This window comes from Staphylococcus sp. HMSC069E10 (assembly GCF_001809205.1).
Classification (GTDB): domain Bacteria; phylum Bacillota; class Bacilli; order Staphylococcales; family Staphylococcaceae; genus Staphylococcus; species Staphylococcus hominis.
Window position 1 is genome coordinate 57,672 of sequence record NZ_KV796471.1, and the last position, 93,737, is coordinate 151,408.

The window sequence follows — 93,737 nt, forward strand, 5'->3', positions numbered from 1 at the left end:
CTGTAATAACTACCTACAAAGTAAGTGACTCCAAACATAATAATTGCCCCACCGATATCGGCCATACCAAAATAAATCATACCATTTTCAGGCCAAATTGTTTCTACAAGTGGATAAGCAAATAAACCAATGTTTAATGACGCTGCCATCATACCTACTGAACCCTTGACATGATTATCATATTTTCTAAATAATGCAACCATAATTACTTTGGCCAATATGCCATAGATGAGCATCATAATTGGTAAAATAGAAAATGATAAATCAAGATTCGCACTATTTAAATTGACAATAACTAAAGAAGGTAATGTGACATTCAATACAAGCGTAGACAATACTTGACTATCTGCAGACTTAATAAAATTAATACGTTTAAGTAAGTAACCTAATGCAATTAACAAAATAATGATTATAAATTGCTCAGTCACAATTCATCCCTTCTTCCCTAATATTCCATTACAACTAATTACTCTAACACAATTAACAGTATTTTTAGAAGTTACTTGTTTCATGCTATAATCATTACTAATTATATTAATAAATAAGGAGTTCGACTAGACATGGACTTAGAATCACAATTAGCTGAGCTTAAATACGATTATATTCGTTTACAAAATGATTTAGAGAAAAAAGAATCACTAAATCAACAGATTGATCCTTTAGTAAAACAATTAGAAGAAATTGAAAAAGAAATTTCAGACATACGTTCAAAATTACATCAGAAATAATTTTTCAATATATCTAGGCATGAAAGTTCATGAATGCTATGATATTAGTCGTAATAGAAAGGATGTCATCAAGTGAAAATATACTTAATTTTATTACCCATACTGTATCTTATTGTAAGTTATATCAGTATTTTTAAAATGAAATCAATGTTCGTACATATTTTACGTCTTATTATGGGAATATTATTATTATTTGTAGTAGCTATCACTACGATCCAATTTCCTAGTGAAAATTGGTGGGTATTTGTTGTATTGCTTCTTCTTGTAGGAAATGTAGAAGTTACAGCTTTTAAAGCACTTAAAAACGATTATAAAGGTGTTTCAATTTTAAATATTATATCTATTATTATTTTTGTAATATATATTATTTTAACTTTTACTATGTATTAATAAAAAAGCAATTGAACGTATGTGCATACGTCTCAATTGCTTTTTTTGACTTATCCTAAATTTATCTTTATTTACGTGTAAGTTTGTTTTTTAAAGTAAAGAGTATTTCATAGATAACTGGCACTACGATTAAGGTTAGTAGTGTTGATGATACTAATCCACCTATGACTGTAGCGGCCATTCCTTTAGAAATTAGAATTGAACTATTTTGCCCAAATAATAATGGTAATAATGCACCGATTGTTGCAACTGCAGTCATCAAAATAGGTCTAATTCGGGTTCCACCCGCTTCAATTAAAGCTTCTTTCATTAACATACCTTGTTGTTCATTTGAAATCACTCTATCAATTAATACAATTGCATTTGTAACAACAATACCAATTAACATCAACATACCAATTAAACTTGGTACTGAAATGGTTTCTCCGGTAATCAATAATGCAAATACTATACCAATAGCTGTAAATGGTAATGAGAATAGAATTGTAAATGGTGCTAAACCACCTTTGAATGTGATAACCAACACAAGATACACAATAACAATAGCAATAAGCATTGCAAAAGCGAGTTGGCTCATAGCTGTATTAATATCATCTGTTGCACCACCAACATTAAACTTAACGTTATTAGGTTTATCAATTGTATTGATTTCACGCATCACTTTACTAGAAGTTCCACCAACATCAGAAGCGGTAATTTTACCTGAAATTGTTGTAGCATAATCGCCATCTTCTTGAACAAGTTTACTTGGTGTTGTTGTTTTGTTTAGACGTGCAATATCTTTTAATTTAACAGTTTCTCCACTTGGTGCATGTAAGTCGATGTTTTCTAGTTTATTTTGAGACCAATTTGTTTGTTTATTCTGTTTTACTTTTACATCTATATTATTACCATTTTCTTTAACAGTTGTAATTGTTTTTTCTGGTAAGTTCTCATTTAAATTCAATGCTAATTGTGCAGCTGAAATACCTTTATCTGTTGCTTTATTTTGATCTACTTTGATTTCATATTGATCATAGGTTTGTGATAAATCTGAATTGACATCTGCTACACCTTTAATGGATTTCATTTTATTTTCAACTTTAGTTACTGTACTTCTAATTGCATCAGTAGAAGATCCTTTAACAGTTACGTCCACTGAATTGTTTCCAGCTCCTGTACCTAAGTCTTGATTTTTCCATTTACCTGGGTTTTTCATTTTAGAAAGATGTGTAACCACTTTATCTGGTTCTTCCTCAAAGTGCGGCGTATCCGAATCATATTCCACCATAATAGCCATGCTATTCGTACTTCCCGTTGGATCTGCTGGAGAAGGGCCCCCTACAGAAAATTGAACTGTTTTAACTTTATCTTTACTTTGAAGGTATTTTTGAGCTTTTTCAGCATGTTTAAGTACTGCTTCTTCAGTTTCTCCTGGTTTAGGTGTATAAGTTAACGCTAAAAACTTATCTTCCCCTGTAGAAATATAACTTGTTCCTAATTTAGCTGCACCAATTCCTATACTCGCAATTAATATAACAATACTAATAATAAGAACAAGCCATTTATGATTAAGTGACCAACCAAGTACTCGTTTATATCCCTTACTAATCCCTCCTAATTTATTTTCTTCATTAACATTGCCCTTTATGTTTATTCCATTTTTAAAGAATGTTGAGGCAAGGGCTGGCACAACAGTAATAGAAACAAGAAGCGAAGCCAGTAAACTAAATGTGATAGCTAACGCAAATGGTCGGAACATTTCACCTACTGAGCCGGAAACAAAAGCTAGCGGTAAGAAAACTATAATTGTAACAATCGTAGAAGATAAAATAGGTTTAAATACCTCTCTCGTTGCACTAATAACTAAATTGTTCCCTTTTAATTGTTCACTTGGATCTGATAATCGTCGATAGATATTTTCTACTACAACAATAGAATCATCTATGACCCGACCAATCGCAATCGTCAATGCACCTAAAGTTAAAATATTAAGTGATACATTACTTAATTTCAGTGCAATAAGTGCAATCAAAATAGATAACGGAATTGAAACGATAGATATCGCTGTTGTTTTAATATTTCTTAAGAATAATAAAATAACAATAATTGCGACGATGGTACCTAATGCCGCTTTTTCAATCATAGTATATAATGAATCTTCAATTGGTTTAGCTGTGTCCATTGTTTTTGTAGCTTTGATATCACTATTATTCTTAACAAACTCGTCTATTTTCTTTTGCGTTGCTCTAGCCACTTGAACTGTATTTGCATCTTGTGCTTTCATTACTTGTACGTTCACTGCGTCTTTACCATTTGTTTTTGAAATAGAATCTCGTTCATCGCCCACAGTGATGTTAGCTAAATCTTTAAGTGGCACGCTTGGCATTTGACCATTTGTTCCTTTTAAAGAGCTATTCGTTTGCGATTGACTTGCACTAGATGATTGACTACCCTCTTGGCCAGTACTACTAATACTATTATCGTTAGAGTCACTTGATTGTCCTTGGCCTGCTATAGAAAGCGGGATGTTTAAATCTTTTAATGCACTGACTGATTTAAATTGACCATCCACAACGAGAGATTTTTCATTATTTCTAAATTGGAATAAACCGAGTGGTGTTTCTCTTGTCGCTGTCTTAATGTAATTTTCAACATCCTCCGCAGATAACCTTACTTTATCCAATTCTTTTTGTTTAAATTTTAAAGTAACTTGACGGGTAGTTTGTCCATTCAGTTGTGCACTTTGAACACCATCAACAGTTTGAAGTTTAGGTATTAATTGTTCATTAATTTCTTTTGTCGTAGTTCTTAAGTCATTACTTTTATTTGTAAATGAGTAAGCTACAATAGGAAAAGCATCGATGGAATTACGTATTAATTCTGGTTCACTTACTCCATCCTTAAAATCGATTTTGTCTATTTCTTTTTTCAGTACTTCTTCAGCTTTATCCATGTCAGTTCCGTTGTTATATTCAACTTTCACAATTGAAGCATTAGATATCGATTGTGTTTCTACACTTTTTACATAAGCGAGTGATCTGACTTGTTTATCAATTTTCGAGCTAATTTCATCTTGTGTCGTTTGAGGTGTAGCGCCTGGCATCGTCGTTTGGACAGAAATAATTGGGTTTTCAACATCAGGTAATAATTCTAATTTAAGTTTAGCACTTGAATATATGCCACCTATAATGACTAAAAGAACCATTAAGAAAATAGCAAACTTATTACCTAATGAAAATTGAAGCATCTTTTTAATCATTTAATTACTTCTCCTATAATAAGTTATTAATATTGGTAAAAAAATCTGAACGTTTCTTTATAGAATCGTTCAGATTAAATACTGTATCTACAATACTGTAAATTAATTATTTACGTTTTAATTTGCGAGAGAGTTTAATTTTGGCTTTTGTAAGTCTTGGTTTAACTTGTTCGATTAATTGATATAACGGCTGATTTAAGACATAATCAAACTCACCAATTTTTTCACTTAAATAAGTGCCCCATACACGTTTAAAAGCCCATAATCCATAGTGTTCAGAACCTTTTGATGGATTATTATCTGTGCCACCAAAGTCATACGTTGTTGCACCATGATCTCTTGCGTATTTCATCATTTCATATTGCATATGATGGTTCGGTAAGAAATCACGATAATCATTTGAAGAAGCTCCATATAAGTAATATGATTTTTTACCTGCAAACATAAGTAATGCGCCTGATAAATATACGCCTTCTGGATGTTCTTGATTTAATCTTTCTAAATCTTCTTTTAATTCAGTTGTCTTAGAAATCTTATTTTTTACATCATTTAATTTGTTAGCTGTTTTTTTATCATTTGGACGTGCTTCTGACTTCGCTTCTAGTTTAGCTTTTTCTGCTTCTTGAGCTTCTAGATCTTTATTCGTTTCATCAAGCACTTGTTGTGGCTCTAATTTCACTAAGAATAATTCTGCATCCCCATCTTCATGTAATGAGTCATAAATATTCTCAAAATAGCTAATATCACGTGTTAAGAAGCCATCACGTTCACCCGTAATTTGCATTAATTTCGCAAATGTTTTAAGCCCTTCACGATTTGAGTGTTCAACTTTAGTACCTCGTTTAAGCGCCAATCTAACTTTAGAACGATTACGACGTTCAAAGTTTTGAATAATTTCATCATCCGTCTTATCAATAGGTGTAATCATTGTCATACGAGGTTGAATATAGTCTTTTGATAATCCTTCTTTAAACCCTTTATGTTTAAATCCAAGCATTCTTAAATTTTTAAGTGCTTCTGTGCCATGTTCTACTTCAACATCTGGATCAATCTTAATCGCATACGCTTTTTCTTCTTTAGCGATTTTTTTTGTTTCATTTAAAAGTGCTCTCAGTACATCTCTATCATTATAATCGGCTACGAATCCACGTGATACGTAGCATAATGTAAATGGTAACTTCGGTATCTTTTTAAATAATAACTGTCCTACACCTTTAATTTCACCATTTTCACCTACTGCCACACGTTTTGAATACCATCCAGTTAAGCGCTTTGTCTCTGCCCACTTTGTCAGTTGCAATAAATCACCATTCGGATGAGTTTTTACAAATTCGTCATGTTCCTGATTTGTGATATTCATCTTTTCCATGCTATATAAAACTCCTTTATCTTTGCATTACTTATCATTATACATTGTAGATTTGAGAGTGTCGACAAACTCATAATAGAAGTTGAATTTTCTTCAAAAAGCTATTCTTTTTGTTATACTTAATGAATGAAAAACACTACTATTTTTTATTAAAGAGGTTTTTAAAATTGAGAAATATAATTTTACTTATATTTATTGTATGTAATGCTATTGCAATAATTTATACAATGGCTCATCCTTTAACTATAAATTTTTTTAGTCTGAGAGTGATGTTTGTCGCTTTATCACTTGTACTTACCATTTTATTTATATTATTAAAAACAAATCGTTTTTCTTTAATATTAAGCTTAATCTCTCTAGTACTAGTTTTTATTCATATTGCTTTTATCGCACATAGTACTTATACCTATCTATTTAATTAGTTCCTTCATTCGGTTCGAAACGATATTTGGCTCCTTTAATAATAATTGAATAAGGAGTCGTAGTTTCATTATCTTTAAAAACAATGGTATTGTATCCAGATTGAGCCGCATCTTGAATCCGATAAACGATAGTATCCCCCTCTAATTTTAAGTCAGTGTAGTTCTCATTTTCTTCTATAATGTCCATATTAAACCAGCTTTGCCACTTAGTTAAGGTTTTAGAGCGTTTAGAACTATCTATAATAATTTTATCAATTTTAAATTGTTTCTGAAAAAATGAGTCTAAATTTTGCATATGATCGACTTTATTTTTATTCCACTCAATAAAAAAAGGTGGCCTAACCATATAGTCGGGATCAGCGATATAGAGTAACTTCCATCTTATCTTTTCACCCTTTTTATCTTCTCTGTCCATATGTATAGGACCAATCGTATCAATATGACGTTCGTTTAAAGATTGTTTTACCCTCTCTATATCTTCCGTTCTAAATGCCATTGTTTTAAATCCTTGCTTAAAATCATCTTGAACAATTTTCGTTGCAAAAGCGACTCTACCCTCTTCAGTTTTAGCTTCTTTCTTTAACTTTTCGACATCTTCAACATCTAAGAGTTCGATGTAATTTCCATTTATATAAGTTAAACGATTGAAAGTGCCATATTGATGATGCTTGCCTCCAGAATGAATTTTTAATAACTCACCTGGATATTTAAATCCTTTTAATTGATCGACGTAATGAATCATATGATCAAATTTCAACTTCATTTATCAATATCCCCTTTACTAATTTAAACTTAATTGTATTTTAACAAATTTCACTATACTTTACTCTATAACTTATATTTAGTGTTGAAAAATGAATGAAATCGGCGTATAATATTTTTCGTCATCAATTAGTTAGCCTTGCTAACTATTTTTGAGGGAGATAATTCAAAATGCTCACAAATGAATTTTTTAATAGTTTTATTGGTATTTATCGTCCTTATATTAAACGTACTCAATCTATATTAGATCAGTTTGGTCTACATACAGGTCAGTGGTTAGTGCTTAAAGATATTGCTACATATGACCAAACGACTTTAGTTCAAATATCTAAACGTCGTTTTATTGAAAAACCAACTGCGCGTAAAATTATTAAAGTACTATTTGAAAAAGATTTACTTTTGGTTACTCCAGGTACTGACAAACGTGAAAAGCTATTAAGTTTATCTGAAAAAGGACAGCAATTATTTGAGAACATTAATGCTTGTATTACACCTATTCAAGAAGATTTAATCCATCAATCTAATATATCTAATGATGATTTGGATCACGTCATAGCAATTATGAAAAAATTACATAACACATTATTGAAGGGGGATCCTCATGAATCAGACTAGTACTACTAAACAACCTATTTTTACTAAAAGTTTTACGATCAATTTTATGATTAACTTCTTTGTTTATTTGTGTATGTACTTATTATTAGTTATCATCGCTGATTATTCTAAAACATCCTATCATGTGTCGGACAGCTTATCTGGACTTGTTGTAGGACTATTTATTATCGGATCATTGATAGGACGTTTTGGAACGGGAAAGTATGTCAATCGTTTTGGTCCTAAAAAGATTTTAATTGCTGGTTTAATTTTTCTAATCATTACTCAGTTACTTTATTTTATCCCAGGATCGATAACCATCTTGATGTTAGTACGACTCCTAAATGGAATTGCTACAGCTATCGCAACGACAGCTACAGGTACAATTGCTGCACATGTTACCCCTGTAGAACGTAAAAGTGAAGGCATTAGCTTATTTTCACTAAGTCTTGTTCTTGGATCAGCCATTGGTCCTTTCTTTGGAATTTTATTATTGAAATCATTCTCAATTAATTTACTATTTCTTATCTGTCTTATACTAGGAATTGCAAGTTTAATTGTTTCAGTCTTTATTAAAATTGACTTTAATCCTACTAAAAATGCAATTGATAGAAAAGTAGCCCAAGCTTCTGGTTTCAACATTCATAATTTCATTGCTAAAGAAGCTGTACCAGTAGCAATTGTGATGATGATTATCGGGTTGAACTATGCTTCAATCCTAACATTCTTAAAATCTTTTGCTGAGCAACGTCATTTGTTAGAAGCATCTAGTTATTTCTTTATTTTCTATGCGGTCGCTTCATTAATCACTCGACCTATTGCTGGTAGGATGATTGATGCAAAAAATGAAAATGTTGTGGTTTATCCAGCATTTCTTGCCTTAATTATCACATTTGTTTTATTAGTATTTAGCTATAATGGTTGGGTATTATTACTTGCTGGCGTGTTATTAGGTATTGGCTATGGAAATCTCTCTTCTTCTATGCAAGCCATTGCAATTAAAGTGTCACCTTCAAGTAAATATGGAATTGCAACTTCAACTTACTTTATTGGATTAGATATTGGTATTGGTTTTGGTCCATCGTTGCTTGGATTATTTACAGGTTCAATCACGTATACTCAAGTTTATTTCATTATGGCTATTGTAGCCGCTTTATGTACGGTACTTTATTTAATTGTTCATGGTAGAAAAGTGAATGGTAATACGTATTAATCTTTCATTTAATATATAAAAAGAAGCACCCCTATGATTCGTTATAGAATATTAGAGGTGCTCTTTTTATTTAATTAATTTGCAATACTAATAGCTTCAATTTCATTTTTCATTTTATCTAATACTTTTTGTTGCGACGCATTAAAGAAATAAAATACTTGTCGTTCATCTGTTTCAGAACGTAATTTAGAAATTAATTCTTTCTTGTAAATTTTGCGGATGATGACGTCAATTTTACTTGTATCCCATAACATTTCAAAATGTAATGTATCGCGTAACTCTTTTCCGCTAATTTTTTTACCTTCATACACTTTAAATAAAACAACAAATTCCTCAATAGAAATTTTATACGTCATTTTCAACCAATGCTTCAATTGACTAAGTTCTCTTTCCGCTTCAATAAAGCGAGTCACTTTATTATTCATAGTACATGCCTCCAAAGTTGATTCTAAGTTGTATAAATACATAATATAATAAAATTGCTTAATTTAATTATATAACATATGCACAATTTAATCTATTACAAATATTAATTTATATCTGTTTAGTGATTAATATAAATTACTTTGAAATTATTAAAATTAATTAAAAATACTATCAAATTAAAATACAGAAGTAAGTGATATCACATATGATTATCACTTGCTTCTGTATAGATTAACCACCAATATAATTCATATTAATTTTCTTTCGTTGTCGATTTCTTACTGTTTGTTCTGTTCGTTCATCTGAATAACGATCATCACGTGCTTGCCATAATGAAATGAGCGTGTCTTTTAATTTTTGATGTGTAGCACCACTACGCAATAATGATTTAATATCAAAACCATCAATCACACTAAATAAACATCCATAAAATTTCCCATCAGATGATAATCTTGCTCTTGTACAAGTAGAACAAAATGAAGCTGAAACACTTGTGATTAGACCAAACTGTGCACCATTATCTTTATGTCTATAATATGTGGCAACTTCACCAAAATATTTAGGTGGAAGAGGTTCTATATCAAACTCTTCTTCAATAGTAGATAGCATTTCTTCTTTCGTAACAACTTTACTAAAATTCCAACCATTATCATTACCTACATCCATAAATTCAATGAATCTTATTTGAATATGTTTATCTTTAAAATATTCAATCATAGGTAGGATTTGATCATCATTAATTCCTTTTTGTATCACTACATTTACTTTTACATGAAATCCAATAGATATTGCATAATCAATTTGTTGCAAGATGGTAGAAGCTTTAATGTTACGGTTATTGATTGCTTGAAATACTTCATCATCAATTGCATCTAAACTTACATTAATTCTACGCAATCCTGCATCATACAACTTTTGACCATGTTTTTTTAAAAGTAAACCATTAGTGGTCATACCAATATCTTCAATACCTTCAATATGATTAAGTTTTTCAATTAATTTATATAAATCACGTCGTAATAAAGGTTCTCCACCAGTGATTCTTAATTTTTTCACGCCTAATTCAGCATAAACTTTGGCAATTGTTGTAATTTCATCAAATGTAAGTAATTCCTCTTTAGGTAAAAAAACAAAATCATCACCAAATATTTCTTTTGGCATACAATAATCACATCTGAAATTACAACGATCTGTTACAGAAATTCGTAGATCTCTTATAGGACGTCCTAATTTATCTTTAATTTGGATCGTCATTAACGTGTCCCCCTTTAATCATTAATCTGATGAAGTAAAGTATTCAAATCATCTTGATAATTAATATTTTTAGACCAATTTTTTAAAGGCTGAACCTCTTTAGTATCTAGAAAACATGTTATCACATTTTTATATACATGCTGTAAACTATAATCATTAGAATTGAGTGCTTTTTCAATATTCGAAATGACTCCTCGACTATAAAAAGCAATGGTCGGTATAGGTTTATCATCGTCTGAATAAGCTATAATATCGGCTTGATGTTCCATACGCTGTGAAATTGTAAATTGATATAGTTGACTTATTGCTTCTTTAGTAATCATAGGAGTATCTACAGAGACCACAAAAAATAATTCTTCATTATTATAATGTTTCATAACTGTGTAGATTCCTGATAACGGGCCTTTATCTGCATGTGTTTCTTCATCTACCATAATATGTTTATACTCAAATTCATTCTTAAGTTGTTTGTTTGTACTTATAATAATATCGTCAAATAAATTCGTTTCTGTTAATGTGTTAATAATTCGTTTATAGAACATTTCCCCGTGAATACAAGCAAATGCTTTAGGACTACCAAAACGTTTAGAGTGTCCCCCAGCTAGAATAATTGCTTTCATATTTAACCACCACTAACTGGAGGTATTAACGCAACAACATCATCTTGCTTTACAATATCATTAAGTTGAACAAATTCTTCATTTACAGCTACTTGAAATTTTTTATCACGAATGGATGGGTGACGTTCAAATAATAATTCTTTAAACGTTTCTACTGTAATATCTTCTATTAAATCAATGTCTTCTGAATTCATTTCTAATATTTCTTTTATTTCTGCAAAATATAATACTCTCATTTAAGCCTCTCCTTTAGTTGCTTGACTATAATCTCCTCTTTGATGTCCTTGCCATTCTGCACCGTCTTCCCAAATTTCTTTTTTCCAAATTGGCACAACTTCTTTAATTCTTTCAATCGCATACTCATTTGCACGATAGGCATCTTTACGATGTGGCGAAGAGACAGCAATCAATACTGCAATATCAGAGATTTGTAGGGGACCAATACGATGTACAATCGTTGTTATCGTTCCTGGCCAACGCTGTGTAATTTCTTCTCCAATTTGTTTTAGTTTTTTTTGAGCCATTGGAACATAAGCTTCATACTCAAGATATTCTGTTTTCACCCCTTTAGTCCATTCGCGAACATGACCTGTAAATACAACAACAGCTCCTTGATGTTCATTTAAAGTAAATGTTCTATATTGTTCGGGCTCAATTGGATTCGTCACGATTTCAAATTGTTTCATTTTTATGTTCATCCTTTCGTTTCATCCATTTTAGTAACCATTGCTCATAGTTTTTTAAAGCATTCTCATTATTATAATTATAAAAATATTGAACATGTGTAAGAAGTCTCAGTTCTTCTAATTCTTCTTGGGTTTTATATACCACTATTTTGTCATAATCCTCATTTTTAAACCCTTCAACTAAAATAACGTCATAACTAATAGTTACACTTTCTTTTATCAGTTGTTCAAGCGACGGCTGATTTCTACGTGTTACTGTTTGTTGATAAGCAGATCCTTGAACAATACTCTGATCTGCACCAGCTTCAAAATGTTTCATATGATCCACATTAGATGATTGAAGTGTAATATCATCTTTTTCATGTCCGTGATGTTTAATCGTCACAATGTGATAGCCTTGAGATTTTAAAAATGTAATAGATTGTTGTAACAACGTTGTTTTACCCGAATCTTTAAAACCAACTATTTGTAAAATCATAATGATAGTTCCTCTTCGAAAACATTCGATTCAGTTAAAATAACATCTACCGTATGGCCGGCTTTAAATCCTCTTGTACCCCCTGGCAACATAATCATTGCATTACTATGTGCTATTGCTACCACAGCACCCGATTTATTAAATCCGGATGGAACCACAGTCGCACAATTATGAGTAAAAGATGCAGTTGCTCGAATAAATCTTGTAAATGGATTGGCTTTCGCAAAATCTTCCATTAATGTTGCTTTCACAACTTGAGGGTAAACTGCTTTGGCTTGCATCATATGTTGCACTGCTGGTTTAACAAATAATTCAAAACCAGTAAAACAAGCCGATGGATTCCCTGATAAACCAAATAAATACGTCTTATTTGCAACTGCCACAGTTGTCACACTTCCAGGACGCATCGCAATTTTATTAAATAACACTTCTGCTTGAATTGCTTTGTATATCTTTGGTAAAAAGTCATAATCTCCTACCGAAACGCCTCCAGTAGTAATGACAATATCATGATCTTTCATTGCTTTAGTGATGACTTGAATACTACTTTCTAAGTCATCTTGTTGTATACTATAAGGCTCTATCGTTAATCTCATTTTATCAGCTAACGCTTGTATCATCGGACCATTAGAATTTCTAATTTTTCCTGGTTGTAATTCTTCGTCTACATTCAATAATTCGCTTCCAGTAGCAATAACTGCAATACTTGGTTTTAAAAATACAGGCACTTCTGTATAACCATAGGTCGCTAGTACTGCAATAGCTCCAGGATTAATGACTTGTCCTTTTTTTAAAACGATATCTCCTGTTTTAGTTTCTTCTCCTTTTAGCGACACATTTTCATTCTCTTCAAAAGGTTTTCTAATCGTAAATGTATCTCCATTTTCCACAGTTTGTTCAAACATCACTACTGCATCTGCACCCTCAGGAATTTGAGCGCCTGTCATAATACGAACTGCTTCATTTTCTCCAACTGTTTTATGAGATACTGTGCCTGCACCAATATGATCTATCACTTTAAACGTTTTACGATTTTTTGAAAAGGCACCAGCCGAATCTTCACTTCTTATAGCAAAACCATCATACGGCGATTTATTGAAACGTGGTATATCATAAGTTGCTACAATGTCTTCTGCTAAGACATATCCTAAACTGTCCTCTAATGATATATTATTTTGTTGAGTATATATATCTTGTTTTACAATACGTTCAATTGCTTCTTTAATAGGTATTGGTTTTCTTTTTTCAACTACCATTTTATCAACTCCAATTACACGATAAATTCATGCTATACTATTTTATAAACTCAGTAAGATAATGATGTACTCATTAAAAATAAATGTTTATAACTTTATTTATATGTTATGATTTTTTAGATATTTCTATAGGAGGCTATTTATGTCAAATTTTACACATATCAATCATCAAGGTAATGCAAAAATGGTTGATGTTTCTAATAAAAGTATTACAAAACGTATCGCTAAAGCGCATTCAAGCATCACAGTGAATGAGACGATTTACCGTCAAATTATAGACAATACAAATAAAAAGGGTAATGTACTTAATACTGCTCAAATTGCAGGTATAATGGCTGCTAAAAATACATCGACTATTATTCCTATGTGTCATCCATTGCCCTTAACTGGAATAGATATTGAATTCTCTTGGAATCAAGCAAACACACCACGCCACTATCAATTAAGCATTACTGCTACGGTTTCTACTACAGGTAAGACTGGTGTTGAAATGGAAGCTTTAACAGCTGCTTCAGTTACAGCTCTCACAGTATATGATATGACAAAAGCAGCTGATAAAGGAATGATCATTGGTGACACATACCTTGAATCAAAATCTGGAGGTAAATCTGGAGATTATCACCGTCAATGTGATTAATCTTTATGATTTTCTTCTATTATGATAGTCATAAGCAGCATTTTCAATTAGGGAAACCTATGATTTACAATGCTTTTTATGACTATTTTATTTATGGAGTTCATAAACCATATGATTTAATTCCGGAATAATGAGTTTAGTCATTGCTAACTTTACTGCCCCAGTTGATCCCGGCAACGTAAAGATTAATTTACTCATAACTGTTCCCGCTAATGCTCTTGAGAGAAGCGCTTTTGTTCCTACATCTTCCGTATAACTTAAATATCTAAAAAGTTCGCCGAATCCTTCAATTTCTTTATCTAAAAGTGGTTTTACAGCTTCTATAGTCACATCACGTTGTGCTATACCAGTGCCTCCAGTCGTTATAATGACATCAATATCTGATGCTAACCATTCGTCAATTTGAGATTGGATGTCTTCCTTGTCATCTTTAATGATATGATAGTGTTCTTCTGTCACTTCTATATTCAGTTCTTTCAAACACTTTTGAACTAATTGACCGCCTTTATCTGTTTCTTTATTTCGTGTATCAGAAATTGTTAACACTGCACATTGAATTGTTTTTTTAACTTCTTTGTTATCATGCTGATGCATCATCATTCTCTCCTTATCCAAATAGTTGATTGATTAAATGTATTGCTTCAGATTTCTTAGTTGTACCATGAATCAACATTCGCCCACCCTCAAAATATACAATTCTATGTTTTTTAAATTCAAATACTAACATATATTGGTTTTCATGGTAACGAATATCGAGTGCTGTAAGAAAATCAACTAATACTTTTTTTGTAATGTCTTTATTTTCATATTGAACTGTATCTCTACCACACAAAGTTGCATATGAAGTCGAATGAGCATATAAATACGGAAAGCTAGGATTCTTACCACAAGTTGGGCAATCATCACGACGCATTTTACTATAACCAAAAGAACAATGTGTATTCTCCCAAATATCTCCATATGTCAGCTTTGTGGGAATCTGTTTACCAATCAATATCTTTAAAGCATCCCGTAATTGAAAACTTGTGGTCATCGTTACGGCTGGCTGAATCACACCGACAGTATCACATGTCAGATTTATAACTGGTAACTGAGGCATTAAACAATTAAAGCAAGGGGTTTGACCTGGAATAAATGCAGTTTCTACATAGGTACTTTGAACTACTCCACCATAAATCCAAGGAATGCGATACCTATAGGAAAAATCATTGATTAATTGTCTTGTTTCAAAATTATCCGTTGCATCAATAATCAAATCTACACTCGTTGCATATTGCTCTAAAAATTGAGCATCTACATGTTCAATATAAATATTCATTTTTATATCAGAACGAATATGTTTTAAGTGATCTTGTGCAGCAACCACTTTTGGCAGCATACGATCTGCATCACTTTCTGTAAACAATGTCTGTCTTTGTAAATTACTATATTCAATATAGTCTCTATCCACAATAGTCAACTCTTGAATACCAGCACGAACAAGTCCTTCAGCTACATGGGTACCTAAAGCGCCCATTCCAACAATCAATACATGTTTCTGATTAATGGTTTGTTGTCCATGTTCTCCAATATCTTTAAATAAAATTTGTCTTGAATAACGTTCTTGAGTCATTATTTGAAACCTCTCTCAACATTCTCTCTTCTTTTTATTATAACGAAATAGGAGTAGGACAGAAATCTAAAACGTTCTAAACTTCGATATCCTACTCCTATTTATTTAATTTGAATAATTTCATCTGCTAATACTTCTGCTTCATAATTAGAGTGCGTTACAAAAATAATAGGTATACACCATTCCTCATGAATTTGCTTAACTAGATGGATGCCTTCATCTCTAGAAATATCATCTAAACTTGAAAAAGGTTCATCAAGTAAAATTAAATTGGGTTTCGTGCTTAAAGTTCGCGCGAGTGCTACACGTTGGGCTTCCCCACCAGACAGTGTCGGCGGAAATTGATTTATTAAATGGCTAATATTTAAACGTTGAATAAGCTCATCAATATGTTTAGACTGTTTAGTCATAAATGTAATATTCTGAAGAACCGTCATGTTAGGAAAAAGTTGATAATCTTGAAATAAATAGCCAATTTGGCGTTGTTGAATCTTTACATTAATATGGTTTTCAGTATCCACTAATAGATGATTATCAATATTGATATAAGCCTCATCTGGTTGTCTTAATCCCGCAATGATATTTAATATTGTCGTTTTTCCAATACCGGAGGGACCTTGTATTGCATATATTTTAGCTTTTGTATCTTCAATGTTAATATGAATCAACGTTTGCTTTAACTGATGTTGTAATTTAACTTGTAACATCTAGTCTACCTCCTGAACTTTATCACGATTCGCAAAATTCAACATACTAATGACTGTAATAGAAAATGCAACGAGTACAAGTACCCATAACCATGCCTGATTCTCTTTTCCTTGTTCTACTAAAAAATAGATTTCCAGTGGCAGAGTATTGGTTTTATTTGGAATATATCCTGCAACCATCAATGTTGCACCAAATTCTCCAATAGCTCTCGCAAAACTCATCATAATACCCGCAATAATTGAGCGTTTAGATAATGGTAGAATTAAACGATAGAAGATTTTACGTTCACTTGCTCCCATTGTTCGTGCAGTATTTAACATTTTAGGATTAATACTTCGAAATCCTTGAATAGTATGTTGGTACATCAGTGGAAAACTAACAATGACAGATGCAATTACTGCACCTGTCATTGTAAATACTACGGGTAAGTGAAGTACATTTTGAAAGAATTGGCCCACAAATGTTCTAGGTGAAAAAACAATAATAAGTATAAACCCTAGTACTGTCGGTGGTAAAACAATAGGTAATAATATTAAGCTTTCAAGAAATTGAGTTGCATGCCCTTTTCTTTTATATAACGTTCTACAAATAAAAATTCCTAATATAGAGACAATTATCGTACTGATAAATCCTACTTTAATAGAAATCCATAGAGGTGTTAAATCAGGCATATGTCATCCCCCTATACTTTAAAGTGATATTCTTTTAAAATATCTTTCGCTTTTTTAGATTTTAAAAATTCTATCCATTCTTTAGCAAATTTGTTATCTGATGTTGCTCCCGCTTCATAAGTGATAGGTTTTTTCAAATCCGCTTTTTTAATCTCATTTACTTTATCTGTTCTTTCATTATTCGTATATAAATCGGTCTCATATACAAATCCCATTTGAGTATTACCTTTTTCAACGTAATTTAATACTTGTTTAACGTCTTTGGCATATACAATTTTATCTTTTACATCACTATATAAATGTTGATTATCTAAATATTGTTTCGCATATTTACCTGCTGGTACAGTTTTCACTTCACCAATAGCTAATTTTTCGTTGTCTTTTAAATCTTTTACTGAAGCTTGATCACTGTTTTTATCACCAATCAATACCAACTGATTATGTGCGTATTTATATGTATTATGAGCTTGATTATGTTTTTTCAACATATCTACATCTTTCGTATTTGCAGACATAAAGACATCAGTTGGTGCACCTTTTTCAATTTGTTGTCTTAAGGCCCCTGATCCACCATAATTAAATGTTACATTTACATTTTTATGTGTTGTTTCAAACTCTTTCTTTAATGCTTTACTTACATCACTTAAACTTGCTGCTGCTGAAACTTTCAATTCAGTTTTAGGATTATCACTATTATTTGACTTTGAAGATTGCTTGCTATTGTCATTATCTTTTGAATTTGAACAACCTGCTATAATGATAATGAAAGTCCCTAACACCGCTAATAATCGTTTTACAGTCATTTATTTTTATGCCCCCTATTCAATCAAATATTATACGCTTTTTATATCTTTTGAACAGTTTTACCGTATTTTATATTTATTTCTAAATTTTAAAATATAAAGTTTTATATAATCATTCAATATTGAAATACTTTTTGTGAATATAATGATACAGTATAAAGTAGTTATAACCAAAGGGGAGACATTCATGGATAAAGATGCCGTTCAAAATCAACCAATTATTAGGTATGAAGATGAGCAACTCATCGAAACTGAAGACAGCTATGTAACCGAATTTCCATTAACCATTATGGTAAATGGAAAAGAATTTGCTACAGTAATCTGCAGTCCGACACATTTAGAAGAGTTAGTCATAGGATTTTTAGCATCTGAAGGAGCCATTTATAAAAAAGAAGAAATTAAACATTTACAAATTGATGATAGTAAAGGGTTTGCTCATGTAGAATTAACTAAGTCATTAAGCGACCGTTTTGAGTATTCTACAAAGCGCATGGTTGCTTCATGTTGTGGAAAAAGTCGAGAATTTTATTTTCAAAATGATGCAGCAATTGCTAAAACGTCTATGTCTAATATCATTCTCACTCCAAGACAAATTTTAAATATGATGACAGGTTTACAAAGTGCAAGTACCTTATTTAAACAAACAGGTGGCTTGCATAACGCAGCAATTAGTGATGGTGAGGCATTTTTTGAACATCGTCAAGATATAGGTAGACATAATGCCTTAGATAAACTTTACGGTTTTTGTCTTACTCATCAAATTCCTGTTAGAAATAAAGTACTTATTTTTAGTGGACGCATATCATCTGAAATTTTACTAAAAGCAGCTAAAATCGGTGTTGGTGTTATATTATCAAAATCTGCACCTACCACATTAGCAGTAACACTGGCACATGACTTAAATATTACTGCTATTGGTTTTATTAGAGGTAATTCTTTTAATATTTATAGTCATCCAGAACGTGTAAAAGGAGTGAAATAGAATTTATTATAAATTCATTTTTCACTCCCTACTTTTATTTATATTGCATCTTCTTTGACTATCTGATATTGAAAGCTTTGAAAAATATAGCCTTGTTTTATATACATGTCTTTTGCTGTATCATCACCATCTGCCACTAATATGACGGGTCGAGAACCAGCTAAATGACCTACATAGGACTGCATCGTAGTACCTATTCCCTTATGACGATAGTCTTCTAAAACGCCGAACCCATCAATTTCAACGGTTTCATCTGTAACTATAACATCCAAAATCCCCACAGGTTTATGAAGATAATATGCAACTATACGAGTGACATCATCTATTTGATTTAATATTGCCTCTCTCGTTCGTTCTTCACTTTCTTTAACAAACGCTTCGCCATACGGTTTTGAAAATTCATTGTAAACACTTAAATAATCTTCCATGTTAAATGAAGTTACAGGTTCAATATCTACCTGAATATTGCTCTCAAATTGTTTTAATGTAACACTATCTATCGCGTACAATTCAAGTAGTCCTAATTGAAATCCTTCATTGCGTATCGCTTCTAACCATGTAGAATGCAGTAATTGGTTTTCTGGAAATGTAAAAGATAAATGAGAAGAATGTTGTTTTTTATGCAAAATTCGTTGTTTCTCCATATCTGAATACCACTGATTAATTGAAGGTAACGTTTTGTACTGCCACTTATTCATGTGATATGTCATTGGATCAGAAGGTGTTAAATATATAATATTCAACTCATCTTCTAAGTATATTTTTCCATTTTCTTTAATCTGCTTCATTGTTATGTATGTCATAGTAACCATCACCCAACTATGTATATTTTGTACTATTATATCAAATTCTTAAAACGTGAATGGTTAAGTAATGTTGTGCCGATTAAACTCGCAATAATCGCTTTAATAATATCTCCTGGAATAAATGTAAATGATAATAAAAATGCTTTACTTATAGGCATATGTATAATGAATCCCATAATGATTGTTCCTACAATATCTAATAATAAAACACCAAATACAAGTATACCAATAAATAATGTCAAGAAATTAATATGATTTTTAAAACGATCTCTTACTAAACCTATAAGATACGCCACTACTGGATATAAGAATAAAAATCCTGCTGAAGGACCTGCAAACACACCTATTCCACCGCGTCCACCTGATAATAATGGCAAACCTGTGGCTGCTAATAATAAGAAGATAATAACACTGAGTGCGCCGTATTTACGTCCTAATATAACTCCTGCTAAAAAGATACCTATATTTTGTAATACAATTGGTACAGGCATAAATGGTAACGGTATTCCGGGTACTAGGCCTAAAATACAAATAACCGCTGTCATTAACGCTGTATATACTAAATTTTTTGTACTCATTTGATTTCCTCCTTTTATGAAGAAAATTATACCACTTATGTAAACTATTTTATATAAAAAGTTTACATTTAAAGTTAATGAACTACTTTTTTAGCTAAAGACGTAATATAGTTGAAGAATTCATCATGATTGACATGATTAACGACATGCACCATACGTCCATCATCGCTCTCATATGTGCGTCCTTGGCTTGGTCCTTTTGTACATACATCTACTTTAAGTTCTATAGAATCTGTTAAGTTTTCTTTACCAATTTGAGCAGTCGTCAATACATCCCATAAAAAGTAAGTAGAGTTGGTGACAAAATGAGTAAGAGGAGGTACAGCTGCATAACTGATGCCTAAAAAATCAACTCCTATAAACTGACGTTGATTTGCCCACATTTGACGAATAGCTGGTGTCAATGGTACTTGATTAGTGCTTTCTAACGCTACCATTTCTATCTTGATAGACGTATCAAATATTGTTTTAACAGCTTCAGGATCCCAAAAAGCATTCCATTCAGCTGTGCCATCATGTTCGGGTTCTTCTACATTTCCCTTTTCTAAAAATGTTCCTCCCATCCAAACTAACTTTTCAATATTGTTTACTATTGTTTTATCATATTTGATTGCTTTGGCTAAATCAGTTAACGGACCAGTAAACAATAAAGTCACCTTTTCTTTACTATTATTTAATACATTAATAATATCCTCATAAGCTTCAAATGTACTCGTTATAGAACGTTTATCAATCCATTCCTCATTTAAAATAGGCAGCGCATCCATAAAAAAGGCATGCATTCTCCAGTCTTTCGGAAAAGGGTTAACTCCTCTTTCATATGAAGGAGCTACATCAATAGATAAATTTGAAAAACGATTTATAATTTTACATGACGCACTTAGAGAAGGTTCTAAATAACAATCTGCACCGATTGTACTTACACCTACTAATTCAATATTATCCATTTGTAGTAATAAGAATAGCGATATTAAATCATCAACGCCGCCATCATGATTAAAATATATTTTAGTCATTAAATCCCTCCAAAAATATGTAAAAAAGCTATGACTACATTATACGTAATCATAGCTTTCTTTAAACATATTATACATAAAAAATTCATTCTACATTAAATCAAGTATAGATTTTGCAATATTCGTATATGCTGCATCTTCCATAGGAGGATTATGTAGGCCCGCACGCATATTACGATAATAGCGTTGTAATGGACGATCCATTTCTAAACTTTTCGCCCCTACTATTCGCATAGCAAGATCCACTACTTCTAATCCTTGATTCATGACTAAAATTTTACTTGCAGATGTTTCATTCCAAATATTAAGTGTTTCATTATATTGATTGTAACCTCTAGCTGTACTCCATAAAAAATGACGAGCAGATAATAAGAGTGATTCCATTTTCCCAACATTTTGTTGTACAGTAGGTAGCGTAGCAATTGTGCCTTCAATACTATTAGGGGAATGCGTTTTGGCAAACTCAATAGCATAATCTCTCGCTGCTTGGGCAATACCTAAATATACACTTGGTATATGTAAAATCCATCCATTGGGTTGCGGTTTATGTTTCGTTTCTACAAAGTTTTCAAATGGAACTATAACATCATTTAATACTAAATCATGACTTTCCGTTGCACGCATCCCTAACATATTCCAATTATCTGCAATTTCTAAACCTTTACTCTCTCTAGGAATTAAAAAGAAGCCTACTTCTTGAATATCTTCTACAAATGCAGCAACAATATAATGTGTCAATGCTTTACTCATAGAAGTAAATGTTTTCACACCATTTAATTTATATCCGTCTTTAGTTTTTATTGCATGCGTAGCAGGTCTTCCACCACGAGTAGGACTACCAGTATCCGCTTCACTTACTGCTCTATTTACAAGTGCGCCATTTTTTACTTCTTTTGCAAATTGATCAAGCATAGTTTGACTCCACATATGCTGTTGATATAATTGCCCTACAACGCTTAGATGCCAGCCTATAGATAGTGCTGTAGCGCCATCTATGGCTCCAAGATACGATTGTAAAACGACCATATCTTCTATGGTTGCACCTTCTCCACCATATGATTTAGGTAAAGTTAACACACTATAACCTTCCTCTACAAGCCATTTTATATTGTCAAATGGGAATTTAGAGTCAATATCTTCTTTTGCTGCTCTTTGTTTAAATGTATCTTCAATTGTTTTAAATTTTTCAATCCATTTTCTTTGAATATCACTACTTATTAAAAATGAATCTAACATGACTATCACCTATTCGATATTTGATATATTTAATCATAGTTTAACACTCGGTTTTAATAATATAAAGCATCTCATTCACATAGTATAATAGAATTAAAAAAGAGTGGACAGACATTCTGTCTCACTCATTTACCCCATCATCATTCTATTGTATATATTTCTCTAATTCAGCAATTAAAGCATTAATTCTCCCGCGTTGCTCTTTTGTTACATAAACAATAACTGTTCTTTCATCTTGTATACTACGTTTTTTTGATAATAATTGTAAATCTTTTAATTTTTGTAATGCTTTAGTTAAGTAATAAGGTTTGAATTCTGAATACGTTGCAATTTCTTTTGAAGTAATTTCATCTTTTTTACTTTTAACAATATAATTTAAAATATAAATTTCTTCATAATTCAGATTATATTTTTTCTTAGTGTCTTTAAAAAACTTTTTCACTTGAAATGTTGCGTTAACTAAATCATTGATGTCTTTAATTTGTCCCATATTCTAAACCACTCCTCTGATGTACATCTAGTTGCTACAAGGTTCATGTATACTAACTACTACAACACTAAACATTTCTTATGCTATAAAAATTATTTTATAACATTTAAGTATAATATTTCAATATTTTTATGAAATTAAAATGATATTATATATTAAAATCTCATTTGCCAAATTAAATTATACATAATTATTTCATGCGTTATACACCTAAAATAACTAGTAATGTATGAGAATAAGCCTTTCTTACATCACTAGTTATTTTTATTTTTTGAAACAAATTATAATGTTAATTCCTTTTTTATCATTTTACTACAATGACTCAAGATATCATGAATCTCTTTCTTTTTTGACATATTTAACTTTATACATACTCTACGTTCATCTAGATCATCTCTTTTTTTCAAAATATAACCACTTTGTTGTAATCGTTTAATTACTAAATTTATATTTATAGACTGACAACGCGAAAAATAGTTTATCGATTTCAACGAGATATCATTTTGATTCAACCAAATAATGCCTAAAACAAGCAAATCATTTAAACTTAACTGATAGTGCTTAATATTTTTTTCAATCTTACTTAAAACTTTATAAATAGTAATTAGATATGTTAACTTGCAATAATTCATATTCTTGATTGATGTTTTAAGATAGTTATTTTCAAGTAATTCTCCAATTTCTAATAATAAATGATTCATTTTTCTTTCATACATTTCTACAGGCAAGATTCTTAATCTTCGTTGATCATTTGCATCATAAGATTTAAAAATCCAATTTTCGTGATACAAATGGCTCACAAGATAAAGTAAAGTTCGTTTAGATAAATACGTTTTTTTCATTAGTGTTTCAATATCCATACCTTGATGGCTCGTTTTATGATAATCAATAATAGCATATAGTACATTTAAGTGTTCAATATTTAGGTTTTTAGAATATTTTAAAAGTTCATCGACTGCTTTATAAAATAAAAGATAAAATAATAGTACATCCATATCATTTTTTGTCATGATAGTCGCCACCTCGCAATTTATACAACAATTCTAGAAGACAGACTTTAGTATTGCGATACAATTTTAAAGTGTTTTAAGTTTATCTCTATATCATACATATACTTACTTCATATTAAGTATGAGTAAAGGTCTAAATACTTTATCTTTTTACTTATTATTGGACTTAATCCTATTTTAGGTATGATAGTTACTTTTGGCCTCAGCTATAAGTAACTGTGCTTCATAATCTAAAGATATTTCAACCGTTTCGGTAGTCTTATATATTGGAGCAAATTGTTTTTTTCGTGCTTGACCTGGAGTCATCCCATATTTCTTACTAAATAATGCAATAAATCTCGGAAAATGATTAAATCCATGTTTATAAGCAATATCTTGAATAAATTCACTGCTATCTAAAATATCAAGTAAACATAATTTCAAACGAATATCATTAATATATTGAGCAATATTATGATAAGGTGTATGAAATTTAATCACTTGACTTAACTCTTTGTTAGACATATCAAGTGAATTCGCTAATGCTTGTTTATTAATCTTTTCATGATGATGTTCAATAATATATTCATGAACTTCATCTACAAGTGGATTGTCTAGTTTATAGTTTTGACGATGTTTTCTTTGAATATAACCTAATTCTACACATAAATGTTTAACTAATTTATCCCTTATGTGTGGAAGTCGAGGTTTTCGACTTTCAAATTCAAGAAGATTAATAATAAATGATTCTAATTGTTTTCGTTCAATAGAAGAAAATTTATATCCTTTTTGTCTGATATAATCGTCTGCAAATCTTAAATAATCTGTGAATGAAATTTCAATTATTGCAATAACAGAGTTCGTTTCGCCTTCTATCGAATATAAATCATTTAACATAATAAATACGAGATCTCTTTTTTTCATATTATATGTATCTAAGTCTAAATTTATTTTTCCAGAACCCTTTAACCAATATATAAGTTTGATATTGGATTCTTTTTGTTTTACTATTCTCGTATTTTTTAAAAGCTTTACCGAAAAATTATCTATCATACGTCTTTCCTCTCGTTTGTAATATAAAGACTAGATATAAGCGATGACATTTCTCCCCTTTATTCACCACTTAATTCTATTGAATTATCGCTTCGATACTTGTGTATGCGTATCGGAGATCTATCTTCATATACAATTTTATGTTTTATTTCGGTATTAGCAGTAGCAATATTTTGACTTATTTTATCACTTTATTATCTTATAGTATGATTTTATTGTTTTTCAATATAAACTTACTTTATTTATGTATAAAGAGGACATATAAAATGATTTTTTAGTATTTGTTTAATCAAGGAATAATTCAATAGGCTAAATTATTTTGTTATAAATTATTTTTCTATTATTTTACAAAAAGATTACAAGAAAATGAGTATTTTTTTCATATTCTTCTGTAAACACTGTCATAATAGCTTTTTTTATATTAAAAAATATTACTAATAATTAAATTTACAAGCTTTTATATTATCGAAAAATTACAAATCATTAACATTCCCCACAAATTGTAATTTTTTTGATAAAGTATTTCTTGTCGTTAAGTAAAATGATTTAAAGACTAAGTTAACAAATGACTATTAAATATAAAATAATATTAATTTAATTCTCAGGAGGAAATTTATAATGAAAAAAATCGCTACAGCTACAATCGCTACTGCAGGAGTTGCCGCAATTGCTATCGCCGGACAAGGACACGAAGCTCATGCAGCTGAACAAGGATATAATCCAAACGATCCTACTTCATATAGCTACTCTTACACTATCGATCAACAAGGTAACTACCATTACACTTGGAAAGGTAACTGGAGCCCAGATCGTTTAAATCATTCTAACTATAATTATAATTATAACTACAATACATATAATAATTATTCTAATACAAATTCAACATATAGTTATAACAACTATCATACTAATAACTCAAATCAAGTTGCTAGTAATCCAACACAATCTTACACAACAAATAATCAACAAACTGGTGGTTTAGGTTCAGCTTCTGCTTCTACTTCTAATAGTAATGTAAAAGTAACTACTGTAACTGCACCGTCATCAACAGGTGTTTCAATTTCTAACTCTGTTAGCTCAGGTAGAAACTACTATACTTCTGGCCAATGTACATATTATGTATATGACCGTGTAGGTGGTAAAATCGGTTCAACTTGGGGTAACGCAAATAACTGGGCAAATGCTGCAGCATCTGCTGGTTACACAGTAAATAACCGTCCATCTGCAGGTGCAATTATGCAATCTACTGCTGGTGCTTACGGTCACGTAGCATATGTTGAAAGTGTAAATAGTAATGGTTCAATCACAGTATCTGAAATGAATTATGGACATGGTGTAGGTGTAGTAACATCTCGTACACTTTCTTCAAGTGAAGCTGCTTCATATAATTTCATTCATTAATTAAATTGATAAAGAAAAAAGATTTAGAATTCAATATGAATTCTAAATCTTTTTTTATGCATACATACAAAAAGCGTTCGAAACTTTAGTGTTTAGAACGCTTTAAGTTATCATATTAATCAAATTCGTTATTATGGATTGAATTCTCGCCACAAAAATTAAATCCACTTTTAATTCATTTTTTAGGATATCTAAAATGAATGTATTTTTTTAAATAACATCGCTACTATGTTTCTCATTAATACTTTAATCCTAATTTGTTATTTCCATATTGTAAGGGAATTAAACATCGAATTAATCATTTAATTTATTTTTTTACGTATTCCAATGCCAGTAAATCCATAAATAATTGCTAATATAGAACATAAATAACATGGTACTGCCCAAATAAAGAATTGATCAACTGAAACTCCTAATTGTTGCGCATAGTAAATACCAGATGTTCCCCAAGGAATTAATGGTAGAACCATAGTACTGGAATCTTCTAATGTACGAGATAAATTACTTCTATCTAAATTCATATCTTCAAACATGTCTTTCATAAGTACCCCAACCATAATAATAACAATTGACGCCACACCAGCAGCAAACACCAACATTAGGGACGATAGCACAGTAATAAGAACGAGGGTACCAACAGATTTAACACCTTTTGCAACAGTTTGTAACATTACATCTAAACAACCAGATTTCTCTACAATACCTGCAAATGCATAACCACAAAAAATGGTCACAATGATTTGTGTCATACTCATCATTCCACCTTGTTCAATCAATGTTTTTGCATTTTCGGTAACATGAGAATGCCCAGTCATAGATGATGTAAAACCATCAAACGTTGCTTTAAAACCATCTACAAATTTAAATCCATTATTAAACTTACCTATCAAAATAGCACTCAACGCTGAAACAAGCATAGATGGAACAGTTGAAATTTTAAATATTAAACAAATGATAATCACAATTAAAGGAATCCATACAAAAAAATTAATATTATAAATACTAGATAGTTCATTTAAAAGTACTTTTATTTGCTTAGTATTTACATTACCTTGGGAATTTAATCCTGCAAAAAACCATACGATAAGTCCAATGATTGATGCTGGAATGGTTGTCCACATCATTGCTCTAATATGAGAAAAAATGTTTACTTTTGTTACGAGTGCAGCAAGATTGGTTGTATCTGATAAAGGTGACATTTTATCTCCAAATACTGCACCTGCAATAATTGCACCTGCTGCCATTCCTTGATTTATACCAAGTTGACTTCCAATAGATATTAAGGCAATCCCAGCTGTAGACGCAGACCCCCAAGCTGTTCCGGTTGCTAAACTACATATAGCCGAAATGATAAATGCTGAAATTAGAAAATAACTAGGATTCAAAAACTTAAGTCCATAGTAGATTAATGCAGGTACAGTACCTGCGTACATCCAGCTACCTACAATAATACCTACAGCCAAAATAATGAAAATAGCAGGCATAGCTGTTGTCAATCGATGTGTAATTCCTTCTTCCAAATCCTTCCATTTTAAACCAACACGCATAGCAATAAAAGCAGCGTAGGTTGAGGCGATAAGTAACAATACTTGAATAGGGATATTGAATTTAATAAATCCAATTGTAACAACTATTACCATGACAATAATTGTAGATATTGCTTCTAGAAATGTGGGTTTTCTTTTCATATATCTGCTCCTTTTTCTTTTTTCTTAAGACCTCTTTTCTATACCAAACATTATACTTATTTTAATCCTAATTTATCTAAACCAAGTTCTTCTACTGTTAGCCCTTCATTAAAGAAATCACGTTCGAGAATAGTCGAGGCAATCGTAATTATCGCATCAATATTCGGTGTATCTACACCAATTTCACGTCCTAAACTTGACCATAATACAAGTCCATATGCGATATCTTCAGTAAGATAACGATTTTCTACAGAGTTCGGTCCTGGAATTTGTGAAAATACAGGACTTGTATTAAATAAACGATTTAGCGGTTCATCCTCGTCTTTACGTTCTAGATAACCTCGTTGAATACGCGCTTCTTTAGCAGTTAATAATTCAAAACCTAATTTACGCCCTAAAGTTAGACGTTCTAATTCTACAGCATGTAAAAGTCGCACTGTGTGTTTTGTGATACCTTCTTTATATAATGCAAATGTATCTGCATAATCTATACGACCTACATTTAATAGTGTAGGAGCTGGATGAACTTCAGGATTTCCATTTTCTAGATTCGTTTTCCACAAACTTTCTTCTTTTACTAATTGTGGATACAATTGGCTCACTTTATCAAAACATTCATTTAACTCTCTCTTATTGTACGTTGAGAAAAAGACTTTTCTTACATTAAGAGATAAATCCACTCGAGCCTCTTCAAAATCTACACGTGTTCCGTAAGTAAGGGTATTAGCTTCTGCATATTTAGGTTGAATATTAATATGACGTTCTTCTAATACATTCATAAATCGAATTGATCCCATAGCTGCTGCGATATTAAAGAAAATAATTTGTTCCGCCGTTATATAATGAGACATCACTTTTGCATAATATTCAATGTAAGATGAAGGAATCACTACTTGTATCACTTCTGCATCTTTTAATACATATTCAATATCATCACTAATATTTGTAAAAGGTACAAACGTTTCATGACCTTCATTATTAAAATCAAATCCACCTTTTTCTAACGCTCTATCAAATTTGTGAATTGATGAATTTCGACAATATAATTTGACTTCATGTCCTTGATTGACCATATCTACTGCAGCTGTAACCGCACCATTTCCTGATCCTACTATTGCAATTTTCATAGTTATCATTCCTCATTTCTCTATTTAGAATTTTTAATAGTCATCTAAAAAAATTATTATCAATAAATAAAGATGCAGATATAAATACTGCATCTTCAAAATAGTATTATTTTATTCTATAGCCTAATTTAAATTTTTACAAACACTATTAGTAGTATGATATCACATAAATCTCCATAAATGTAACCGCTTATCCTTTATGTATATATCTTTATATAAAATAAGTTTATTACAAGGTGCTGTAATATAAATTCTATTAATATTTTCAAAAAATTAGAAAATGTATAGCAAACGTGCAGTTTGCAAGAAATATTAAACAGATTTTTATTACATAGTTGTGCAAGAATTTTGAATTTTATTTACGGTAAAGTAACAATGCCCTACTACATGTTTTTATCTGATAAAGTATGACTTATCGTTAATAGCGACAAGTTAATGTTAAAACATATTCAACATATCGCTAAAATTATCCTATTGTTGAATAGTATTTGGGAGGACTTTATTTATGAAAAAATGAATTACATTATCAACACTGACAGCAGGAAGTTTAGGACATGTGGCTTATGTAGAAAGTGTAAATAGTGATGGATCAATTACAATTTCAGAAATGAATTACACAGGTGGCGCATACGTGACTGATACACGTACAATTTCAGCAAGCGAAGTAAGTGCTTATAATTATATTCATTTATCGTAAATATCTAAGATTGATATAACTTGAATATAAATATATTACCGTTTAAGATAACCTTTAAGATTATATTTTCATTAATTTAAAAGTGAGAAAATGAATTCATAATGAATTCTTTCTCACTTTTTTATTTTCTAAAATTGCATAACTCATAATTGTTTGAGAAAATATTTTTACTTATCAAAAATATTATAAGGAGTAATGGATATAATGCAATGGTTAAAGGTCATTTTATCTGGATTGATAGAAGTTGTTTGGGTTACGTGTTTAAATTACGCTCATAATACGTTTACTTGGCTCATCACTTTATTATTTATTGCTTTAAGTTTTTATTTAATGCTTTCTGCGACAAAACAACTTCCAGTAGGTACTGTTTATGCTGTCTTTGTTGGTATAGGCGCTGCAGGAACAGTTATCGTTGATATGTTATTTATTAATCACGTCATTTCACTTATGAAATTATTATTTATTATTTTATTAATTATAGGTATTATCGGATTAAAGCTTTCTACTGATGACCAATCTGAAGGAGGTCTATAAAATGGCGTGGTTATACCTTTTAGTTGCAGGATGCTTTGAGATTTTAGGTGTTGTTTTCTTAAATGAACTGAATCGTACACATAAAAAAATATATATTCTACTAGGTGCGCTTACTTTTATATTTAGTTTTAGTACTTTAAAACTATCTATGCAGACGATTTCGATGGGAACTGCCTATGCAATATGGACAGGGATCGGGACTGCTGGAGGTACCATTGTAGGTATGATTTTCTATAATGAATCAAAAAAATTTATTCGTATATTTTGTATTGGTTTAATCTTAATATCCGTAATTGCTTTAAAAATAATACAGTAACTTTATTCATATAAATTCTTTGTGTCCCTATCTTTCTTCCATTATACTTAATTTGAAAGAATACAAAGGAGTGAGATGGATGGAAAAAGTATATATAGCTGGTAAAATTCCAGAAGCTGGTTTAAATCTACTCAAAGAACATTTTGAAGTAGACATGTATGAAGGTGAAGGTATCATCGATAAAGAAACATTAAAAAAAGGTGTCAAAGATGCTTCTGCTTTAATTAGTATTTTATCCACTAATGTAGATAAAGAAGTAATTGACAGTGGTGAAAATCTTAAAATTATTGCCAATTATGGCGCTGGATTTAATAATGTAGATGTAGATTATGCACGTGAAAAAAACATTGATGTTACAAATACACCAAAAGCATCTACAGCTGCAACTGCTGAATTAACATTCGGCTTAGTATTAGCAATTGCTCGTCGTATTGTTGAAGGTGACAAACTTTCTCGTACAAAAGGATTTGATGGTTGGGCGCCATTATTCTTTAGAGGCCGTGAAGTCTCAGGCAAAACACTTGGTATTATCGGATTTGGAGAAATTGGTAGTGCAGTAGCTAAACGTGCAAAAGGATTTGATATGGATATCCTTTATACAGGTCCTCACCAAAAAAAGGAAAAAGAACGTGAAATTGGTGCTAAATACGTTGATTTAGATACATTATTAGAACACTCTGATTTTATTACAATCAATGCTGCTTACAATCCAGATATACACCACATGATTGATTCAGAACAATTTAAAAAAATGAAATCTACTGCTTATTTAGTCAATGCAGGGCGTGGACCAATCGTTAATGAACAAGCACTTGTTGATGCATTGAAGCATAAAGATATTGAAGGTGCAGCTCTCGATGTGTATGAATTTGAGCCAGATATTACTGAAGGCTTGAAATCTTTAGATAACGTAGTCATTACGCCACACATTGGTAATGCTACGTTCGAAGCTCGTGAAATGATGTCTAAAATTGTAGCTAATGATACAATTAAAAAATTGAATGGTGAAGAACCGCAATTTGTTGTTAATAAAAAATAAGGTTAAATAAAATAAGGAGTTATCATAGAATCCATAGTGAATTCTATGATAACTCCTTATTTGTCTTTTGTTTTATATAAAAATTTAGTTTGACCACTAAAAAATCGTTTTGGCATACGTTTCATGATAGCATTGCGCAATGCAACAACTAGTTTATTATCTTTTTGAGCGATATTTCCGACTTTTCGAGAACGTTTTATTACTTTTTTAGTATGTTTTACACGTAATTTATTATATCGCTGTAATGCTTTTTCTAAGTCATAAGAAGCGATACAATTAGCTAAAACGATAGCATCTTCCATTGCTTGTCCTGCGCCCTGACCCATGTTTGGCGTCATTGCATGGGCAGCATCTCCTAATAAGACTGTACGACGATGTACAAATGAAGTTAAAGGTTTTAAATCATATAAATCGTTTTTAATAATACCTGTTTCACTTTGTTTATCTAACAATGCCCTCACTTGATTAGGATAATGATTAAAATAAGCCTGCAAATGTGGTTTTTCAAATGATACATATTTAGGATCTTTTTCATTTGCATTAATTGTAATAAACCAATAGGCTTGATTATTAATTAGAGGCACAATGCCCACGCGTCCACGTCTTCCCCAATATTCATCTGCTGTATATTGATTCATTATGTCCGCTTCATCTATCATTCCTCTAAAGCATGTATAACCTTGATAAATCACTTTAGAGTCTGGGAATAATGCTTTTCTAACGATTGAATGAATACCATCCGCTCCAATACATAAATCAAACGTCTGACTTGCATGTTTTGAGAAATGAAGCATTGGCAGTTCAGATTGAACATCCACTTTAGTCACTTCATAATCAGTAAATACAGTATTAGGTTTTACATATGAAGATATTAACTCTATTAATGACTGACGAGATAATGTCACATTTAATGTTCCCTCTTTCAACTTAGCAGATGTAAGCAAATCACCTTTATCGCTATAGATATTTAATGATTTTAAATTTTGTCCGGCATTTTTGATACCTTTAGCTAAATCATGATTACCGAGTTTTTTTAAAACGTTATCACCGATACCAATACCTGCACCTACTTCTTTAATATCAGTCTTTCTCTCAAAGACTTTGACATCATGCCCTTGTTCTTGTAAAAGTGCTGCAACCGTTAAACCTGCGATACCAGCACCTATCACTGCAACTTTCATTCTATTACACCTCAATATCTCTATTTATTAGATATATAGTAATTCCTACGTATCTTATCTTTTTTTATACCCAAACGTTCATAATCTTTTTTCATATTATCTGCAATTTTATCTGCCCACTCAATATCACTCGCATATTGATGAGACCCTGGATTTTTAGGATTCCATCTCATTTGATAAAGCGTAATTTGTTCGTTTTCAAAATATTGATGACGAATAAAAGCTGCACCGCCCATAATTGCTTTACTTGGTGTTGTCCAATTATGTTCTTTAGCATAACTATGACCAGTAGCAATGGCATCTTGATCAAATGCACCAATTCCAAAAAAATTATAGTATTTATGATTATTCTCTTTAATACCATTAGCCAGTTCGGATTGACCATTTGCTGTTTCTATGATTGCATGATTCATTAAATATATAATATTCACTTGATACTTATCTTGGGCTTTTAAAAATGTTTGAGCCTGATCTGTTAAAATACCTTTATTTTTAAGTATATGTTTTACCTCATCTTCATTCATTGGAACCGTTTTAGATAGATCCATATATTTTAAATCATTGTCTTTTTTAGAAATACTCATTGCTCTTTTCACTTCATTATTATTCGCTAGAACAAACTGATTATTTTTATCAATGGTATTTAATTGGTTCGATTGGGTTTGCTTTTGAAGGGCCTCTTGAAAACTGTATCTTCGATCATTACGTAGTATATCCTTATGATTGATACAAAGTAATACAATCAATATGATGAGAACAATAATAAAAAGTATAATAGATAAACGTAACTGATTACTATTTCTATATTTCATAAATTGAAATTCCTCTAATTGTCTTATTTAGATAACATACTGTATGCAACTATAATAGCAATAATGACGATGGCAAACGAAATATTAATAATAATTTTCATGCCCGTACGATCTCGAAATAATACATTAAAAATAACAAGACTAATTGCCAATGAAACGGCAAACATTGCTATCGCTAACATTAATTTCATCATAATTAAAAATATAATTCCTAATACAACAAAAATATTAGAAATAATAGTCATTATTTTAATAATATTTGGATGAATAAGTCCTCTCTCCTTACACTTTAATTTATACACTCTACTTTATCATAATGGATGTATACTATATTTTACAAATTCATTTCTAAAAAAACTCCTCAACATAAGTCATTTCGTTCTTATATTAAGGAGTCGTATATATTCAATTTATTCTCTAGACATACCTTTAAGTAAATTTATCATGTACGTTAAGCTACGATTCATATCATCATCTTTTAATACACTCATTAAGCTTCGTATTGTCGTTTTGGCATTTGGACTTGCTTGATTAGCTACTTGTAAGCCACTATTAAGTTTATTTAAAAATTGACTTAGTTCTTTAACTTCTAAATTCCCAAGCATAAATACCATTGGAGCTAAATTTGTAATGAGTCCAGTATACATATCTTTATTTAATTCCGTAGCGAATTTATTTATAATAACTTGACGACCTTTAATACCACCGTTAATAGCATCTAAGAGTTTTGCATCATCTAAATTTTTAATAATACGAATAGCTTTTAAAATACTATCCTTATTTTCAACAATTGCATTTGTAACTTCATTCAAACTTTCCAACTTAAGTTGTTCTTTTGATTTTTCAAGACGATTAATTTTAGTTATTCTTTCAGCCATATTAATCCACCACATTTCCTGGGAAAATATAATCCTTACGTTTCCATTTTTTCTGAACTTGGACACTATATTGCGGATGACGATGTTTATCTACACGGAAATTCGTTGGATTTAAAGGAGATTTACCTTTTCTAGTTATAACCTCTAAACGACAATGTGTACGTTTATAAGATGGTGTGTGTGTAGCATAATCCACGTCACTATTAGTTAATTTATTTATAGCACCTATATCACCATTACTCATAGCATCATTATTTAAAGGAATATATATTTCTTTTCCTTTAACTCTATCAGTAATTGTAGCAACTAAAGTAGCTTCTCCTGTATCAGAAATAAGTTTTACTTCTGCACCCTCATGGATATCGCGATCTTTGGCTAATTCAGGTGAAATTTCTACAAATGCGTGAGGCATTTTATATTTAATCATTTCTGTTTGATATGTCATATTTCCTTCATGGAAATGTTCTAGTACGCGACCATTATTTACATGTAAATCATATACTTCATCTTCTTTAAAGAAATTATCAAATGTTAATTCAAATAATTTTGCACGTTTATTATCGAAATTAAAGCCATCAAGATATAATGTAGGTTGATCTGTACCATCTGGTGCTACAGGCCATTGTAAACTGTTAAAACCTTCTAATCTTTCATAGCTAACACCTGAATAAGACGGTGTTAAGCGTGCAATTTCGTCCATGATTTCTGAAGGATGACTATAATTCCAATCAAAGCCCATTCTTTTAGCAATCAATTGGAAAATTACCCAGTCAGGTTTTGAGTCACCTAAAGGTGATAGTGCTTGATTAATACGTTGGATTCTACGCTCTGTATTTGTATATGTGCCATCTTTTTCTAATGAAGGACTAGCTGGTAACACAACATCTGCATACGTTGCTGTAAATGTTAAAAATTCATCTTGAACTACCAAAAATTCAACTTTTTCTAATGCAGATTGTACATAGTTAATATTTGAATCTACAATTCCAGTATCTTCACCATACAAATATAGTGAATGAATTTGTCCTTCATGAATACCATCCATCATTTGATGATTATCCCGACCAGGCGTTGGATTCAATGTAACACCATACTCTTTCTCAAATTTCGATCTAATTTCATCATTGTGTATCATTTGATAACCTGGAAATTGGTCCGGCATACTTCCCATATCACTTGCACCTTGAACATTATTGTGGCCACGTAATGGATAAGCCCCTGTGCCAGGTCTTCTATAGTTACCTGTTACAAGAAGAAGATTTGAAATTGCTGTACTTGTATCACTACCAATATCTTGTTGTGTGACACCCATTGCCCAACAAATAGCTACAGATTCTGCTTTTGCGCATTCTTCCGCAAAACTAATTAATCGCGCTTTTGAAACTCCTGTAACCTCTTCAGTATATTCTAATGAAAATGGAGTTAATGATTCATAATACTCATCAAAATTGTCAACCCACTCTTTAATAAATTCAATATCATGTAAATGATGATCGATAATATATTTTGTCACAGCGCTCAACCATACTAAGTCTGTACCAGGTTTAGGTTGATAAAATTCATCTGCACGTTCAGCCATTTCATGTTTACGAATATCAAAGACATGCATTCTTTGTCCAAACAATTTCTGTGCACGTTTAATTCTTGAAGCAATAACTGGATGTGCTTCTGCTGTATTTGTACCAATAAGTACCGTCATAGTTGCTTTTTCCAAGTCATCAATAGAACCTGAGTCCCCGCCATGTCCTACCGTTCTAAATAATCCTTTTGTAGCAGGTGCTTGACAATATCTCGAACAATTATCAATATTATTTGAACCAAATACTTGGCGAGAAAGTTTTTGCATTAAGTATGACTCTTCGTTTGTACCTTTTGAAGAGGCGATAAATGCTAGGTGATCGCCACCATATTCATTTTTAATGCGCTTAAAGTTCTTTTCTATAACATCGAGGGCTTCTTCCCATTCAACCTCATGAAATTCACCATTTTTACGTACTAAAGGTTTAGTTAAACGTTGATCCGAATTAATGTGTCCCCACGAGAATTTGCCTTTTACACAAGTAGAGATTTTATTTGCTGGAGAGTCGTGTGATGGTTGAACTTTTAAGATTTCTCTATCTTTTGTCCATACATCAAATGAACATCCTACACCACAATATGTACATACTGTTTTAGTTTTGTTAATTCTTTCTTTACGCATCTCTGCTTCAGAATCCGACACAGCAAATAACAATCCATCACCTGGTTCAGCTTTTTTAGTTAAATCAATCATAGATGCTAATGAACCCGGTTCTGTATCAGTTAAATATCCCGCATTGCCCTCCATATTGACTTCCATCATTGCATTACATGGACACACTGTCGCACATTGACCACATGATACACAAGACGATTCATTTATTGGAACATCATTATCCCAAATCACACGTGGGTGCTCACGATCCCAATCTATAGAAAGTGTTTCGTTAACTTCCACATCTTGACATGCTTCTACACATCTACCACATAGGATACATTGGTCTGGGTCATAACGATAGAAAGGACCATAATCTTTCTCATAAGGCTTTGTTTTATATTCATATGATTGTTCTTGTAATCCCCATGCATCCATTGCATTGTGAATCTCACAATCACCGTTATTATAATCACATACTGTACAATACAGCATATGTTTTTCTAAAATTCTATCTAATGCTTCTTTTTGGCTAGCTTTCACTCGTTTATTTTGAGTATTGACTGACATCGGACGGTCAACTACTGTACTACACGCTCGTTCAACTTTACCATCAATTTCAACCATGCAAGTATCACAGGTTTGAATTGGACCCATGGATTCGTTATAGCAAATTGAAGGAACGAAAGTATCACGAGATTTAATAAATTCAAGTAAATTTGTTCCAGGTTCTACAAGGTAATCCACATCATCTAGGGTTAAAACTAAATGTTCTTGCATTGCTTTCCCCACCTTATATTTATATTCCATAAACAACCAATTTCATTAAGATTCTGTATTATTTCCCCATATTCAATACAGAATTAATATTATTGTATAACTAAAATCATATAATGTTAAGGCTTTCAATCATATCTATTGACCTTTCTTTATTCTTTTAAATAAAGAATATACTTTTAAATTTTTATATCTTTAAATAAAAAATCTGAGACCTATAAATTAGTCTCAGATTTTTTAATTGCTATATATTTTTTTTATTTTTTCAAATTATTATTTAATACCTCTGTCATTTGCACTTTTGAACTTTCATTAGGAATAAAATACCATAATCCATCATTTTGAATACTACCTGTCCCTTCTAGCTGATGACGATTAACTGTATCATTAGCCTCTTTATAATGACTTCTAATTTCATTTAAATCCCCTAATGTTAAATCAGTTGTGACGTTCTTTTGAATTTGAGTAATTAATGATGGCAAATGTGTAATCGCTGAAGAACTAACCATTTTATTTGCCATAGCTTGTAAAACTAGTTGTTGACGTTCTTGACGTCCAAAATCACCACCTGCACCTGTTTCTTTACGACTTCTAATAAATGCCATGGCTGTATCTCCATCAACATGAGTAGATTGCCCTTTAGTAAATGTTGTACCTTGAACTGTAAATGTATCATTACTTACTATGTTAACACCGCCTACCGAATCAATCATGTCGTGTAATCCATCCATATCAATAGTAGCGTAGTGGTCTATTGGCACATTCATTAGTTTTTCTAATGATTTAACAGCCATGGTAGGCCCCCCATAAGCATAAGCATGATTTATTTTTTCAGTTGTACCTCTTCCTACGATTTCTGCTTGAGTATCACGTGGAATACTTACAAGCTCAGTCGTTTTTTTCTTTGGATTCACTGATAAAATCATTATTGTATCACTACGTTCACCATCATTTGTGCTTTTACGTTGTGCATTAGAGTCAACACCAAATAAGGCAATTGTAAATGGATCTCCATTTTTTAAATTAACATTATGAGAACGCAATTCAGATTGTTGACGATGAAGCGGGTTATGAATTTTATTACCTGTTATCAATATCGTTGTCGCGATAACGGCTACAGTAACGACAGCTAACACAACAAGTATACTAATAATCCATTTCATTATTTTACTAGAGGAACGTTTTTTTCTATCAGGACGTTGCATCTTCCTCCTCCTATTCTACTTATATTAAAATATATCTCCATTATTATATATTAAATGATTTAATTTACTATACAACTTTAGTAGGAAATATATTAAATAACTAAGAAGAGAAGGATTAGTGTTTATCATTAATAATAGCTAATATCTCCTCGTAGCACCCTTTATTACTAATAATAAAGGGGCCACCTTTAGCGAAATCAAGATGTTGTCCATCCATCTGTGTCATCACTAATCCTAATTCTCTGGCGAATAAAAACTGTGCTGCGATATCCCAAGGTTTAGGATTAGTATTAAAATGTGCTCCAAATTGTCCTTTTATCACTCGCACTGAATCTAATCCGCAAGCTCCTATATATCTCACACTAAAAGACGATTGATACAAAGCTTTACTTAATTTTTCATTCACGTATTCTGAACCAAATGAAACAATAGTATCTTTAAGCGATAATACTTCTGGAGACTCAAGTTTGACATTATTCATGAAGGCCCCCTTACCTTCAATTGCTTTATATATTATTTTATGAGCGTAGTCATAAATATAAGATAATTTAGGTTGTCCATTTTCAAAGTAAGCTAAAATAATACAATAATCTTCTTGTTGTTTCACTAAATTGGCTGTTCCATCAATAGGGTCCATAATCCAAAGGTGTCCCTGATAAGGTTCAATACCCTCATTATTTTTTTCTTCAGCTAATAACTGATGTGTAGGAAAATACTTTTCCAGATAGGCCTCGAAATCATTTTGTATTTGTTTATCTACATTTGTAACTAAATCGAATCGATTTTCTTTTGTTTCTGTAACCATGTTTTTAATTAAATTAGGAATAATACCATCTAAATGTTGGAACCAATCCGTAATATGTTTATCTATAAATTGAAGTTGTTGTTTTTGCATGATGTCACCTCAACGTTTTTATTCATCTTATCATATAACATATTATTTTTTTTAAATAAAAAATCGGCTAGTCATTTGCTAGCCGACAAAATAGAAAGGAAAGTAAGTAATAAATATTGAAGATGTTTCGATGTAACCCGAACGATTCACCTTGAGCTATCTGTTATACAGCCCCTACCCCTTTGTTTGAAATCGTTCTACCCTGTTACAAATACTATATTAGCATAATTATCTAATTATTGTAAGCGTTTTCTAAATAAAAATAGTTTATTATTACACTTCCAATCAACTTATTACTAAAAATGTCTTGAATCTCAGTCTTATGTTATAATTAATGTAATATGTAATGTTCATAGGTGGTGAGTATATTGAATAAAATGGAAAGACAAAATCAAATTATTTCATTAATTCAACAAGGACATAAAATCAATGCGTCTGATTTAGCAAAACAATTTAATGTCTCTACCCGTACAATTACTAGAGATATTGATGATTTAGAATCTAAAGGAGTTCATATATACGCTCATAAAGGAAGACGCGGTGGATATGAAATTCAAAATACTGATCATTATTTTCATCTTAAATTAAATGAATCCGAACTTATTGCACTATTTTTAACTTTGCAAGAAAGTCAATCTCACTCTACATTACCTTACACTCAAGACATTCATTCAATTATAAACCAATGTTTAAAAACACCTAATACACAAATGCTAAAAATACTGAAACATATCTCCAATAATATTAAATTAGAAGATACACATTCTCTAACATTACCACATTTGTTTTCAGATATTTTAATTTATAGTAACGAAAGACATGTTATGCTTGTTGACTTTTCAGAAAATAATGAAATTACTGCAGAAAATGTGATATTCATCGGCTTACTGTGCCGTAACGGTCAATGGTTTGCTATTGTTTATGAAATTGGATTCGGTAGAACTCGTGAATTATCAATATTAAATATTGTTGATATTTCTTATTCATTTGAAAAAAAAATTCAAACATACGATATTACTATTCATAACTATAAGGAATTTCTACAACCTAAAAACAATGAATAAAGTGAGTATTGAAGAAATTTTCGTGTATTCTCACTTTCATTCTCAAATACTAAATGCTTACATACCAAATATCCTTAACACCCTCTTTTAAAGGATGAGTATACCATGCATTATAAAACCTTAATATACGATCAACACATTTTAATTCAATTATTAATTTTACTAGAAAAAGCTAAATATTATTATTTTATGGACATAGCACATTTATCTTTGGGAATTAAAGATTACAATAATTTTATTAATCATTGTCGTGCGCATTTTAAACATAATCAAATAAATAGTATTTCATCTCATTGTTCTGATTCACAAACGTATTGCTTCGAACAATACAATGAATTGATGACTCATTTAAAACAAATCCCTCTTCAAAATTTTAAAAATGGAAATTTAATCGTCGATTTGCAAGAACGTCAAAATCATATTTATAAAGTTTATAATCAAATTAATAATTATCAATAACCTTATTTTTTCGATAAGTTTAGTAGGTAAATTGTCATTGTAATTTATAGTATGTATAATAATGCTTGATTAATATTAAGTAAAAACTGCATACTGTTTTTTAATTCACGAAATAATGTCATATTGGTGGGAGAATATCACATTATTTCGGTAATCCTGTTACGTAAACCTTTACTTAACTTAATCACTTTACAGTTATTTATCGATATTTGTGGGAATTTAGATGTAATATATGATGTATTCACATGCCTAGATAGAGATGTTTTCATTTTCATCTATCTATTTATGATGAAAGAAAAACTTTTAATAAATTAGGTGATTGGATGACAAATATTTTAAGTAGGATAGATGAAGTCTACGCTTCGTCTTCTAAAAGTGAACAGAAACTTTCACGTTTCATATTAAATTCTCCACATAAATTAGTTTCAATGTCTAATGAAGCGATTGCAGATGAGCTTAATATTAGTGTGTCTACTATGAATCGTTATAGTCAAAAATTAATTAATCAAAATTTTAAAGCTATACGCGATGAAATTAAGCAATGGTTTCCTAAACAAGTCACACCGTATAATATCAAGTTAGTAGAAAATGAATCAGTAGAAAGCTTAAAACAAAAATTATATTTTCAAACTAAAGCGTCGTTAAAACAAAGTAATCATTTTATAGATCACCAAACTATTGACGCTATTTGCGAAACATTTAAACAGGCACATACCATTTTTCTATATGGTTATGGGAGTTCATACGTGTGTGCGCTTGAATTTTATCAGAAATTATCCCGTATTGGTCTCAATATTCAATTAGTTCAAGATACACATTTACTAACTACAATGTTGTCTACACATAATAAAAATGATTGTGTCGTTTTTATTACCCATAGTGGTGAACAGAGCGAACTACAAGCAATGGTAAAAGTCGTTAAAGATTTTAACCTTTCAATGATTACAATTACAAGTTCTAACAATAATTCAATTGCAAAAGATTCTGATTTAGTTTTAACGTATAATGAAGATTATAAAAACGAACTGTGTATGAGTGCGACAACTGCATTATTTGCACAATTATATACGATTGATATTATATTTTACCGCTTTATAGCACGTAATTATCACGCTTCTTTAGACTATATGACACAGTCAAAGATTTCATTAGATAATTACCACAAGTATTTATCAAAAATTGAATTTAAACATTAATAAAAAAGGAGTGGGATAAAACTCATTGTTCCACTTCATTCCCAACTTATGTTGGGCGTCGACGTTCTTTTTGAATGACTTTATGTTGGGGTCTCGGTCTACAATTAAAAAAACTTGATATTAGTCTATGTTTAATTTAGGGATTTACTATCCAAACGTTAAAAAATCTGAGACGTTTATGCACGTCTCAGATTTTTTATTATATATTTTTATCGTTATTTTACTCTTTTTATAGCATCATTTTTGTGATGACCGCGAATAAAGTAATACACTGTAACCCCTGCTAAGACAATAATACCTATAACCACTGAAATAACTGTGTCTTTATTAAATAACATACCAATTAAAACAATGAGTAAAAAGATAATTGTCATAACACTAGAAATTGTGCCTCCTGGCATTTTAAATGGATGATTTTCAACCTGTTCTGGATGTAATTTTCTGAAACGAATATGACTGATTAAAATCATAAACCATGGAATCATACCTGGTAAAATAGATGCACTATAAACATACACGAAAATACTATCAGCGCCTTTTATAAATAAAGGTAAAATAACATTTAATAATGCTCCAATTAAAATACCAATTGCAATAGTTAATACAGGATAAAATGGCACACCATTTTTCATTACACGTGTAAAGATTTTAGGCATTTGCCCTTTTTGAGCAAGTGTATATATCATACGACTTGCACTAAAAATACCAGAGTTACATCCTGATAATGCAGCAGTTAATACAACAAAGTTGATTAAACCTGCGGCAAATGTAATACCAATTTTAGAGAATGTAGCTACAAAAGGACTACCAATACTTTCTAATTGATTCCAAGGGTATATTGAAACAATAACAAAAATAGCACCTATATAAAAAATTAATATACGCCATATAACACCATTTACAGCACTTTTAATATTCTTTTGAGGATTCTTTGTTTCACCTGCAGTAATACCAATTAGCTCAACCCCTTGATAAGAACCAATAACGATTGAAAGTGCAAAGAAGAAACCAACTAATCCATTTGGCATAAATCCACCATGTTTCCATAAGTTAGAAATACCGATAGGGTGTCCTCCATTACCAATTCCAAAGAAAATCAATCCTAATCCAGCAATAATCATTAATACAATTGTTACCACTTTTATCATTGCAAACCAAAACTCAAATTCTCCAAACGCTTTAACTGAAGCTAAGTTTGCTATTAATAATAATACTACTGCAATCACGCCTGGTATCCATTGTGGTAAATGAGGGAACCAATAATTCATATACTCACCTACGGCAATGACTTCACTCATCCCAACGACAATCCATTGGAATATATTACTCCACGCTGTCATATAGCCAGCAGCTGGATGTATGTATTCACTAGCAAATGTTGCAAATGAACCTGTTGTTGGATTTAAATAAATCATTTCTCCCATTGCTCTCATTATTAAAAATAAGAATATCCCTGCGATTAAATACGCAAAAATAACTGATGGTCCAGTCCATTTAATTGTACTTGTTGCCCCCATAAATAAACCTACACCGATTGTCCCACCCAGCGCAATCATTCTAATTTGACGTGCACTCAGTCCCCTATGTAATTCATTATTATCCATAAAAATACCCCATCTCTATTTGGACTAAGGTGCGATACTTTTAACCTTTAGAAAATATTTATTACGTTTTCTTAGTCGACATATCCTTTACCTTATTGAAGTTATTATACTATAATTTTCAGAAAATAAAATATATTTTTTAAATTCTGTCGAAAGCGGTTTCGTCAATTTACTTAAATTTTTTTACTTTTTGCAAAAATGAATAATCTAATATTTGTGTTATTGGGTTATTTTTAGTTGAGAATCATATTACTAAATTAATATATTTAATTGATACTTTAGCAGTATGCTATACTGCTTATATAGACTTAAAGGAGTTTAACCTTATGCAGCATTTATTAAAAAAGGATATGAAGGTATCTATTATTTTTGCTATTGTGTTCTTTTTACTGAACTTTTTTAGTGAACAACAACACATGGTAAGTTTGCTTATACTACGAACGCTTTTAGCAACTTTAGTATTTTTCTTACTATACTTAATTGTATTTTCAATCTTTAATTCTGATCAACGTAAAATAAAATTTAGTATTACTTTATCTATCGCTGTTATAATCTTTTTAATTATAGGAACATTATTATCTTCTCCAAAGTTCGGTGTTTTAACAGGAATCTGTGTAGGTATTATTGCAGGATTTATATGGGAATGGATTGAAAAAAGAAAAGGAGAATAAATATATGTCAGTCACTATTGGTATAATATTAATTATTGTTTTATTATTTTTAAGTCTCATACCAAATTATAATGCAATGAAACAAGCTAAATCTCAAGGATCTAAAAGCACTAGATTTACCGTAATGGTAGGTATTGATGCGATTTTAATTGTTTTATTAGTCTTTACAATTATTCTAAAAATAATTATTTAATAAAAAAGGAACCTTAGAAAAAGGTTCCTTTTTTACTGTTATATTGGTCAGTCACTTTATAATTTGCCTTGTAACAAAAAGAAATACGCTATAAAAGCAAGTATAAGATATATCATTGATCCTAACATGAATGAACGTATACGAACTCTAAAAGGAATACGTTTATTAAATATTGGACCTAAAACAAGATTTCCTATTCCGATAATAATGGGTCCAGCTAAAAAGAAGATGATTAATTGCGACGACATGTCATTCACACATGACCCTTTTCAAAAAAACGATTTATAATTTCTTCGCCATTTAAATCTTTACCAATATATGGAATAGTTGAGAAATCTTGTTTTTGAGTCATATCATTTGTATTTACTATAACATCTAATCCAGCGCGAAAAGCAGCTGTAGCACCATTTACAGAGTCTTCAATAGCTAAACAATGAGTTGGAGAATAATTAAGTTGCTGAACAGCAGTCAAATAAAGTTCTGGCTCTGGTTTTACATATTCTACACTTTCTCTCCCAACAATAATATTTATATATTCATCTAAACCTAAACTCTTAAATACTGGAAAAATATCCTTTTTATAACTACTTGTCGCAATTGCCATAGGAATATGACGTTGCTTCAAGTATTTCATTAATTGTTTAATCGTAGGATTAATTTCTAATTGATTACTTGTTTGATGATGTTCTTTATAAATAATTTCTTTATTATCTTTTCCAATCGTCTGTTCCAAATATTCGTGTAAATCCTTTGCTTCTCCACCAATATTTTCACGGTAAAAATCGAGTGTAATTGGTGTTGCTTTATGACTAATTAAATGCTTATTAATAATATTAAATAAATGTTGTTCAGTATCGACAATTGTACCATCAAAATCGAATACTATTGCTTTATACATGATATTTCTCCTTTAAACTTAATATTATAGGTAAGTTTAACATATTACATTAACGTTTAGACCAATATTTGGCAAGAATAGGTCCAGAAATATTATGAACAAAACTGAATACAGCTCCTGGCACTGCTGCTAGTGGACTAAAATGTACAGTTGCCAAAGACACAGCTAAACCTGAATTTTGCATTCCAACTTCAATAGAAACGGCCTTTTTGTCTCTTCTATCAAGTTTGAATACATGCGCTAAAACATAACCTAATAAATAGCCCACTACATTATGTAAAATGACTACAATAAAAATAAGGAATCCAGTTTTAAGAATTTGTGATTTACTCCCTCCAACAACAGCCGCTAAAATCAATGAAATCGCTACTACAGAAATAATTGGTAAAATTTTAGTAGCTTCCCGAGTTACTTTTTTGGAAGCAAGTTGTAAAAGGAATCCTATGATTATTGGTAATAAAACAACTTGAATGACCGACCATAACATACTTAAAAATGATACATGTAACCACTCATGAGCAAATAAATAAATTAAAGCCGGTGTTACAAATGGTGCTAATAAAGTAGATACACTTGTAATCGCTACAGATAACGCGACATTAGCATTAGCTAGATAACTCATGACATTACTTGATGTTCCGCCAGGACAACATCCAACTAAAATCACTCCAATTGCTAACTCAGCTGGTAAATTAAATATTTTAGCAATAGTATAGGCCAAGGTAGGCATAATAGTGAATTGTAAGATCACTCCGATAATAACAGACCTCGGCTCTTTAAAAACTAATTTAAAGTCACTAGGTTTAATTGTCATTCCCATGCCTAACATCACAATTCCTAATAGCCATGGGACGAATTGACCCATCGTCGCTAGTTGAGTTGGAAATATAAAACCTATAATAGCAGCAATAAACATCCATAATAAAAATGTCTTAGTTGCAAATTCACTTACTTTACTTAACATGATGTCACCCTCTTATTTTAAATAATGAAATAAGAGTATCACAGGAGAAAAAGTAAAACAATGAATTTTCAGAATATTTAAAATATGTATGTCTTTATTTTTTCTTTTTTAAATAGAGTTACGAATATATTACAAAAATATTAAATTAAAATTCATTCAAAAGTCGTAGTGATAATCATAATAAAGAGTGATACAATCAGACTGTATATGGGAACGACGTGTTTCATTTTAAGAATGATAATGACATGAAGACTACATATTATTAAGAATTGGGAGGTTCTTGCATGTGGATAGATAAATTTGAAACTTACATTCTAAATATTGTAGGTTTGCAATCAAGATCGACTAAAAGACAATTAATGAAAATTTGCAGAAATGTTCAATTTTGCGAATCATTTCAATACAACATTATTAAATATAACAATACTCCAGCCCTTGAAATCAGCTTGCCTAAACAACAATTACCCTATTTCATTAGTTTTTTAAGTTTTTACCAAATTTCTATTTACCAAATTCTTTCTTCTAGAAATACACACATCTTATTGGATTCTGGACAATATTATTCTTCTTCTAAACGCTTTAATTTATGTATAGATGGATTACAAGATGCTTTTATTAAAGATAAAGTTATTGATATAATGACATATTTCTCTAATCAATATGATTTAACTTATACATTAAACAATAATTATGCTAGCGTATGTTGTAAACCAGAAATATTCTCGAAACTCATTCAGTTTATTGCTTGTCGAAATATTGATATTTTATCAGCCACATATAAAGCTCGCGCATTACATAATGCACGTATTTCTTAGAATAGTTAAAGGGTCGAAACAAAATGTTTCGACCCTTTTAGTATCTTATTTTTTGTCATTTTCATCAAATACTAAGTGTTCAAATGCTTCTCGTACTTGTGGTACGGTCATCCCTACAACTACTTGTACATTCTTACCACTTTTTACAAGTCCATGTGACATTTGTTGATGTGTAAAATATGCAGTATCTTCTACTTTTGATTCGTCATTAACAGTTAAGCGTAAACGTGTTGTACAATTTGTCACATCTTTAATATTTTCTTTTCCACCTAAACCTTCTAAATAATAATATGCTTTTTCTTCATATTCATTACTAGGCTCAAAACCTGAAGTGTCTGTACTATCTTCACCTTTTTTCTCTTTATAATCTTTTTTAGAAAATAGTTTCACTTCTTCTTCAGCACGACGTCCTGGTAATGGAATATCAAATTTTAAAATAAGATATCTAAATACAAAGAAGTAAATTGCTGAGAAAATTAAACCAATAATAACTTGAGCTACATAAGTCATCCAGTGATTTTGTCCAAGTGGAATCCAGTTTGTTGCAATAAAGTCAAGTAGTCCTCCACCCATATTACCAACTACTCCAAAACCATACATGATTGTATCCATTGTTGCAGCTAATAATGCATGAATAACAAATAAGAATGGTGCAATAAATAAAAATGTAAATTCTAATGGTTCTGTAATACCAACTACAACAGCAGTTAATGTAGCAGGTATCAATAATGCAGCTACTTTTTTACGATTTTCTTTAGGTGTTGTAGAATACATTGCTAAAGCAATACCAATTGCGCCAAATACTTTACCATTACCTTGAAGCATGAAACCATAATGGAATTGATCTTTTAATGGTTTGCTACTTTCGGCAAATTGATTTAAATGTCTAAACCATTCTGCTTTTAAACCATCTTTTGCTACAACTGGACCTACTTCAATTGGTGCATAAACAAAATGGTGAAGTCCAGTAGGTATTAATACACGTTCTAAGAAATGGTATAACCATACGCCTATATAACCAGAAGCAATAATGAAGTGTTGTAATGATTCAATTCCGCTTTGAATCGTTGGCCACACTACACATGTAATGGCTGCTACAGGTAACATAACAAAGAATGAAATAGTGACTACAAATGTTAAACCTTGGAAAACACCAAGCATTTCAGGTAATTTCTTACTGTAATATCTATTATGTATCCAAGTTACAATAGCTGAAATAATGATACCACCTAAAATATTAGTATCTAATGTTGGAATACCTGCAATTGCTTTTAAACCTGTAACATTTTCAACACCTTTTTGTAAGTTTGCACCAAACGTATGTGGCCATTGCGTTAAAATGGTATTGATAAATGTATTAAACATTAAGTAACCCATTAAAGCTGCTAATGCTGCGTGACCTGGTGCTTTTTTAGCAAGTGAAATTGGTAAACCTACTACAAATACAATTTCCATGTGATTAAAGATAACCCAACCACCAGATTCAATGACTGACCAAAATTTAAACCAAAATGTGTGACTGTCTGCCAAACCACCCATTATTGTTGGGTTTTTAAATAGTGTTGCAAACCCCAATATAATCCCGAAGAATGCAAACATTAATACTGGAACTATCATTGCGCTCCCAAAACGTTTTATTGCGTTCATATGCTGACCCCCAAATCTAAATATCATAGTTAATCATATGATATTGCACTTTTTTAAGCGCTTTCTTAATATCTTAATTCTATTATAGTAAACGCTTTCATATATACAATGATATTGACTCATTTTGAAATATTTTTGTATAATCAGTTTATATTTTCTATAGATGAAAAAATTTTCAATATTATAACTTGAGGTGTTTATATGTTATTAGATGAGAGAGTTAATACTAACTTTGATAAATTAAATGACAATGATCTTCATATAGCTCATTTTGTTAATACACATATAGAACAATGTAAAACTTTAAAAATACAAGAACTATCACAATATACACATGCATCAAACGCAACTATTCATCGTTTCACACGTAAATTAGGCTTTGATGGCTATAGTGATTTTAAATCTTATTTAAAATTTGAAAGTCAATCTTTACATGAAGTTCCTACCGATTCAATCAAACAATTTAAACAAGAAATTGAAACAACATTTACTTACCTAGAAAGGGTAAATTTTAACCTTATTACTGAAAAAATTGATAAAGCTACCAATGTATACTTATATGGTACTGGACGAGCTCAGAAAAATGTAGCTGAAGAAGCACAACGTATCTTATTAACTATGCATAAAAATGTAATTGTATTGCATGATGAACATGAGATTAAAATGGTACTTAACTACTCTAATGAAGATGACTTATTTTTTGTGATTTCTTTATCTGGAGAAACTCACCAATTAACTGAGATTACTAATTTACTTCAATTGCGCCAACGTTATTTTATTTCTGTTACAACCATGAAAGACAATACATTAGCACAAAAGGCAAATTATAATGTTTACGTTTCTAGCCATACATTTTATTTATACAATGATATAGATTATTCTAGCTTTATTAATTATCATATCTTTTTTGAAACGCTACTAAGAAAATATAATGAGCGAAAAGAAAACGGTGAATTACAATAAATAAAAAGACCTATTAAGTAATAACTGACTTTTACTCAATAGGTCTTTTCATTTTAATTAAAGTAACATATCATTGTCCTCTACATATTGATCTAAAACTTCATTCATTCGATCAAACATTAATTCTAAACCATGTGCAGTAGAATCATGATATTCTTTCTTTTTATGTTTATATTCTAAAGCCGTTAAACGACGTTCTTTTTCTACTATAGATTGATAGTAAAAGAACATTTGCGTACCGCCTGATTCACGCTCTTCAAATTCTACTTCAATAACATCTTGACTATCGCTTAATTCTGGCATTCCAATAGTCATTTTGATGTATTCATCGGATACTAATTCTTCATATTTACCTTGAATTACATTTTGTTTACCATTACGAGCATCTACTATTCGATATTGTCCACCTTCATGAATATCTGCATCAAATAATTTATTTGTTCGTTGGGAGGTCATAAACCATTGCTTTAATAAGTTTATATCTGTCCAAGCACTATAAACCAATTCTGGAGAATATTTAAATAAACGCTCAATATGAATCTCAACTTGTTCATTTTCTACATTATATTTTGCCACTCATCTCACCTACTTTCACTCTTAGTTATATTTTAACGCATTTATAAATACTACCAAAATTTCAACTATCAGAAATTAAAAAAAATATAAATTTAGATGATTTTAACTTGTTATATATCATTTATTTCGTCTTAAGACGTGGAAATCTAAATACAATTGCTAGAATTCCACAAATGCCTAATAAAATTGAATAAATACAATATGGCAACATACTAAAAGGAGATATTCCAGCAACACCCGCTGCTGCAATAAGTTGAGGGCTATAGGGTAACAGACCTTGAAAACATCCAGCAAAAATATCAAGAAGACTTGCTGATTTACGAGGATCTACTTCATACTCGTCGGCAATATTTTTAGCCAATGGTCCTGACATAATAATTGAAATTGTGTTATTTGCTGTAGCGATATCCGCTACACTCACAAGACTAGCGATACCAAATTCAGCACCACGTTTCGATTTCACTTTCGATTTCACAAAATTAAGCAACCATTCTACACCGCCATTATGTTGAATAAGACCAACAAGCCCACCAATAAGTAAAGCTATAATTGCAATATCTTCCATTCCAATAATTCCTTTTGATATAGCAGTTAATAAACCTTTCCAATTGAAAGAACCATCAATAAGACCAATGATTCCAGAAAGTATAGTACCACTAATTAAAACTACGATAACATTCACACCAATGACGGCTAAAACAAGCACTAAAATATAAGGAATGACTTTCACTAAGTTATAATCATATTGCTTAGAATGATCAATATGTACACCATTTGTTAAGAAAAATAAAATGATAATTGTTAGAATTGCACCTGGTAAAACAATCCAAAAATTAACTTTAAACTTATCGCTCATTTTTGTTTTTTGAGTACGTACTGCTGCTATTGTGGTATCTGATATCATTGATAAATTATCACCAAACATCGCACCGCCTACTACTGTTCCCATCGCTAACATAGCTGAAATATCAGTTGCCTGAGAAAATCCAAATCCTACAGGTGCAAGTGCTGCAATAGTTCCAACTGAGGTTCCCATAGAGATAGAGACAAACATACAAATTATAAACAATCCTACAATAATAAAATTTTGTGGTATGAGTGATAGTCCTAAATTAACTGTAGACGTGACACCACCCATTTTTTCAGCAGTAGTTGAAAATGCACCTGCTAAGATAAAGATGAAAACCATTAGGACAATATTTGAATGCCCTGCCCCTTGAGTAAATATTTCAATCTTTTTTGAAAATTTTTCTTTTCTATTCATCATTAATGCTACAATCACAGTAATCGTTATCGCAACATTTAAAGGCATATTACTAAAATCTCCAGTAGCGATTCCTATTCCTAAAAATAATGCAATAAATAGCACAAGAGGTAGTAGTGCCCATGCATGCCCTTTATTCCCTTCTTCCATATTTAACCTACTTTCCTTAATACTAATTGAATTTATATTTAAAGGTACAAGATTCATATATCATCGTCAATACAATTACATGTAAAATTCATATTATTATGATTCTGGACGTTTAATTGTAAATGTGTCTCCGAGTTTAGAATAATTATTTCCCGCTAAACGTGCTACGGGTTTAAGCTGATTAAAATCAATTTTACTATCCTCAAAATAGACATCTTCATTTATATGATACATAACAACTTCTCCTATAATTAAATCCGCACCATCATTTTTAGTACCTAATTGAATCATTTGATCTAATTTACATTCAAAACGAATATTAGCTTCTTTCACAGCAGGCGTCTGTATAATAGATGAACTGATAAGAGTCAATGATGTGCGTTCTAATTCATTGTCTTCGTATTTTAAAGGTGCAGCCGTCTCATTGATATCTTCAATATTGAATTCATCTGTAATATGCACAACAAATTCTTTTGTTTTTTCAATATTTATAGCAGTATCTTTACGCTTACCATTACTTCTTTGTGCTGCAATTGCTATCATAGGTGGCTTATTATTCACTACATTGAAAAAGCTAAATGGTGCACCGTTTAAATTACCTTTTTCATCTTCCGATGTTACAAACGCAATAGGTCTAGGTATAACTGAACCACTTAATAATTTATAATTTTGAATATCTGATAATTGATTTGGATTAATCCCTTTCATTTTTAATTCTCCTTTATAAAATAAAAAGCGAGAGATTTCTAAAAATCTCTCGCCAGTATACTTAACGTTTAACTAAATTAGTCGATTTGAATACCACCAGTAACGCTATGAACTTGACCAGTTAAATAACTACCATCTTCTGAAGCAAATAATACATATGGTCCCACACATTCAACAGGTTGACCTGCACGGCCTAGTGGAGTAGCTTGGCCAAATTCTGGTATTGCTGATTGAGGTTGTCCACCACTGATTTGTAAAGGTGACCAAAATGGTCCTGGCGCTACACTATTCACTCTAATACCTTTATCTCCAAATTCTTCAGAAAGACTTTTTGTTAATGAAATAATTGCTGCTTTAGAAGCGGCATAATCATGTAAAATTGCAGCTGGTTTATACCCTTGTACTGAAGATGTCGTTGTAATTGAAGCACCTGGTTTTAAATATTTAGTTGCTGCTTGAGCAGTCCAAAAAATTGGATACACATTTGTTTCAAATGTTTCAGCAAATTGTTCAGTTGTAAATCCATGAATATCATCATGATACTGTTGATGACCCGCAACAAGAGTAATGTTGTCTAAGCCACCTAATTCATTATAAGCTTGTTCTACTAAATCATAGTTAAACTGCTCATTTCTCACATCTCCAGGGATAAGTACTGCTTTTCTTCCAGTTTTTTCGATGACTTCTTTAACTTCTTGTGCATCTTGTTCTTCACTTGGTAAGTAGTTAAGAACTACATCAGCGCCTTCTTTAGCATAAGCAATTGCTGCTGCACGTCCAATACCTGAATCGCCACCAGTTACCAACATTTTATAATCTTGTAAACGACCATGACCTTCATATGATTCTTCACCACAATCTGGTTTAGGTGACATTTTATATTGATAACCTGGTGTTTCTTGTTCTTGTTTTTTATAATCAGAATCTTTAAATTTAGTTCTTGGATCTTGTGCACCCATTAAAATCATCTCCTATTTAATTACTCAACATTGGTTTACCACGTTAAGTAGTAATTAAATCATAATTCTAAAATTTTCTAATAAATATTATGCTAATAATTGATAAATCAGTTCTATAAAATAATCAGGTGTTTTTTCTAAAATACGTTCATCTGGATTGTATTTTGGATGATGTAAATCATATTCGCTATTCGATCCAATAAATGCAAACACACCTGGATGATGCTCTAATAAACCAGAAAAATCTTCTCCAATTGTATATGGATGTTCTAAATCAATTACTGTGTATCCTACTTTTTTTGCCGCTTCTTTAGCATGTTTTGTAAGCTCTACGTCATTAATAACTGCGCCTGGTAAACGTGTATAAATTAATTCAATCTCTATATTAAATAATTGTTCTAATCCTTTAGCAATATCATGCATACGTTGTTCAATATAATCTTGTACTTCAGGTTTGAATGAACGTACCGTGCCTTGAACATAAGCATTATCTGCAATAACATTCCAAGTATTACCTGAAGACACTTCTCCTATTGTAATGACAGCACTATCAAAGGCAGATAAATTACGACTAATAATTGTTTGCAAACTTGTAATTAATTGCCCTAACGCCATTACAGGGTCATTGCCTTGCTCTGGCTTGGCAGCATGAGCTCCCTTGCCATGAATTTTAAATTCAAAACGATCTACAGCAGACGTAATAGGACCAGATTTAATTGCAAATTCTCCAATATCTAATGTTGGATAATTGTGAAATCCAACAATCGCTTGTACATCATCTAATGCATTGGTTTTAGCCATGGCTTTAGCACCATACCCAAGCTCTTCAGCTGGTTGAAATAAAAACCTTACTCTTCCATTTAATTGTTCTTCTTCTTCTTTTAACTTGGTAGCAATAGCTAAGATACTAGCCATGTGAATATCATGTCCACAAGCATGCATCACTCCATCATTAGTAGAAGTAAAGTCTTGACTAACTTGCTCCTGAATAGGTAACGCATCAATATCAGTACGAACAGCAATACATTTTTCTCCTTGTCCTATTTCTGCTACTAGGCCCGTTTCCATTGGAATGTCAATCATTTTAATATTGTATGAAGTTAATATATCTTTTATACGTTGCGTCGTTTTATATTCGTATTTTGATAACTCAGGATATTGATGAAACATGCGTCTCCATTTTACAACGTCGTTAAAACTTGTCATCAATGTCACTTCCCTTTCTCTAAGTCCAATAAAATGTTGTATAGTCTATAGTATCATAATTATCAAACTTTTCTTATAACTAAATAAGAGTAGATATCCATTACTTAGAATGGTGGACTACTCTTATCTAAAAGTTCATTTCAATTTTTAAAATAACTACTCTATAAAATGGTGAATAAAATTCGCTGCAAGTTGAGCAGTACGATGATCAATATCATAATTTGGATTGACTTCAGCAATACTAATAGAAGATGTCTTTCCACTTAATATAACGCGTTTACCTATATTAAATACAGAATGAGGATTCAATCCGAGGACAGTAGGTTCACTTACTCCAGGTGCAAATGCACTATCGATGGCGTCCATACTAATTGTAAACATAATCGTTTCATGCTGATGAATAAAACGTTCAATCTTATCTTTAATGGTTGGAGACAAATCATTTAAAATTTCATCTGCATATACATAGATAATTCCTTTTTCTTCAGCATATTCATATAGAGAACGTGTATTTCTACCTTGAGATAAGCCTAAAACTAAGTAATCAACATTATCATCTTTTTCTAAAATTTGTCTGAACATTGTACCAGAATTAGATTGTACATCAGCACGCGTCTCAAAATGTGAATCGATATTAATAATGCCAATAGAAGCATCAGGATAAGTGTGTCTCGTTGCTAGGTATTGTGCGTATGCGATATCATGTCCTCCACCAATAAAAAAAGATTGGTGATGCTGTTGAATAACTCGAGCAGCCAAATGTCCCATTTCTTCTTGAACTTCACTTAGAGAACCTTTTGTATATTCTACATTTCCATAATCAACAAGAGATTCACATTCACTTAAATCAGGTAATTGGGCAAACGCTTTTTTTATTTCGTCTGGTCCTTTTTTAGCACCAATTCTTCCTTCATTCAGTTCAATCCCTTTATCAACGGCATAGCCTAACAAACCTACACCAACTTTATCAAAACGATTTTCTATTTTTTCTAAATTAGCAAATGTGACGGTCTGAAAATGCTTAAACTGCTTAGGATCATTTTGACTATCTACTCTTCCTTTCCATAGTTTTGGATTGCTTTCACTGTACATAATATTAGATGCCTCCTAATTATTTAAGGTTATCTTAATCATATAACATATTTTATACAATCAATACCCATTTTTATTAAATTATTTACCCTTTAATTTATGATTCAGACATTAAATATTAGTTTCAAAAATTTAAAAATAATTCAATACTATTACATTTTAATGATATTTAAAATGGACAATTTATTTATCCCCTTGTAATATGTATAATATTAAGAAAAGAATATATATGGTTACCCTAATGGAGGTTACATACATGAAGACGAAACGTATTTCAGGATTTCAATGGGCTTTAACAATTTTTGTATTTTTCGTTGTTACAATGGCATTGTCTTTAATCCTGCGAGACTTTCAAGCATCTATTGGTATTAAACGTTTTGTGTTTAGTATTAATAATTTAGCGCCATTTATTGCTGCAATAATTTGTATTATTGCATTTAAAAATAAGCGTACTCAACTAGCTGGTTTGAATTTCTCTATTGATATTAGAGTTATTGAACGTATAATACTTGCGTTAATTTTGCCGCTCATTATTTTTATTATTGGAATGATGAGTTTCAATAGATTTGCTGATAGTTTTATTTTATTACAAGCCAATGATTTATCAGTATCTGTATTTACAATTATGATTGGTCATATTTTCATGGCTTTCTTTGCTGAATTTGGATTCCGTTCATATTTACAAAATATTGTTGAAAGTAAAGTCAATACATTTTTTGCTTCAATCATTGTAGGTTTAATGTATTCTATTTGGACTATTAACACGACATATGGAATGCAATATGCAGGTTATCACTTCTTATATACATTTATGTTTTCAATGATTGTCGGTGAATTAATTAGAGCAACTAAAGGTCGTACGATTTATATTGCAATGTTATTCCATGCTGCAATGACATTTGCTCAAGTATTCTTATTTAGCGAAGAAACTGGCGACTTATTCTCTATGAAAGTCATTGCTTTAAGTACTACAATTGTTGGTATTATTTTCATTCTTTTAAGTTTAGTCATTCGCTTTATCTTATATAAAACAACAAACCAATCATTAGATGAAGTAGAACCTAATAATTATTTAGACCATGTAAATGATGACACAGATGATTCAAATAAGATATCTAATAGTGAATTGGATAAAAAAGAAACGTCACATCAATCGTTACAAGAAAATAATGTGACTCATACACAGACTAATGAATCTGAAGTCCAAGACGGTGATCATCATTTAAAATCATCTTCTAAATATACAGAAGATAGACGCTCATCTGTAGTGGATAATGTAAAAGAAGAAATCAATGATATCCATAAATCTAATAAATAAAAAGAAAAGAGAGGAACTTAAACATGTTCCTCTCTTTTTTACTTCTTATTAATTACTTTAATTCCTTCTTGAGTGCCAATAATCGCTTGTGTTGTCATATCTAAAAAATAACCTGTTTCTAGCACACCTGTGAGATGAATTAAAAATTCATGTAATTGATAAGGATCTATCTTACTTTTTAATTCACAGTCTAAAATATAATTCCCATTATCTGTAATAAATGGTATATCCTCATTCATTCTTCGTTCGACTGAGATATCATTATATGCTTCAATTTTTTTAGATATCAGTAACCAGTTAAATTTATCAACTTCAATAGGTAATTTGAAAGTTTCACCTAAGTAATTTACTATTTTACTTTCGTCTGCTAAAACTATAAATTGTCTTGCCATTTCATCAATGACTTTCTCTCTGAATAAGGCACCACCGCCTCCCTTAATAAGGTTTAAATCTGAATCAATTTCATCTGCACCATCAATAGCTAAATCTATATAAGTAATATCATTAATATCAACCACATTAATATTATATTGTTTAGCAAGAAATTCACTTTTATTAGATGTACATACACCTGTAACATTTAAATTATCTTGTTGAATACGCTCTGCAATCTTAGGAATCAATAGTTCAATTGTACTTCCTGTTCCAATTCCAAGAATCATATTATCTTGGATTTGAGCTACTGCATCATCTGTCGTCATTAATTTGAGTTCTTTCGCATCCTTCATCGGTACTATAACTCCTTTTCATATACTCATTTATTATTTTACACTAGCCTTTTTAAAATACCTAGGTCTATTTTACATTCATTTAATTTATCAAAAGATATTTTTATACTTTTTAAAAATATAGTAAAATAACAGATATGATAAAAAAGGAGACCATAACATGATTCCCGTATATGCTATTTCAACTGGTAAAATTGAAACTTTAAACTATGATCAAAAACGTCCAATGCATTCTGCTTTAAATAAAACAATGTTTTCTGGAAAAATGTGGTTATCTTATACAGGGTTCAGTGAGGATGAACAAGCTTATAAGGACCATGGTGGTCCACACAAAGCTGTTTGTTGTTTTAGTAAGAAAAATTATGCAATGTATAAAGATGATATTAATATACTACCTGATTATGCAATGTTTGGTGAAAATTTAACTCTCGTTGACCTTGATGAAAATGATGTGTATTTTGGAAATCAATATCAATTAGGAGAGGCAATTGTAGAAGTTTCTGAAATACGTGAACCTTGCTGGAAGATTCAAAGAAAGTATGGTATTAAACATTTAGTTAAGCGGATGTCTTCCTCAGGTAAAACAGGATTTTATATGCGTGTTTTAAAAGAAGGTTATGTGCAGCAACAAGATCATTTATTACTCCTTAAAACTGCTGAATCTCCTACACGCTTATCTGTTCAAAATTTGAATGATATTTATTATAATGACCGTGAAAATATAGATCGTTTAAATAAAGCTATTAATAATCCTTACTTATCTCCTAAACGTATTGAAAAATTGAAATTATTAAAAGAAAAAGCAATGAATAAATAGAAACATACCACTATCACTTAATGTCATAGTGGTATGTTTCTGAATAAAAATAAAGTTATTTTTCTGAAATATGATATATTGTCTTCGCATAAAATGGAACATTAGCTTTTAGAATTGACTTAGCTTTATTGCCTTCATTATTAATATCATTAGGTAAGTATTGTGTTTCTAGCGCTACACCTGAATGAGGTTTATAAATATTAAAATCACTCTTCCATTCTGATGTATCATTAAAAGTAAAAATTACTATATTAGTCATTGTTGTTTCTACATCTAACGCAAACTCGTTATTTTCAACGATAAGACGATGATGACCAATATCAAATGGGTGATCGAGACCTTTATTAAAATATATTTGTTCTTTAATTTGTTTATCTTCAGAATTAAAAATATCTTGAAATTGAATAGGTCGATGATTAAATCGTTCTAATAAATCAATAGGCTGTTGACTGGAAATAAGATGGTTCTGATCAATAGGATACATTTTTAATTGTTCACTTATTATAGAGTGATTATCAATGACATTATTATCTCTATTTAGATTAAAGTACACATGATTTGTAGGATTGAATAATGTATCTTCATTTGATGTTGCTTCATATTCAATCGTCCAGCGATGTTCAACATCATATGTATGTATAACCTTAATCATCATATCTCCAGGATAACCATCCTCTTTTGATTGTATCTGAAGTTTAAATATAACTTTAATATTTGTTATATTATTTTGTATTTCATAATCAAACAACCGTCTGTCTAAACCATTACTACCGCCGTGAAGTTGATTAGTCATTTCATTTGCTTCCAATTGATAATATTTATTGTTCAAATTAAAAGAAGCATTTTCAATACGTCCTGCATATCGTCCAATAGTAGCTCCAAATTTATATGGATTTTCAGGGTAAAATTCATCCGCTTCTACTTTATTACCTAACACAATATTATTATCATGATATTTCCAACACACAATTCGTGCTCCATAGTTTGTAAATACAATATACGTATCGTCATTATCTATTTTAATTAAATCTATACCATGATTTTGTTTCTCTACTTCAACTATCATTACTTACGTCTCCCTCTCAACACGCTTGATCAGGCTCTATTTGGTAAAATCATTATTAATACGCCAATAATGCATACAACAGCACCTAAGACATCATACTTATCTGGAATTTGTTTATCAAATACAAATGACCATATGATACTCATTATAATAAACACTCCGCCATATGCCGCATAGACACGTCCAAAGGTTGGAAACACTTGAAATGTAGCAATCACACCATATAAGACAAGCACTAGTCCACCAATCCACCCTAACCAACTTGATTGTCCTTCCCTTAACCACAACCAAATTAGATAGCCTCCACCAATTTCACAGAGACCTGATAATACAAAAATAAATATTGAATATATCATTTCTTTATTCACCAACTTTTGAAAAGTTAGTTTCATTGTAGCAAACTGCTTTAAATTTCATCTATTACTTTTAAACTTTGACTTTATCATCAATACATATTGTTACACTTTTTTAATTAATATTCCATAGGTTTTATATAAATTAAAAATGTAAACGCTATCTATTAAATGTTTTTTCATTCTCTATCAATGTATTTAATATTTTCTAACTCTAACATTTTCCACTATAATAAAATTATTAAAAAATTTAGACAAGCATCCAAATGATTCATTTAAAGAAAGAGGTATTTATATTGGACTTTGTAAATAAACCAACAATTGAAACGGCTAAATCTTTATTAGGCGTTAAAATTAGTTATCAAGATCATACACAAACTTATAGTGGCTATATTGTCGAAACAGAAGCTTATTTAGGTTTTAAAGATAAAGCAGCACATGGATTTGGTGGGAAACAAACGCCTAAAGTCACTTCTTTATATCAACGTGGTGGAACCATATATGGCCATGTTATGCATACGCATTTACTTATTAATTTAGTAACACGTGAAGAAGGTATCCCAGAAGGTGTCTTAATACGTGCAGTTGAACCTGAAGATGGTATCGAAACTATGAAAATCAACCGAAATAAATCTGGTTTCGAACTTACAAATGGGCCAGGAAAGTGGACTAAAGCATTTAATATTCCTAGAGCAATAGATGGTTCAACAATTAATCAATGTCGTTTATCTATTGATGTAAAGAATAGAAAATTTCCTAGAGAGATTGAAGAAAGTGCACGTATAGGTATCCCAAATAAAGGTGAATGGACAGAAAAACACTTAAGATATACTGTTAAAGGAAATCCATATGTCTCTAGAATGAGAAAATCTGATTGTCTATTACCAGAAGAAACATGGAAGTAACACCTCATTCAATAAAAAAATCGCTTTTGAAAAGGTCATCCTTCTTCAAAAGCGATTAATATTATCCACGTTCAACTTTTAAATGTCTTTGTTCTATCCAAGACATTAACTTACTATCAAAAACAATTTTACTTTGTTTTAAATCATTAATATCTTTAGCATCTAACATTGTCATAATAGATTTCATATGGTCTATAAATGATTCTACATATTCAATGGTACTAGTGATACCAGCATGTTCAACTTGATTTAAAAATGGACGTGACATGCCAACAGCTTTTGCACCTAAAGCTAAACTTTTAATTGCATCTAAAGGTGTGCGTAATCCACCACTTGCAAATACATTTAGTTTATCTTGATAACTTATACTTTCAAGTAGTGATTCTACAGTCGATTGGCCCCAATTTGAAAGGTAATCCATGTCTTTATTTGAACGACGCTCATTTTCTATCGTGACAAAATTAGTGCCACCCTTTCCACTCACATCTACATACGTCACGCCTATATTTACTAAAGATTGTAGTAATTCTTTACTCATGCCAAATCCTACTTCTTTAATGATAACAGGTACACTCACGCGTTGAACAATTGCTTCCACATTTTCTAACCATGTCGAAAACTCTCTATTCCCTTCTGGCATCACTAATTCTTGTGGTGCGTTCACATGTACTTGTAAAGCTTGTGCGTCTAATAATTCAACTGCTTTAACAGCTTTATCTACTGGTACATCTGCGCCTACATTACTAAATATAATGCCCTCAGGGTTTGTTTTACGTACAATACTAAATGATTCAGCCATCTTAGGATTTCTTAAAGCTGCATGTGTAGATCCTACAGCCATAGCTAAGCCTGTTTCTCTAGCAACGACTGCTAACTTTTCATTAATTGTCTTAGTCCAATCACTTCCACCTGTCATTGCATTAATGTACAAGGGAAATGTCATATCAAAATTTGAAGTATGACTCGTTAAATCCACTTGATTCACATTGATATTTGGAATTGAATGATGTACAAACCTCATACGGTCAAAATCTGATTGAGGGACATCTTGTTGTGCCATTGCAATTTCTACATGTTCATTTTTTCTTTGCTCTCTTTGGATATCTCTCATGTAACAACCTACTTTCCTTAAACTATGTTCTATATTAAAACCACTTTTTCTTTTTAAAGAAGAGAATTAATGCAATTGAAATGAGTAACATTATAGTTAAACAAATAAAATAACCATAATGCCATTTTAACTCTGGCATATATTCAAAGTTCATTCCATATACGCCTACTATAAATGTTAAAGGAGAAAATATAACTGACACGAGTGTCAATACTTGCATAATACTATTCATTCTAAAAGAAGAATAAGATTCAAAATTTTCTCGAATTTCATTTGTCATTTCTTGAGAGGTTCTAATAATATTATTTTGTTTAATAATATGATCATCAATATGTTGAATATACATTGAATGTTTATAATCTACAATTAAGTTACCTTCAGTCTTAATTGTATTCACAAGTTCCTGCATTGGGAATAATACACGTTTTATTTTTATAAGATTAGAACGTAATTGAAAGACATTATCCATTACTTTTTTACTATGTGTATCATCTACATGTGCATCTTCAAAGTTGTATACCTCATCTTCAATGGTATAAACAAAATCAAAATATTTATCTACCATCATATCAAGGATATGTATAACGATATCAGCACAATCTAAATCTGGATCATGTTTACGCGCATTCATCTTGACAACTTCCATTAATGATTCAAAATGATGTTGATGATAAGTAATTAATGTTTTTCCGTCTAGAAATACGTTCAATGCTATAGGAGTAAAATTATCTTTATGCATACTATGAAATACCATGTATTGGTAATCATCATAAGATTTATATTTAACTCGTGGTACCCCTTTAATGGCATCTTCTAATTCTAAATAGTTAAAATTATAGTTTTCAATCAAAAAATCATTTTCTTTGGATGTTGCATCTTCAAAATCCAACCACACAATAGTAGCATTATTAGGTACATCACTGATTTGTTCAACTTGAGTTAGTGGTTCGTCCTTAGTTTGATATCGAATTATCATGGTCATCTTTCTGTTTCCTCCTATTTAACCATACGGTTATCATTCTACCATGAATTAAATATTGTGTATGTGTTATTTTATGTTAGTAAAGTATTTTTATAAAATTTTAAAGAAGGGATAAAATATTATGAACTATCCATTTATTATTCATAAAAGTGTAGTATCTTCTCAAGTTGATTTTAACCAACATATGCACGATGCAGAATATAATTCAGTTTTCAGTGAAGTTATTAGTGAATTTAATCATTATAATGGTTTATCATTGAAAGAAAGAGAAGCGCTTAATTATACAACATTTACAGTCGAAGAACATACAACCTATTTAAAGGAATTACACTTCGAAGAATCATTTTCAGTTCGTGTTCGTATTTATAATTATGATGAAAAACGTGTTCACTTCTTTTTAGAATTATTTAAAAATGATGAAACTTTAGCTGCAACAAGCGAAATAATGATGATGGGTATTAATCGTTCAACACGCCGACCTGCTTCTTTCCCCGCACACTATAAATCTAATATCCAAATATACTATGATTCTCAATATGATAAGCGCTGGCCTAAATCATTAGGACATCAAATTGGCATTCCAAAGAAAGGAGAGGCATAATGACAGACACTATTTCTGAAATCTTAGAAAACACACTATTTGACCTTAGTGATACACTTAAAATACATTTAATTGAATTAAATGAAAACCGTTCACTATTTATGAATGGACCTAGTCGAGAGCTCATTCAACGAACATTTAATATTAGTTTTTACCAAGGACAAAAACAAGCGATAGAAGCATTAGATAGAGAAATTAAAACGACTACGGATGAAAATGATTTAATAGCTAATCTAAAAAGATATTCGCAAGACGTTGAAAAACAACTTTTAAATGTAATAGAGTTACATACTACAACTTATGAACCCAAAGAAAACTTAAGATTGGCACAATCTCTCGATACTTATTATCATTGTAAAGGCCAACATGATATAATTAGTGAATTATTATCGCAAGTCAATAAATATTCAATATAAAAATATAGGACTAAAGTAAAATCTAACTCGATTCTACTTTAGTCCTTATCATTATTCATGAATTGCCTTATTAATTTGTTTAATCACCTTATGAGATTCATGAATTGGGAATAACGCAAAGTCATGAAACATTTTTGGATACTCAAAAAATTGTATAGATTGATGATGCGTTTCCAATTCATATGCCAAACGTTGCATATCTGGATAATAAATTTCCTTACCACCACCAAACATTATAATTGGTGGCAATCCTTGTTTTATTCCATATATCGGCGAAATTAAAGAATTTGATAATGGTTCTTTATCACTCCACACATTCATTATGTTTTGAAGCCCTTGAATATTAACAAAGCGATCTTTTTCAACCAAATATTCAGTAATTTGAGGATTTGTCATTGTTGCATCAAGCATCGGAGAAATTAAACATATTTTGTATGGTAAAGGTTTGTCATTTTCTACTAATTGTTGTACATAACTAAGTGCAAGTGCTCCACCAGTTCCATCACCCATAATAACAATGTTTTCATTATTAACTTCACTTAATAACGATTCATATACATTATTAATTGCTTTAAATGTATCTTTAAGATGAAACTCTGGTGCTTTAGGATATATCGGTAAAACGACCTCATATAAAGTGTTGAGTGCAAGTTTATCCATTAATCTCCAATGGAATGGAGAAGGTTGTAACGTGTTATACCCACCATGAATATACAAAATTTTCTTTTTAGTTTCGTGACGAAAATTAAATCTAAACACTTGCATATCTCCTAAAGATAATTTATCAAGATTTGCTTTCACATTTAAAGTTGGAGGTTGCTTATGTTTCGCTCTATTAATATCTTTTCTACGCTCCATAAACGAGTTAAACTCGTCTTCACTCTTAAACTGAATTGAGCGATTATGTAGTAAATATTTATTAACAATTCTATTTACCATGCGTGTTTTCATAAAATTTTTACCTACCTTATAAATTTATAAAATTAATCAAACTTTATTACAGAAAGCTTAAAAAAACGATATAATACTATTTATATGATTAAAAATGAGCAATCTAGTTCATATAATTGCCTATTGCATATTAAATTCAGTATAAATGAGTCAACTATAGAAAACAAATGAATGACGGCAAAGGAGTAATAATAATGCAAAATCAAAATCCTAATAGATATCAAACAAATCGCCCCCCATATGTCCGTGTTAACCAACAAGCTTATTATGGTAAAAAGAAAAATTCGTGGATAAGTTTAATTATACATATCATCATTCTTATACTTGTAGGGATTACTTGTTATAGCATGTATAAACAGCCTATTCTAAATTTTGTTCTTGCAAATCAAGCGATTGATTTCTCTGAGATTAAAAACTTTCAAAATACAACTACTCAGATTGGACCGCTCAATATTAATATTAGTGAAGTCGCTAACTTACAAGGTATCATAGATAAATTTATTCTAGCCTTTAATATATTTTTCGTTTTATGTATTCTTAGCATGATTATTTCAATTTTAACCATTGTATTTAATAGAACGATTTTAAAAGTGATTAATTTCATCGTTATCGCTGTTGTGTTAATGATTGCTTTTTCCTTTAGTTATACAATTCAAATGGTAGGAAACCAAGTATCTCAGAACTTGCATCATTTTTTCTTAGATTTAGCACCAAATCAAATTATTACTGAAGCAGATGCTATTCACAATGCATTGATCTTACTTTCAAGTAGTTTAGCATTATTATTTATAAGCTTTTTCTTTAGAAATCGTCATCCTAGAATCAAATAGACATGTCATCTCATTCTATATTTAATAAAATAAAAAGGTATTGAACGTTTTATATGTCCAATACCTTTTTTATTTATTAAAATTTATTACTTTCTTTACTCATCAATCTGTTATGTTCAGCTTCAGCACCTTTTTTTCCTTTTAAGAATAAACTTAAAATGAATGCTAAGGCACTTAATGCTGTAGCAATCCAAAATGCATCATTGATACCTTCGATTGAGGCTAATTTATTTACATAAGTCAAGATAACTTGTAATGCACCTTGTTGACCTCCATATTGTGCGGCCATTTCACGTACATGATCTTGAATGACTGGATTAGTTTTATCTAATTCAGTTGCAAATGCATTAAGATGATTTGTAGATTGAGTTGTCATTACAGTAACAAGAATCGCAGTACCAATTGAACCAGCTAATTGTCTCATCGTATTTAAGAACGCATTACCATGAGAAATTAAGCGAGGTGGTAAAGCATTGATAGCTGCAGTCATTAACGGCATCATAACAAACGCCATACCTAGCGAACGTATTACATAAATACTCATAATATGAAGATAAGAAGTATCCATATTCAATTTTGTTAATTCATACGTTCCATAAGTCATCACTGCAATACCGAATAAAGCAAGTGGTTTAAGACCAATAGTATCAAGTAATTTACCAGCAACAGGTCCTAATACCCCCATTAATAATGATCCTGGTAATAATAGTAAACCAGAATCTAATGCTGAGAAACCACGTAAATTTTGAAGATATAATGGTAATAAAATCATACCTCCGAATAAACTCATCATTACTACCATGTTTATAACAGTAGTAAGTGTGTATGTTGGTGATTTTAGCACTTCTAAATTAAGCATTGGTGCTTTCATTGTTAATTCACGAATAACAAATAAGATGATGAACACAACACCAATGATAAACATTATAATGATTTCAGTTGAACCCCATCCTTTATTACCAGCTTCACTAAAGCCATATAATAAAGCACCAAATCCAATTGTACTATATACGATACCACGATAATCTGCTTTAGGATTGATTGTTTTTTGATAAATTTTGAACCATGCTAATCCAAATAAGAAAGCAAGTAGTCCTAAGATAAACATCATATAAAACATAACATTCCAATGATAATTTTGGACGATGTAACCAGATAATGTTGGCCCAATCGCTGGAGCAAGAATCATTGCGATACCCATTGTTCCCATTGCCACACCACGTTTTTCAGGTGGGAAAATGGTAACAATTACATTAGATCCTAATGGCATTAATATACCTGCGCCAATCGCTTGTAAAACACGTCCTCCCATCATAATTGGGAAGTTAGTTGAAATACCACAAACTAATGAGCCAATTGTAAATAATACAAGCGCTATTAAAAATAGCTTACGATATGAATATTTATTAAATAAGAACGCACTTATTGGTATTAAAATACCGTTTACTAACATGAATCCTGTCATCAACCATTGACCAGTTGAAGCAGAAATATTGAATTCTGTATTAATTCTAGGTAAAGCTACATTAAGTAATGTTTGGTTTAAAATTGCGATAAACATACCAAACAACATAGCAGCTAAAATTTTACCTCTTGTAATCCCTTTACCGAAAACAAAATCTTGGTTTTGATTTTTTATACGTTCGTTCACACGTCCTTCTTGTGAATCAGGATTAATAGGTTCATAAATAGAATCTTTGGAAAGATGTTGATTATTAACATCTCTATCATTATGATTTACTGTATCTTCAGAATGCGTATTGCGTTGTTCATCATCTGAGTAGTGTAAGGAATGTGACGTTTGCTTTTGCTCAGGATGAATTTGTTCTGAAGATGAATCTTGTTGCTCTTGTTCTTCTTCAAAATGATTTTTTCTTTTATCATTATTGATATCGTTATCTTCCTTATAATGAGATTGATCATTATTAAAGTAACGTTTTTTCTCTTCACTGATTTGAGAAGAGGATGCATTCTTTGCATCGTTATTTTGTTCTAAGTCACTCATTTTAAATTTAGATGGATTATTTTGACTCTTAGATTCTTCATTTATTTGTTGTCCCTTTGATTGATTTAATTTAGATTTATGACGTGATTTCAACACGAATAAATTAATTAAACCAACTAAAATGACCGCTGCAACGATATATCCAATAATGAAGGTCACTGTCATTTTATGACCTCCTTAGTCTTTATGGATTTTAACTTCAGCGTTCATTCCAGGAACAACATTTTTAGATGGTTGTGAATCTAAAGAAATTTTCACAGGAATCACTTGTGAAACTTTAGTATAGTTACCGTCACTGTTTGATGATGGCATTAATGAGAAACTATTTGCAGTTGCTTTTCCGATTTCTTTAATTTTACCATCGATTTTAGAATCTTGACCGTCGATTGTTACATCAACTTTATCGCCTTTTTCAATGCTACTTAAATCATTTTCATCGATATTAGCTGTAATGTATAAATCATCTAAATTATATGCATAAGCAATTGGTGAACCTGCTTGAGCGATAGAACCTTCCATTCCATCAGTTTTAGCAATTGTACCATCTTGTGGCATTTTAATTTTTTGATCTTGAGTTTGACCATCTTGACCTTGAGCAGTTACTTCTGCGACTGTGTCACCTTTTTTCAATTGATCGCCTTGTTTTGCGTCAAAAGATTTAATTTGTCCAGATGCTGGACTCGCAATTTTAATTTGATTACCGTCAACTTTAGCGTTATCAGTTGTTACATAGCTAGTTGCATTATGATAGAAATAAAATCCAACTACTCCGATAATAACTAAAGCAACGATAGTAATGATATTGATTAACACCATTTTCTTCATTGAACTTTCCTCCTATTTGCTTTTAAAAATCACTTTATATATTATAAAGACATATCAGTAAAAAAAACACCAACAAAACTTAAAAAATTGTCGGTTATTTTTTAAATTTAGGTGACATGCATGAAATTAAAAGCGAAATATAAAATTATAATAAGTATGATCGATTTGCTAGAAGATTATCCCTTCGAACAAATTTCAATTAAAATGATATGTGCACAAAGTAAAATTAATCGTTCAACATTTTATGATAATTTTCAGGATAAATATGACTTATTGTCTACAATCCAAAGTTACCATCTAAATAAGTATGAAAAATTATTAAAAACACTTTCTAATAATTTTCACAATATAAAAAAAGAGCCTGAAAAAGTATTTAAGTTCTTTCATATTATTCTTAAATATATATATAGAAAGAAATCTTTTTTTCACGCTATTTTTATCTCAAATCCAAATAGAAGTTTAGTTATGGACTACTTAGATATTACAAAGAAATATTACGATAAGATTTTAGTTGAAAATGAAACCTTAATTCAAAATAGAGGACTTTTTATTTCTTATACCATTAGCGGTCAAATTGGAGTAATTCTTTATTGGCTAAGAAGCGGTTGCCAAGAAAGTCCTAAAGAAGTAGCAAATTCTTTATTATCCAATACAATTAAGTTACAGAGATAATAAAGAAGGGAGCAAGACAGAATCAAATTAAACTCTGTTTTGCTCCTTTTTATTTATCTTTTTGTTTTAAACACTTTAAAATTAATAAGGTGTAAAATAACAAGGATTACAATTGCACTAATAATGATTGTTAGATAAGGCATACTGTTATATTCTCCTTTTACATTTACCAAAGGTGTAACAATACCTCCAAATAAAAATTGCACAAGTCCTAATAAACTTGAAGCACTACCATTACCAGTGGTACTTTCCTCCATCGCAATAGAAAACCCTAAAGTAGCTACACCTGTAACTGGAGCTACTAATGTTATAAAACCAATCACTAAAAAAATGAATGATCCATGTTGGATGAGCGTTAACGAAACAATACATACACCAATAATTTGGATACATGTCAATAACCTTAAAAGTGTTTGCGTATGAATATAATCTACTAATTTTCCTGTTAATTGACTAGAGACGATTAATGTTATTCCTATTCCAGCAAACATCCAACTAAAATGCAGTGGAGAGACACCATAAATTTTTTGAACTAAAAACGGTGAAGCAGAAATATAACTAAATAATAAAATAAATGAAACACCTTGTATGAGCATGGGTAGCACAAATCGTGGTGTACCTAATAAGCTTTTAAAATTCTGAAATATCACTTTGATACCACTGCTATCTCTATACTCTAAACTTAACGATTCTGGTATTTTTGTTAGACTCCCCATTACCATTAATATACCGAAGATAGTTAATATAACAAATATGACTCTCCAAACTGCTACACTTAAAATGATACCTCCAAGCGCAGGCGCAATAACCGGAGCAACACCATTAACTAGCATTAATAAAGATAGGAATTTAGTTAATTCATTACCTTTATATAAATCACTTGCAATGGCTCTTGAAATAACTGCCGCGCCTCCCCCAGTAATACCTTGTAAAAGTCTTAAGATAATCATAAGCCATATGTTATGAACAAATATGATTCCGAGACTTGCAAGAGTAAAAATGGTCATAACGATAATTAAAGGTTTTTTACGCCCCAAACTATCGGAAATCGGTCCTACAAATAAATTACCAATTCCAAGACCAATCATAAAAAACGATAGTGTTAATTGAGCATGAGCTGTCGTAGTGTTGAAATCATTTTTCAATTCAGGTAAACCGGGTAAGAACATATCAATCGCTAAAGGTCCTATAGCAGTCAACATACCTAGAATAATAATAAATAACAAGGAATGCTTATCTTGGTTATGTCTTTGTTCCATTTAAATATTCTCCTTAGTATCTATTTAATGTTTATAATTTGTAATATTCCATTATCTTTATTTTCTTCTATTTCATAAGTGACATATTCTATTTCTCCGCGTTGATTAATTTGTTGTACTTTAGCTTTAATAATATCTCCACTTTGAGTTGCACTTAACAACTGTGAGAACTCAAAATGCTTTGAATCACTTAAATGATTTTTTATATCTATATATGCATCAGACTTATTTTTTAGAAATGGACTTATTATATCAAAATTTTGTTGATTAATAGCATTATTTAGAGCATAAGCATATTGATTAAAAAATGGTTCTAACGTAACTCTAAGTATACTTTCTTCTTCAGTTTTCTTTGAAACATAATCAGAAATTTTATCTTCATCAAAGTCCAGTATGGCACTATTAATGTTTCCTAAATCTTTTGCTTTTATTGTTTTACTTGTAGACGTAAATGTTTTGTCTTTAACCATACCTGTAGCTGAAACACTAATGTCTTTATTTTGAGGATATGGACCATATATTTTTGATGCATCATATTTCATTTCTTTATCATTAATAGTTACTTTTAATGTGTTTTTATCTAAGTCACTTTTACCCTTTAATTTAACTTTAAGTGCAGCTTCGTTAAAGTTCTCATTAACATCCACAGTATTTCCTTTAGCATATCTAAAATCAAATTTCATTTGACCTGTAAAATGACCATATTCCGTGTCTTTTTCAGCATCGATAGCATAAACACCTGGAATGTATTTGCCAATAGAAGTTGCTTGATTCGCCTTTGCATGAATGACTCTACGTTTTCCACCAGCTTTAAATTTATATTTTGTATCTATTTTCGGCTTAACAATAACCGTTTTTGTAGGTGGTCTATAACTCATGTTATTAAAGATTAAAAAACGCGTTCCATTTTTACTAATTTTTAATACATTTTTATCTGTTTTTGTTTGTATATAGGCAGAATCATGATTACTTTTATTTAATTTATCTGTTGTGTGTTTGACATCGTGAATAAATTTCATCATTCCAACTTCATCTTTAATATATTGAATATAAACACTTGCTTCTTCATCATCTACAGGAACATCTTTAGTACTAATTAATGTCGCTACTTTTTGAGCGTCATTGTTATCAATCGCGTTTACAAGAATTTTAGTTTGAGCTTCGGGGGAATTGAAATTTCTTAATAGTATGAAAACAATACCAATTAAAACAACAATGAAAGCTATAATGACCCACGGAATAAACTTTTTAAATTTTAAATTAGATTGTTCTGATTGAGAGGACGATGTTGCTTTATTTTTTTCTTTTGGTATCATATTTCCACAATTAGAACATTGCTTATCACTTTTATTTAATTCTTGTCCACAATAAGGACATTGTTTCATTTTCTCATCAACTTCCTCTCATAAGATGCAATGTCATTTATATTTTTCACACAAATATTATAACCCTTTTTTCTTGTGGAGATAACTTCCGATTAACGTTTATTTTACCTTAGCATTAAACTGCTTCACACGTTCATCTATAATATAAAGCACACTCAGAGCTTTTTCTATATCACTACTAGATAAGTCTTTAACCATATCATTCACAATTTGACTTATAATTTCGTTATTTTCTTCCGTATATTGGCGCCCTTTCTCTGTTAAGACAATATACTTTAAACGTTGATCTATTTTATCGTTAGGCTTCTGTAATGCAACAAAGTCACTTTCTATTAATTTTTTTATACGACGACTTACTGCCGCTTTATTAACCCCTTGTTTTTCAGTAATTTCTGTTATAGATAAAGCTTGATGATGACTAAGTAATCGTAGTACATTCGATTGCTCAGTAGAAACACCATATTTTACTTGTTGATCTTTTAAAAGTTTAGACGTTAATGTATTTGTATCGTCTATGAAATGTTTCATAAATTCAATATGATTTTTTGAGATTCTATTCATTACAAATCTCCTTACTTAAATAATTTCATATATTATGTAGTTAATTTTTATACTCTGTTAAATAATATCAATAATTTTCCACGTTGAAAACAAATAGAAAAATATAATAGTTGCTAAATTGTGACCCTTTCATTACATTTAAATATATAAATAGATATGAGGTTATTAAATATGCTAGCAATCATTTTATTATTTATTGTTTTAATTATTATCCTAAGTGTTTTGTTTAATATAAGACATTTTATCTCCCTTTCTTTTTTTATTACAAGCGTGATATTATGTTTCACCATTAATCTCATTAATATCATGACCATGACTCTACCAACTGGATTGTTTATATTAATTATCATTTCTACCATCGGTTTGCTTGTCAAACATTCTCATCTATTTAAAATAAAAAAAGGAACCCGTTTCTTAAACAAAATGTTTCGTAGATTAATAAATGGTGTCTTATTTATTGGTATATTTATATATCTTAGTACAATACCATTATCTATTTTAAATGGCATGTTTTTATGGATTGCTTTAATTTTATTTAGTGCTTGTTACACTTTCATTATATATTTAATTTTTTCTTCTGCATTTGGACGTGCTAAAACCCATAAACAATATGATGTGATTCTTATACTTGGCGCAGGTATATTCACTGAAACAGTCACTCCTATGCTAGCCTCTAGACTGGATAGAGCTTTAAAAATCTATAAAGTACAGTCGCATAATTGCAACATATTGGTAAGTGGTGGTCAAGGTCCTGACGAACCAATTTCAGAGGCTTTAGCAATGAAGAATTATCTCATGAAATGTGGCGTGTCATCTTCTTCAATATTGATGGAATCACAATCAAGCAGTACATATGAGAACTTTTTATATTCTAAATCTTTCATTAATACATCGTTTGAAAATGTCCCTAATATTTTATGTGTGACGAGTCAGTTTCATATTTTAAGAGCCTTACGTCTTGCACAAAAGTTAAATATAAACATAATAGGATTAGGAAGTTCAACGCCTTATCATTTTCTAGATAAAGCGCTTTTACGCGATTTCCTTGCACTTATGTATCAATATAAATTACTTTTGACTTTGTATTTAGTTGGACTATTTATAGTATCAATTTGGATATTACTTTAATATACAAAAAGTCTGGATCATTTTCTTATATGACCCAGACTTTTCCATCATATTCATACTACTCACTTTTTAATTAAGTATTTTGCCGTCTTCTAATTTTACGACGCGATCAGCATAGTCAAATAATCGCTCGTCATGTGTAATCATAATACCTACCATCTGTTCAGATTTTATACGTTCCCTAATCATCTCTACTACTTTCGTAGCACGACTTGCATCTAAGCTTGCTGTTGGTTCATCAGCAAGAATGATTTTAGGATTATTTGTAAAGGCACGCATAATTGCTACACGCTGCTTTTCTCCTCCTGATAACATATGTGGAAATGCATTCAAACGATCTTTGAGACCAATTTCTGTTAATAAATATTTAGCATTTGAAGCAGCTTCTTTTTTATTTACTCCCGCTTCCTTAGCAATAACAGTGAGTTGCTCTTCAACAGTTAGATAAGGAACAAGGTGTGATGCTTGAAAAATAAAACCAATATCATTAAGTCTTAATTCTGTACTATTTTTATAATTTGAATACAAATCATGACCTTCATATAATATCTTACCATCAGTAGGTGTCAACAACCCACCTAATATATTTAATAGTGTCGATTTACCTGAACCTGATGCACCATTTAAAATAATAAACTCTCCTGGTTGAACTTCTAAATTAATATCCTTTAATACGTTTGTCTTCGCTAAACCTTCTCCAAATGTTTTACTAATATGTTCGAGTTTTAATGTCATTATTCCATACCTCCAATAGCATCAATTGGATCCACTTTTAATACTTTGATAAATGATAGTAAGGCACCGATACATCCTACAATAAGAAAAATAACAATCATTAATAAAATTGTACCGTAACCTAAATAAAATGGCATAGTCACTGGCATAATTAAACTTAATATTAAAATAAGTATTGTGGCTAAAATAACACCCACCATAGTAGTTAAAATAATCTCTATAATTAATGAGCTTAATAAATGTCTCGTTTTAATTCCTACTGCTTTTAATATACCTATTTGTGAGATTTTTTGGATGGTCATAACATAAAAGAATGCACTTAATACAATTGCTGTAATCACGAACAAACTAATTATCATTAAATTCAATGGCATTTGTTCTGCTTGGTAACTTGCAATGTTATCAGTCAATGTTTTTTCATTAACAGTTGTTACATTAGAAATATCATTTATTCTATTTTTATCTTTTTTACTTAATTCTTTAACTGGATAGAATGTAGAATAATTTTTATTAAGTGCTTTAAAATCTGAATGATTCATCATAACCATTGAGCTATGAGAATACATTGTATCTTCAATAATACCACTTACTTTATAATCTTCTTTATGACCTTTAAACTTAATCGTATCCCCTTTTTTTACATCTTGTCCTGTTAATTTATCATTTATTGCAACTTCATGTGAGTGATTAGGATATCGACCTTCTTTTAAAGAGGGACGACCTTCTTTAGAGGTAGAGAAAGTAAGAATATCTTGATCTTGTTGTTTTAATTTTAATGTTTGAGGTCCAAGATGTGTTGCTTGTTGATTTATAATATCTTCTATCTTATTTTGTTGATTTGAATCAAGTTGTGATTTTTCAATTTTAGGTTCTTTCATTTTTTCAATAATATATGTTTGTGCATTTTGATTGTTTAAAAATGACACATTTTCTCTCGCTAAACCTTGAGCTAAACCATTAATAAACAATACCATACTCCCTAGTAAAAAGATGATTAGCATAATTAATATATATCGAAATTTATAAAATTTTATTTCTTTCCAAGCTAAATTCATTTCTTTTTTCCTCCCTATTTATCTTTATTAAACAGTATAGAGAGTAAATATGAACTGAATATGAACAACAAAGAAAATTGTCTTAGATTTTAAAGATTCGTATAATAACAAGAAAAGGAGCGAAAAGTAAATGATAAAATGTTTAATTGTAGATGATGATCCAAAACTCTTGCATTATGTTTCTAAACATTTAGAAGCGGATCATATAAAAACAGTGACACATTCGAGTGGAGAACAAGCTTTAAAATATCTTAATCATCATCTTGTGGATATCGCAGTTGTAGATATTATGATGACAGGTATGGATGGATTTGAATTATGTCAATTATTAAAAGATCGCTATCAATTACCAGTTATTATGCTTACAGCACGAGATGCATTAAGTGATAAAGAACGCGCATTTGTCAGTGGCACAGATGACTATGTAACTAAACCATTTGAAATTAAAGAATTATTATTTAGAATTCGTGCCGTTTTGCGTCGTTATCAAATTAATATACAAAATAAGATTGAAATAGGAAATGTTAGTTTAAATGATGAATTTATGGAGGTAAGTGTAGAATCTAAAAAAATGAATCTTCCTACTAAAGAATTCCAACTTCTATTTTTATTGTGTACTCATCCAAGACAAATTTTCACAAGAGAGTCTATTATTGAAAAAATTTGGGGTCTCGATTATACAGGCGATGAAAGAACAATAGACGTTCATATTAAGCGTTTAAGAGCACGCTTAAAAAAATTAGAAGCAACTATTGAAATTCAAACAGTAAGGGGCCAGGGATACAAGGTGAATAAAGATGTTTAAAACATTATATAGTCGCATTGCGATTTATACTATTACTGTGATTATTTTTAGTGCATTAGTTAGTTTTTTCATAGCAAATATATATTATCATTTCAATCTCAAAGAAAATAATGACACTAAAATTATGCGTACGTTAAAAGAAGCTCGTACTTACGAACATCAACTTCCTTCAAAATACGTAAAGTCTTATTTTCAACATTTAGGACAAATGAATTATCAAATCGTTACCGTCGATAAACAAGGACAAAAAACATTTTATGGTGAACCTTTTAGAAAAGATACACTGTCCTCATCATCTATTAACCAAGTTATGCGTGGTCATGATTATCACGGTATAAAAAACAAACCTTTTGAATTATTTGTGACAGGTTTCTTTGATAACGAAACAGATAACACGGTGGGCATAAGATTTTATGAAGACCATGAACCTATAGCAGTATTTATGCGGCCAGATATAGGTAAAACATTCGGCGAGTTTAGAATATTTTTATTTGTATTACTTATTTTCTTATTGCTGATATCTATTTCACTTGTTATTGCTTCAACATACTCGATCATTAAACCTATTAAAAAGTTAAAAATGGCGACAGAACAATTAATGAATGGGAATTTTGAAACACCCATTTCTCGTACACGTCATGATGAAATTGGAACTTTACAGTTTCGCTTTGATACCATGCGTCAGTCATTAAAACAATTAGATGACATGCGTCAGCATTTTGTTCAAAATGTTTCACATGAAATTAAAACACCTCTTACACATATTGAAAGACTATTAACTGAATTACAATCTGCGCATTCAGAAGATGAACGTCATAGCTTAATCAATGATATTCATTTAGAAATCACACGTCTTAGTAACTTAATAAAAGAACTACTATTACTATCTGAATTAGATAATGCGAATCACTTATCTGTTGACGATAAATTAGAATTATCTTCACTCATTACTGATATCATTCGACATGAACAATACACGATTGATGATAAATCATTGATGTTATTATCTGATATGCATAACATATATTTCCAGGGAAATCGTCGCCTTTTACATCAAGCATTTTCGAATCTAATTCAAAATGCTATTAAATATTCAGATATAAATGGCATTATCGATATTACTTTGAATCAAGAAAATAATCATATTATTTTTGCGGTAACAAATGAAGGACAAACTATTTCTAAACAAGCGATACCACATCTATTTGATCGTTTTTATAAACTCAATGCTAGTGATAATAGTAATGGTTTAGGACTAGCAATTACTAAGTCCATCATTGATTTACATCACGGTAAAATATGTGTATCTAGTGATTCTGAAAATGGCACGACATTTAAAATTCTATTTCCACATACCCTATTTTAACTTATTAGACAAAAACAGGTAGTGTTAAAAAGGACACTACCTGTTTTTTTGATTATTTCACATTTAAATATTTTCTTACTTCTTTATTTACTGCGTTATAAACTTCTTCATGCTCATTAAGTTTAAGTCCATACGATGGAATCATCTCTTTAATTTTTGGAATCCAAGCATCAAATTCATTTTTGTAACAGCGTTTTAATACATCTAGCATGATGTCGACAGCTGTTGAAGCTCCTGGGGAAGCACCTAATAATGCTGCAAGTGATCCATCATCAGAAGTAATGACCTCTGTACCAAATTGTAAATTCCCTTTACTATCTTCTGTATCTTTAATCACTTGAACACGTTGTCCAGCAATAACAACTTCCCAATCTTCGTCTCTAGCATTCGGTAAAAAGATTCTTAAATCATTCATTCGATCTTTATGACTAAGCATTAATTGAGAAACTAAGTATTTAGTTAAATTGAACTCTTTAACTCCTGCTGTTAACATCGTCACAATATTATTCGGTTTAACAGAGCGAATTAAATCTAAATTTGATCCTGTTTTCAAAAATTTAGGTGAGAAACCTGCAAACGGTCCAAATAATAGAGAGCGTTCTCCATTTACAAATCGTGTATCTAAATGTGGTACAGACATCGGCGGTGCTCCAACATCTGCTTTACCATATACTTTTGCATAGTGACGTTCAATAACGTCTTTGTTTTTACAACGTAAGAAAAGACCACTTACTGGGAAACCACCTACATGTTTAGACTGCTTAATTCCAGTTTTTTGTAGAAGTGGAAGACTTGCTCCTCCAGCACCGATGAACACAAACTCAGATTCAAACGTATGAATTGTATTAGAGTTCAAATCTTTGACAGTCACTTTCCAATAACCATTGTTCAATCGTTCAATATTTTGAACTTCTTGATGATACGTAACGTCTACATTACGTTCTTTTAAATTAGAAATTAATTTTTTAGTGAGTGCTCCAAAGTTTACATCTGTACCAGTTTCATCACGAGATAATGCAATAGGAACGGGTGATGTTCTACCTTCTACCATTAACGGCACCCATTCATCAATTTGATCCCGATCTTCTGTGATTTCCATTTTTTGAAATAAAATATTTTCTTTTAAAGCTTTTACACGTTTTTTCAAAAAGTCTACGTTTAAAATACCTTTAACAAAGCTCATGTGTGGCACAGATTGAATAAAATTACCTGGATGTTCTAGTTGACCAGTTCTGACTAGATAAGCCCAAAATTGTTTAGATACTTGGAACTGTTCATTAATTTTAATTGCTTTTGTTACATCAATACTGCCATCTTTATTTTCTTTTGTATAATTCAATTCACATAGAGCTGAATGTCCTGTTCCAGCATTATTCCATACATTAGAACTCTCCTCACCTGATTGTTCCAATTTTTCGAAAATTTTAATTTCTTTTTCTGGAGATAAGTCTTTTAGTAATGTTCCTAATGTTGCGCTCATGATTCCGCCACCGATTAAGATGACATCTGTTTTGCTATGTTCTATACTCATAACAACCCAGTCCCCCTTTTATAATTACATCTTCAGTCGAAATAAATACGACCATTTTCAATTTAAAACGCTTTCTTTAATTAATAAAAAATAAATATTAATTTGACGTTAAAAACGTAAACAAAATTTTAATTACTATAGTAATTATATACATAATTTCTCTTTGAAAAAAGTATTTACACGAATTATTACATTATGTCATCTCTGTTTTCAAAAATATTTTAATTTTATTATAAAGCCCACAATATTTATACAGTTGGTTTATTACATGCTATAATTTTTATAATATTATTAATAACGAGGTACAATCATGAAATCATTTACTTTTTTAATGCATAATATATATGCTTTAGGTGGCACAGTTAAAGCAATGACTGAACTAGCAAATACCTTAGCGGACAAAGGTCATAACGTTAAAATTATCTCTATTTTTAGAGCTAAAGATAAGCCTTACTTCAAACTTAATTCTTCTATTAAAATAAAACACTTAGTTGATTATAGACTAAAACCACAAAATGTGATTTCTATCTTCATGAATCGGCTTAATAAATACACTCCTTTATTAAAGCCTATCTATCTTTCAAAACATGAGCCTGGTTTAAATCAATTCTCGAAGTATATTGAACATAAATTGATACGCGCAATTAATGATATAGATACCGATGTACTCATAGGTACAAGAGCAAGTTTTAATATATTTATTTCTAAATATTATCATGGACATGCAATGACAATAGGTATGGAGCATATGAATTTAAATGCCTATCCCAAAGCATATCGACAAGAAATATTAGATGGTTATCAACATCTAGACGCACTAACCACTTTAACTCATACGGATAAAGACCATTATGAATCATTCATTAAAACGCCTGTATATGTCGTCCCTAATATTATTCGAACTAAAAAATTAAATCTACCTAAAAAAAATATTATTTTAAGTGCCGGACGTCTAGAATATGAAAAAGGTTATGATATTTTAATCGAAAGTGTCCAACTCATTAAAGATACGCTTAGACAGAAAAAATATAAAATTGAGATTTATGGTGAAGGTCAAGAACATCAACATTTACAAGAAACTATTAATCATCACCACCTTAATGACTTAATAACTATACATCCAGCTACTCAACACCTTAATGAAAAATTAGCGCAAAGTCGAATGACTGTCGTTCCTTCACGAAATGAAGGGTTTGGAATGGTCATATTAGAAGCAATGGCTCAAGACAATATTGTTATTAGTTTTAAAGATACACTTGGACCTTCACAACTGATTCAACATAATAAAAATGGTTATTTAGCAGACTATGCGAATGCACAATCATTAGCAAAATATATTGATCTTGCTATTCAAAAGAAAGAGCATTCAGAAAACATGATTAAATCGAGTCATCGAACTCTTGAACATTATTCTCCAGATAAAATTTACGATTATTTTTATTCTATTTTCAAATAAAAAAGGATTGCAATCGGAATTCTCCGAATTGCAATCCTTTTAATGATATCTACATAAATATAGATAAGATAAATGTCCAAATACAGATAAAGATAAGTAATCCTATACTGTATTTCAGAGTCATTTTAAGTAATTCTGATTCTTTACCCACTTGTTTTACAGCTGCTGTTGCAATCGCAATAGATTGTGGTGAAATCAATTTAGCTGCAACCCCACCAACAGTATTAGCTGCAACAAGTAATGGTGCACTTGTACCAATTTGTTGTGCTACAGAAGCTTGGATTGGTGCAAATAATGAGTTGTTGTTTACAACTGATCCTGTCATAAACACACCGATCCAACCTAATACTGGAGATAAGATTGGGAAGACGCCACCTGCTTTTGCAATACCTTGACCCATAGCTGCACTTAAACCACCATAAGTTGTGATTTTAGAAATTGCTAAGATGAAGCAAATTGTTACAATTGGTAACCATAATTCTTTAAATGCTTCGACAAATAAACGACCTGCATCACCAAAGCTAACTTTTTTAGACATTAATACTGTAATAATAATTGTTAATAAAATGGCAGTACCAGTTTGACCAATAAAATTAAAAGTTAACATAATTGGTTTGTGTGTAACATCACTGTATGTTCCTGGTAAATTGAAATTAAATACTAATGCTGATAAAGGACCATTTGGTGCAAATAAGTTTTTGAAGAATGTTGCACTCCAAATCATAACAATAACAGTTAAGATAATGAATGGACTCCATGCGTATAGAATTTCTTTACCACTATGCGGTTTAACCGCTTCTGGTTTAACATCTTTTTGAATTCTAAAGATATTTTTCGGTTGAACTTTTTTAGAAAATACTGCTAAAACTCCCATTGTTACTAATGGTGGAATAATATCAGCTAATTCTGGTCCAACAAATACTGTAATTAAACCTTGTAATACAGTATACGTAATTGATGCTACCAAAATTTGAGGTAATGTTTCTTTAATACCTTTAAATCCATCGATAATAAAGATTAATAAGAATGGAATAATAAAGTTAATAATTGCCAAAGTTAAAGTAGCTGTTTGAGAAACAGCCATAGCTTGTACGTGACCTGGTAAATGAAGTGTATTCACAATACCTACTGGAATACCAATTGCACCAAATGCACCTGAAGCCGCATTAGCAATTAAACATAACATTGCTGCTTGTAAAGGTTTGAAACCTAATTGAGCAAGTAATAATGCACAGATTGCAATTGGCACACCAAAACCTGCAGCACCTTCTAAGAAACCATTAAACGCAAAACCAATTAATAGTAATTGAATACGTTGGTCTTGAGAGATACTCATGATACTATCTTGAATTGTACTAAATTGACCTGATTCTTGAGTCGTTTTATATAATAAAACGGCCATAATAACAATATAACCAATGGGAATAATACCTTGATAGAATCCCTCGATTACACCGCCTGTCGCAATACCACCTGGTAATTTAAAGAATGGGATAGCGATAAGTAAAGTCACTACTAAAGTAGTAATTGCTGCATAAATACCTTTCATTTTAAACACTGTTAAACATAACAAGAATAAAATGATTGGAATCGCTGCAATTAAACTAGATAACGCTAAGTTACCAAAAGGGTTAAAAGAATGTACTAACATAGTTTAAACGCTTCTTTCCTTAATATTTTATTATATTGATGAATTATCTAGCTAAACAACTAAAAATTCACTTTTATAATTTTAACAGGTATTCACAAAAATTAACATATTGTATTCAAGTTAAAATTAGAATATTACACTTTTTATTTTTGTGAATATTTTCACAAAAATAATATAACATTTCTTATCACAATTGACAATACTGTAAAAATAATTTATGTCAACAATAGTAGTAAAATCTATTTAAATTTTCATTAATATATGATTTTATATGATCATTCATGTAAATATGAATTTTTTAAAAGTGCATGGTAAAATAAAAATATGAAATTTAGGAGTTAAAGGATAATGCATAATGATTAAACAAATAAATATATCTAATATGGCACATCTAGATATACAACTTAATAAAGCTAAATCTGCAGGGTATTCACATTTTATCCCCTATTCTAACGAAATAAAAATTAATCAAGACATGCTTAATGCTGTCCCATTAGGTGAACATTCTATTGCGGTTGATTACACAATCCATGGTGTTTACCTTAATGATTGTCGTTATTTTGGGAATGATAAATTAAGTTTTCTCGCTTGGATGAATAATATTAATCATTATCCAAATATCATTTATAATATTGATACTGCGCTGATTTACCTTTCAAAATATCAAATTCAATCTATTATGGATTTAGCAGTCATCACTATTTTAAAAAATGAGATCGATATAGATGGACATGTTGTTTTTGATTTTATTGAAGAATTACAGACATCTAGTTCATTTTGGAATTCATTAGATACACGAGAAATTAAAATTGCCAATCACTTTGATTTAAATAAATTAGCTTATATCCACGGCCATTCGATTCCATTTCCTAAATATAAGCATCCATTAGCTGACGAAACTCTTCGTTTTGCTGATAGCTGGCTTGTAACAACAAAATTTAAATTACCTAAATGGATGTACAATAAAATTCATCAACGTGCTATTCAAAATCATAAAAAACTAAGTTATGTCTATACTAAAGATACATCCAAATTGAAAAATCATGTCGTATTTTTAGGGTTCGATTATGGCTATAGGGGTAACTCTAAATACCTTTTTAATTATTTTGTAAAACGAAATCCAACAACAGAAGCTTATTACATTACTGACGATAGACGTGGACCGTATTTCCTTCCCATTGATGCAGAACATAATAAAGAACTTATTGAAACTGCAAAAATTGTAGTCATTGAAAGTTATATGCCTGAAGCATACCAACCTAATGGTACAGTCATTCAATTATGGCATGGTACACCTATTAAAGAATTATTTTTAGATAGTAAAGAACCTTATCAAAATCAAACTATTTATAATTACAGAGCAAGAAAATATAATAAATGGAAACACCAATCATATGTCTTATTAGATTCAAAAGCTTCAGAAGGTTTATTTGAGACTGCTTTTCCTAATGAAACGGTTCAATTTCTTCCTTTTGGTTATCCAAGAGTACGTTATTTACTAAACTATAAAGATAATCAAAATCAGCAAAGAAAAATACGTGAAAAATTAAAACTCAATCATACAAAACCTGTTTTATTATATGCGCCAACATGGCATAAAAATACAGAATCATTTACGCCTTTAACGATGACACCAGAGTTACTAGAAAAATACTATGTGATATATAAGGGGCATATTGAAGGTGATGATGCTATTCCAGAAGGTGTCATTGAGGCTCCTATGGATATCGAAACACAAGACTTAATCTTAGTATCAGACATTGTACTTACTGATTATTCTTCTATCATTTTTGATGCCCTAACTATTGATAAAAAAGTTTGTTTATATACTCCTAACCACGAAGAATATAAAGAAGAACGTGGCGTCTATATTGATGTGCTGAATAGTCTAGCAAAAGTTTGGTACACAGACGAAGAAGTGTTACTAAATCATTTAATTCATGATAGGATTCCTACCATTCATCAACATGCACTTATAAATCGTAATAATCAATCTCTAAAAAAATTAACTCAACTTATGAGAGATATTTTAGATAAATAATAAAGCACTAAGCGTACAGAACTTTTCTGTACGCTTAGTGCTTTATTGTACGCTTAGTGCTTTATTGTGTTATTTTAAATTTCTTTTTCCATAATTAAATCCGTGTCTATTACATTACCATTAATAAAATCATGTTGTCCTGTAATTTCAAAGCCTTGCTTTTTATAAAAGCTAATGGCAGAAGGATTATTTTCCCAAACACCTAACCATATTTTTGATTTATTATACTCCCTTGCTTTATCAATAGCTAATTGAATAAATTGACTTCCTCTTCCTCCACCTTGGTAATCCTTATCAAAATAAATGCGTTGAATTTCTAAATATTGATCACCTTTTGGTTCAGTTTGTGTTTCATTAATATTTAATTTTAAATAACCAGCAATCTCATCATCTACCTTATAGAAATAGTGAAATGATTGGTGATGTTCGATTTCTGATAATAACTTCGTTTCATTATAGTTTTCTTTAAAAAATTTTTTAAAGTTTTCATCAGTATAACTACCTTTAAAAGTATCATAAAACGTTTTTTCTGCAATTTTTCTTAACTCACTTACATTATCTTGTTTAATTTCTTCAATTTCTTCTTTCATATTTCCCCTCTTTTTATTGTACTTATTTTTCTCAAAACCAGATAATATCTTATTCCTTATCAAACACATTTCAAACACTATATTAAATTATTTTTTTATAAATTAAAATATGTATTGATAATAATTATCAATAAGTATAAAGTAAAGATAGACTATATTAAAGTGAGGTGTTTAAGATGTTTCATGAGTTATTTATATTAGGCATGTCTGGACCTACCAGTTTAGTCATTATTAGTATTGTTGCATTAATTATTTTTGGTCCTAAAAAATTACCACAATTTGGTAAAGCGATTGGCAGTACTTTAAGAGAATTTAAGTCTGCAGCTGAACACATTGATTCAGATGAGGTGGAGGAAACACCCAGTAAACATTCTAAACAACAGCGAGACAAATCAAACTAGTTCGACCTTACTCGAACACTTTGAAGAATTAAGGCGACGTTTAATTAATATACTTATTTCATTTTTAATTACTTTGCCGTTAGTATACATATCATCTAAATGGTGGATCACAACTTTTGTTTACCATATTAAACGCACTCAAGTTGTTTTACATACTTTTTCATTCACTGAAATGATTCAAATCTATATACTAATCATTAGTTTTGTAACTTTGTGCTTAGTTCTTCCTATTATTTTCTATCAATTATGGGCATTTATATCACCAGGGCTTCATCAACGTGAACGTTTTTTTATTTATAAATATAGTTTATTATGTACTGCGTTATTTATCATTGGTGTCGGTTTCGCCTATACTATCGGATTTCCATTAATTATAAAATTTTCATTAACATTATCGAAAACAATGTATATTCAACCAGTGATTGGTTTTAATGCTTATTTACATGAATTAATAAGGTGGTTATTTATATTTGGTGTCGTCTTTCAATTACCTATGTTTTGTATGGGACTAGTTAAAATGGATGTAATAGATATTAAACAATTACACCAATATCGCAAATATATTTATTTTACTTGTTTCATTATTGCTAGTATTCTTGCACCACCAGATATCACTTTGAATCTATTTTTGACTTTACCACTCATTATTTTATTTGAAATAAGCATTCTTTTAACTAAAATAACTACTCGACATTAATGAATTCGAATCAAATGCAAAAGTCTCAAACGAGTAAATTAATCTACTCGTTTGAGACTTTATTTTCAATTTAGATATGATGCTTTGTTTTAGTATGTTTTAAAGTGAAATAAGCAATTAATAGTATATAAATTAATTGTGCACTCATCGTTTCAATACTTGGATAAAAACCAATGATATTAAGTGTTGGAATATGCTCAATACTATGTTGTGTTATCACTCCAAGTAATTGTAATTTTTGAATACTAATTCCTAACATTTTAAATGCCATAATAAATATTAAAATAGAAAGTACTCTAAAAATAAAATATATAGGTATCAATCGTATAACTGTTTTGAATAACAATGTAAATATGATTAATATAACAATGGCTAGTATAATTCCTATAACAAAATCTAAAGTTTTTATACTTCCCATCATTCCCATATAAAAGATAATGACTTCAACGCCTTCTCTCAAAACGGATATTAATCCAATTGTACCTAATAATGCTAAGTTTCGATTACTTATTGCATGGTGATACATTTGTTGAATCATATCATTCCATCGCTTAGCACTTGAACGTCTATGCATCCATATACCCACAATATACATTAAAACAACTGCTATTATTCCTAGCGCTGCTTCCATACCTTCACGTAATAATCCATTATTTCCTAGTACTTGAATAAAGATAAATGCTAATGCGAGACTTAAAATCAAACCTAATATAGCGCCACCAATGACACTTGTTGTCCCTTTAGTGTCTCTAACCTTTCTGGTCATAGTTGTTAATGTCAATATGATTAATAATACTTCTAATCCTTCACGTAAAAATATAATCATTACATCTATGGATGAATATGCGTCTTCACTTACAGTATCTTTAATTTCAGAATTTATTTTTATTAAACTTTCTTTAATACGATCTTTATTACTACTATCTAAAATACTTTGATAATATGGAATTTTATCTTCAATTTTTGTATATAAACTACTGTTTTTAGTTTGAATTTTGCCTTCAACATAAGGCCATATTTGTATAAATTTAGTCAGTGCCTCATCTGATTGTTTTAACTGATGACTCTCGATACCTTTGATTGCTTTCTCTAATTCAATATTAAGTTGGGTAACTTTATATTGATTTTTTTCAGTATTTGATTGCTTTTTATCAACAGTATCAATACTTGTTTTAAATGTCTTCCAAGCATTATCTACTTTTTTTATGTCTAATGGTTCTTTTTGAATAGCTACACGCAACTGCATCAAGTACACTTCTATTTGTCCATATTTATTTTCATCATAATTTCTGATGGCCGTTTCATGTTTTTTCCAAATTTGATTTAACATATTATTAATAGACTGTAATTTTGATCTATCTTTATTTTTTACAGCTTCTTGAATGATATTATCTTTTGCGTTAATTTGTTTTTTTAAATTTCTAATATCTTTATCAATATCATCAGTCGATACAGAACTTTCGTAAACGATGAGAGATTTTGTTAATTCTGATAACGAGTCGATTTGTTTATTTGTAGTCGTTGCTTGATCAATCATATGAAGTTTCGATTTAACATCTTTTCCTTTTTTATTTCCTTTAATATTTAAAGACATTATTTTATGTTTTACTTCATTCAACACGTTTTGTTTTTCGTTATAATTTAATTGTTTGTGCTCTAATGTCGATTTCGCATCAGAGATAGCTACATACGCATCATTTAATTGACTATCATTTGCAACACTAACTGAAGTCAATGAAAACAAACGTGTAATAATGATTAAGAGAGTAACTATCGATATCTTAACTAAATAGTGTTTCACCGATATAGCCTCCCTTTTGTATCCCTGGTAATACAAGAAATGATGCAGAACCTCGATGTGTGATATATTCGTTTAATTTATCATTGTGTCCTAAATTATTTTGAATATCGATAAACTGTTGAATAGATTTTTGGAAACAAATAAACATGAGTCCAGTATCTAAGTCACCTGTTTTAGCATTTGTACCATCATTATAATTATATGCTCTACGTTTAATAGAAGTTTTTACTTCACGAGCTAAACGCGTATGCGCATTCTCATCGATAACATACTTACCCTTATTATTTTTTGCCTTTAAATCAATATTATCGAATTCTTTCTTACCTGTTAGAGGGGCACCTGTAGAACGTTTACGACCAAATGTTGCTTCTTGCTCTTCTAATGCAGTACGATCCCATGTCTCAATATGAATTTGGATTCGTCTTATAACGCAATACGTCCCATTTTCTGCCCATCCATTATCAATGAATACATATTTTTTCAAGTCGTTATTGTTTCGTGGATTAACTGTACCATCTTTAAATGCCATTAAATTTCTCGGTGTTTCATTTTTTTTAGCAGAAATAAAACCATGTTGTGACCAACGAATTTTAATGATGTCTCTAAAAGGTCGTATTAAGTTATGTATAGCATGAAAAGTAACTTGAGGATCATTTGAACATGCTTGAATCATAATATCTCCATCACTATACTCTTCATCTAATTGATCATTAGGAAAATGAGGTATATCTCTAAAATCAAATGGAATTTTAGATGATAATCCTATTTTTTTCAAAAAAGACTTACTCACGCCATATGTTAAAGTGAGTTTACTAGCATCTAATCCTATTGATTCACCTGTGTCTACAGGTGGCAATAGTGTATTGTTACTATTTTTTCCAATAATAGCACCGTCAGTCATACTAACAGACATTTGAGTCCATTTTTTAAACATATCTTTAATTAATGTTTGATCTTTGGACTTTAAGTCTAATGCAATGAAATTACAATTTTTTTGAGTTGGTGTAGTAATACCCGCTTGAATATGGCCATAAAATTCATATGAATCGTTTTCTTCACTTTCAGGAGTATCAAACATCGATTTAAACGAAAAGATACTACCTACACTACTTGCTCCGATAACAGCCCCAGCGCTTCCTATCCCCAGTAACTTTAAAAATGAACGTCTAGTCATTTGAGGAGGATTTTTATGATTTATTTTACTCATTCTGTAACCACAGCCATTTTACTTAATGGTTCTCCTAATGAGTTAACTGCATCTGATAAAGCTTTTCTATCTTCTTTAGTTACTGCACTATAATCTTTATAACCATCATTGTTTTTATATTTATCAAGTAATTGATTCACTTTATTAAAATTATCCCTAATTGTAGAACTCAATTTTTTGTCTTTCTTTTCTAATTCAGGTTTAAATAACTCATAAATTTTTTGAGCACCTTCGATATTTGCTTTAAAATCATATAAATCGGTGTGAGAGTATATCTCTTCTTCTCCAGTAATTTTTGATGTAGATACTTCATTTAATAAATCCACTGATCCTTGTAGCATTAACTTAGGCGTAATATCTAATGTATCTACTTTAGCATCTAATTCTTTAGCATCTTTTAGTAATTGATCAGCATCCTTCTTAGTCATTTCATCTATTTTATTTTCTTGATAAAGAGATTTTTCAATTTTATGATACCCTGTCCATTTATCTTCTTTTTTCTCTTCTTTCATATCAGCTAGGCGAGCATCGATTTTAGGATCTAAATCGCCAAATGCTTCAGCTACGGGTTCAGAACGTTCATAATACATACGTACTTTAGGATACAAAGTTTTTGCTTTTTCAATATCATTTGCTTTTATTGCAGATACAAATTCTTCAGTTCCTTTTAAAAACTGATCTAACTGTTTATTTGTATATTTTCTATATTCTTTAGCTGCTTTCTGTAATGCTACTTTATTATCGTTTGTCGATTCTTTTGAAGTTTTTTCATTGGCATTATCGTGATTATTATGACCACAAGCTGTTAATAGTAGTGATGATGTTAGTAAAATAGTTGGTAATTTCTTCATAATAAATTCACCTCATTAAAATTTAGTGATTATCTTTTGATGTTAAATATTTTAAAATGTATATTCTCTACATCTAAATTTTAAAATTGCAGTTTTATATCTCTATCAACATGATTATTATCAAGTGATAATCATTATCAATAAAATTATATATTTATGCTATTTTACTGTCAATATAATTATTTTTTATCAAAATACAGACTATTTTATATTTAATTTATATAAACTTTTTAACTTAATGACTCATTTAAAATGTGGTATGGTTATTTAGGATATGCAATTAACATCTAATTTTTTATTTTTAAGGAGTACGATTTTATGAGTGTAAATTTCAAAGCGTTTATGGTTGAAAAAGATAATGATGGCACTGTCACAAGTGATTTCAAAGATTTATCAATCAATGATTTACCTGAAGGTGAAGTTTTAATAAAAGTTCAATATTCTGGTATTAATTATAAAGATGCCTTAGCCACTGTTAAAGATAGCGGTGTACTTAAATCATATCCAATGGTTCCTGGAATTGATTTGGCAGGTACAGTCGTAGAATCTGATGACCCTACAATCGAAAAAGGTGAAGAAGTTATTATTACTGGCTATGATTTAGGCGTCAATCATTACGGTGGATTTAGTGAGTATGCCCGTGTTAAATCAGATTGGATTGTTAAATGTCCTGAAAATCTAACACTTGAAGAAGCGATGATTTATGGGACTGCTGGTTACACAGCTGGTTTAGCAATAGAAAAATTAGAAAAAGCAAACTTTATGACACTTGAAGGCGATAAAGTACTTGTACGTGGCGCTTCTGGTGGTGTTGGGTCTTTAGCTGTAATGATGTTAAATGAACTTGGTTATAAAGTTGTAGCAAGTACTGGAAATAAAAAAGCTACAAATAAATTAAAAGAATTAGGAGCAAGAGAAGTTATCGATCGTATTTCTGAAGATAGTAATGAAATATTAGGAAAAAGAACTTGGCAAGCTGCTATTGATCCTTGCGGTGGTCCTGGAACACCTTATATAGCAAAGCATCTAACAAATGGTGGTGGTGTTGCATTAATTGGTATGACTGGAGGTAACCACTTTGAAACTTCAGTATTTCCATTTATTCTTCGCGGTGTAAGCGTCGTTGGACTTGATTCAGTTATGACACCAATGAAATTACGTCAACGTGTATGGAGAAGATTAGCAACTGATTTAAAATCTGATAAATTACATGAAATTAAAAATACAATTGCTTTTAAAGATTTAAAACATTCTATTGAGACAGTACTTAATCATGAGAACGCTGGAAGGATTATTATAGATTTTGAAGCATAGTTAATATTTATTTAATAAAAAAGAGCAAGAAACCCAGTTTATATCGGTTTCCTGCTCTTTATTTTTAAAGATAATAAGTTATATCTTTTTTATCTTTTATTCTTGTTATTTTTTTGTTTTTTTCTACGATTCTTTAATACTAATCCTAGACCAACTAATAGTGTCATTAATTCAATTTCTAATTGAATAGATGTACTTTCTGAACCAGTATCAGGTAATCTATGTGATTTAGATAAATGACTGTTATTAGATTGAATACCGTCAATATTTGATTGATTTTGATTATTGTCTTTATTGTTATGACTTAAGATGTTTTCAATTTTATCAATATCAAGCATATTCAATTTGTCCATTAATTGTTGGATAATTGAACCGATATCATCAATATGTGATTTATCAATTTCTTTTAACGTATCACGTCTAAGTTTTTCAAGATAATCAATTAATTTAGCTTTTTGTTCATCTGTTAAATCTTTGCGTGCGTTAATTTCTTTAATTTTATTATCTATTAACGCATTAGTAATTTCTTTTGCAACAATTTTCGCTATATTATCTTTGCCCTCTTTAAGTTTATGGTTAATTTCATTGATATCATTTGCGTTATCAATGTTTTCAAGCGCTTTTTGTAAAGCTTTGTTTATTTCAGCTATCGCTTTTTGTTTCTGAGCATTAGTTAAGTTAGAATTATTTAGAATTTCTTGGCGTTTTTTATTAGCAAAATCAATAATTTCTTGTTTAGCCAAAATTTTAGCATCAATTAATGCTTTTAAATTATCGATTTCTTTTTGAGTATTATCTTTAATCTTATTAATGTCCGTTAATGTAGTTGCATTATTAATCTGACTCTTTGCATTTTCAAGAAGACGCTCTAATTTAGATTTAAGTTTTTCTTTATCTTCTTTAGAAAGGTTAGGATTGCTGTCAATTTCATCTTTCAATCGGTTAACTTCATTTTCTAACTCTACTAAAGCTTTTTGTTTAGCTAATTCAACTTGATGTTTTCCATCTAAATCATATTTTGCTTTTTTAATATCTTGAATTAATTTATTAATTTCTTCAAGTGATGCATTTGTACCAATACCTTTATTTATTAAGTCTTCAGCTTTTTTAATAAGTTCATCGTAAGCGGATTTTTTATCTGGTGAAGCTTCTGAATAATTAACAGAATGCTTGATATCTAAATTATCAGCTATTTCATCAATTAAATGTTTCATAGCTTTATCCACTTCTTTAGCTTTATTAATAATTATATCTAAATTATCACGTGAATTTTCATTATCTATCATATTGTTAAACGCATCTTTTTGTGCATTGTTCAAATGTTCTAAGTTTTCCAATATGTGTTTAACATTATTTCTAGCATTTTGTAATTTTTCTGCACCATTTAAATTATTTTTAGCATCAATTATCTTATCTTTAAGTTGATTTATCACGCTAGGATCAATAATAGGATTTTTTGCATCATTAATTAGTTTTTCAGCTTCTTTTAAAGCATCATCATAGGTATCTTTTTTATCTTTATCTCCATCAGTATAATTAATACTTGCTTTGATTTTATCTTTTTCAGCGATGTTTTCTTTTAATTGTTTCATCGCATCATTTAATAAATTAGTATTATGTTTAATATTTTCTAATTCATCAGAAGTTGTAGAAGCTTTTGTCTTTTCTATTAATTTATCCTTCTGTGATTCTGTTAAATCAGTTTGTTGTTTAATTTTTTTAATGACAGCATCATAATCTAATATTAAGTCATGTTTAGCTTGTTCAAGTTCATCTTTAGCACGTTTCACATTTTCGATAGTTTTATGAATTTCATCAACTGTTGAAGTTGGGTTATCAATAACTTTTTGTGCATTAGCTAATGTATCTTTTGCTTGACTTAATTTATTTCTATAATTTTCAACAGAATCACTAGTCATATTTTTAGTTTCAGGCACCTGATTAATGCTTGTTTCTAAATTGTTTTTAGCATTATTCAATAAAGTTTTGTCTGGAATTAAATCATGTTTAGCTTGTTTTAATGCAACTGTAGCTTCATTTACTTTAGCTATTGCTTGCGCAATTTCCCCAGATGTTGCATCGTCATTTTCAATCACTTTTTGTGCGTCTCTGCTGACTTGTTCTGCTTCTGCTTTTTTCGCTCTATAATTA

Annotated in this window: 94 protein-coding genes and 2 pseudogenes (1 of these 96 only partly in view); 33 read left to right on the top strand and 63 right to left on the bottom strand. The window is 30.4% G+C overall.

Annotation, left to right across the window (positions count from 1 at the left end; translation table 11 throughout):
* A protein-coding gene (locus HMPREF2561_RS01615; protein ID WP_048762087.1) for an AEC family transporter crosses the window boundary here: on the bottom strand, nucleotides 1-428 show its 5' portion. Its footprint begins 481 nt before the window's first position; only the first 428 of its 909 coding nucleotides appear in the window; it begins with the start codon at nucleotides 426-428; its stop codon lies beyond the left edge, outside the window.
* Nucleotides 429-560: 132 nt separating this feature from the next.
* Between HMPREF2561_RS01615 and HMPREF2561_RS10685 the strand changes: the two genes are divergently transcribed.
* Both HMPREF2561_RS10685 and mspA read left to right on the top strand, forming a co-directional pair.
* A complete protein-coding gene (locus HMPREF2561_RS10685; RefSeq protein ID WP_101804312.1) occupies nucleotides 561-728 on the top strand; it encodes an SE1832 family protein in 168 nt (55 codons plus the stop codon).
* Between the two features lie 72 nt (nucleotides 729-800).
* On the top strand, nucleotides 801-1,118 hold the full coding sequence (gene mspA / locus HMPREF2561_RS01620) for a membrane stabilizing protein MspA (protein WP_019834800.1): 318 nt from the start codon (nucleotides 801-803) through the stop codon (nucleotides 1,116-1,118).
* 67 nt (nucleotides 1,119-1,185) lie between these two features.
* Here mspA and HMPREF2561_RS01625 read toward each other — a convergent pair whose 3' ends face one another.
* The 3 genes from HMPREF2561_RS01625 to HMPREF2561_RS01640 all read right to left on the bottom strand — a co-directional run bounded on the left by HMPREF2561_RS01625 (nucleotide 1,186) and on the right by HMPREF2561_RS01640 (nucleotide 6,913).
* Nucleotides 1,186-4,359: an efflux RND transporter permease subunit gene (locus tag HMPREF2561_RS01625; protein ID WP_048762089.1), complete on the bottom strand. Its 3,174-nt coding sequence runs from the start codon at nucleotides 4,357-4,359 to the stop codon at nucleotides 1,186-1,188.
* A gap of 106 nt (nucleotides 4,360-4,465) precedes the next feature.
* On the bottom strand, nucleotides 4,466-5,728 hold the full coding sequence (locus tag HMPREF2561_RS01630; RefSeq protein ID WP_048762090.1) for a lipid II:glycine glycyltransferase FemX: 1,263 nt from the start codon (nucleotides 5,726-5,728) through the stop codon (nucleotides 4,466-4,468).
* A 414-nt stretch (nucleotides 5,729-6,142) separates the two neighbouring features.
* Nucleotides 6,143-6,913, bottom strand: a complete 771-nt coding sequence (locus HMPREF2561_RS01640; RefSeq protein WP_019834797.1) for a VOC family protein — start codon at nucleotides 6,911-6,913, stop codon at nucleotides 6,143-6,145.
* 170 nt (nucleotides 6,914-7,083) lie between these two features.
* Between HMPREF2561_RS01640 and HMPREF2561_RS01645 the strand changes: the two genes are divergently transcribed.
* Nucleotides 7,084-7,527, top strand: a complete 444-nt coding sequence (locus HMPREF2561_RS01645; protein ID WP_048682439.1) for a MarR family winged helix-turn-helix transcriptional regulator — start codon at nucleotides 7,084-7,086, stop codon at nucleotides 7,525-7,527.
* Complete coding sequence (locus HMPREF2561_RS01650) at nucleotides 7,514-8,719, top strand: MFS transporter (RefSeq protein ID WP_070468268.1); 1,206 nt, start codon at nucleotides 7,514-7,516, stop codon at nucleotides 8,717-8,719. The genes HMPREF2561_RS01645 and HMPREF2561_RS01650 overlap by 14 nt, the downstream gene beginning before the upstream one ends.
* A 74-nt stretch (nucleotides 8,720-8,793) precedes the next feature.
* Here the strand turns inward: HMPREF2561_RS01650 and HMPREF2561_RS01655 are convergent, their stop codons facing one another.
* From HMPREF2561_RS01655 to glp, 7 genes are all read right to left on the bottom strand, one after another.
* Nucleotides 8,794-9,144 (bottom strand): SarA family transcriptional regulator, encoded by a 351-nt coding sequence (locus HMPREF2561_RS01655; protein ID WP_017174859.1) that lies wholly within the window; start codon nucleotides 9,142-9,144, stop codon nucleotides 8,794-8,796.
* A gap of 232 nt (nucleotides 9,145-9,376) precedes the next feature.
* Nucleotides 9,377-10,399, bottom strand: a complete 1,023-nt coding sequence (gene moaA, locus HMPREF2561_RS01660) for a GTP 3',8-cyclase MoaA (RefSeq protein ID WP_017174860.1) — start codon at nucleotides 10,397-10,399, stop codon at nucleotides 9,377-9,379.
* Nucleotides 10,400-10,413: 14 nt separating this feature from the next.
* On the bottom strand, nucleotides 10,414-11,019 hold the full coding sequence (mobA, locus tag HMPREF2561_RS01665; RefSeq protein ID WP_017174861.1) for a molybdenum cofactor guanylyltransferase MobA: 606 nt from the start codon (nucleotides 11,017-11,019) through the stop codon (nucleotides 10,414-10,416).
* A 2-nt stretch (nucleotides 11,020-11,021) separates the two neighbouring features.
* A complete protein-coding gene (gene moaD / locus HMPREF2561_RS01670; protein WP_017174862.1) occupies nucleotides 11,022-11,255 on the bottom strand; it encodes a molybdopterin converting factor subunit 1 in 234 nt (77 codons plus the stop codon).
* Nucleotides 11,256-11,705, bottom strand: coding sequence for a molybdenum cofactor biosynthesis protein MoaE (locus HMPREF2561_RS01675; protein ID WP_048762097.1), 450 nt, complete (start codon nucleotides 11,703-11,705; stop codon nucleotides 11,256-11,258).
* Nucleotides 11,692-12,183 (bottom strand): molybdopterin-guanine dinucleotide biosynthesis protein B, encoded by a 492-nt coding sequence (gene mobB, locus HMPREF2561_RS01680; protein WP_017174864.1) that lies wholly within the window; start codon nucleotides 12,181-12,183, stop codon nucleotides 11,692-11,694. The genes HMPREF2561_RS01675 and mobB overlap by 14 nt, the downstream gene beginning before the upstream one ends.
* The gene (gene glp, locus HMPREF2561_RS01685; protein WP_017174865.1) at nucleotides 12,180-13,439 is read right to left on the bottom strand and encodes a molybdopterin molybdotransferase MoeA; all 1,260 of its coding nucleotides are present in this window, start codon (nucleotides 13,437-13,439) and stop codon (nucleotides 12,180-12,182) included. Before glp ends, mobB begins: the two co-directional genes overlap by 4 nt.
* Nucleotides 13,440-13,581: 142 nt before the next feature.
* On the opposite strand from glp, the gene moaC reads away from it, so the two are divergent.
* Nucleotides 13,582-14,076, top strand: coding sequence for a cyclic pyranopterin monophosphate synthase MoaC (gene moaC, locus HMPREF2561_RS01690; protein ID WP_048762098.1), 495 nt, complete (start codon nucleotides 13,582-13,584; stop codon nucleotides 14,074-14,076).
* Between the two features lie 87 nt (nucleotides 14,077-14,163).
* On the opposite strand, the gene HMPREF2561_RS01695 is transcribed toward moaC, so the two are convergent.
* From HMPREF2561_RS01695 to modA, 5 genes are all read right to left on the bottom strand, one after another.
* Nucleotides 14,164-14,670, bottom strand: a complete 507-nt coding sequence (locus HMPREF2561_RS01695; protein ID WP_017174867.1) for a MogA/MoaB family molybdenum cofactor biosynthesis protein — start codon at nucleotides 14,668-14,670, stop codon at nucleotides 14,164-14,166.
* A 13-nt stretch (nucleotides 14,671-14,683) separates the two neighbouring features.
* On the bottom strand, nucleotides 14,684-15,688 hold the full coding sequence (locus tag HMPREF2561_RS01700) for a ThiF family adenylyltransferase (protein WP_048762099.1): 1,005 nt from the start codon (nucleotides 15,686-15,688) through the stop codon (nucleotides 14,684-14,686).
* Between the two features lie 101 nt (nucleotides 15,689-15,789).
* Entirely contained in the window at nucleotides 15,790-16,395 is a 606-nt protein-coding gene (locus HMPREF2561_RS01705) for an ATP-binding cassette domain-containing protein (RefSeq protein WP_017174869.1), read from the bottom strand.
* Nucleotides 16,396-17,067: a molybdate ABC transporter permease subunit gene (gene modB / locus HMPREF2561_RS01710; RefSeq protein WP_017174870.1), complete on the bottom strand. Its 672-nt coding sequence runs from the start codon at nucleotides 17,065-17,067 to the stop codon at nucleotides 16,396-16,398.
* An 11-nt stretch (nucleotides 17,068-17,078) separates the two neighbouring features.
* Nucleotides 17,079-17,870 (bottom strand): molybdate ABC transporter substrate-binding protein, encoded by a 792-nt coding sequence (gene modA / locus HMPREF2561_RS01715; protein ID WP_048762102.1) that lies wholly within the window; start codon nucleotides 17,868-17,870, stop codon nucleotides 17,079-17,081.
* Nucleotides 17,871-18,057: 187 nt separating this feature from the next.
* Here modA and fdhD point away from each other — a divergent pair, with 187 nt between their 5' ends.
* Nucleotides 18,058-18,852 (top strand): formate dehydrogenase accessory sulfurtransferase FdhD, encoded by a 795-nt coding sequence (fdhD, locus tag HMPREF2561_RS01720; protein WP_048762104.1) that lies wholly within the window; start codon nucleotides 18,058-18,060, stop codon nucleotides 18,850-18,852.
* Nucleotides 18,853-18,890: 38 nt separating this feature from the next.
* On the opposite strand, the gene HMPREF2561_RS01725 is transcribed toward fdhD, so the two are convergent.
* The 7 genes from HMPREF2561_RS01725 to HMPREF2561_RS01755 all read right to left on the bottom strand — a co-directional run bounded on the left by HMPREF2561_RS01725 (nucleotide 18,891) and on the right by HMPREF2561_RS01755 (nucleotide 25,020).
* The gene (locus tag HMPREF2561_RS01725) at nucleotides 18,891-19,655 is read right to left on the bottom strand and encodes a GNAT family N-acetyltransferase (protein WP_002448609.1); all 765 of its coding nucleotides are present in this window, start codon (nucleotides 19,653-19,655) and stop codon (nucleotides 18,891-18,893) included.
* A gap of 35 nt (nucleotides 19,656-19,690) precedes the next feature.
* Nucleotides 19,691-20,236 carry a biotin transporter BioY gene (locus tag HMPREF2561_RS01730; RefSeq protein ID WP_002448536.1) on the bottom strand — a complete coding sequence of 182 codons (546 nt, stop codon included), beginning with the start codon at nucleotides 20,234-20,236 and terminating at the stop codon, nucleotides 19,691-19,693.
* Nucleotides 20,237-20,310: 74 nt separating this feature from the next.
* Nucleotides 20,311-21,252 carry a nucleoside hydrolase gene (locus HMPREF2561_RS01735; RefSeq protein WP_049414036.1) on the bottom strand — a complete coding sequence of 314 codons (942 nt, stop codon included), beginning with the start codon at nucleotides 21,250-21,252 and terminating at the stop codon, nucleotides 20,311-20,313.
* A 90-nt stretch (nucleotides 21,253-21,342) separates the two neighbouring features.
* Nucleotides 21,343-22,488: an acyl-CoA dehydrogenase family protein gene (locus HMPREF2561_RS01740; protein ID WP_019835265.1), complete on the bottom strand. Its 1,146-nt coding sequence runs from the start codon at nucleotides 22,486-22,488 to the stop codon at nucleotides 21,343-21,345.
* A gap of 145 nt (nucleotides 22,489-22,633) precedes the next feature.
* Nucleotides 22,634-22,978, bottom strand: coding sequence for a transcriptional regulator, SarA/Rot family (locus tag HMPREF2561_RS01745; RefSeq protein ID WP_017174877.1), 345 nt, complete (start codon nucleotides 22,976-22,978; stop codon nucleotides 22,634-22,636).
* Nucleotides 22,979-23,259: 281 nt separating this feature from the next.
* On the bottom strand, nucleotides 23,260-23,988 hold the full coding sequence (locus tag HMPREF2561_RS01750; RefSeq protein ID WP_017174878.1) for a transcriptional regulator, SarA/Rot family: 729 nt from the start codon (nucleotides 23,986-23,988) through the stop codon (nucleotides 23,260-23,262).
* Nucleotides 23,989-24,165: 177 nt separating this feature from the next.
* The gene (locus HMPREF2561_RS01755; protein WP_049379338.1) at nucleotides 24,166-25,020 is read right to left on the bottom strand and encodes a helix-turn-helix transcriptional regulator; all 855 of its coding nucleotides are present in this window, start codon (nucleotides 25,018-25,020) and stop codon (nucleotides 24,166-24,168) included.
* A 618-nt stretch (nucleotides 25,021-25,638) separates the two neighbouring features.
* Here HMPREF2561_RS01755 and HMPREF2561_RS01760 point away from each other — a divergent pair.
* A complete protein-coding gene (locus tag HMPREF2561_RS01760) occupies nucleotides 25,639-26,421 on the top strand; it encodes a CHAP domain-containing protein (protein ID WP_049420000.1) in 783 nt (260 codons plus the stop codon).
* Between the two features lie 302 nt (nucleotides 26,422-26,723).
* Here the strand turns inward: HMPREF2561_RS01760 and nhaC are convergent, their stop codons facing one another.
* Together nhaC and HMPREF2561_RS01770 are read right to left on the bottom strand one after the other, a co-directional pair.
* The gene (nhaC, locus tag HMPREF2561_RS01765; protein WP_048680488.1) at nucleotides 26,724-28,109 is read right to left on the bottom strand and encodes a Na+/H+ antiporter NhaC; all 1,386 of its coding nucleotides are present in this window, start codon (nucleotides 28,107-28,109) and stop codon (nucleotides 26,724-26,726) included.
* A gap of 56 nt (nucleotides 28,110-28,165) precedes the next feature.
* Nucleotides 28,166-29,236 (bottom strand): NAD/NADP-dependent octopine/nopaline dehydrogenase family protein, encoded by a 1,071-nt coding sequence (locus tag HMPREF2561_RS01770; RefSeq protein WP_002448510.1) that lies wholly within the window; start codon nucleotides 29,234-29,236, stop codon nucleotides 28,166-28,168.
* A 541-nt stretch (nucleotides 29,237-29,777) separates the two neighbouring features.
* Between HMPREF2561_RS01770 and HMPREF2561_RS10550 the strand changes: the two are divergent.
* The 4 genes and pseudogenes from HMPREF2561_RS10550 to HMPREF2561_RS01785 form a co-directional block, all read left to right on the top strand.
* Nucleotides 29,778-29,933 (top strand): annotated as a pseudogene (locus HMPREF2561_RS10550) (CHAP domain-containing protein); the annotation flags it as partial.
* Between the two features lie 204 nt (nucleotides 29,934-30,137).
* Complete coding sequence (locus HMPREF2561_RS01775) at nucleotides 30,138-30,467, top strand: DMT family transporter (RefSeq protein ID WP_048681895.1); 330 nt, start codon at nucleotides 30,138-30,140, stop codon at nucleotides 30,465-30,467.
* 1 nt (nucleotide 30,468) lies between these two features.
* Nucleotides 30,469-30,783, top strand: a complete 315-nt coding sequence (locus HMPREF2561_RS01780) for a DMT family transporter (RefSeq protein ID WP_017174884.1) — start codon at nucleotides 30,469-30,471, stop codon at nucleotides 30,781-30,783.
* Nucleotides 30,784-30,862: 79 nt separating this feature from the next.
* Nucleotides 30,863-31,822, top strand: a complete 960-nt coding sequence (locus tag HMPREF2561_RS01785) for a 2-hydroxyacid dehydrogenase family protein (protein ID WP_017174885.1) — start codon at nucleotides 30,863-30,865, stop codon at nucleotides 31,820-31,822.
* 56 nt (nucleotides 31,823-31,878) lie between these two features.
* Here HMPREF2561_RS01785 and HMPREF2561_RS01790 read toward each other — a convergent pair whose 3' ends face one another.
* The 7 genes from HMPREF2561_RS01790 to HMPREF2561_RS01820 all read right to left on the bottom strand — a co-directional run bounded on the left by HMPREF2561_RS01790 (nucleotide 31,879) and on the right by HMPREF2561_RS01820 (nucleotide 39,743).
* Nucleotides 31,879-33,003 carry an FAD-dependent oxidoreductase gene (locus HMPREF2561_RS01790; protein ID WP_070468270.1) on the bottom strand — a complete coding sequence of 375 codons (1,125 nt, stop codon included), beginning with the start codon at nucleotides 33,001-33,003 and terminating at the stop codon, nucleotides 31,879-31,881.
* 20 nt (nucleotides 33,004-33,023) lie between these two features.
* Complete coding sequence (locus tag HMPREF2561_RS01795) at nucleotides 33,024-33,815, bottom strand: N-acetylglucosaminidase (protein ID WP_048762113.1); 792 nt, start codon at nucleotides 33,813-33,815, stop codon at nucleotides 33,024-33,026.
* 23 nt (nucleotides 33,816-33,838) lie between these two features.
* Nucleotides 33,839-34,060 carry a hypothetical protein gene (locus HMPREF2561_RS01800; protein WP_017174888.1) on the bottom strand — a complete coding sequence of 74 codons (222 nt, stop codon included), beginning with the start codon at nucleotides 34,058-34,060 and terminating at the stop codon, nucleotides 33,839-33,841.
* A 165-nt stretch (nucleotides 34,061-34,225) separates the two neighbouring features.
* Entirely contained in the window at nucleotides 34,226-34,693 is a 468-nt protein-coding gene (locus HMPREF2561_RS01805) for a helical membrane plugin domain-containing protein (RefSeq protein WP_048762114.1), read from the bottom strand.
* A 1-nt stretch (nucleotide 34,694) separates the two neighbouring features.
* Nucleotides 34,695-37,646: a formate dehydrogenase subunit alpha gene (gene fdhF / locus HMPREF2561_RS01810; protein WP_070443421.1), complete on the bottom strand. Its 2,952-nt coding sequence runs from the start codon at nucleotides 37,644-37,646 to the stop codon at nucleotides 34,695-34,697.
* A 254-nt stretch (nucleotides 37,647-37,900) separates the two neighbouring features.
* Nucleotides 37,901-38,848, bottom strand: coding sequence for an LCP family protein (locus tag HMPREF2561_RS01815; RefSeq protein ID WP_017174891.1), 948 nt, complete (start codon nucleotides 38,846-38,848; stop codon nucleotides 37,901-37,903).
* 115 nt (nucleotides 38,849-38,963) lie between these two features.
* A complete protein-coding gene (locus HMPREF2561_RS01820; protein WP_048762118.1) occupies nucleotides 38,964-39,743 on the bottom strand; it encodes an inositol monophosphatase family protein in 780 nt (259 codons plus the stop codon).
* A 368-nt stretch (nucleotides 39,744-40,111) separates the two neighbouring features.
* Here HMPREF2561_RS01820 and HMPREF2561_RS01825 point away from each other — a divergent pair, with 368 nt between their 5' ends.
* From HMPREF2561_RS01825 to HMPREF2561_RS01835, 3 genes are all read left to right on the top strand, one after another.
* Complete coding sequence (locus tag HMPREF2561_RS01825; RefSeq protein ID WP_070436506.1) at nucleotides 40,112-40,807, top strand: helix-turn-helix transcriptional regulator; 696 nt, start codon at nucleotides 40,112-40,114, stop codon at nucleotides 40,805-40,807.
* 105 nt (nucleotides 40,808-40,912) lie between these two features.
* Nucleotides 40,913-41,266 (top strand): hypothetical protein, encoded by a 354-nt coding sequence (locus HMPREF2561_RS01830; protein WP_017174894.1) that lies wholly within the window; start codon nucleotides 40,913-40,915, stop codon nucleotides 41,264-41,266.
* Nucleotides 41,267-41,589: 323 nt separating this feature from the next.
* Nucleotides 41,590-42,462, top strand: coding sequence for a MurR/RpiR family transcriptional regulator (locus HMPREF2561_RS01835; RefSeq protein WP_017174895.1), 873 nt, complete (start codon nucleotides 41,590-41,592; stop codon nucleotides 42,460-42,462).
* 215 nt (nucleotides 42,463-42,677) lie between these two features.
* On the opposite strand, the gene HMPREF2561_RS01840 is transcribed toward HMPREF2561_RS01835, so the two are convergent.
* Nucleotides 42,678-44,066: an amino acid permease gene (locus HMPREF2561_RS01840; RefSeq protein WP_019835274.1), complete on the bottom strand. Its 1,389-nt coding sequence runs from the start codon at nucleotides 44,064-44,066 to the stop codon at nucleotides 42,678-42,680.
* Between the two features lie 326 nt (nucleotides 44,067-44,392).
* Between HMPREF2561_RS01840 and HMPREF2561_RS01845 the strand changes: the two genes are divergently transcribed.
* Together HMPREF2561_RS01845 and HMPREF2561_RS01850 are read left to right on the top strand one after the other, a co-directional pair.
* The gene (locus HMPREF2561_RS01845; protein ID WP_017174897.1) at nucleotides 44,393-44,737 is read left to right on the top strand and encodes a hypothetical protein; all 345 of its coding nucleotides are present in this window, start codon (nucleotides 44,393-44,395) and stop codon (nucleotides 44,735-44,737) included.
* Between the two features lie 4 nt (nucleotides 44,738-44,741).
* Nucleotides 44,742-44,930, top strand: coding sequence for a hypothetical protein (locus tag HMPREF2561_RS01850; protein ID WP_002448560.1), 189 nt, complete (start codon nucleotides 44,742-44,744; stop codon nucleotides 44,928-44,930).
* A gap of 56 nt (nucleotides 44,931-44,986) precedes the next feature.
* Here the strand turns inward: HMPREF2561_RS01850 and HMPREF2561_RS10555 are convergent, their stop codons facing one another.
* From HMPREF2561_RS10555 to HMPREF2561_RS01860, 3 genes are read right to left on the bottom strand one after another with little or no spacing between them, the layout of a single operon-like run.
* On the bottom strand, nucleotides 44,987-45,178 hold the full coding sequence (locus tag HMPREF2561_RS10555; RefSeq protein WP_080979238.1) for a hypothetical protein: 192 nt from the start codon (nucleotides 45,176-45,178) through the stop codon (nucleotides 44,987-44,989).
* 5 nt (nucleotides 45,179-45,183) lie between these two features.
* On the bottom strand, nucleotides 45,184-45,828 hold the full coding sequence (locus HMPREF2561_RS01855; protein ID WP_017174898.1) for an HAD-IA family hydrolase: 645 nt from the start codon (nucleotides 45,826-45,828) through the stop codon (nucleotides 45,184-45,186).
* A gap of 49 nt (nucleotides 45,829-45,877) precedes the next feature.
* Nucleotides 45,878-46,792, bottom strand: coding sequence for a bile acid:sodium symporter family protein (locus HMPREF2561_RS01860; RefSeq protein ID WP_017174899.1), 915 nt, complete (start codon nucleotides 46,790-46,792; stop codon nucleotides 45,878-45,880).
* Between the two features lie 284 nt (nucleotides 46,793-47,076).
* Between HMPREF2561_RS01860 and HMPREF2561_RS01865 the strand changes: the two genes are divergently transcribed.
* Nucleotides 47,077-47,607 (top strand): hypothetical protein, encoded by a 531-nt coding sequence (locus HMPREF2561_RS01865; protein ID WP_017174900.1) that lies wholly within the window; start codon nucleotides 47,077-47,079, stop codon nucleotides 47,605-47,607.
* Nucleotides 47,608-47,652: 45 nt separating this feature from the next.
* Here HMPREF2561_RS01865 and HMPREF2561_RS01870 read toward each other — a convergent pair whose 3' ends face one another.
* Nucleotides 47,653-49,254 (bottom strand): alpha-glucoside-specific PTS transporter subunit IIBC, encoded by a 1,602-nt coding sequence (locus HMPREF2561_RS01870; protein ID WP_017174901.1) that lies wholly within the window; start codon nucleotides 49,252-49,254, stop codon nucleotides 47,653-47,655.
* 201 nt (nucleotides 49,255-49,455) lie between these two features.
* Between HMPREF2561_RS01870 and HMPREF2561_RS01875 the strand changes: the two genes are divergently transcribed.
* On the top strand, nucleotides 49,456-50,217 hold the full coding sequence (locus HMPREF2561_RS01875) for a MurR/RpiR family transcriptional regulator (protein ID WP_048679170.1): 762 nt from the start codon (nucleotides 49,456-49,458) through the stop codon (nucleotides 50,215-50,217).
* 57 nt (nucleotides 50,218-50,274) lie between these two features.
* Here the strand turns inward: HMPREF2561_RS01875 and HMPREF2561_RS01880 are convergent, their stop codons facing one another.
* From HMPREF2561_RS01880 to hutG, 6 genes are all read right to left on the bottom strand, one after another.
* The gene (locus HMPREF2561_RS01880; RefSeq protein ID WP_002448616.1) at nucleotides 50,275-50,793 is read right to left on the bottom strand and encodes an SRPBCC family protein; all 519 of its coding nucleotides are present in this window, start codon (nucleotides 50,791-50,793) and stop codon (nucleotides 50,275-50,277) included.
* 121 nt (nucleotides 50,794-50,914) lie between these two features.
* Nucleotides 50,915-52,207, bottom strand: coding sequence for a Na+/H+ antiporter NhaC family protein (locus HMPREF2561_RS01885; RefSeq protein WP_017174903.1), 1,293 nt, complete (start codon nucleotides 52,205-52,207; stop codon nucleotides 50,915-50,917).
* Nucleotides 52,208-52,303: 96 nt separating this feature from the next.
* Nucleotides 52,304-52,915 carry a flavin reductase family protein gene (locus tag HMPREF2561_RS01890; RefSeq protein ID WP_017174904.1) on the bottom strand — a complete coding sequence of 204 codons (612 nt, stop codon included), beginning with the start codon at nucleotides 52,913-52,915 and terminating at the stop codon, nucleotides 52,304-52,306.
* Between the two features lie 77 nt (nucleotides 52,916-52,992).
* Nucleotides 52,993-53,874, bottom strand: coding sequence for an SDR family oxidoreductase (locus HMPREF2561_RS01895; protein ID WP_017174905.1), 882 nt, complete (start codon nucleotides 53,872-53,874; stop codon nucleotides 52,993-52,995).
* An 87-nt stretch (nucleotides 53,875-53,961) separates the two neighbouring features.
* Nucleotides 53,962-55,080, bottom strand: coding sequence for an amidohydrolase (locus tag HMPREF2561_RS01900; RefSeq protein ID WP_019835631.1), 1,119 nt, complete (start codon nucleotides 55,078-55,080; stop codon nucleotides 53,962-53,964).
* A 156-nt stretch (nucleotides 55,081-55,236) separates the two neighbouring features.
* On the bottom strand, nucleotides 55,237-56,172 hold the full coding sequence (gene hutG / locus HMPREF2561_RS01905; protein WP_019835632.1) for a formimidoylglutamase: 936 nt from the start codon (nucleotides 56,170-56,172) through the stop codon (nucleotides 55,237-55,239).
* A gap of 256 nt (nucleotides 56,173-56,428) precedes the next feature.
* Between hutG and HMPREF2561_RS01910 the strand changes: the two are divergent.
* Nucleotides 56,429-57,257 (top strand): annotated as a pseudogene (locus HMPREF2561_RS01910) (lysostaphin resistance A-like protein); the annotation flags it as partial.
* Nucleotides 57,258-57,528: 271 nt separating this feature from the next.
* On the opposite strand, the gene HMPREF2561_RS01915 reads toward HMPREF2561_RS01910, so the two are convergent.
* The gene (locus tag HMPREF2561_RS01915) at nucleotides 57,529-58,218 is read right to left on the bottom strand and encodes a ribose 5-phosphate isomerase A (RefSeq protein ID WP_048762126.1); all 690 of its coding nucleotides are present in this window, start codon (nucleotides 58,216-58,218) and stop codon (nucleotides 57,529-57,531) included.
* A gap of 160 nt (nucleotides 58,219-58,378) precedes the next feature.
* Here HMPREF2561_RS01915 and HMPREF2561_RS01920 point away from each other — a divergent pair, with 160 nt between their 5' ends.
* On the top strand, nucleotides 58,379-59,035 hold the full coding sequence (locus HMPREF2561_RS01920; protein ID WP_017174910.1) for an MOSC domain-containing protein: 657 nt from the start codon (nucleotides 58,379-58,381) through the stop codon (nucleotides 59,033-59,035).
* Between the two features lie 55 nt (nucleotides 59,036-59,090).
* On the opposite strand, the gene HMPREF2561_RS01925 is transcribed toward HMPREF2561_RS01920, so the two are convergent.
* A complete protein-coding gene (locus HMPREF2561_RS01925) occupies nucleotides 59,091-60,101 on the bottom strand; it encodes an aldose epimerase family protein (protein ID WP_019835635.1) in 1,011 nt (336 codons plus the stop codon).
* 29 nt (nucleotides 60,102-60,130) lie between these two features.
* On the bottom strand, nucleotides 60,131-60,457 hold the full coding sequence (locus tag HMPREF2561_RS01930; RefSeq protein WP_017174912.1) for a YnfA family protein: 327 nt from the start codon (nucleotides 60,455-60,457) through the stop codon (nucleotides 60,131-60,133).
* A 293-nt stretch (nucleotides 60,458-60,750) separates the two neighbouring features.
* On the opposite strand from HMPREF2561_RS01930, the gene HMPREF2561_RS01935 reads away from it, so the two are divergent.
* Nucleotides 60,751-61,359 carry a DNA-3-methyladenine glycosylase gene (locus tag HMPREF2561_RS01935; protein ID WP_049382598.1) on the top strand — a complete coding sequence of 203 codons (609 nt, stop codon included), beginning with the start codon at nucleotides 60,751-60,753 and terminating at the stop codon, nucleotides 61,357-61,359.
* 61 nt (nucleotides 61,360-61,420) lie between these two features.
* Here HMPREF2561_RS01935 and fni read toward each other — a convergent pair whose 3' ends face one another.
* Together fni and corA are read right to left on the bottom strand one after the other, a co-directional pair.
* A complete protein-coding gene (gene fni / locus HMPREF2561_RS01940) occupies nucleotides 61,421-62,470 on the bottom strand; it encodes a type 2 isopentenyl-diphosphate Delta-isomerase (RefSeq protein ID WP_061544284.1) in 1,050 nt (349 codons plus the stop codon).
* Between the two features lie 34 nt (nucleotides 62,471-62,504).
* Nucleotides 62,505-63,452 carry a magnesium/cobalt transporter CorA gene (corA, locus tag HMPREF2561_RS01945; protein WP_017174915.1) on the bottom strand — a complete coding sequence of 316 codons (948 nt, stop codon included), beginning with the start codon at nucleotides 63,450-63,452 and terminating at the stop codon, nucleotides 62,505-62,507.
* A 121-nt stretch (nucleotides 63,453-63,573) separates the two neighbouring features.
* On the opposite strand from corA, the gene HMPREF2561_RS01950 reads away from it, so the two are divergent.
* Nucleotides 63,574-64,053, top strand: a complete 480-nt coding sequence (locus HMPREF2561_RS01950) for a thioesterase family protein (protein WP_017174916.1) — start codon at nucleotides 63,574-63,576, stop codon at nucleotides 64,051-64,053.
* A complete protein-coding gene (locus HMPREF2561_RS01955; RefSeq protein ID WP_017174917.1) occupies nucleotides 64,053-64,469 on the top strand; it encodes a hypothetical protein in 417 nt (138 codons plus the stop codon). Before HMPREF2561_RS01950 ends, HMPREF2561_RS01955 begins: the two co-directional genes overlap by 1 nt.
* A 51-nt stretch (nucleotides 64,470-64,520) precedes the next feature.
* Here the strand turns inward: HMPREF2561_RS01955 and HMPREF2561_RS01960 are convergent, their stop codons facing one another.
* Nucleotides 64,521-65,420, bottom strand: coding sequence for an alpha/beta hydrolase fold domain-containing protein (locus HMPREF2561_RS01960; RefSeq protein WP_048682300.1), 900 nt, complete (start codon nucleotides 65,418-65,420; stop codon nucleotides 64,521-64,523).
* Nucleotides 65,421-65,614: 194 nt separating this feature from the next.
* On the opposite strand from HMPREF2561_RS01960, the gene HMPREF2561_RS01965 reads away from it, so the two are divergent.
* Nucleotides 65,615-66,250, top strand: coding sequence for a hypothetical protein (locus HMPREF2561_RS01965; protein ID WP_017174919.1), 636 nt, complete (start codon nucleotides 65,615-65,617; stop codon nucleotides 66,248-66,250).
* 76 nt (nucleotides 66,251-66,326) lie between these two features.
* On the opposite strand, the gene HMPREF2561_RS01970 is transcribed toward HMPREF2561_RS01965, so the two are convergent.
* On the bottom strand, nucleotides 66,327-68,420 hold the full coding sequence (locus HMPREF2561_RS01970) for a DHA2 family efflux MFS transporter permease subunit (protein ID WP_049420005.1): 2,094 nt from the start codon (nucleotides 68,418-68,420) through the stop codon (nucleotides 66,327-66,329).
* A gap of 12 nt (nucleotides 68,421-68,432) precedes the next feature.
* Nucleotides 68,433-69,080: an HlyD family secretion protein gene (locus tag HMPREF2561_RS01975; protein WP_048682185.1), complete on the bottom strand. Its 648-nt coding sequence runs from the start codon at nucleotides 69,078-69,080 to the stop codon at nucleotides 68,433-68,435.
* Between the two features lie 120 nt (nucleotides 69,081-69,200).
* Here HMPREF2561_RS01975 and HMPREF2561_RS01980 point away from each other — a divergent pair, with 120 nt between their 5' ends.
* Entirely contained in the window at nucleotides 69,201-69,752 is a 552-nt protein-coding gene (locus HMPREF2561_RS01980) for a TetR/AcrR family transcriptional regulator C-terminal domain-containing protein (protein ID WP_017174922.1), read from the top strand.
* Nucleotides 69,753-69,805: 53 nt separating this feature from the next.
* On the opposite strand, the gene HMPREF2561_RS01985 is transcribed toward HMPREF2561_RS01980, so the two are convergent.
* From HMPREF2561_RS01985 to HMPREF2561_RS01995, 3 genes are all read right to left on the bottom strand, one after another.
* Nucleotides 69,806-71,011: a putative multidrug effflux MFS transporter TcaB gene (locus tag HMPREF2561_RS01985; protein ID WP_017174923.1), complete on the bottom strand. Its 1,206-nt coding sequence runs from the start codon at nucleotides 71,009-71,011 to the stop codon at nucleotides 69,806-69,808.
* A 20-nt stretch (nucleotides 71,012-71,031) separates the two neighbouring features.
* Nucleotides 71,032-72,396 carry a membrane-associated protein TcaA gene (locus HMPREF2561_RS01990; protein WP_019834778.1) on the bottom strand — a complete coding sequence of 455 codons (1,365 nt, stop codon included), beginning with the start codon at nucleotides 72,394-72,396 and terminating at the stop codon, nucleotides 71,032-71,034.
* Between the two features lie 99 nt (nucleotides 72,397-72,495).
* The gene (locus HMPREF2561_RS01995) at nucleotides 72,496-72,957 is read right to left on the bottom strand and encodes a MarR family transcriptional regulator TcaR (protein WP_017174925.1); all 462 of its coding nucleotides are present in this window, start codon (nucleotides 72,955-72,957) and stop codon (nucleotides 72,496-72,498) included.
* 171 nt (nucleotides 72,958-73,128) lie between these two features.
* Between HMPREF2561_RS01995 and HMPREF2561_RS02000 the strand changes: the two genes are divergently transcribed.
* Nucleotides 73,129-74,085: a YdcF family protein gene (locus tag HMPREF2561_RS02000; RefSeq protein ID WP_019834777.1), complete on the top strand. Its 957-nt coding sequence runs from the start codon at nucleotides 73,129-73,131 to the stop codon at nucleotides 74,083-74,085.
* 69 nt (nucleotides 74,086-74,154) lie between these two features.
* On the opposite strand, the gene HMPREF2561_RS02005 is transcribed toward HMPREF2561_RS02000, so the two are convergent.
* Nucleotides 74,155-74,820: an ABC transporter ATP-binding protein gene (locus HMPREF2561_RS02005; RefSeq protein WP_017174927.1), complete on the bottom strand. Its 666-nt coding sequence runs from the start codon at nucleotides 74,818-74,820 to the stop codon at nucleotides 74,155-74,157.
* Entirely contained in the window at nucleotides 74,820-75,875 is a 1,056-nt protein-coding gene (locus HMPREF2561_RS02010; RefSeq protein WP_019834776.1) for an ABC transporter permease, read from the bottom strand. Before HMPREF2561_RS02010 ends, HMPREF2561_RS02005 begins: the two co-directional genes overlap by 1 nt.
* A 130-nt stretch (nucleotides 75,876-76,005) precedes the next feature.
* On the opposite strand from HMPREF2561_RS02010, the gene HMPREF2561_RS02015 reads away from it, so the two are divergent.
* Both HMPREF2561_RS02015 and HMPREF2561_RS02020 read left to right on the top strand, forming a co-directional pair.
* A complete protein-coding gene (locus HMPREF2561_RS02015) occupies nucleotides 76,006-76,680 on the top strand; it encodes a response regulator transcription factor (protein WP_019834775.1) in 675 nt (224 codons plus the stop codon).
* The gene (locus HMPREF2561_RS02020; protein WP_070468272.1) at nucleotides 76,673-78,046 is read left to right on the top strand and encodes a sensor histidine kinase; all 1,374 of its coding nucleotides are present in this window, start codon (nucleotides 76,673-76,675) and stop codon (nucleotides 78,044-78,046) included. Before HMPREF2561_RS02015 ends, HMPREF2561_RS02020 begins: the two co-directional genes overlap by 8 nt.
* Nucleotides 78,047-78,098: 52 nt before the next feature.
* On the opposite strand, the gene mqo is transcribed toward HMPREF2561_RS02020, so the two are convergent.
* Nucleotides 78,099-79,577 carry a malate dehydrogenase (quinone) gene (mqo, locus tag HMPREF2561_RS02025; protein WP_070468274.1) on the bottom strand — a complete coding sequence of 493 codons (1,479 nt, stop codon included), beginning with the start codon at nucleotides 79,575-79,577 and terminating at the stop codon, nucleotides 78,099-78,101.
* A gap of 310 nt (nucleotides 79,578-79,887) precedes the next feature.
* On the opposite strand from mqo, the gene HMPREF2561_RS02030 reads away from it, so the two are divergent.
* Nucleotides 79,888-81,033 carry a glycosyltransferase family 4 protein gene (locus HMPREF2561_RS02030; RefSeq protein ID WP_048762130.1) on the top strand — a complete coding sequence of 382 codons (1,146 nt, stop codon included), beginning with the start codon at nucleotides 79,888-79,890 and terminating at the stop codon, nucleotides 81,031-81,033.
* 49 nt (nucleotides 81,034-81,082) lie between these two features.
* Here the strand turns inward: HMPREF2561_RS02030 and HMPREF2561_RS02035 are convergent, their stop codons facing one another.
* Nucleotides 81,083-82,684 carry an L-lactate permease gene (locus HMPREF2561_RS02035; RefSeq protein WP_048762132.1) on the bottom strand — a complete coding sequence of 534 codons (1,602 nt, stop codon included), beginning with the start codon at nucleotides 82,682-82,684 and terminating at the stop codon, nucleotides 81,083-81,085.
* A 355-nt stretch (nucleotides 82,685-83,039) separates the two neighbouring features.
* On the opposite strand from HMPREF2561_RS02035, the gene HMPREF2561_RS02040 reads away from it, so the two are divergent.
* Nucleotides 83,040-84,725 carry a CDP-glycerol glycerophosphotransferase family protein gene (locus HMPREF2561_RS02040; protein WP_048762134.1) on the top strand — a complete coding sequence of 562 codons (1,686 nt, stop codon included), beginning with the start codon at nucleotides 83,040-83,042 and terminating at the stop codon, nucleotides 84,723-84,725.
* Nucleotides 84,726-84,799: 74 nt separating this feature from the next.
* Here the strand turns inward: HMPREF2561_RS02040 and HMPREF2561_RS02045 are convergent, their stop codons facing one another.
* Nucleotides 84,800-85,315 (bottom strand): GNAT family N-acetyltransferase, encoded by a 516-nt coding sequence (locus tag HMPREF2561_RS02045; protein WP_070468277.1) that lies wholly within the window; start codon nucleotides 85,313-85,315, stop codon nucleotides 84,800-84,802.
* A 176-nt stretch (nucleotides 85,316-85,491) separates the two neighbouring features.
* Here HMPREF2561_RS02045 and HMPREF2561_RS02050 point away from each other — a divergent pair, with 176 nt between their 5' ends.
* Together HMPREF2561_RS02050 and tatC are read left to right on the top strand one after the other, a co-directional pair.
* Complete coding sequence (locus HMPREF2561_RS02050; protein ID WP_070468278.1) at nucleotides 85,492-85,716, top strand: twin-arginine translocase TatA/TatE family subunit; 225 nt, start codon at nucleotides 85,492-85,494, stop codon at nucleotides 85,714-85,716.
* A complete protein-coding gene (gene tatC / locus HMPREF2561_RS02055; RefSeq protein WP_071859962.1) occupies nucleotides 85,658-86,413 on the top strand; it encodes a twin-arginine translocase subunit TatC in 756 nt (251 codons plus the stop codon). The genes HMPREF2561_RS02050 and tatC overlap by 59 nt, the downstream gene beginning before the upstream one ends.
* A gap of 70 nt (nucleotides 86,414-86,483) precedes the next feature.
* On the opposite strand, the gene HMPREF2561_RS02060 is transcribed toward tatC, so the two are convergent.
* Genes HMPREF2561_RS02060 through efeO form a run of 3 tightly spaced genes read right to left on the bottom strand, consistent with a single transcriptional unit; the run spans nucleotide 86,484 to nucleotide 90,272 of the window.
* Nucleotides 86,484-88,214 (bottom strand): FTR1 family protein, encoded by a 1,731-nt coding sequence (locus HMPREF2561_RS02060; protein WP_070468279.1) that lies wholly within the window; start codon nucleotides 88,212-88,214, stop codon nucleotides 86,484-86,486.
* Nucleotides 88,195-89,421 carry an iron uptake transporter deferrochelatase/peroxidase subunit gene (efeB, locus tag HMPREF2561_RS02065; RefSeq protein ID WP_070468280.1) on the bottom strand — a complete coding sequence of 409 codons (1,227 nt, stop codon included), beginning with the start codon at nucleotides 89,419-89,421 and terminating at the stop codon, nucleotides 88,195-88,197. Before efeB ends, HMPREF2561_RS02060 begins: the two co-directional genes overlap by 20 nt.
* On the bottom strand, nucleotides 89,418-90,272 hold the full coding sequence (gene efeO / locus HMPREF2561_RS02070) for an iron uptake system protein EfeO (RefSeq protein WP_017174939.1): 855 nt from the start codon (nucleotides 90,270-90,272) through the stop codon (nucleotides 89,418-89,420). Before efeO ends, efeB begins: the two co-directional genes overlap by 4 nt.
* A 318-nt stretch (nucleotides 90,273-90,590) precedes the next feature.
* Here efeO and HMPREF2561_RS02075 point away from each other — a divergent pair, with 318 nt between their 5' ends.
* Nucleotides 90,591-91,586, top strand: coding sequence for an acrylyl-CoA reductase family protein (locus HMPREF2561_RS02075; protein ID WP_048680383.1), 996 nt, complete (start codon nucleotides 90,591-90,593; stop codon nucleotides 91,584-91,586).
* 89 nt (nucleotides 91,587-91,675) lie between these two features.
* Here the strand turns inward: HMPREF2561_RS02075 and HMPREF2561_RS02080 are convergent.
* The coding region (locus tag HMPREF2561_RS02080) for a DUF1542 domain-containing protein (protein WP_070468282.1) at nucleotides 91,676-93,737 on the bottom strand (2,062 nt) is incomplete at its 5' end.

What these genes read in the sequence shown, in the direction of transcription:
- HMPREF2561_RS10685 (WP_101804312.1), top strand. Translation starts at nt 561, where the DNA reads ATGGACTTAGAATCACAATTAGCTGAGCTTAAATACGATTATATTCGT.
- HMPREF2561_RS01625 (WP_048762089.1), bottom strand. Translation starts at nt 4,359, where the DNA reads ATGATTAAAAAGATGCTTCAATTTTCATTAGGTAATAAGTTTGCTATT.
- HMPREF2561_RS01630 (WP_048762090.1), bottom strand. Translation starts at nt 5,728, where the DNA reads ATGGAAAAGATGAATATCACAAATCAGGAACATGACGAATTTGTAAAA.
- HMPREF2561_RS01640 (WP_019834797.1), bottom strand. Translation starts at nt 6,913, where the DNA reads ATGAAGTTGAAATTTGATCATATGATTCATTACGTCGATCAATTAAAA.
- HMPREF2561_RS01645 (WP_048682439.1), top strand. Translation starts at nt 7,084, where the DNA reads ATGCTCACAAATGAATTTTTTAATAGTTTTATTGGTATTTATCGTCCT.
- HMPREF2561_RS01650 (WP_070468268.1), top strand. Translation starts at nt 7,514, where the DNA reads ATGAATCAGACTAGTACTACTAAACAACCTATTTTTACTAAAAGTTTT.
- HMPREF2561_RS01655 (WP_017174859.1), bottom strand. Translation starts at nt 9,144, where the DNA reads ATGAATAATAAAGTGACTCGCTTTATTGAAGCGGAAAGAGAACTTAGT.
- moaA (WP_017174860.1), bottom strand. Translation starts at nt 10,399, where the DNA reads ATGACGATCCAAATTAAAGATAAATTAGGACGTCCTATAAGAGATCTA.
- mobA (WP_017174861.1), bottom strand. Translation starts at nt 11,019, where the DNA reads ATGAAAGCAATTATTCTAGCTGGGGGACACTCTAAACGTTTTGGTAGT.
- moaD (WP_017174862.1), bottom strand. Translation starts at nt 11,255, where the DNA reads ATGAGAGTATTATATTTTGCAGAAATAAAAGAAATATTAGAAATGAAT.
- HMPREF2561_RS01675 (WP_048762097.1), bottom strand. Translation starts at nt 11,705, where the DNA reads ATGAAACAATTTGAAATCGTGACGAATCCAATTGAGCCCGAACAATAT.
- mobB (WP_017174864.1), bottom strand. Translation starts at nt 12,183, where the DNA reads ATGATTTTACAAATAGTTGGTTTTAAAGATTCGGGTAAAACAACGTTG.
- glp (WP_017174865.1), bottom strand. Translation starts at nt 13,439, where the DNA reads ATGGTAGTTGAAAAAAGAAAACCAATACCTATTAAAGAAGCAATTGAA.
- moaC (WP_048762098.1), top strand. Translation starts at nt 13,582, where the DNA reads ATGTCAAATTTTACACATATCAATCATCAAGGTAATGCAAAAATGGTT.
- HMPREF2561_RS01695 (WP_017174867.1), bottom strand. Translation starts at nt 14,670, where the DNA reads ATGCATCAGCATGATAACAAAGAAGTTAAAAAAACAATTCAATGTGCA.
- HMPREF2561_RS01700 (WP_048762099.1), bottom strand. Translation starts at nt 15,688, where the DNA reads ATGACTCAAGAACGTTATTCAAGACAAATTTTATTTAAAGATATTGGA.
- HMPREF2561_RS01705 (WP_017174869.1), bottom strand. Translation starts at nt 16,395, where the DNA reads ATGTTACAAGTTAAATTACAACATCAGTTAAAGCAAACGTTGATTCAT.
- modB (WP_017174870.1), bottom strand. Translation starts at nt 17,067, where the DNA reads ATGCCTGATTTAACACCTCTATGGATTTCTATTAAAGTAGGATTTATC.
- modA (WP_048762102.1), bottom strand. Translation starts at nt 17,870, where the DNA reads ATGACTGTAAAACGATTATTAGCGGTGTTAGGGACTTTCATTATCATT.
- fdhD (WP_048762104.1), top strand. Translation starts at nt 18,058, where the DNA reads ATGGATAAAGATGCCGTTCAAAATCAACCAATTATTAGGTATGAAGAT.
- HMPREF2561_RS01725 (WP_002448609.1), bottom strand. Translation starts at nt 19,655, where the DNA reads ATGACATACATAACAATGAAGCAGATTAAAGAAAATGGAAAAATATAC.
- HMPREF2561_RS01730 (WP_002448536.1), bottom strand. Translation starts at nt 20,236, where the DNA reads ATGAGTACAAAAAATTTAGTATATACAGCGTTAATGACAGCGGTTATT.
- HMPREF2561_RS01735 (WP_049414036.1), bottom strand. Translation starts at nt 21,252, where the DNA reads ATGACTAAAATATATTTTAATCATGATGGCGGCGTTGATGATTTAATA.
- HMPREF2561_RS01740 (WP_019835265.1), bottom strand. Translation starts at nt 22,488, where the DNA reads ATGTTAGATTCATTTTTAATAAGTAGTGATATTCAAAGAAAATGGATT.
- HMPREF2561_RS01745 (WP_017174877.1), bottom strand. Translation starts at nt 22,978, where the DNA reads ATGGGACAAATTAAAGACATCAATGATTTAGTTAACGCAACATTTCAA.
- HMPREF2561_RS01750 (WP_017174878.1), bottom strand. Translation starts at nt 23,988, where the DNA reads ATGACAAAAAATGATATGGATGTACTATTATTTTATCTTTTATTTTAT.
- HMPREF2561_RS01755 (WP_049379338.1), bottom strand. Translation starts at nt 25,020, where the DNA reads ATGATAGATAATTTTTCGGTAAAGCTTTTAAAAAATACGAGAATAGTA.
- HMPREF2561_RS01760 (WP_049420000.1), top strand. Translation starts at nt 25,639, where the DNA reads ATGAAAAAAATCGCTACAGCTACAATCGCTACTGCAGGAGTTGCCGCA.
- nhaC (WP_048680488.1), bottom strand. Translation starts at nt 28,109, where the DNA reads ATGAAAAGAAAACCCACATTTCTAGAAGCAATATCTACAATTATTGTC.
- HMPREF2561_RS01770 (WP_002448510.1), bottom strand. Translation starts at nt 29,236, where the DNA reads ATGAAAATTGCAATAGTAGGATCAGGAAATGGTGCGGTTACAGCTGCA.
- HMPREF2561_RS01775 (WP_048681895.1), top strand. Translation starts at nt 30,138, where the DNA reads ATGCAATGGTTAAAGGTCATTTTATCTGGATTGATAGAAGTTGTTTGG.
- HMPREF2561_RS01780 (WP_017174884.1), top strand. Translation starts at nt 30,469, where the DNA reads ATGGCGTGGTTATACCTTTTAGTTGCAGGATGCTTTGAGATTTTAGGT.
- HMPREF2561_RS01785 (WP_017174885.1), top strand. Translation starts at nt 30,863, where the DNA reads ATGGAAAAAGTATATATAGCTGGTAAAATTCCAGAAGCTGGTTTAAAT.
- HMPREF2561_RS01790 (WP_070468270.1), bottom strand. Translation starts at nt 33,003, where the DNA reads ATGAAAGTTGCAGTGATAGGTGCTGGTATCGCAGGTTTAACGGTTGCA.
- HMPREF2561_RS01795 (WP_048762113.1), bottom strand. Translation starts at nt 33,815, where the DNA reads ATGAAATATAGAAATAGTAATCAGTTACGTTTATCTATTATACTTTTT.
- HMPREF2561_RS01800 (WP_017174888.1), bottom strand. Translation starts at nt 34,060, where the DNA reads ATGACTATTATTTCTAATATTTTTGTTGTATTAGGAATTATATTTTTA.
- HMPREF2561_RS01805 (WP_048762114.1), bottom strand. Translation starts at nt 34,693, where the DNA reads ATGGCTGAAAGAATAACTAAAATTAATCGTCTTGAAAAATCAAAAGAA.
- fdhF (WP_070443421.1), bottom strand. Translation starts at nt 37,646, where the DNA reads ATGCAAGAACATTTAGTTTTAACCCTAGATGATGTGGATTACCTTGTA.
- HMPREF2561_RS01815 (WP_017174891.1), bottom strand. Translation starts at nt 38,848, where the DNA reads ATGCAACGTCCTGATAGAAAAAAACGTTCCTCTAGTAAAATAATGAAA.
- HMPREF2561_RS01820 (WP_048762118.1), bottom strand. Translation starts at nt 39,743, where the DNA reads ATGCAAAAACAACAACTTCAATTTATAGATAAACATATTACGGATTGG.
- HMPREF2561_RS01830 (WP_017174894.1), top strand. Translation starts at nt 40,913, where the DNA reads ATGCATTATAAAACCTTAATATACGATCAACACATTTTAATTCAATTA.
- HMPREF2561_RS01835 (WP_017174895.1), top strand. Translation starts at nt 41,590, where the DNA reads ATGACAAATATTTTAAGTAGGATAGATGAAGTCTACGCTTCGTCTTCT.
- HMPREF2561_RS01840 (WP_019835274.1), bottom strand. Translation starts at nt 44,066, where the DNA reads ATGGATAATAATGAATTACATAGGGGACTGAGTGCACGTCAAATTAGA.
- HMPREF2561_RS01845 (WP_017174897.1), top strand. Translation starts at nt 44,393, where the DNA reads ATGCAGCATTTATTAAAAAAGGATATGAAGGTATCTATTATTTTTGCT.
- HMPREF2561_RS01850 (WP_002448560.1), top strand. Translation starts at nt 44,742, where the DNA reads ATGTCAGTCACTATTGGTATAATATTAATTATTGTTTTATTATTTTTA.
- HMPREF2561_RS10555 (WP_080979238.1), bottom strand. Translation starts at nt 45,178, where the DNA reads ATGTCGTCGCAATTAATCATCTTCTTTTTAGCTGGACCCATTATTATC.
- HMPREF2561_RS01855 (WP_017174898.1), bottom strand. Translation starts at nt 45,828, where the DNA reads ATGTATAAAGCAATAGTATTCGATTTTGATGGTACAATTGTCGATACT.
- HMPREF2561_RS01860 (WP_017174899.1), bottom strand. Translation starts at nt 46,792, where the DNA reads ATGTTAAGTAAAGTAAGTGAATTTGCAACTAAGACATTTTTATTATGG.
- HMPREF2561_RS01865 (WP_017174900.1), top strand. Translation starts at nt 47,077, where the DNA reads ATGTGGATAGATAAATTTGAAACTTACATTCTAAATATTGTAGGTTTG.
- HMPREF2561_RS01870 (WP_017174901.1), bottom strand. Translation starts at nt 49,254, where the DNA reads ATGAACGCAATAAAACGTTTTGGGAGCGCAATGATAGTTCCAGTATTA.
- HMPREF2561_RS01875 (WP_048679170.1), top strand. Translation starts at nt 49,456, where the DNA reads ATGTTATTAGATGAGAGAGTTAATACTAACTTTGATAAATTAAATGAC.
- HMPREF2561_RS01885 (WP_017174903.1), bottom strand. Translation starts at nt 52,207, where the DNA reads ATGGAAGAAGGGAATAAAGGGCATGCATGGGCACTACTACCTCTTGTG.
- HMPREF2561_RS01890 (WP_017174904.1), bottom strand. Translation starts at nt 52,915, where the DNA reads ATGAAAGGGATTAATCCAAATCAATTATCAGATATTCAAAATTATAAA.
- HMPREF2561_RS01895 (WP_017174905.1), bottom strand. Translation starts at nt 53,874, where the DNA reads ATGGGTGCACAAGATCCAAGAACTAAATTTAAAGATTCTGATTATAAA.
- HMPREF2561_RS01900 (WP_019835631.1), bottom strand. Translation starts at nt 55,080, where the DNA reads ATGACAAGTTTTAACGACGTTGTAAAATGGAGACGCATGTTTCATCAA.
- hutG (WP_019835632.1), bottom strand. Translation starts at nt 56,172, where the DNA reads ATGTACAGTGAAAGCAATCCAAAACTATGGAAAGGAAGAGTAGATAGT.
- HMPREF2561_RS01915 (WP_048762126.1), bottom strand. Translation starts at nt 58,218, where the DNA reads ATGAAGGATGCGAAAGAACTCAAATTAATGACGACAGATGATGCAGTA.
- HMPREF2561_RS01920 (WP_017174910.1), top strand. Translation starts at nt 58,379, where the DNA reads ATGATTCCCGTATATGCTATTTCAACTGGTAAAATTGAAACTTTAAAC.
- HMPREF2561_RS01925 (WP_019835635.1), bottom strand. Translation starts at nt 60,101, where the DNA reads ATGATAGTTGAAGTAGAGAAACAAAATCATGGTATAGATTTAATTAAA.
- HMPREF2561_RS01930 (WP_017174912.1), bottom strand. Translation starts at nt 60,457, where the DNA reads ATGATATATTCAATATTTATTTTTGTATTATCAGGTCTCTGTGAAATT.
- fni (WP_061544284.1), bottom strand. Translation starts at nt 62,470, where the DNA reads ATGAGAGATATCCAAAGAGAGCAAAGAAAAAATGAACATGTAGAAATT.
- corA (WP_017174915.1), bottom strand. Translation starts at nt 63,452, where the DNA reads ATGACCATGATAATTCGATATCAAACTAAGGACGAACCACTAACTCAA.
- HMPREF2561_RS01950 (WP_017174916.1), top strand. Translation starts at nt 63,574, where the DNA reads ATGAACTATCCATTTATTATTCATAAAAGTGTAGTATCTTCTCAAGTT.
- HMPREF2561_RS01955 (WP_017174917.1), top strand. Translation starts at nt 64,053, where the DNA reads ATGACAGACACTATTTCTGAAATCTTAGAAAACACACTATTTGACCTT.
- HMPREF2561_RS01960 (WP_048682300.1), bottom strand. Translation starts at nt 65,420, where the DNA reads ATGAAAACACGCATGGTAAATAGAATTGTTAATAAATATTTACTACAT.
- HMPREF2561_RS01965 (WP_017174919.1), top strand. Translation starts at nt 65,615, where the DNA reads ATGCAAAATCAAAATCCTAATAGATATCAAACAAATCGCCCCCCATAT.
- HMPREF2561_RS01970 (WP_049420005.1), bottom strand. Translation starts at nt 68,420, where the DNA reads ATGACAGTGACCTTCATTATTGGATATATCGTTGCAGCGGTCATTTTA.
- HMPREF2561_RS01975 (WP_048682185.1), bottom strand. Translation starts at nt 69,080, where the DNA reads ATGAAGAAAATGGTGTTAATCAATATCATTACTATCGTTGCTTTAGTT.
- HMPREF2561_RS01980 (WP_017174922.1), top strand. Translation starts at nt 69,201, where the DNA reads ATGAAATTAAAAGCGAAATATAAAATTATAATAAGTATGATCGATTTG.
- HMPREF2561_RS01985 (WP_017174923.1), bottom strand. Translation starts at nt 71,011, where the DNA reads ATGGAACAAAGACATAACCAAGATAAGCATTCCTTGTTATTTATTATT.
- HMPREF2561_RS01990 (WP_019834778.1), bottom strand. Translation starts at nt 72,396, where the DNA reads ATGAAACAATGTCCTTATTGTGGACAAGAATTAAATAAAAGTGATAAG.
- HMPREF2561_RS01995 (WP_017174925.1), bottom strand. Translation starts at nt 72,957, where the DNA reads ATGAATAGAATCTCAAAAAATCATATTGAATTTATGAAACATTTCATA.
- HMPREF2561_RS02000 (WP_019834777.1), top strand. Translation starts at nt 73,129, where the DNA reads ATGCTAGCAATCATTTTATTATTTATTGTTTTAATTATTATCCTAAGT.
- HMPREF2561_RS02005 (WP_017174927.1), bottom strand. Translation starts at nt 74,820, where the DNA reads ATGACATTAAAACTCGAACATATTAGTAAAACATTTGGAGAAGGTTTA.
- HMPREF2561_RS02010 (WP_019834776.1), bottom strand. Translation starts at nt 75,875, where the DNA reads ATGAATTTAGCTTGGAAAGAAATAAAATTTTATAAATTTCGATATATA.
- HMPREF2561_RS02015 (WP_019834775.1), top strand. Translation starts at nt 76,006, where the DNA reads ATGATAAAATGTTTAATTGTAGATGATGATCCAAAACTCTTGCATTAT.
- HMPREF2561_RS02020 (WP_070468272.1), top strand. Translation starts at nt 76,673, where the DNA reads ATGTTTAAAACATTATATAGTCGCATTGCGATTTATACTATTACTGTG.
- mqo (WP_070468274.1), bottom strand. Translation starts at nt 79,577, where the DNA reads ATGAGTATAGAACATAGCAAAACAGATGTCATCTTAATCGGTGGCGGA.
- HMPREF2561_RS02030 (WP_048762130.1), top strand. Translation starts at nt 79,888, where the DNA reads ATGAAATCATTTACTTTTTTAATGCATAATATATATGCTTTAGGTGGC.
- HMPREF2561_RS02035 (WP_048762132.1), bottom strand. Translation starts at nt 82,684, where the DNA reads ATGTTAGTACATTCTTTTAACCCTTTTGGTAACTTAGCGTTATCTAGT.
- HMPREF2561_RS02040 (WP_048762134.1), top strand. Translation starts at nt 83,040, where the DNA reads ATGATTAAACAAATAAATATATCTAATATGGCACATCTAGATATACAA.
- HMPREF2561_RS02045 (WP_070468277.1), bottom strand. Translation starts at nt 85,315, where the DNA reads ATGAAAGAAGAAATTGAAGAAATTAAACAAGATAATGTAAGTGAGTTA.
- HMPREF2561_RS02050 (WP_070468278.1), top strand. Translation starts at nt 85,492, where the DNA reads ATGTTTCATGAGTTATTTATATTAGGCATGTCTGGACCTACCAGTTTA.
- tatC (WP_071859962.1), top strand. Translation starts at nt 85,658, where the DNA reads ATGAGGTGGAGGAAACACCCAGTAAACATTCTAAACAACAGCGAGACA.
- efeB (WP_070468280.1), bottom strand. Translation starts at nt 89,421, where the DNA reads ATGAGTAAAATAAATCATAAAAATCCTCCTCAAATGACTAGACGTTCA.
- efeO (WP_017174939.1), bottom strand. Translation starts at nt 90,272, where the DNA reads ATGAAGAAATTACCAACTATTTTACTAACATCATCACTACTATTAACA.
- HMPREF2561_RS02075 (WP_048680383.1), top strand. Translation starts at nt 90,591, where the DNA reads ATGAGTGTAAATTTCAAAGCGTTTATGGTTGAAAAAGATAATGATGGC.